Below are 88,320 nucleotides of genomic sequence, written 5' to 3' on the forward strand. Positions count from 1 at the left end.
TGATACGGGACATAAGGGACCTCCAAGTGCGATCAAAGTATCGCTTCTTGGCGTCCGCTGACGGGGGGCCAGATCAGTCCGCGGCATGGATGCCGCGGCCAAGCCCCCATGGACGGGTTAACGGCGTCCCCCGCAACCGGACCCACCCCGCCATGCCACGGATAGCCGGCTTCTGCTGTTGCTTCTGCTCTGGCCTCTGCAGGTGCCGGGTGCAACCCGGCCGATACCCTCCCAGTGCTAGGCTGTGGCTACCGACAACCACGGAGGCGGGATGGGGGCGATCGTGTTGTTGCCGCTGTGCGTGGACGATGCCGCGCTCGACCGCTGCCTGGCCGCGCTGGATGCCGGCACCGCGCCGGGAACCGCGGTCTGGCTGGCCGATGACGCGCAGACCGGCCCGCGTGCGCAGGCGGTGGTGGAGCATTGGTTGGCGCATACGCCACTGCAGGCCGAATACACCCGCCGCGCGCGGCCGTTGGGCGAGGTCGCCCATCTGGATGAGATGCTGCGCGCCTGCGAGGGCATGGACGTGGCGGTGCTGGCGCCGGACAGCGTGCCCGCGCCGGGCTGGCTGCAGCAGCTGCAGGATGCCTTCGCCCGCGATGCCGCCATCGCCACCGCAACCCCGTGGTGCAATGCCGGCGAAACAGCCGCGTGGCCGCGATTGGGCGAAATCAATCCCGAACCGGAGGACCCGGCGCTGCTGGCACACACCTGTGCCACGCTGCCGGTGCTGCATCCGGAGCTGCCCTCGGCGGTCACCCACGCGGTACTGGTGCGCGGCAACGCGCGTCGCCGCGCCGGCGGCCTGGACGTGGACAGCTACGCTGGCTGGAACGCGGCACTGGTGGACCTGAGCCTGCGCATGGCTGGCCTGGGATGGCGCAACGTGCTGTGCGAGACCGCCTTCGTCAGCCGGGCAGGGGAGGCGGTCAGCCGTGATGGCGATCTCGAGGCCCTGGCTGCGCGCTGGCCGGGGTGGGTGCCACGGTTGGCTGACTTCCTCATGCACGATCCGCTGCATGGCCTGCGTGCCGACCTGCAGCAGCGCATGCGGCAGGCGATAATGCCGAAGGAACAGGGTGACCTGTTCGTCTCGTCTTCCGCGCCGGAGCCTCCTGCTTGAATGTTGCCATTGCCGCCATCGTCGTCACCTACCAGAGCGGCAGCACCATCGACGCCTGCCTCTCGCGTCTGCGCCAGGCGCAGGACGTGGCCGAGATCCGGGTGATCGACAATGGCTCGATGGATGGCACGCTGGATATCGTGCAGCGCCATGCCAGCCACGACCCGCGCGTGCGTTTCGTCGGCAATCCGGACAATCCCGGCTTTGCCGCCGCCAACAACCAGGGCGTGGCCGATTCGCACAGCCCATGGCTGGCCTTCATCAACCCGGACCTGATGGTCGAACCGGAGACGTTGGCCGCACTGCGCAGCCGCGCGGAAGGACTGGGCGACTGCCTGCTCGGTGTCGAGCAGGTGGACGAGCAGGGCCATGCCGACGAAGCCGTGCGCCGCCGCGACCCGGATTTCCTGATGATGCTGCGCTCGCCGGGCAAGGGCTCGAAGCTGGCGGTGCCGCGTGACCCGCAGCAGGCGCTGCAGCGGGTGCCGGCGCTGTCCGGTGCGCTGCTGATGATGCCGCGTGCATTGTTCGACTGCATCGGAGGTTGGGACGCCGGCTATCGCCTGCATGCCGAAGACCTGGACCTGTGCCGGCGTGCACGCGAAGCCGGAGCAGTGGTGGCGATCGCCAATGACCTGCAGGTCACCCACGTTCGTGGCGTCTCCAGCCGCTCGCGGCCGTTCTTCGTTGAATGGCACAAGCACAAGGGCCTGTGGCGCTATTTCCAGAAGTTCGAGGCCAGGCAGCGTTCGCTGCCGGTGCGGGTAGCGGTGTGGGGCGCGATCTGGGCGCACGCGCTGATGCTGGTGCCGAAGCTGCTGCGCAGGGCGCTGTAGCGCCGCAAGAGCATCCACGCATGGCGTGGATCTACCAATGTTGTTTCCCGTGAGCTGAGTGTGGCCGCAGGCACCCCGGTTCACCCTGCCGGGCGCATAATCCGCCCCATGCCTATCATCCAGTCCCTGCTCGACACCGACCTGTACAAGTTCACCATGATGCAGGCGGTGCTCCACCAGCACCCCGGCGCCCAGGTGCAGTACCGGTTCAAGTGCCGCACGCCCGGCATCGGCCTGGCCCATTACATCGACCAGATCGACGAAGAGATCGACCACCTGTGCAGCCTGCGTTTCAGCGACGCGGAGCTGGACTACATGCGTGGCCTGCGCTTCGTGAAGCCGGACTTCGCCGATTTCCTCGGCCTGTTCCACCTCGACCGCAAGTACATCCAGCTGCGCGCGTCGAAGACCGTGCCCGGCGAGATCGAACTGGACATCACCGGGCCCTGGCTGCACACCATCCTGTTCGAAGTGCCGCTGCTGGCGATCATCAACGAAGTCTGGTTCCGCAACACCACCACCGCCGACTTCGCCGAGGGCGAGCGCCGCCTGCAGGCCAAGGCCGCGCTGCTGCGTGATACCCCGGGGTTCGAGCAGTGCCGCATCGCCGACTACGGCAGCCGCCGCCGCTACTCGCGTGACTGGCATGCCCGTCTGCTGCCGCTGCTGCGCGATGCGCTCGGCCCGCAGCTGGTCGGCACCAGCAACGTGCACTTCGCCCGCCTGTACGGCATGACCCCGCACGGCACCATGGCCCATGAGTACCTGCAGGCATTCCAGGCGCTGGGCCCACGCCTGCGCGATTCGCAGGTGGCGGCACTGGAATCGTGGGCACGCGAGTATCGCGGCGACCTCGGCATCGCGCTGTCCGACGTGGTCGGCCTGGATGCGTTCCTGCGCGACTTCGACATGTACTTCTGCAAGCTGTTCGACGGCGTCCGCCATGACTCCGGCGATCCGTTCGACTGGGGCGACCGCATGCTGGCGCACTTCCAGCAGCGCCGGGTGGATGCACGCAGCAAGGTGCTGGTGTTCAGTGATGGGCTCGACATCGCCAAGGTGATGCGCCTGTACGACTACTTCCGTGGTCGCTGCCAGGTCGCCTTCGGCGTCGGCACCCACCTGACCAATGATCTGGGGCCAACGCCGCTCAACATCGTCATCAAGATGGTCCGCTGCAACGGCCAGCCGGTGGCCAAGCTCAGCGATTCGCCGGGCAAGAGCATGTGCGACGACCCGGGCTACCTGGCCTATCTGCGCCAGGTCTTCGAGCTGCCGCCGGCGTAAGCACGCCGGCTTACAGGTAGTCGACCACCACCAGGTAGGCGCCCTGCAGCGGCTGCTGCTTCGAAGCCTGCACGCTGTAACGCTCGGAGAAGGCGATATCGCCGGCGCGCATCGCGCTGGCCGACACCGACAGCTTCTGGCCCTGGCGCTTGCCGTCGCGCAGCGTCGCGGCCTGGCCATCGGCCAGCGCCGTCACGGCCACCGTCGAGCCCTTGGCCGAGGGCGGGCAGGCGGCCAGGCTCAGCTCACCCTGGGACAGGTTCGTCGTGCAGCCCGGCTCGGCGATACGGCCGCTGAAACGGATGCTGCCGCTGCTGGCCTGGGCCAGCGCACTGACGGACATCAGGGCCACACACAGCAGAATGGAGTTCCTCATGACACGTTCTCTGGTTCGGTGTGTCCTAGTTAGCGACAGGTTCGATCCGTCTTTAATAGGACAAATCCGAATCTGCTAGGGCCATCACCAAGAAAGAGTGATGCGCATCAAATAAGGCGATTTCTACCTGAAAAAGGCCTGTTTTCGCGTATGTCGAACGCGCCACGGGAAGCGTCATGCAGGGTTGTTTGTGACCTGATCGCCTTGCCGTCAAATCCCCCACGCCCGCCGGGCTCTCATTCCGCCTACCACGTCACATTTGAGGTGTCAATGAATTGGCGTTCAGAAAAATAATGAGACTTTCATCACAGTTGTGCCTATACTTGCGTCACGGATTCAGGGGAAGGTATGTCCGAGTCCGGCCACAGGTGAGACGCAAGGATGGGTCTTGATAGCCCGGCAGTGCTCCTTGCTTCCTCCTCTACTTCTCATCTCTTCAGTAGGGTTAGGTAAAAGCGAATGCACAAGATCAATATCATCGCCGCTCTGATGCTGGCCGCCGCTCCGCTGGCCGCCAACGCCGCCGACGGCACCATCACCTTCAACGGCAAGGTGACCGACAAGACCTGCACCATCTCGACCCCGGGCGGCAAGGACTTCTCCGTCAACCTGCCGACCGTGTCCAAGAACACCCTGGCTGTCGCCGGTAACGTTGCCGGTCGTACCCCGTTTGCCATCAACCTGACCAAGTGCAGCGCCGGCAACGTCGCGACCTACTTCGAGCCGGGTTCGACCGTTGACTTCAGCACCGGCCGCCTGCTGAACCAGGCTTCGGCCAACGCTGCCACCAACGTGCAGCTGCAGCTGCTGGGCTCGAACAACCAGGTCCTGGCGATCAAGGCCGCCGGCGCTGGCCAGCCCCAGACCAACTCGCAGTGGGTCACCGTCGGCACCGACGGCTCGGCCGATCTGAACTACTACGCTGAGTACTACGCCACTGCCGCCGCCACCCCGGGCGACGTCACCAGCAGCGTCAAGTACACGATCATCTACAACTGATCGTAGTCGTACCCGCACTGGCCGGCGTACGCGCCGGCCAGTGCATCGCGGCCCCTGGCCACATACCTCGAGCGTAGTACTTCCGATGAAAGCATTCTTTCCCCGGGCGCTGCTGCTGGCAGCGTTCACGCTGCCCTTCTGCCAGAACGCTCTGGCCGGCGTGGTGGTCAATGGCACGCGAGTGATCTATCCGGCGCAGGCGCGCGAAGTCACCGTGCAGGTCGACAACGTGGGCGATTCGCCGGCGCTGGTGCAGGCCTGGATCGACAGCGGCGACGCCAACCAGACCGCCGATACCAGCGATGCCCCGTTCGTGCTGACGCCGCCGATCGCGCGCGTCGAGCCGGGCCGCAGCCAGGCGCTGCGACTGATCTTCTCCGGCGCGCAGCTGCCGACCGACCGTGAGTCGGTGTTCTGGCTCAATGTGCTGGATGTTCCGCCGTCCCCGGACAACGCCGACAGCGGCGAACAGAATTACCTGCAGGTCGCGTTCCGTTCGCGCCTGAAGCTTTTCTACCGGCCGCAGGGCCTGAAGGGCGTCGCCAACGACGCGCCCGCAGCGCTGCGCTGGACCCGCACGGGCGACCGTCTGCGGGTGGAAAACCCGAGCCCCTTCCACGTCACTCTGGCCGAAGTACATGCCGTGACCGGCAGCAGTGAAAAGGCCGTCGAGGACAAGGGCGCGATGGTCGCGCCGAAGCAGAGCCTGGAGTTCGCCGCACCGGCGGGCACCGACCAGGTCCGCTTCATCACCATCAACGACTACGGCGGCCGGGTGGAACACACCATCCGCCTCGGCAGCACTGGGGGCTGAACGCGCCGCGCCGGCCTTGGGCCTGCGCATCCCGCCACCGCCGCTGTGCGGCGAATTGAAGGAATGTCAGTGTGATCGGAAACAGATTGACATTGTCGATCCATCAGGCGCTTTGCCTGTTGGTTGCTGGCGTGGCCTGCCCAGGATGGGCGCTGGCTGCCCCGGCCAATCTCGGCGAACAGGCGCTGATGGCGCAGAGTGGTGCGGCCAATGCGCGTGCACCGGAATCGGCCCAGTTCAACTCCAGCTTCCTGTCCGGCCAGGCCAAGCAGGTCGATCTGGCGGCCTTCAGCAACGGCAACCCGATGGTGGCCGGCAACTACCGTGTCGACGTCTACGTCAACGGTGCCTGGCAGGGCCGTCGCGATCTGCAGTTCAAGGCCGATGCGCAGGGCCGTGTCGACGCCTGCCTGCCGCTGCCGATGCTGGAAGAAATGGGCGTGGACAGCGAAGCCGTGCTGCTGCAGCAGGATCCGTCCGTGCCGACCGACAAGACCAGCTGCGTGCCGGTCCAGCAGCGCATGGCCAATGCCTATGGTGTCTATGACAGCGGCAACCTGCGCTACGACCTGAGCATCCCGCAGGTGTTCCTGCGTCGTGAGGCACGCGGCTACGTCAACCCGGCGCTGTGGGACCGCGGCATCAATGCCGGCTTCGTCGGCTACAGCTTCAATGCCATCGACAGCGACAGCCGTGTCGAAGGTGGCCAGCGCAACCGCAGTGCCTACCTCGGCCTCAACGCCGGCATGAACCTGGGTGGCTGGCAGTTCCGCCACGATTCGAACCTGACCTGGTCCGAGGGCGATGGCCGCCATTGGCAGAGCATCGCCACCTATGCACAGCGCGGCATCCCGCAGGTGCGCGGCATGCTCACCATCGGTGAGGCCTACACCACCGGTGAACTGTTCGACTCGATCGGTTACCGCGGTGCCAGCCTGGCCAGCGACGACCGCATGCTGCCCGATTCGCTGCGCGGTTACGCGCCGGTCGTGCGCGGCATCGCCGAGACCAACGCACGCATCGAAGTGCGCCAGAACGAGCAGCTGATCTACTCCTCCACCGTGTCGCCGGGCAGCTTCGTCATCGACGACCTGTACCCGACCGGCTACGGCGGCGACCTGGAAGTGAGCGTGATCGAGGCCGATGGCCGCCGCCGCGAATTCAAGGTGCCGTTCGGTTCGGTGCCGCAGATGCTGCGCGAAGGCGTGTCGCGTTACTCGCTGACCGCCGGCCAGGTGCGCAACAAGCTGCTGGCCGATGAGCCGTGGCTGGTGCAGGGCACCTACCAGCGCGGTATCGGCAACCAGCTGACGCTGTACGGCGGCAGTGCACTGAGCGACGGCTACCTGTCGCTGCTGTACGGCGTCGGCCTGTCCACGCCGGTTGGCGCGTTCGCCGCCGACGTCACCCACGCACGTACGACGTTCGACCACTACGGCAACCACACCGGTGCCAGCGTGCGCTTGAGCTACAGCAACATGATCGGCGAGACTGGGACCAACCTGACCCTGGCCGCCTACCGCTATTCGACCGAAGGCTTCTACAGCCTGCAGGATGCGCTGTACGGCCGTGATTCGGACAAGCGCGGCATCGATCCGACCACCCGTGGCCGTCAGCGCAGCCAGTTCCAGGTAACGCTGAACCAGCCGCTGGGCCGTCGCGGCGGCGCGCTGTACGTGACCGGCTCGGTGCGTGACTTCTACGACCGCCCCGGTACCTCCAAGCAGTATCAGGTGGGCTACAACAACGCCTGGCGTTCGGTGAACTACGGCTTCTCGGCGCTGCGCACCGAAGAGGGCGTGCTCGGCCGTTCCGATACCCAGTACCTGCTGTCGATGAGCGTGCCGCTGGGCCGTGGTTCGCACCCGGTGTCGTTCAGCGCCGACCTCGGCGTGCGCGAGCGCGGTGGCTACGACAACAGCCGCGTTGGCATCACCGGTTCGACCGGCATCGACAACAACTTCAGCTACGGTGTGGCGCTGTCCGACTCCCGCGAAGGTGGCACCACCGCGGTGGGCAGTGCGGAATACCGCAGCCGCTACAGCGCGTTGAACGCGACCTACAGCCACTCGCGCGATTTCCGCCAGGCGTCGGTCGGTGCCAACGGCAGCGTGGTCGTGCATCCGGGCGGCTTCACCTTCACCCCGCAGCGTGGCGACACCATGGTGCTGGTGGAAGCGCCGGGCGCACGCGATGCGATCGTCAGCAACGCCCCGGGCCTGCGCGTCGACGGCCGCGGCTACGCGGTGGTCCCGTACGTGTCGCCGTACCGCCTCAATACCGTCACCCTCGATCCGCAGGGCATGGCCCACGACGTCGAGCTGGAAAGTACCAGCCAGTCGATCGCGCCGTTCGCCGGTGCCATCAGCTACCTGCGCTTCGATACCCGCAAGGGCAACGCGCTGCTGATCCAGGTGCGCAACACCGATGGCCGCACCATGCCGTTCGGTGCGCAGGTCAAGGATGAGCAGGGCCAGCCGGTGGGCATGGTCAGCCAGGGCGGCCGCCTGTACGTGCGCAGTGACAAGAACCAGGGCAGCCTGCTGGTGGAGTGGGGCGCCGGCGCCGACCAGCGCTGCACCGTTGATTACCAGGTTCCGGCAGGCGCCGATGCGTCCAAGACCGGCTTCATCCCGCTGGAGGCAGCATGCCGATGATTTCTTCCCGTGGCCGCAAGGCATTAGCTGCCATGGCCGTGCTCGGTGGCGTGTTGCTTGCGCAGCAGGCCAGCGCCGCGTGCCGTATCAGCTCAAGCTGGTTCACCGCACAGGACGTCACCATGGACATGGGCCAGATCGTGATTCTGCCCAGCACCCCGGTCGGCGGCGTGATCAAGGAGATCAGTGAATCGATCACTCAGCGCGATCGGGTTGCCAGCTGCGACCGAAGCGGTGGCTACTCGCGCGGCGAATACGTCAACGCGGCGCAGAAGCGTCCGGTGCCGGGTTTTGCAGACACCTTTGAGACCGATGTCCCCGGTGTTGGCATCAAGCTTTTCCGCGATGCAGGGACGTTTCAGGTCTATTACCCGCATTCGATTCCCTTCGGCAACACATCCGTCACATTGAACGGCGGTCGCTTCCGCATCCAGTTGATCAAGACTGCCGCACAGACGGGTTCGGGCGTGATCGCGCCGAATGGTCGCTTCACTACGTATTACTTTGATGGTGATGGTCCCAGCAAGCCAGTGCTGACCTCGACCTTCAGGGGCTCGGGCACCACCGTGGTCAGCCCGACCTGCGAAGTGCAGGCGGGCAGTCGCAACATTGCCGTCGATTTCGGTAGCGTGCCCAACACCACGTTCACCGGTGTCGGTTCCAAGGCTGTAGATCGCGATTTCGAGATCCGCCTGAACTGCCAGGGCAGCAACGTTGCTGCCTACCAGAGCAAGATCGGCATCCGCCTCGACGCCGACCAGGACAGCTCGAACATGCCGGGCGTGCTGAAGCTCAGCGCGGCTACCAACAGTGCCACCCGCATCGGCATCCAGATGGTCCAGCGTGATGGCAGCACCGAGCGCGAAGTGCGTTTCGGCCAGACCGTCAACGTCGGTACCACCACGCCCGGCACCAGCACGATGACCTTGCCGCTGCGTGCGCGTTACGTGCAGACCCAGGCCGGCACGGTGGGTGCAGGTGTCGCAAACGGCCAGGCCACCTTCACCATCCAGTACGAGTAAGGCGGCCGCAGGCCGCGCCACTGCTGCGTTCCACCGCAACGTCGCCCGTTGCACGGGCGGCGTTGACTGCGTCTTGATCTTCCAACGATGAAGATCAATGCCACGACGCGCGTACCATCATTCGAATGTGATGTACGTCGCGATTTTGGAGTTTCCTCATGAGGTGACCGTCTCCTGCCTGCGGGTGTTGGACGGGAACGCCGAAAGGATCCAGACGTGGCTACAGCTCCTGGCATTCCCTCGCGCCGGCCTTTCGGAGCGCTGCGATGAAGGTCCTGTCGGTGTTCGGCACGCGACCGGAAGCGATCAAGATGGGGCCGCTGGTAAGGGCCTTGGCGGAGGCTGCGGACATCGAATCGGTGGTCTGCATCACCGGCCAGCACCGGGCGATGCTGGACCAGGTGATGTCGCTGTTCGCGATCACCGCCGACCATGACCTCGATGTCATGGTGCCCAACCAGACGCTCAATGGCCTGTGTTCCAAGCTGTTCGAACGGCTTGACGCGCTCTACACGCAGGTTCGCCCGGACCGGGTACTGGTGCACGGCGATACCACCACGGCGATGACCGCCGCACTGGCCGCGTTCCACCACCGCATTCCGATCGGCCACGTCGAGGCAGGCCTGCGTACCGGTGACATCAACCGGCCATGGCCGGAGGAAATGAACCGGCGGGTGATCGACGTGGTCGGCCACCAGCTGTATGCGCCCACCGCCAGCTCGCGCGCCAACCTGGCCCGCGAACACCTGGGCGGGCAGATCCTGGTCACCGGCAACACCGTCATCGATGCCCTGCAGCAGACCGTAGAGCGGCTGGATGCCGACCCGGCCCTGCGCGCGCAGGCCGACGCGCCCTTCCACATGCTCGACCCGCGGCGGCGCCTGCTGCTGGTCACCGGCCACCGCCGCGAGAGCTTCGGCCAGGGTTTCGAGGACATCTGCCGCGCACTGGCCGAGCTGGCGCGACGCACGGACCTGCAGGTGCTGTACCCGGTGCACCTCAACCCGAACGTACAGGGCCCGGTCAACGCCCACCTCGGCCACCTCGACAACGTGCACCTGGTGCCGCCGCAGGACTACCTGCGCTTCGTGCGCCTGATGCAGCGCGCCGACGTCATCCTCACCGACTCCGGTGGCGTGCAGGAAGAAGCGCCGGCGCTGGCCAAGCCCGTGCTGGTCATGCGCGACGTCACCGAACGCCCGGAGGCGGTCGAGGCCGGAGTGGTGACGCTGGTCGGCACCAGGCCCTCGCGCATTGTCGAGGCGGTCAACGCGGCACTCGCACAACCACCGCATCCGACCCGCTTCGATCCCGACGCCAGCCCCTACGGCGATGGCCGTGCCAGCGCGCGCATCGTCGCCGCCCTGCGTGGCACGCCCCTTCCCGAATTCTCGCCCGGCCTCCGCAACAGCGGTGCCGCCCACTCCCATCCACGCGAAGTGACGCCATGACCCAGACCGGCCGCTCTCCCCTGTTTGCATCCGCCGCCGCGTTCGTCCTGTCGGGCGTGGTTGCCAGTGCCCATGCCGCCGACAGCGTCGCCGGCCAATTCGCCGAATGGAGCGGCGACAGCACGGTCAACCGGCAGATGACCCTGCGTGAACTCGGTTTCCGCCAACCGCTGGTGCTCAGCGGGCAGGAGAGCCAGCGCGAGGTCTACCTGCCGGTGCCGGCCGGCGTCGCCACCCGCGATGCGCAGCTGCAGCTGGACGGGCGCTATGTGCGCGGCCACGCCGGGCGCACTTCCGGCCTGTGGTCGGTCGATGGCGATCCGATCGCCGCGCGCTCGATCACCGATGCGCAGGGCGACGCCAGCCAGCTGCTGGCCATTGATGGCGAACCTCGCCAGAACGGCTTCGTGCGGGTCGGCGTCGGCTGGTGGTCGATCGTCTCCGACTACCAATGTGCCGACCAGAGCGCGCCGGCCAACGTGTTGCGGCTGTCGCCGGACTCGCGCTTCAGCTACCGCTTCGATGGGCGTGCCGTGGATACCGTGGCCAAGGCCTGGGGCGCGCTGCCACCGCAGGTGCGGCTGCTGGTGGATGGCAAGGCGCTGCAGGCGCCGGCCTACGACGCCGCCTGGCGCATCGGTACCGCGTTGCAGGCCGGCGGCAAGCAGGTGCAGGTGGTGGCGCTGCCCAAGGTCGGTGACAGCGTCGACCTGACCGGCATCAGCATCCCGGCCAGCCTGCAGGGCGTGCCGGCCTATGCCGCGCTGGCTGCGGGCGAGCGTACGCATGCGATCAAGGACCTGGCCGAAGTGGGGGCGCTGCTGTCGTTGCGTGACAGTGGGCCCTTGGCCGCTGACGTGATGATCGGCAGCGATGCGTTGCGGACCGGCGTACGCGCGGCACTGGACGCGCTGGCCGTGCAGGTTGCCGCTACGGGTGCCGATGCGGGCACTGCCTTCGCCGCATGGCGCGGTACCGATATGGGTGGCCTGGAAAAGCCCGCGGCCAACGCCTCGGTCAGCGTGGTCGCTGTTGCCGGGCGCCCGACGCTGGTGGTCGACCCGGCGGCGGCAGGCAAGGTCGCCGGGTTGTTTGCCGAACAGTGGCGCAGCTACGCGCTGGGCCGCAGCCTGCAGGTCAGCGCGGCGGGAACGCCGAAGCTCGACGGTGACCAGGTGCTGCTGAGCCGGCTCGGCAACATCGCCGGTACGATGGATGTGGTCACCCGCGCGGACCGCAGTGCCACCTTCGACCTCGGCGCGCTGTCGGCCGATGGGCGCCTGCCCGAGGAAGTGGTGATCGATGTCTCGGCAGCGCCCAACGCCGCCGGGCAGGGCGCGGTGGCCACGATCCATTTCAACGATTACCTGCTGGGCGGCAAGGTGCTGTCGGCCAATGGCCAGCCGCAACGGCTGGTGGCCAAGGTGCCGGCCTACGCGCTGTCGGCGCGCAACGAGATCCGCGTCAGCTTCCTGCGCCAGCCGGCACGACCTTATTGCCACGATCCCGCCACCGCCTATCCGGTCTCGATCCTGCCCAGCAGCCACCTGACCCTGGCCAAGCGGTCGCTGGGCAGTGATTTCGTCGGCGCCAGCAGTCAGCTGTCGCGCGGCAACCAGGTGTTCGTGCCGGCCACGTGGCTGCAGGATGCACCGGCATCGCTGCGCAAGGTGATTGCGGTGGCCAGTGCAGTGGGTGCCTCGCCGGAGGCGTCGGAACTGAAGGTGGTCGATGCCGGTGCGGCGGTCAGCCCGGGTGCGCCGTGGCTGGCGTTCGGTGTGGCGCCATCGGGTGTCGATGTGGCCGGCCTGAAGGATGGGCACCTGCTGATCGGCGGGAAGCCGCAGCCGCTGCTGGATGTCAGCGGGTTGGACCGGGCCGCGGTGGTGCAGGTCGGCACCTCCGGCGGACAGCTCGGCGTGCTGTACAGCGACCTGGGCGCACAGGCACCGTCATTCGGCGCACCGTTCCGGCTGCTGCGCGGTGATCTCGCCGTGCTCGACGGCAGTGATGCCGTGCGCGAATTCGACCGCCAGGATCCCTATGGCACGCGTGTCGCGCAGGACGGCAATCCGCAATCGAAGTGGGAACGGCACATGGTCTGGTTGCTGCTGCTGGTCGGCGTGATCGTGTTCGCGCTGCTGGCCGCCCGCGTTACCCAGGTGCGCCGCCGCAAGTCCGCCAACACAGGGCACTGATCCACCGTGGACGGTCTGTTCTGGAATATCCAGCTGGCCAACTACTACGCCGCCCTGGAAACCACGGCGGCGGCGGTGGCCGTGCTGATCCTGATCTCCAGCCTCGATGACCTGTTCATCGATGTCTGGTACTGGGTGCGCGAGAGCTGGCGGGCGCTCACCATCAAGCGTCGCGAGGCGTACCGGCCGCTGACCCAGGAAGACCTGCTGCAGCGACCGCAACAGCCGCTGGCGATCATGGTGCCGGCGTGGATGGAGTACGACGTCATCGCGCAGATGGTGGAGAACATGATCAACGTACTCGACTACCGCGAGTACGTCGTGTTCGTCGGCACCTATCCCAATGACCAGCAGACCATCGACGAAGTGGAGCGCATGCGCCGCCGCTACAAGCGCCTGCGCCGCGTGGAAGTGCCGCATGACGGGCCGACCAGCAAGGCCGACTGCCTGAACTGGCTGATCCTGGCAATCTTCGATTACGAGAAACGCCACGACATCGAGTTCGCCGGGGTGATCCTGCACGACAGCGAGGACGTGCTGCACCCGATGGAACTGCGCTTCTACAACTACCTTTTGCCGCGCAAGGACATGATCCAGTTGCCGGTCACCTCGCTGGACCGCGAGTGGTACGAACTGGTGGCCGGCGTCTACATGGACGAGTTCGCCGAATGGCATGCCAAGGATCTGGTGGTGCGCGAAAGTGTTTCCGGCATGGTGCCGTCGGCCGGTGTCGGTACCTGCTTCTCGCGGCGCGCGCTGCTGGCGCTGAGCGCGCAGACCGACAACCAGCCCTTCAACACCGACAGCCTCACCGAGGACTACGACGTCGGTGCGCGGCTGGCGGCGATGGGCATGCAGTCGATCTTCGCCCGCTTCCCGGTGCAGTTCCGCGTGCGTCGCCCGTCCTGGTTCGGCTGGGGCCCGGTACGCGAGCGCACCCAGCAGATGGCGCTGTGCGTGCGCGAGTACTTCCCCGACAACTTCCGCGCATCGTACCGGCAGAAGGCGCGGTGGGTGCTGGGCATCGGCCTGCAGAGCTGGGAGTCGCTGGGCTGGCGTGGATCACTGGCCACCAAGTACCTGCTGGCGCGCGACCGCAAGGGCATCATCACCTCGTTCGTCAGCATCATCGCCTACATCATCTTCCTGCAGCTGCTGCTGTTCTGGCTGTTGAAGATGACCGGGCTGTGGACGATGCAGTTCCCCAGCGTGTTCCAGGCCGGTACCTGGCAGATGAATGTCGCGCTGCTGACCACCGCAGCGCTGGCGACCCGGGTCGTGCAGCGTTTCTACTTCGTCAACCGGCTGTACGGCTGGGAGCACGCGCTGATGTCGATCCCGCGCATGGTGGTCGGCAACATGATCAATTTCATGGCCACCGCCCGTGCCTGGAAGGTGTTCCTGGCCTACCTGCTGTTCGGCAAGCGCATGGTCTGGGACAAGACCATGCACGACTTCCCGGATGCAGCGCAGCTGGTGCAGACCCGCAAGCAACTGGGTGAGCTGTTGACCACCTGGCAGGCGGTGGAACCCGAGCGCCTGCAGCAGGCGCTGGACCAGCAGCAGGCAGGTCGCCAGCAGCCGCTGGGCCGCATCCTGCTCACCCAGGGCTGGCTGGATGACGAGACCCTGGCCGAGGCCATCGCGTTCCAGGGTGACCTGCCACGCGCGGTGATCGACGTGGATTACCTGCGTGCCTGCCAGTTCCCGGTCAGTGCCGATGCCTGCGTGCAATGGCGCATGCTGCCGCTGCCGCCGCGCCAGGAAGGCACCCTGCGACTGGCCGTGGCCAGTCCGCTGCCCGAGGACGCCGTGGCATTGCTGAAGCAGGAAACGCGCAGCGAGCACATCGAACAGAGCATTGCCCGCGAAAGCGAGATCAACGCGGGTCTGCGCCTGATCGGTGGCGAACGGCAGTGGCACCTGGACAACGTGCCATTGCTGGGCGACCTGCTGGTGGAAATGCGCCTGATCGATCACGCACGCTTCGAGATCGCACTGGACGACTACATGCCGCAGCGCGACGGTCGCATCGGCGACTACCTGGTCAAGCAGGGCATCACCACCGAGGAGGCCGTGGCCCAGGCCATGCAGGAGCAGCGCCGGCGTGCGGCCACGCTGCAGTCGCCGCCGCCCGGAGCCTTGCCGGCATGAAGACCACGCTGCTGTCCACCGTCATTGCCGTGGCACTGGCCACGGCCGCCGCGCCGGTGATGGCGCAGGCCGAGGTGCCCCTGCCGCTGTCCGGTGCGGCCTACCGCATCGCCGAGCAGGCGTTTGCTGCCTATGAACGTGGCGATTACCCCACGGCCTACCGGCAGTCCAGCGAAGCGATCCGGCTGCGCCCGGACGTCGTGCGGCTGCGCCTGCTGCAGATCTATGCGCTGCAGAAGCTTGGTCGTGGCGCAGAAGCGCAGCAGCAGGCGCGCCGTGCGCTGGACGCGGGGATGAAGGATCCCGCCTTGCCTGCGCTGGCCGCCGCGCCCAGGATGACCACAGGTGCAGCGCGTAGCACAGCGGTGCCGCGTGCACCCGCAACGGTGGCCGGCCACAACAACCGGCAGGCCTACATGCTGGCAACCGAAGCCTATGCGGCCTACGACGCCGGGCAGATGGGCATCGCCGCCAGCAAGGCCGAACAGGCGTTCCGGCAGCAGCCGGAACAGGGCGCATGGGCCCTGCTGTGGGTGGCGGCGCTGGAGGCACAGCAACAGCCCGAACAGGCCGACGCCGCCATCGGCACCGCGCTGCAGTTGGGTGCACCGAATGTCGAAGCGCTGCGCGCGCGGCGCGTGACACTGGGCCGCCAACGCGCGCTGCTGCAGGCACAGCAGGCCTATCAATTGCTGTCCGCAGGCGAGAATGCCGCCGCCATTGAGCAGGCGCACGCCGCCGTGGAACTGGCACCCGACGTTGCTTCATACCGGTTGCTGCTGATCACCGCGCAGCTGCAGGGCGATCAGCTGGCCGACGCTGAGCACAGTGCTGATCAGGCATTGCAGGTGGACGCCAACGATCTCAATGCCCGGGTGATGCGTGGCTACCTGCGCCAGCGCCAGGGCAGTACGCTGCGGGCCAATGAGGATTTCGATGCCGCGCTCGCCACGCCGGGATCAACCGCGCAGCAGCGCAACGTGCGGCTGCTGGCGGTGGATGCGGCGCTGGCCGCAGGTGATCGGGTACGCGCAGCTGCACTGCTGGCACCGTTGCAGGCGGCGCTACCGGCAGTTGAAGGCGATGCACGGACACGGCAGCTGCTGCAGCAGGGCATCGAGCAGCGCAGCCGGGCGACCCGTGCCAGTCGCGAGCCTCCCCGCATCAGCGCCGAGGCCTACCCGGCACCGGTCCAGCACTGCCAGTCCGGTGACAGCGGCAACGTCTGCGAACTGGTGCCGGCCGATCTGCAGGGGGATGGCGGTGCCGCACAGCGTGCCTACGCTGCCTACGCGCGCCAGGATTACGCCGATGCCATCGGTGAGGCGCGGCAGGCCGTGCAACTCGCACCGGACGACGCGAACCTGCAAGGCCTGCTGACCACCACGCTGGCGGCGGGCAACCGTGCCCAGCAGGACGAAGCGCGGCAGCGCCTGGATACGGCACTGGCACAGCGTCCTGATGACGCGGGTGCACTGATGCAGCGCGGCTACCTCAACCAGGGGCCCACGAACCGGCGCGCGCACTGGCCGACTTCCGTGCCGCCGAGGCCACCGGAAAGGCACCGAAAAGCGTAGTGCTCGATCAGGCCTACGCCAGCGCAGCCAACGGCGACCATCCGCAGGCGGTGATGCTGCTGCGCAGCGCCATTGATCGCGCCGATGCCGGTGAGCTGCCACTGGATGCGCACCAGCGCTACAACGTGCGCAATGCCATCGCCAATTACTCGCGCGAGTGGGGCGTGATCGCCTCGGCGGGTTTCCGTGGTGCTCGCCAGGCGGCGACCAATGTCGGCGGTGCGGCGATCAGTGCGCCCGGCGATTCGGTGTTCAGCACGCTGGAGGCGTTCTGGCGGCCCCCGGCCTTCAACGACCAGCATGGCACGCTGGAACTCTACGCGCGCCTGCTCAACACGCTGTACGACGAGGGTGGCACTTACGAATCGATCCGCGCGGTGGACCCGTGCACCGGCGAATCAACGCCGGATGCGCGTGCACGCGCGGAGCGCCTCAGCCACTCGCGTTCCACTACCGGCTGGCCCTCCACAATCGCGTCCTTCGGCATGCGCTACGCGTTTGGCCAGAGCGGTCTGAGTGCTGGCATCGAGCGCCGACAGTTCCTCGGCAGTGCAACCCGCCAGGGCGAGGTCTACCCCGAGTCGGCAGCGGTGCAGTGCCGCCTGCAGCTGGCCCTGAACCGGCCACTGGAAGCCAGCACGCTGGCGCGCTACCGGCTGGCCAGTGGTTCCGGTGGCTGGATGTCCTACCTGACCTATGGCTACTACCATGGCACCGATCTGCGCACCGATGTGAACCAGTGGTGGATGGTCAGTGGCTACGCGCAGGGGGGATACACCTGGGACGACAACGGTGCCACCTTCACCCTCGACGCGCTTGATGCCAACGGCACCCCGGTGCGGCGCCTGGGTGAGGCCAATGGGCGCCTGCATCGCCAACAGTGGTTCGCTGCCGGTGAACTGCGCGCCGGTCGCAGTTTCCGCTTCGGTGCAGGGCAGACGCATTGGGTGGTCACACCCTATGTCGTGGTGGGTGCCGATTGGCTGGACCAGCGCTCGCGCGTGCGCGACATCCGTTATCCGCCGTTCCCGGCGCAGTCGTTCGCGCTCAACGATACGCAGCGCAGCTGGTCACTTGGCGCAGGGCCGGGCGTGGGCGTGCGTTACGGGTTCCGCGAGGACCACTACAACACGCCGCGTTCCTACCTGGACCTGACCGTGCAGTACCGCATCGCCATCGGCGGTGGTGATACGCAGCGTGCCAAGGGCCTGTTCGCCACCGCCATCCTCTACTATTGACGCAGGCCCCAGCGTCGCCGCAGCGCTGCGGCCTGCGGCGTGTCCTGGGTCAGCCATGGCTCCAGTGCATAGACCAGCACGTGCTGTGCGCCGCTGTCGCGTGCCCATGCCAACTGCCGCTGGATACGTGCGGCATCGGCGGTTTCGCCCTTGAATCCGCTGCCGTCGGCAGGACCGCCGGGCAGTTCGCGGAACAGTTCGACGATCGCATCGAAACCGATGCCGTGTGCATGGAAATGATCGAGCAACGGCTGGAGCTGCTGCACGTTGCCGGCACCGGCCACCCCCACGCCATCCTGCACCATCGGCCGTAGCGTGGCCTGTGCCAGCACCGCCTGCCACAGCGTGACCAGGTTGCCATCGGTCTGCAGGCGGCTGAAGTAACAGGAGATCGCACAGTCACCGCCGCGCGTGCTGGCGGCCTGCACCAACCCGTGCAGCCACTGCGCCAGCCATTGCTGGCGGGCCGGATCGGCCCAGTGGTACTGCTCCAGTTCGTAGGGCAGGTACCAGCCTCCGAAGGCTGGCTGCTGTGCCCAGGGTGCCTGTGCCAACCAGCTGCGTGCGTGCGCCAGGCTCTCGGCCAGGAAGGCCTGCAGCGTGGCGTCGTCCGCGGCGATGGCCTGCCACCAGCGTTGCTGGAAGGGCAGGCCGACGCGGATGCGGATGCCGTTCTCGCCGGCGGCGGTGAACAGCTGCTGCAGGCTGCCGTCGGGCAGTGACCAGTCGCCGTAGCTGCCACCGACGATGCCGGTCCATTGCAGCACCAGCTGACGGCAGCCCAGCGTATGCGCAAGCTTCAAGGATCGCTGCCAGTCGGCCAGGCCCCATTGCAGGTGGCTGCGCCACGGCTGCAGGAAGGTGCCATCGACCTGCACCGGCAGCGAGCAGCCGGGCAGGGTGGCGAGCGTAGCGGCCAACGGCGCCAGCACTGCCGCGCGCAGCAAGCGACGGCGCAACGGCGAAGAAGGATCCGCGGGAAGGTCGGGCCGAACCATGCCCGCATCATCCCAGAGCGCCGTGCGTGGCGGGTGAACCCTGCGTCCGGTAGTCCCGGTCGCGGGCCGAAGCGTGCTCTGGTAGCGCCGGCCGCTGGCCGGCATCGCCTACCGCTTATTCCAGCGCGTAGCGCAGGGTAAACAGCACCGCCACCAGCCACACAGCCGGATGCACTTCGCGCCAGCGCCCGGTACCGGCCTTCAGCGCGGCATAGGCAATGAAGCCGAACGCCAGGCCGTTGGCGATCGAGTAGGTGAACGGCATCGCCAGCGCACAGAGTGCGGCTGGCACCGATTCGGTCAGGTCGCTCCAGTCCACTTCCACCAGCTCACGCAGCATCAGGCCAGCCACGAACAGCAGTGCCGGCGCGGTGGCATAGCTGGGCACCATTGCCGCAAGCGGCGAGAACAGCAGCGCCGCCAGGAACAGCGCCGACACCACCAGCGCGGTCAGGCCGGTGCGGCCGCCCACCTGCACGCCCGAGGCGCTTTCGGCAAAGGCCGTGGTGCTGCTGGTGCCAAGCATCGAACCGGCCACGATCGCGGTGCTGTCGGCCAGCAGCGCACGGCCGAAACGCTTCTGCGCGCCCGGCAGCTTCAGCAGGCCGGCGCGACCGACCACGCCGTACAGCGTGCCGGTGGCATCGAACACTTCCACCAGCACGAACACCAGCACCACCTGCAGCAGCACTGCGATCGGTGCGCCGCCGTCATGGTGCAGCAGGCCCGGCAGGTCCAGCTGCAGGAAGGTGGGTGCGAGGCTCGGCGGCAGCGAGACCAGGCCCTGGTACTGCACGTCGCCCAACGCCCAGCCCGCGCCGGTCACCGCCAGGATGCCGATCAGGATCGCACCGCGGATGCGGCGTGCTTCCAGCACCGCGATCAGCAGGAAGCCGGCCAGTGCCAGCAGCGGCGGCGCCGTGTTCAACGGGCCCAGCGCCACCAGCGTGTCTTCATTGCCGACGATCACGCCGGACTTCTGCAGCGCGATGATCGCCAGGAACAGGCCGATGCCGGCCACGATGGCCGAGCGCAGCGACGAGGGGATGCCGGACACCAGCCATGCGCGCACGCCGGTCAGCGACAGCACCAGGAACACCAGGCCGGAGATGAACACCGCACCCAGCGCCTGCTGCCACGGCAGGCCAGCGGCACCGACCACGGTGAAGGCGAAGAACGCGTTCAGGCCCATGCCCGGTGCCATGCCCACGGGGAAGTTGGCGGCCAGCGCCATCACCGCCGAACCCAGCGCCGCAGCCAGGCAGGTGGCCACGAACACCGCGCCCGCGTCCATGCCGGTGGTGCCGAGGATCTCGGGGTTCACGAAGACGATGTAGGACATCGTCAGGAAGGTGGTGACACCGGCCAGCAGCTCGGTACGCACGGTGGTGCCGTGCTGCTGCAGCTGGAACAGGCGCTCGAACAGGGACATGGGGCTTCTCGCGAAGGTGTCGCCAGCAAGCGGGCGACCCACAGAAGGAGAAAGGCCGCGCGAGCGCGGCCTTTCCGGTTGCCTTATTTCAGCGCCTTGAAGCGCAGGCGCTTCGGCGCAGCGTCGTCGCCCATGCGGCGGCGCTTGTCTTCTTCGTACTCGCGGTAGTTGCCCTGGAAGAACTCCACGTGCGAGTCGCCTTCGAACGCCAGGATGTGGGTCGCGATGCGATCCAGGAACCAGCGGTCATGCGAGATGACGAAGGTGTTGCCCGGGAACTCCAGCAGCGCATCTTCCAGTGCACGCAGGGTTTCGATGTCCAGGTCGTTGGACGGTTCGTCGAGCAGCAGCACGTTGCCACCCTGCAGCAGGGTCTTGGCCATGTGCAGGCGGCCACGCTCACCACCGGACAGCGAACCGACCATCTTCTGCTGGTCCTGGCCCTTGAAGTTGAAGCGGCCGATGTAGGCGCGCGACTGGATCTCGATGCCGTTGATGTTGAGGATGTCCAGGCCGCCCGCGATTTCCTGGAAGACGTTGTGGTTGCCTTCCAGCGCGTCGCGGCTCTGGTCCACGTAGGACAGCTTCACGGTCGGGCCGACCACGATCTCGCCGGTGTCCGGCTTTTCCTGGCCGGTGATCATCTTGAACAGGGTCGACTTACCGGCACCGTTCGGGCCGATGATGCCGACGATGGCGCCGGCCGGCACCAGGAAGCTCAGGTTGTCGAACAGCAGGCGGTCGCCGAACTTCTTGGAGACGTTCTTGAACTCCATCACCGCATTGCCCAGGCGCTCGCCCGGTGGGATGAAGATTTCATTGGTCTCGTTGCGCTTCTGGTAATCGACCGACTGCAGCTCTTCCAGGCGGGCCAGACGGGCCTTGCCCTTGGTGCGGCCGCCCTTGGCATTCTGGCGCGACCACTCCAGTTCCTTCTGGATCGCCTTCTGGCGGGCCTTTTCCTGGTTGTCTTCCTGCTTCAGGCGCTCGTCCTTCTGGGTCAGCCAGTCGGTGTAGTTGCCCTTCCACGGAATGCCGCGGCCGCGGTCCAGTTCCAGGATCCATTCGGCGGCGTTGTCCAGGAAGTAGCGATCGTGGGTGACCGCCACCACGGTGCCGGTGTAGCGCGCCAGGAACTGTTCCAGCCATTCCACCGACTCGGCGTCGAGGTGGTTGGTCGGTTCGTCGAGCAGCAGCATGTCCGGCTTCTGCAGCAGCAGGCGGCACAGGGCCACGCGGCGCTTTTCACCACCGGACAGCTTGCCGACCACGGCATCCCACGGCGGCAGGCGCAGCGCATCGGCGGCCACGTCCAGCTGGTTTTCCAGGGTGTGTGCGTCGCCAGCGGCCAGGATCGCCTCCAGGCGCTCCTGTTCCTTGGCCAGCGCGTCGAAGTCGGCGCCTTCCTCGGCGTAGGCGGCGTACACCGCTTCCAGCGCGGCCTGGGCCTGCAGCACTTCGCCCACGCCTTCCTCCACCGCTTCACGCACGGTCTTGGTCGGGTCCAGCTCCGGTTCCTGCGCCAGGTAGCCGACCTTGATGCCCGGCTGCGGGCGGGCTTCGCCCTCGAAATCGGTGTCCACGCCGGCCATGATCTTCAGCACGGTGGACTTGCCGGCGCCGTTCAGGCCCAGCAGGCCGATCTTCGCGCCCGGGAAGAAGGACAGCGAGATGTCCTTGATGATCTGCCGCTTGGGCGGGACCACCTTGGACACGCGGTTCATGGTGTAGATGTATTGCGAGGACATGCGGTCTCCGTAGGCGCGGCCCTGCGCCCGGTCCGTCACGGGAAGATCCCGTTGCGGCAGCGGGCACAGACTGAAATGGAATACCGCCAATTATAGCCGGAACCGGTTCCGGGCCGCGCCCGGGAAGGGGGCGCCGGGCTGGCCGCCCCCTGAATACTGCGTCACAGTCCTGCAACGGGAAGCGTTTCCAGCCGGAAACGGTTCAGATCGGTTGCGCAATATGGGCTCACCACCCACCCGAGCAGAGGTCTGACATGCGCATCAATCGAGTAATGGCCAGTGCCGTGGCCTCTGTGCTGGCGCTGGGCGCCGTGGCCCCGGCGTTCGCCGACAACGACCATCGCCGCAACCACGACCGCCGCGAATGGCGCGAGGATCGCCGTGAGTGGCGCCACGACCGCCGTGACTGGGAGCGCGACCGCCGCGAGGCCCGGCGCGACTACCGCCAGGATCGCCGCGAGTGGCACCGTGATCATGACCGCTACTACCGCCCGGCACCGCCGCGTGTGGTGTACCGCCCGGCCTATGGCCCGGGCTATGGCTGGAAGGTCGGCCATCGCTACCGCGACTATTACCGCGGCCCGATCTATGTGGTGAACGACTACCCGCGCTATCACCTGCGTCGCCCGCCCTACGGGCACCACTGGATCCGCGATGACCGCGGCAACATGCTGCTGGTTGCCATCGCCACCGGTGTGATCGCCCAGTACGTGCTCAGCAGCCGCTGAGTCCGCAGCCACCTCCACGCATGGCGTGGATCTACCGGTACGCCGGTACAGCGCACTCGAAACCATACGGGGCCGGATTCCTTCGGGGATGCCGGCCCCGTCCGTTTCGGCCCCGGCAGGCCCGGTGCGGGGCTACAATCGGGGGCTGAGCCGTACCCCTTTTCCCTGCCTGCTGGAGTACCCGATGTTCCCGCGTGACGTCCGCATCGAATCCTACGATCCCGAACTGGCCAAGGCCATCGCCGCTGAGACCCAGCGCCAGGAAGACCACGTCGAGCTGATCGCCAGCGAGAACTACACCAGCCCGGCGGTGATGGAAGCGCAGGGCAGCCAGCTGACCAACAAGTACGCCGAAGGCTACCCGGGCAAGCGCTACTACGGTGGCTGCGAATACGTGGACATCGCCGAGCAGCTGGCGATCGACCGCCTGAAGCAGCTGTTCGGCGCCGACTACGCCAACGTGCAGCCGCACAGCGGCTCGCAGGCCAACCAGGCCGTGTACTTCGCTCTGCTGCAGCCGGGTGACACCATCCTCGGCATGAGCCTGGCCCACGGCGGCCACCTCACCCACGGTGCCAAGGTGAACGCCTCGGGCAAGCTGTTCAACGCCGTGCAGTATGGTGTGAACGACCAGGGCCTGATCGATTACGACGAAGTCGAGCGCCTGGCCCTGGAGCACAAGCCGAAGATGGTCGTGGCCGGCTTCTCGGCCTACTCGCAGGTGATCGACTGGGCGCGCTTCCGCGCCATCGCCGACAAGGTCGGTGCCTACCTGTTCGTCGACATGGCCCACGTCGCCGGCCTGGTCGCCGCAGGCGTCTACCCGAGCCCGCTGGAACACGCGCACGTGGTCACCTCGACCACCCACAAGACCCTGCGCGGCCCGCGTGGCGGCATCATCGTCGCCAAGGGCGCCGACGAAGACCTGGTCAAGAAGCTGCAGTCGATCGTGTTCCCGGGCATCCAGGGCGGTCCGCTGATGCACGTCATCGCCGGCAAGGCCGTGGCCTTCAAGGAAGCGCTGGAACCGGGCTTCAAGGCCTACCAGCAGCAGGTGGTGAAGAACGCCCAGGCGATGGCCAGCACGCTGATCTCGCGCGGCTACAAGATCGTTTCCGGTGGCACCCAGAACCACCTGATGCTGGTCGACATGATCGGCAAGGACGTGTCCGGCAAGGATGCGGAAGCTGCGCTGGGCAAGGCTCACATCACCGTCAACAAGAACTCGGTGCCGAACGATCCGCGTTCTCCGTTCGTGACCTCGGGCCTGCGCCTGGGCACCCCGGCGGTGACCACCCGTGGTTACGTCGAACAGGACTGCGTGGATCTGGCCAACTGGATCGCCGACGTGCTCGACGCACCGAACGATGACGCCGTCATCGCCCGCGTGCGCGACGCCGTCAGCGCGCAGTGCCGCAAGTACCCGGTCTACGGCTGATCGCAGCAGGGGTCGGATCCCTTCCTGCCGGGAAGGGCTCCGACACCGGTATGGGAGTAACCGCGCATGGATGAGCGCCACCTCAAGTACCTGTACACCGCGCTGGCGGTGCTGTTCGGCCTGCCCAGCCTGGCGATGGGCGGCGCGGCGGCGACGATGCTGCTGCTGATGGGGCTGGGCCAGTTCGGCCATGGCACATTGGCCTCGGTGACGGTGATGCCGCTGTGGGGCCTGGCCGGCATTGCCGGCTGCCTGGCCTGGTTGTGGCTCAGCGCGGATTTTCTGCTGCAGGGGCGTGCCGGGTTGCACGTGCACCGCCTCTGGTGGTGGATGCTGCTGGCGGGCGGTCTCGCCGCCTTGCCGCCGCTGGGGCTGGCGCTGTGGTGGGGCATCGCCGTGCACGCCGAAGGCCTCGGCTTGTTGCTGCTGGGCCCGTCAATGCTGGTGCCGGCTGCGATGCTGGTGTGGATCAAACGCCGCGGATGATGCGGCCCAGGGAAGGAAACCGAACGCATGGATGAGCGTCTGCACAAACGCTGGATGGCCATTGCCGGCCTGTTGGTGGGCCTGCCCACGGTGGCCGCCGGAGGCACGGGTGCCGTGCTGGGTCTGATGGTCGTATGGGATGGCAAGTACCTGACCGGTGACGAGTACAGGATCCTGCTGCTGTGGTCGTCGGCCGGGATCATCGGCCTGCTGTCGTGGTTGTGGCTGAGCGGCCTGTTCCTGTGGCGCGGTGTCAGCGGCCTGCGCCAATCGCCGGTTGTCGCCTGGGTCGGCCTGGCGCTGGGGACCCTGGCCGCGCTGGGCGTGGTTGGCGCCACGCTGTACTTCACCTTCAAGCACGGGGAGATCTCGACCCTGGCCTTCCTCGGGTTCGGCCCGCCGTTGCTGGTGATGGCAGGGCATCTGGCGTGGCTGCGTTGGGCGCGTGCGGCCTCGGCGCCGCCGGCACCCGGTTGAACGCGCAGCCGTGACCGCGCTGGCGGCTCTGTTCGGCCGAAATGCAGGCACTTCCGCGCAGACAGCATTTGCTGCGGGGCCCTTTCTCAGGTACCTTTGCGACGCTGCCATGACCGTGGCAATAGGTACTTTCCTGAGCCAGGCGTTCCATGCACTGCCCCTTCTGTCAACATGCCGATACCCGGGTCATCGACTCGCGCGTCTCCGAAGACGGCGCGACGATCCGTCGTCGGCGTGAATGCGAAGCCTGTGGCGAGCGCTTCAGCACCATGGAAACGGTGGAGTTGAAACTGCCCGCCATCGTCAAGAGCGATGGCACCCGTGAAGCATTCGACCAGCGCAAGGTCCGCGCTGGCTTCGACCGCGCGCTGCAGAAGCGTGCGGTGGCCGAAGACAAGATCGAAGCGGCGGTACGCGCCGTGGTCCACCAGCTGCGCATCAGCGGCGAGCGCGAAGTGCCCTCGATCAAGGTCGGCGAGTTCGTCATGAACGAACTGCGCAAGCTCGACCATGTCGGCTACGTACGCTTCGCGTCGGTCTACCGCAGCTTCGAGGACGTGGCCGATTTCCGCGAGGAGATCGAGAAGCTGGAGCGCGACCTGCCCTCCAGTACCGAACAGCTGCAGCTGCTGGGCGACGTGATCGCCCTGACCAAGAAGAAGAAGGGCTGACGCCCCGGTAGATGCCAACCTTGGTTGGCACCGATGGCACATCCACTGGTGGGTGCCAACCGTTGGTTGGCACAGTGGCGGCCATCCACGCATGGCGTGGATCTACACCGGCACCGGTGGCGTTACCATGGTCGCATGACCACCCCGTTCTCCGCTCTCGACCACCTGCACATGGCCAACGCACTGCGTCTGGCCGAGCGTGCCGCCTACACCACCCGCCCCAACCCGATGGTCGGCTGCGTGATCGCCCACGGCGAACGCGTGGTCGGGCAGGGCTGGCACCAGCGCGCCGGTGGACCGCACGCCGAAGTGTTCGCGCTGCGCGAGGCCGGCAGCGAGGCACGTGGTGCCACCGCCTACGTCACGCTGGAACCCTGCGCACACTACGGGCGTACGCCGCCGTGTGCGCTGGCCCTGATTGAAGCAGGCGTGTCGCGCGTGGTTGCCGCCATGCGCGATCCATTTCCGAAGGTCGATGGTGGTGGCTTCGATCTGCTGCGCAACGCCGGCATCGAGGTCGCCGAAGGGCTGATGGCGGCGCAGGCACGCGAGCTCAACAAGGGCTTCCTGTCGCGTGTGGAGCGCAACCGACCGTGGTTGCGGGTGAAGCTGGCAGCCAGCCTCGACGGTCGCACCGCGATGGCCGATGGCAGTTCCAAGTGGATCACCGGCCCGGCCGCGCGCGAAGACGTGCAGCACTGGCGCGCGCGCGCCGGCGCGATCCTGACCGGCGCCGAGACCGTGCTGGCCGACGATCCGATGCTGACCGTGCGCCTGGCTGATGCCGAGGTGATGCCGCCACTGCGCGTAGTGCTGGATTCGCGCCTGCGCTCACTGGAGTGCAGCCGTGTGCGCGAGGGCGGGGCACCGACGCTGTACCTGCACGATGCAGCGGTGAGTGCGCCGGATGCGGCCGATGCCGAATTCGCCAGCGTGCCCAGTGTTGATGGGCGGTTGGATCTGGGCGCGGTGCTGGCACTGCTGGCCGAACGCGGCATCAACGAAGTGCATACCGAAGCCGGCGCGACGCTGGCCGGTGCCTTGCTGCACGGCGGCTGGGTGGACGAACTGCTGCTGTATCAGGCGCCCACGCTGCTGGGCGATACCGGTCGCCCGCTGCTGGCCGGCCTCGGCATCGATGCCATGGACCAGCAGCGCCGCCTGCGCGTGGTTGACCAGCGTCAGGTCGGTGAGGACATCAGGCTGCTGCTGCGCCCGTGAGGGAATGACGCGAAGCAGGGGCGATGCCCTTGTCGTCAGGCTTCCTCGTCGTCTTCTTCGCCGACGGGGCACTGGCCCTTCCATTGCTGCTTCCACAGCGCATGCAGGTTGCGGCAGTACGCGCCCAGTGCCTCGCCCGGCAGGTTCTTCGCCTTCAATCGCAACTGGTGACGGGTAAACCCGTCGTCGTACTCATGCGGCAATACCAACACGGCACACTGATCGTGGTACATCAGGAACGCGTGACAGTCGTCGTCTTCGCTCATCCACGCATCCAGCTGCCGGTCGCTCAGCAGGGTTGACTCGAAGGCAACCGCTGGGATGACCGAGAAGGTCGTAATCCTGGACTTGGGAGCTTTGGCTTGCCCGCACGCCACAAGCGCCAGCAGCGTCAGCAACATGACCATGGTCGACGTCGTGCGGTGTTTCATGCGGTTGCCCCGATGGAAGAGGGCAACAGCATTGACCATGCAGGCCACGCAGGGCCATGCAACGGTTCTGAAAGTGCGGCCGCCCTCGTCGTCGGCGACAATGAGCCGAGCGTGGGCTCGGCTCTACACGCGGCTCACGCGCACTCGTCGGTCCACATCATCTCGGCGATCGGGCGCAGTGCCTTGCACTCCTGCGTCATCTCATCGGCCGACTGCACCTGTGCCTTGGCCTTCAGCTCCTCGGCCATGGCGTCCACGCCGCTGATCTGGTCCGGTGCGATCTTCGCCACGCAGCCACGATGCTGCTGCAGCAGCAGGTCGCAGCCCGGTACGCCGGTCACCTTCGGCGCGTTGGCCGCCTGCGCATCCTGCATCCAGTCCTCGAACGGTGCCAGCGCACCGGCCACGGTGCCCACCAGGTCATCGAAATTGCCGCTGTACCAGTAGCCGTTGTCCTTGGCCGGGTACAGGGTGAAGGTGCCGCTGACCGGCACGCGCGCGCCACTCTGCAGCGCCTGGGTGTAGGCATCGGTGAACTGCTTGCGCGAGGCCGGGCTGGCATCGGATGCGAGGCTGGCGGCGAACAGCGGGCGCACCTTGCCCAGGTCGGGCAGCTGGCAGCTGTAGGTGATCCGCGCCAGCTTCTGGTCTTCAACGTATTCGTTGTCTTCGATCACGCTCTTGGTCGCGCGGCACTTCGAATCACGCAGCGCTTTGGCATACAGCGCTTCGGTGGCTGCAGCGTCTACCTTGGCGCCGGTGCTGGCCAGTACGGTCTGCCAGGGTTCGGCCAGTGCCTTGGCCAGCGCACCTGGATTCGGGGTTACAGCGTCCTGGCCTTCGAATGCCGGTTTCAGTGCGTCGTTGAGCGCGCGCGTGGCGGTCGCGTCGTCTTCCAGCAGGGTGCGTGCATACAGGTCGAACGCCTGTTCGGGCGACAGCGTGGCCGGGGCGGCCGTGGCGATCAGCGGGGCGCACAGCAGCATGCTGGCCAGCAGAGTACGGGTGGGGGTCTTCATGACGGTGTTTTCCTGTTCCAGAGGCGCGCAAGCCTAGCGCATCTGCGTGGACTTTCGATGGCGCGATGGGGTCACGAGGTCGTGTATGCCGGCCAAAAAAACGGGCCCCTTGCGGGGCCCGTTCGATCGCACGACGAGGAGCGATCGCTGGATCAGAAGCTGGCGCGGACGCCGGCCGAGTACTGGGTGACGTCGCGGTAGCCGGAGATCTCGCCCACCAGCCCCCAGGTCCTGGTGAAGTTGATCTGGCCACCGATGGTGCCGACCCAGGTGCCCTTGTAGTTGTTGCCGCCGTCCATGTAACCGGCCTTGGCCCAGGCTTCGGTCATGCGCGACGGCTTGCCGCGGATGCCCATGGTGGCGCGGGCCAGGTTGGTGTGGTCCTTGTAGCGGTCGCTGTAGCCGTCATAACGATCGGTCAGCTCAGCGTTCTGGCGCACCCAGGCGATGTCGGCGGTGAAGTCGACGCGGTCGGTCCACGGCATGTGGTAGCCGATGCCCAGCTCCGGCTGATTCAGTTCAACCTTCAGCGAACCGTCGCTGTAGTGATAGGTCTTGCTGGTGCGCGACCAGCCACCGAACACGTAGACCTGTTCGGCGATGGCCACAGAGCCACGCAGGTAGCCGCCGTCGACCTTCGGGTCGTCCAGTGCGTTGTCGTCAACCTTGACCTGCGTCCAACCGCCTTCAACGTAGGTGTAGCTCAGGGCGTCGGCCGAAGCCGAGAGCGGGGCGGTGGCCAGCAGGGCGGCCACGATCAGCATCTTGCGCATGGGAATTCCTGTGAATTTCAGTCCTTTGGCGGGCATGCCCAGCGGGCTGCCCGTGGCGACCTCATGTCGTCCGGGGCAGAATTTTAATGAAAGTTTTACAAATTGCGAGCGACGGCCGTCACAGCTGTGGCATCCGACCCCGTTCAGCACGGGCTGGTATACTAGCCACGCCGGTTCGCCGGTACACAAACGTCTTCAGGGCGGGGTGCAATTCCCCACCGGCGGTAGGTGCGCAAGCACGAGCCCGCGAGCGCCCCGGCCCACGGCCGGGGGTCAGCAGATCCGGTCCAATGCCGGAGCCGACGGTCATAGTCCGGATGAAAGAAGACGGTGCCACAGGGCTCATGCCCTGCGTGCGCCTGTTTGCCTTGCGGCGTTTTTCGCTCACTTTTCGCGGAGAACGTTACTTGTTTACTGGAATCATCGAAGGCGTCGGCCGTCTGGCCGCACGCGAATCCATTGGCGGCGATGTCCGCTTCACCTTCAATGTCGGGACTCTGCCGTTCGACAACGTGCAGATGGGCGAGAGCATTGCCATCAACGGCGTCTGCCTCACCGTCATCGCATTCGACGCCAGCAGCTTCCAGGCCGATGCCTCCACCGAGACCCTGGGCCTGACTACGCTGGGCCAGCTGGGCGAGGGTGCGGTCATCAACCTGGAACGCGCGATGCGCCCGACCGACCGCCTCGGCGGCCATCTGGTCAGCGGCCACGTCGACGGCCTCGGCCAGGTGCTGTCCATCCACGAAGACGCGCGTGCCCAGCGTTGGCGTTTCGCAGCGCCGGCCTCGCTGCGCCGCTACATCGCCAAGAAGGGCTCGATCTGCGTGGACGGCGTCAGCCTCACCGTCAACGAAGTGGACGATGAAGGTTTTGAAGTCGCCCTGATCCCGCACACGGTGGCCAACACCGCCTTCTCCGCCGCAGGCGTGGGCAGCGCGGTCAATCTTGAAATCGATCTGGTCGCCCGTTACGTGGAGCGGCTGATCAGTGTGCCGACCAACGGTCAGCACCCACAGGGAGATGTCGCATGAATTTCGCCCCGATTCCGGACATCCTGGAAGACATCCGCCTGGGCCGCATGGTCGTCATCGTCGATGACGAAGACCGCGAGAACGAAGGCGACCTGATCATGGCCGCCGAGCTGGTCAAGGCCAGCGACATCAACTTCATGGTCACCCATGGCCGCGGCCTGGTGTGCCTGCCGCTGAACCGTACCCGCGCCGCCGATCTCGGCCTGGCGCCGATGGTGCAGGCCAATACCGCGCAGTTCCAGACCAATTTCACGGTCAGCATCGAGGCCGCCGAGGGCGTCACCACCGGCATCTCGGCGCATGACCGCGCGCACACCATCCGTACCGCGGTGAAGCCCAACGCCAAGCCGTCGGACCTGCACCAGCCGGGCCACATCTTCCCGCTGATCGCCCAGCCGGGCGGCGTGCTGACCCGCGCCGGCCACACCGAAGCCGCCGTGGACATGGCCATGCTGGCCGGGCTGGAACCGGCCGGCGTGCTGGTGGAGATCCTGAACCCGGATGGCAGCATGGCACGCCGCCCGGAACTGGAAGTGTTCGCCCGCGAGCACGGTCTGAAGATGGGCTCCATCGCCGACCTGATCGCCTACCGCCTGGCCACCGAAAAGACCGTCGAGCGTGTGGACGAGCGCGAGATCGAGACCGAGTTCGGCCCGTTCAAGCTGGTCACCTACCGCGATCGCATCGCCCACGACGTGCATTTCGCCCTGGTGCGCGGCACCCCGGATGCGGACACCCCGACCCTGGTCCGCGTGCAGGTGGAAAACCCGCTGGCCGACCTGCTGCACTGGCGCCGTGATGACTTCGGCGTGGCTGCCACCGATGCCCTGCGCGCGATCGATGCCGAAGGCGCCGGCGTGATGGTGGTGCTGTCGGCCCCGCGCGACGGCGAGGCCCTGCTGGCCCGCCTGCGGCAGCAGCCGGCGCCGGTGGTACCGGGCAAGGACAAGGACGTGAGCCAGTGGCGCCGCAATGGTGCTGGCGCGCAGATCCTGTCCGACCTGGGCCTGGGCAAGCTGCGCGTACTGGGCACCCCGCGCCGCCAGATCGGCCTGGCCGGGTACGGCCTGGAAGTGGTGGAGACGGTGACCCTGTAATGGGTGGTGCCGGCCGCTTGCCGGCAACCGCAGTCCCCGTGATTGCCGGCCAGCGGCCGGCACTACCGGTGGGTGGCGACCGTTGGTCGGCACCCACCGGGCCCCCATCGGCCACGGCCGGGGCCCATCCACGCTAGAATTACCTCCTTATCGAGTCCCCCAAGCCGCATATGAGCCACTTCGAAGGCGATCTTCGCACTCCCGAATCGGCGCGCTTCGCCATCCTGGCCAGCCGCTGGAATGCCCGCATCACCGACACGCTGGTCGCTGGCGCCCGCCAGAGCCTGGCCGGCAACGGCATCACCGAAGCCAACATCGACGTGATCCGCGTGCCGGGTGCCTGGGAGCTGCCGCTGGTGGCCGCGCGCCTGGCCGCTGCCCACGAACACGCCGCCATCCTCACCCTGGGCTGCGTGATCCGTGGCGATACCCGCCATTACGAGCACGTGGCCGACCGCTGCGCCGAAGGCCTGATGCGCGTGCAGCTGGATTTCGGCGTGCCGGTGCTGAACGGCGTGCTGGCGGTGGAACGCGTTGAAGACGCCGAGGCCCGCGCAGGCGGCAGCCACGGCAACAAGGGCGAGGAAGTCGCACTCGCCGCATTGGAAATGGTCAATCTTCTGGAGCAGCTGCCATGAACAAGAACACCCAGGGCAAGCCCTCCGGTAAACCCGTCCGCCGTGATGGCGTCGATCCGGTGCTGCGCTCGCGCGCGCGCCGTCGTGCTGTGCAGGCCGTCTACGCCTGGCAGATCTCCGGCGGCAACGCCCAGTCGCTGATCGCCCAGTTCGCCCACGAGCAGGCCCGCGAAATCGCCGACCTGGCGTACTTCGAAGCACTGCTGCACGGCGTGCTCGACAACCGCCGCGACATCGACGAAGCGCTCGGCCCTTACCTGGACCGTGGCATCGAAGAAGTGGACGCGATCGAACGCGCGGTGCTGCGTCTGGCGGCGTACGAGCTGCGCTACCGCTTGGACGTGCCGTACCGCGTGGTGATCAACGAAGCCATCGAATCGGCCAAGCGCTTCGGTTCCGAGCATGGCCATACCTACGTCAACGGCGTGCTGGATCGTGCCGCCGTGGAATGGCGCAAGGTCGAATCGGGTCACTGACCCACCTGTGGTAGTGCCGGCCGCTGGCCGGCAGCTGCAGGGATCCTGAGGTTGCCGGCCAGCGGCCGGCACTACCGCCCACCGCGCCCTGCGCGGCACGTACAACAGCGGGAGCGCCCCATGTCCCTGGCCGAATTCGCCCTCATTGACCGCATCCGCGCCCGTACCCTCGAGCGCGACGATATCCTGCTCGGCATCGGCGACGACGCTGCGCTGCTGCAGCCGCGTGCCAATGAGCAACTGGTGGTCACTGCCGACACGCTCAACAGCGGCGTGCACTTCCCGGTGGAAACCCCGGCCTTCGATATCGGCTGGAAGACCCTGGCGGTCAACCTGTCGGACCTGGCCGCGATGGGCGCGCGCCCGGCGTGGTGCACGCTGGCGTTGTCGCTGCCGGAAGCCTCCGAAGACTGGATCGATGCGTTCGCCGATGGCTTTTTCGCCCTGGCCGATCAGCACGACATCGCGTTGATCGGCGGTGACACCACGCGTGGTCCGTTGTCGCTGTCGGTGACCGCGATGGGCCAGGTGGGACGTGGCCAGGCGCTGCGTCGCGACCGCGCGCAGGTGGGCGATGACATCTGGGTGAGCGGCACGCTCGGCGATGCCGCCGGTGCGCTGCGCCTGTGGCAGCAAGCTGCGCTGAGCATCGCCACCGCCACGCTGCTGGCCGACTACGAAAGCCTGCGCCTGCGTCTGCTGCGGCCGACGCCGCGTGTGACCCTGGGCCTGCGCCTGCGTGCGTTCGCACACGCGGCGGTGGATGTGTCCGATGGCCTGCTGGCCGATCTGGGTCACATCACCACGCGCAGCAACGTGGCCGCACATGTCGATGCCGATTCGTTGCCGATCTCCCACGCGCTGCGTGAGCTGCTCGGCCGCGATGGCGCGCGCGACTGCGCTCTGCGCGGTGGCGACGACTACGAACTGTGCTTCACCGCCGCCGCCGACCAGCGCGACGCGCTGCACTACCTGGCCGAATCGCTGGACGTGCCGCTCACCCGCATCGGTCGCATTGCCGAAGGGCAGGGCGTGCACGTGGATGGCGAAGCCGCCGACGGCGGATACCAGCACTTCGTCTGATTGATGACGCCGGGCATGGCCCGGCGCTGCCACGCGACTGAAACCGCCGGGCATGACCGGGTGCTGCCGTATCGGTGCGCGGTTGCTGGATGACATCGACGCTGCAGAGCCGAGCCTACGCTCGGCTCACGCGCGAAGCGCGGCTTTCATCGCGATGTGCCCCATGGCAGCCGAGCATGGGCTCGGCTCTGCAGATGTCGCTAAGCTGCCTGCAACTGCACATCCAGTACTCAGTCAGCCTGCGGCTGCCTGCCGCGACGCTGCTGCAGGCAGGACTCACACGTGACCGTTGCCAGCGACCGCGCATCGTTGACCGCGGCCAGGGCCTGCTCCAGGATCGGCGCGAGGTCATGTGGCAGGCGCGCAGCGGCTTCGCCAAGAGTGGTGATGACATGGGGATAGAGAGGCTTGTACATCTCGGCATCCTTGTTCGCAGGGCGTGGGCGCTGTTGCTTCGACCCAACCCGTTCGGCGGTTGCCAACGGCTCACAGAGATGCCGATGGTGCTGTCACTGCAGGCTCGCTGGACCAGGCAGCTGGCGCTCACGACGGGCGTGGGTCAGAGCTGTGTGGTGCTGTTGGCGATATGTTCCTGGCAAAGGAGCAGTTTTCCCATGCAACAAGTTGCAAAGCACACTGGACACCGGATGGAGCTTCAGTTGACGGCTGGCAGCGTGAAGGTCCGTAGCGGGTACAGTGCGACGCCTCCAGCTGGGGAGGGCTCCTGCGGGTCGTCGTCAACACATTGGCAGTGGCACTACACCGGCGGCAGCACCTTGCCGGGGTTGAGGATGCCGTCCGGGTCCAGCGCGGCTTTGATCGCTCGCATCGTCGCCAGCGTTTCTGCGGTAAAGGCCTTCGCCATGAAATCTCGCTTGGCCAATCCAATCCCGTGTTCGCCGGACAGCGTGCCTCCGAGCGCCAACGTCAGCTCGAAGATCTTCGGCAGTGCGGCATGCGCGCGCGCGTTCTCGTCGGCATCGTCGGGGTGATAGAGGATGTTGACGTGCAGGTTGCCGTTGCCGGCATGGCCAAAGGTGACGATGGTCAGCGCGTAGTCGCGTGCCAATGCCTGCACGCCGGCCACCAGTTCCGGAATGCGCGATACCGGTACCACCACGTCTTCGTTGATCTTGCCCGGGGCAACGCTGCGCAGCGCCGGCGACAGCGCCTTGCGTGCGGCCCATAGCTGGTCACGCGCGCGGCCTTCCATCGCGACGTCCAGCTCGATCATGCCGTCGCCTTCGGCAGCGCTGGCCAGTGCCTGCAGCAGGTAGGGCAGGGTGTCGTGGTCACCATCGGCTTCGACCAGCAGCATCGCACCGGCCTCCGGCACGTCGGCACCATTCAGCCGCAGCAGCTCCAGGCTGCGTGCGTCCATGAACTCCAGGCGGGTCGGCACCACCGGCTGCGACATCAGCCGCGATACCGCCGCAGCGGCGGTATCGGCATCGCGGTACAGCACACGCAGGCCGGCCTGGCTGACTGGCAACGGGGTCAGTTTGAGCGTGGCTTCTACGATCAGTGCCAGCGTGCCTTCGCTGCCCACCAGCAGATGCGTGAGGTCATAGCCGGTGGCGTCCTTGGTGTAGGCACCGCCGCAGCGGATCACGTCGCCGGTGCCGGTAACGGCAACCAGGCCCAGCACGTTGTCGCGGCTGGTGCCGTACTTCACCGCGCGCGGGCCGCCGGCATTGCAGGCCAGGTTGCCGCCGATGCTGCAGATCTCGGCGCTGGAGGGGTCCGGCGCCCAGAACAGGCCATGCGGGGCCAGCGCCTGCTGCAGGGCGCCGTTGAGCACGCCCGGTTGCACCACCGCGCAACGGTCACCGGCGCGGATCTCGACGATGCGGTCCATGCGGGTGAACGACAGCACGATACTGCCGGGCAGCGGCACCGCCGCGCCGGTGGTGCCGGTACCAGCGCCACGTGCGACCAAGGCCACGCCATGCGCACGGCAGGCCCGCACCAAAGCCTGCACCTGTTCGATGTCGGCTGGCAGCGCCACCGCCGCCGGGCGCTGGTGACGCCATGAGTTGTCCTGCGCGTTCGCCTCCAGCGCGCCGTCATCCATGCGCCAGCCCTCCGCGCCCAGCAGGGCGGACAGTTCGGCAACCAGTGCAGCAGGCAGGGCAGGACTCATGACGGATCTCGTGGGGCAGCAGGAGCGGGTTGGATCAGTTTCCAGGCAACAACGGCGGTAGCCAGTGGCAGCCACACCCAGCGCAGTTCAGAGAGCAGGGTGGCCACGCCACGCGCGCTGAAGAACTGTGGCGCGAAGGGTGAAACGCGGATGGGTCGCCACGGCGCGAAGAAGCGCTGCTCGCTCCATGGCCAGGCCAGAGCGACGCCGAGGCCGCCGGAGGTCATCGCATCCAGCAACGGATGGCTGGCGGCGCAGACGAAGACGAACACCGCCGCTTGTAGGGTCGATGCCACCGTTGGCCCTGCCTTGGTAGGTGCCAACCTCGGTTGGCACGAAACCGCCGACCAAGGTCGGCGACTACCGGAGCTGTGTGGTGCCGACCAAGGTCGGCCGCTACCAGAGCGTGCCATCGCCTCTTCGGTAGGTGCCAACCTTGGTTGGCACAGAAGCGCCGACCAAGGTCGGCGACTACCGGAGTTGCGGGGCGCCGACCAAGGCCGGCGGCTACCAAAGAACGCCAACACCGCGGCCAATGCCGCCAGCACGCCGGCAAACAGCAACGAATGGCTGGCACCGCGGTGGCCGAAGGCATCGGCATAGGGAATGTGCAGTGCAAAGGCCAATACGTCCGCATCGGGCAGCATCGCAGCGATCACACCGGCCGCCAGCAGGCGCGGCGGGATGCGGCCACGGTCAGCGGCGCACCAGAGCGCCAACGGCACAGCGGCATGGGTGATGATCGAAGGCATCAGTCACGCACCGTGGTTGTGCCGGCCAGGCTGCGCTCTGGTAGGTGCCAACCTTGGTTGGCACAGAAGCGCCGACCAAGGTCGGCCTCTACCAGAGCGGACGGTAACCATCAGCAGTCATCCAGCCGGAACGCATCACGCAGCCACCGCAGCTGCGGTGGTTCACCACTGGCTTCAACCACATCAAAACGGCAGGGTGCATTGGCCAGCGCCGGGTTGTCCTGCAGGTACAGTTGCGCGGCATGCGCCAGGCGCCGGCATTTGCGCGCATCCACCGAAGCGGCGCCGCCACCGAAATCGGAGCGCGCGCGATAGCGCACTTCCACGAACACCACGGTACCGGCGTCGTCCATCACCAGGTCCAGTTCACCGCCGCGATAGCGCACGTTGCGCGCACGCGGCTGCAGTCCGGCCTGTTGCAGGTGCTGCTCGGCGGCGGCTTCCACCGCCGAGCCACGTTGGCTGCGCTCAGCGACCACCGACGATCGGCATCGGCCGGCCGCCATTGAAGGTGGACCATGCCGGCTGGCGCAGGATGTTGCCGTTGCTGTCCAGGAACAGGGTGCCGGTGGCACCGTCCAGGCCGCCCTCGTTGGACAGCTTGTCCAGATAGGCGGTGATCTTCCAGGCATCGGCACCGAAAGCGAACAGGCGGCCAGCGGCGCCGCGAGCGCTGGGCAGCGCGCTGGCCACCTGGCTGGCCGACGGCAGGCCGGACACGCTGCGCACATTCCAGGCTTCGTTCGGGTAGACGATGCCGTCCAGCGCCACGTCTTCTTCCACCTTGCCGCTGCCGACGGTCAGCTGCGAGGTGCCGACGCGGGTCGCGCCACCGGCACCGGCCAACGCCAGCTGCGGCGCCAGCAGCCGGGCCTGCGGGGCGCGCACGGCGAGGAACACGGCATCGACCTGACCGGCATTGCGCACCTGCGCGCCGACATCGCCGACGGCTTCGCTGACATTGACCGTGGCCACCACCTGGCCGCCGCGCTGTGCGAAGCGCTGGGCAAAGGCGGCGGCGGAACGGCGGCCGGTGTCGTCGTTGCTGCTGATCACCAGCGCGCGGTTGCGCTCGCGGCCACGCAGGTACTCGGCGGCGACGATGCCGTCGTCTTCCGGTGCCAGCGAGAAACCAGCGCTGCCGGCCGGCGGTGCATCCTTGCCGCGGTTCAGGGCCAGCACCGGTACCTGCAGCTGCTGGCGGCCGTACACGGCGTCCACTTCGTCGCGGCCCAGCGGGCCGACCACGAAGTCGGCACCGGAGGCGACGGCCTTGTCGTAGGCGGCGAGGGCACCAGCCGGGGTGCCAGCGGTGTCGAAGAAATTGATGTCCGGGCGGCGACGGCTTTCACCGTAGTAGGCGCTCAACAGGCCGTCGCGCACCGGCTGCGCGGCGGTGGCCAGGCGGCCGCTGAGCGGCAGCAGCACGGCCAGCTTGGCCGGCGGCCGGTAGCCGTCGCTCATCGCCGGCGGACGCTTGCTGGTATCAAACTGGGCCGCGCCATCGCGGTCGAACGGGCGCGGCAGCGGCAGGCCGCGCGCGATCAGCGCACGGCCGGCGAAGTTGTACAGAGGATCGTTGGCCGGCAGGGCAGCGGCACGGCTGCGCAAAGTGGCGTCGTCGAGGGTACCGAGCAGGCCGGAGATGGCGGCCTGGTTCTCGCTGCGCGCACTGCCGGTCAGGCTGGCATGGGCGCGTGCACGTTCGGTGGCGGCGCCGAAGGCATCGCCGGTGCCCTGCAGCGCGTTGGCGCGGGCCAGATACCAGCGCGTACGCAGCGCCGACAGCACGTTGTCGCCGTGGTCCTTCAGCAGGGCCAGGGCCTGCGCCGGCTGCTTGTCGGCCAGTGCCAGCTCGGCGCCGGTCAGCTGGTAGCGCTGCAGGCTGGCGCCGGACAGCTGGCGGGCGGTGAGCTGGCCCAGCAGGCTGCGCGCGCGCGCACTGTCACCGGCCAGGTGCCAGGCCCAGGCCGCGTCGGCCAGCGCGTTGCTGCGAGCGCCGCCGCGCAGGGTGGCGGCCAGGGCTTCCAGCTGCAGCGCGGCGTCGCGTGGCTTGCCCTGTTCGATCAGCGCCAGCGCCTGGCTCTGGGCCGGCGAATCGGGCGTGCTGGTCAGGCTGGTGGTGGCACAACCGGCCAGCAGCATCAGCGACAACGACAGGGCGGAGATCCGTGCGGCGGGCTTGTTCATGATCGGGTCCATGCGATGAGGGCAGCGGCCTTGGCCGGGTACACGCTACGATTCTACCCTTGCCCCGTGAGTACCGCTGAAATGAGTGTGCCAACCCTGTACGTCGTCGCCACCCCGATCGGCAACCTGGCCGATCTGAGCCCGCGCGCGCAGGAGGTGCTGCGGTCGGTGGCGGCCATCTGTGCCGAAGACACCCGCCGCAGTGGCCAGCTGCTGTCCCATTTCGGCATCCAGCAGCCGTTGGTGGCCCTGCACGAACACAATGAAGAGGCCCTGGCCCAGCGCCTGGTCTCGCGCCTGCAAGCCGGTGAATCGCTGGCGCTGGTCAGTGATGCCGGCACCCCGCTGGTCAGTGATCCCGGTTTCCGCCTGGTGCGTGCTGCGCGCGCGGCGGGCATCAAGGTCAGTCCGATTCCCGGCGCCTGTGCCGCCATCGCTGCGCTGAGCGTGGCCGGCCTGCCCAGCGACCGTTTCAGTTTCGAGGGTTTCCTGCCGGCCAAGGCCAGCGGCCGCCGCGACCGCCTGCAGGCGCTGGCCGGTGAAGTACGCACCATGGTGTTCTACGAATCCTCGCACCGCATCGCCGAATCGCTGGCCGACATGGCGGCGATCTTCGGCGGTGAGCGCCCGGCGGTGTTGGCCCGCGAGCTGACCAAGCTGTTCGAGACCGTGCTCGATGGTGACCTGGCCGGCCTGCTGGCGAAGGTGGAAGCCGACGAGAACCAGCGCAAGGGCGAGTTCGTGGTGATGGTGCAGGGCGCGGGTGATGACGAAGAAGCGCAACTGGCGCATGGCCGTCGCGTCTACGCCACGCTGAGCGAGCATCTGCCGCCGTCGACTGCCGCCAAACTGGCTGCCGAGCTGACCGGCGCACCGCGCAAGGCGTTGTACGGGAGTTGATGGATCGTGCGGACCAAGGTCCGCACCCACCAGAGCGGAATCCGCACCCACCAGAGCAGCGGAGTCGGTAGATCCACGCCATGCGTGGATGAACGGGCCGCGCCAAGGTCCGCGTCTACCCGGGCGGACCGATAGCGCCAGGCCTTGCGGCGTCAGGACTGTACGGGTGTGTCGAGGGTGTCCAGATAGTTGGCAATCTCGGCAATCACCGAAGAGAGGTCCGGCGCGATCAGGCGATTCCTGCGCAGGAAGGCGCGCCACTGGGTCTGCTTCTGGGTATCTGCGGCGAATGACTGAGTCAGTCCGTAGGGCAGGGGCGTTGGCGCCGGGGTCCTTCGTCGATCAAACGTCGCGCCAATGGCCGCAACAAGGTGCGGGCGATCCATGGCGTCTTCGCGGATCAGTGCCAGCAAGTCGAAGAAGTCCTTCATCCTGCTGTTAGCGATGCCCGGTGCCGCTATAGCCTCGAGCTTTTCGGCAAACACGGTTTCGCGTGGATAGACGCGCAGGCAGGCTTGAGGGAATCCCTCCAGAATCACCGGATAGGTGATTTCCGGCGGCGGGGTGATCACCGCGTCGCCAAACCCGACGTCCCACTGCACATGGCAGCGTGCGCGACCCAGATGTGCGATCAGGCGCATGCGCAGCCCCTCGTACATGGCTTCTTCACGTATGGCCTCGATGACGATGCTGCCTGGATCGAAGCGCAGGCCGTCGTCCCCGGGCATTCCACAGAGCGAAAGTGCGATATGTAGCAGGCGATCGGGCTCAGCGCTGCCGGATCCCAGGAAATCGGCATCCCGTGTAGGGCGGTGCGGCGCGTCGAACCACACTGCGAACAGCATGGCACCCTTCAGCAGGAACTGGTTGCGGTATCGAGAAGCGGAGAGCCGGTAGAGCAGGCGCTCAACGGCGAACCTGTCCAGCACGAACTGAAAGTCCTCACCCCGCTTGCGTGCGAGATCGAGCAGCCGTTGCCGGATGGAAGCAACGCGGTGGGGAGGTGTTGGAGAGGGGATCAAGCCAGGGCATCGAGGTACGGTCTCATCAGTCTGGCAACGCGGCAGATCCGCGCATACTCCATCAACGCATCCGGCGTGGTTGCACGGCCGTGAAGCGCGTCACGCAGGGCTTCAAGTGCGACATCAAGCCCTACGAGATTGCGGAACTTGAAGCAATCGACGACGGTTTTGGCTACGTTGCTGACGTATATGAGACGTCCGCCTACGCGACGTTCTTCCAGCCCCGCATTGAGGGTCGTTGCCGACATGCGGACCACACGGAGGGGCGGCCAGTTGATCCGCGGAACGCGGTCGCTGTTGCCGATGGAGACCCAGCGTTCGAATGGTGCCTGGGTGGTCAGGCCATGCAGGCGCAGGGCACTCAGCAGGCATAGACGGGGGTGTGGCAGGCGTTCTGCAATGATCCGCAGTCCATCATCGGTGTCGTCGCTCTTTCTTTCCGCCAACGCGTAGACGCCACGGGACAGCCGGATCAGTGCGCCTGCCTCGACCAGGCGGGTCAGTTGGGCGCGGGCGATCCCGGCAGTCACCAGTTCGCGGGCGCGCAGGGTGCCTGCGCGTCGCAATAGCTTTCGTGCCTTGGCCTCGGCGTTTCCCATGACGGCATTGTTCCATAATGTCGGGTGTTTTGAATATCGACCGACAAAAAGGAACATCGTTGGCTGCGGCGAGTGAATGGTGCGGACCAAGGTCCGCACCCACCAACGCGGAATCCGCACCCTCCAGAGCAGCGGAGTCGGTAGATCCACGCCATGCGTGGATGGATGAACCGGACGCCGCGATCAGCACGGCAGGAAGGGCGTGCGTAGGCTAGAATGTGCACTGGCGGAGCCGGCCAGACAGTCGCGTCACCCCTTCGGGGGTGCCGAGGAAAGTCCGGGCTCCATAGGGCAAGGTGCCAGGTAACGCCTGGGCGGCGCAAGCCGACGGAAAGTGCAACAGAAAGATACCGCCTACGTCTTCTTCGGAAGGCCGGTAAGGGTGAAATGGTGCGGTAAGAGCGCACCGCGAGTCTGGCAACAGACCGGCACGGCAAACCCCACCTGGAGCAAGACCAAATAGGGATCCTTTGGCGCGGCCCGCGTTGGATCCGGGTAGGTTGCTTGAGCGTTGCGGTGACGTAACGCCTAGAGGAATGACTGTCCACGACAGAACCCGGCTTATCGGCCGGCTCCGCCTCTTTCTTCCATATGCGTGAACCGCGCATCGGTAGTGCCGGCCGCTGGCCGGCAGCTTCACGATGCCTGCAGGGCGGACAGAGTGCCGGCCAGCGGCCGGCACTACCTCGACGTCGCGCGTTCGTCAGCCCGGCGTACGGTACTGGCCCGCGGAAATAAACTGCGAGAAGCGTTCGCACCACACCACCACGGTGGTGTAGTCGTCCACGTTGACGTCATCGGGTACATCGACCAGGAAACGGTTGAAGGTCTTCACCTCGCCGATGCGCCGGGCCTGCGCCTTGATCTTCAGGAAGTCTGCCTTGTTGTCGACGAAATCGCGGACCAGGTAGACCTTGTAGTCCGGGCCGGGTCCCATCTTGCCGTCGAAGGCCACCTGGCGTGCGCTGACGCTGACCTTGCCTTCCGCCCAGTGCACCGCGTCGCTGCCCTTGAGGTCGCGGCGGAACGTGGTGTGATGGGTGGCGTCGTTCATGGCGGCCTGCACCTGTGCCGCGGGCGGATCATCAGGAGCGATCAGGATCGGCAGGAAGTAGACGCCCAGGCCGAAGCCGAGGCCGAGAGTGAGCAGATGGGTGGCGAGCAGGATGAGGGTGCGGCGCATGGGGCCTCCATGTGGATGTGGATCGCGCGGCATGGTGCCGGGCATGACCACCTTGGGAGGTTGCGGGCGGCATTTATAGACACAGTGCCAAGTGCAAAAAGGGCACAGTGGGGTGGCTGCGGCAACGCAGGCCCTGTGGCGCGGGCGGAAAGGCGCTGCGTCGGGAAGCTGAATGACGTTGGCAGCCTTGGATCGCAGTGACGGGTCGTGCCGGCCGCTGGCCGGCAGCGGCGTGGCCTGCCCGAAGATCCGGAGGTTGCCGGCCAGCGGCCGGCACTACCCTGCTGGAAAGAGATTCCGGCCAACGGTAGGCAATACCCCTGCTGGAGAGAGATTCCGGCCAACGGTAGGCAATACCCCTGCTGGAGAGAGATTCCGGCCAGCGGCCGGCACGACCCGGTCAGAAAATGACGTGACTCTGTCCGTTGGCTGCGCCCTGTGGGCCAAAGCGGCGCTCGTGGATCTGGCCGTGGCCGTCGGCGTCGATCAGCAGCACGGTGCTGGCGCGGGTGCCGTAGTCGTCGCCGCGGATGAAGGCGGGGCTCAGCCAGCGCTCGCGTTCCAGGCCGATGCCGGTGTCGGGCAGGTCGCTGTCGGCGGGGCGATGTTCGTCGGCCAGGGCGGCCCAGAGCGGGGTCAGGTCCGGGGTCAGATCCTTTTCGCTTTGCGAAAGGGATCTGACCCGGTCTTCCTGCAGCCAGGCTTCAAGGGCCGCCATCAGCCGCCGGGTCTTCGGCCAGGGCGCGTCCAGCGCACCGTTGGACATGCCATGCACGCCCGGGCCCAGGCGCTGCCGCTCGGCGGGGTGGTTGCCCAGGAACTCCAGGCTGTGGCCGTCGGCCAGCAACAGGTTGAACGGCGCGTAGGCGCCGGCCACGGTTGCCAGTCGGTCGATATGCACGGCGGCCGGGTCGCGGCCGCGCAGGAAGTCGGCCACCAGCGCGCCCCGTGAAGGACCGGTCTGCGAGGCCAGCGGATCACGCACATTGGTGACCACTGCCATCCGGCCTGCGGCACCGACGCCGGCCCAGCCACCACCGGAGCGCAGGTCGCGCCCCCCGATGACGAAGGTCTCATCTTGCCAGGGGGCCAGCGCCGCCGTCGGGCGGGCGTGGAACTCATCACGGTTGCCGGTCATCACCAGCCGCCAGCGGGGGTGGTGCATCCAGCCAAGAGCGAGCAGGCACATGGCCTCATTGTGCACGGTTTGCGCAGTCTGGCGCCGCTTCCGGCCCGTTTGGGATGAATGCGCGGCTGATGTTTCACGCGCTGTCCACAGCCCTGAACTTCCGTTCAATCTCAAAAATTGAGACGGATCAGCAACTTGTGGATAAGCCTTGAACAATTCTCTAAAGGTTGTTGCAAGCCATTGATGTGGCTGGCGATTTCCCCGCTGAAAAGTTGTTGACAACCCTTCGGCCGCTGCTAAGGTGGGCATCAGAGGGAAATCCGGGTGTTTTGTGGGTTTTCGTGGTTCAATGTTTCACCGGGCGAAGGATAGGTGCACGCGTCGTGTTCCAGGGCGAGACGGCCATCACAGTTGACGATAAAGGGCGCATGGCGGTTCCCACCGCTTACCGCGACCTCGTCGCGCGCGCCAGCAACAACCGTCTCGTGCTGACCTACAACCCGTTCGAAGCCGGCTGCCTGTGGCTGTATGCAGAGTCGGAATGGGAGCGGGTCCGCGACGACGTGATGTCCAAGCCCAACACCCAGCGCGTCGTGCGCCTGTTGCAGCAGAAGCTGGTCGGCTCGGCCGCCCATCTTGAGCTGGACGGCAACGGTCGCATCAGCATCCCCGCCAGCCACCGCGGTGCGGTGGGCATTGAGAAGAAGGCGGTATTGCTCGGTATGGGCGACAAGTTCGAATTGTGGAGCGAGCAGGCGCATCGGGCCCTGATCCAGCAGACATTGTCTGACGAGGATCTGGGTGATGGGTTGCTCGACCTGAAGTTGTGAGCCGGGGTGCCCGGATGCGCCCAGAAGCGCAGGCCGGTCACCTTCCGGTGTCGCAGTCGCCGGCGGTGCACCTGCCGGTCCTGTACACCCAGGTCCTTGAAGGCCTGAGGGTGATCGAAAACGGACGTTATCTGGATGGCACGTTCGGTCGTGGCGGTCATGCACGTGGCGTGCTCACCCAGCTCGGTCCCGAGGGGCGCCTGCTGGTCATGGACAAGGATCCGGAAGCCATCGCCGTAGCCGAGCGCGATTTCGCGCCGGACCCGCGCGTGTCCATCTTCCGTGGCAGCTTCGCCCAGCTGCTGCAGTGGGATGCGACGGCTGAAGGCCTGGACGGCGTCCTGTTCGACCTGGGCGTGTCGTCGCCGCAGCTGGACGTGGCCGAACGTGGCTTCAGCTTCGGCAAGGACGGCCCGCTGGACATGCGCATGGATCCGGACAACGGTGAAAGCGCCGCACAATGGATCAACCGCGTTGAAGAGCGCGAGATTGCCGATGTGCTGTGGACCTACGGCGAAGAGCGCCAGAGCCGCCGTATCGCGCGCGCCATCGTGGCCCGCCGCGAGAAGCAGCCGTTCTCCCGTACCGCCGAACTGGCCGAGTTGATCGCCTCGGTGATGCCGCGCGGAAAAGACAAGATCCACCCGGCCACGCGCAGCTTCCAGGCCATCCGCATCCACATCAACCGCGAGCTGGCCGACCTGGAAGCCGGGCTTGATGCGGCCGTGGAACGGCTGAAGCCCGGCGGCCGCCTGGCGATCATCAGCTTCCACTCGCTGGAAGACCGCATCGTCAAGCAGTACATGAACCGCCTGGCCAAGGCGCCGCCGGCCAACCGCCGCCTGCCCGAGGCGGAGGTGTTCGTACCGACGCTGGATCTGATCGGCGGTGCCATCAAGGCCACCGACGAAGAACTGGCGGCCAACCCGCGTGCCCGCAGCGCCGTGCTGCGCGTGGCCCAGAAGCGGGAGGCTGATGCATGAGCCGGCTGCTGCTGATCATCCTGTTGGCCTCGACCGTGGCCTCGGCGATCGGCGTCGTGTTCGTGCGTCACCGTCACCGGCAGACGTTCATCGAGCTGTCGCGCGCTGAGCGCAAGCGCGATGACATCAATCTGGAATTCGGCCGCCTGCAGCTGGAACAGGCCACCCTGGCCGAAGCCAACCGTGTGGATCGCATCGCCCGCGAGAAGCTCGGCATGAAGTTCCCCGAGGCCGCCGACATCGTGGTGGTGCGCCCATGAGCAAGACCGGCCGCAACCGCCCCCGCAACGCCTTCAACCTGCGCCAGCGCCTGCGTTGGGTTGCCCTGGCGCTCGGCCTGTGCTCGGTGTCGCTGGTGGGCCGTGCGGCCTACGTGCAGATCATCAACAGCGACTTCTACCAGCGCCAGGGTGAGGCCCGCTACCTGCGCGAGCTGCCGATCAAGACCTCGCGCGGCATGATCACCGACCGCAACGGCGAGCCGCTGGCGGTGTCGACCCCGGTCGCTTCGATCTGGGTCAACCCGCAGGACCTGCTGCGTTCGCCTGAGCGCATCCCTGAGCTGGCCCAGGCGGTCGGCATGTCGGTGGATGAACTGAGCAGCCGCCTGTCGCAGAAGTCGGACAAGGAATTCATGTACCTGCGCCGCCGGATCAATCCGGACGAGGCAGAGAAGGTGGTCGCGCTGAAGATTCCGGGCGTGGCCGCGCAGCGCGAGTTCCGCCGCTTCTACCCGCAGGGTGAGGCGATGGCGCACGTGCTGGGCTTCACCAACATCGACGACCGCGGCCAGGAAGGCCTGGAGCTGGCGTTCGACGAATGGCTGCGCGGCAAGGCCGGTGCCAAGCGGGTGATCCGCAACCGCAAGGGCGAAACCGTCGAAAGCGATCTGCTGCGCGCCGCCGAACCGGGCAAGGACCTGACCCTCAGCATCGACCGCCGCATCCAGTACCTGGCGTTCAAGGAACTGCGCAACGCGCTGGTGGCCAACAAGGCAGCAGGCGGTTCGATGGTGATCATGGATGTGACCACCGGCGAGATCCTGGCCATGGTCAACTTGCCGACCTACAACCCGAATTCGGTGGGTGGTGCGGCTCCTGATACCCGCCGTAACCGTGCGGTGACCGACCTGGTCGAGCCGGGTTCGACGATGAAGCCGCTGACCATCGCCACCGCATTGCAGGCCGGTGCGGTGACCAAGGACACCGTCATCGACACCAATCCGGGCTACATGCAGGTGGCGCGCTTCACCATCCGCGACGTGCCGCGCAACAACGGCGTATTGAACGTGACTGGTGTGATCACCCGCAGTTCCAACATCGGCGCGGCCAAGGTCGCGGCGAAGATGCCGGACCAGGTGTTCTATGACGGCGTGCGCCGCTTTGGCTATGGCTCGGTGCCGCACAGCGGCTTCCCGGGTGAATCCGGTGGTGTGGTGCGGCGCCCGGCCAACTGGGACGGTGCCACCAAGACCACCATGTCCTACGGCTACGGCCTGAACGTGACGCCGCTGCAGATCGCCACCGCCTACTCGGCGCTGGCCAATGGCGGCAAGTTGATCGCGCCGACCTTCGTCAAAGGCCAGCGCAACGAAGCGCATCAGATCATCGACGAGAACGTCGCCAAGCAGGTGGTGGCGATGATGGAAACAGTGGTCACCCAGGGCGGCGCCAAGCAGGCGGCGGTGCTGGGTTACCGCGTGGCCGGCAAGACCGGTACCGCGCGCAAGACCGGCCCGGGTGGTTACGAGCGCGGCCATTACAACGCGCTGTTCGCCGGCGTGGTGCCGGCCACCAATCCGCGCTTCGCCACCGTCATCGTCATCAACGACCCGCAGGCCGGCAAGTTCTACGGCGGCCTGGTGTCGGCGCCGGTCTACCACAACGTGATGGAAGGCACCCTGCGCCTGATGGACGTGCCGCTGGACGACCTGCAGTCGTGGCTGGCCGCACAGCAGTCCGGCAAGGTCGGCCATTCGGCCTCGATCCTGCCCGCGCCGCCGGCCGAGGCCGCGCTGCCGGTGGATGCCGCCGCTGAATTCGACGCTGCGCTGCCCAGCGCGCAAGCCCAGACGCCGCCCGCTACGGGAGGCACGCAATGAGTCCTTCGATGTTGCTTTCGCAGTTGCTTCCGGATGTGGCCCTGGCGGGCCACGATCCCGTTCTGACCGGCCTGGTGCTGGACAGCCGCGCCGTGCGCCCCGGCAATGCCTTCGTCGCCATCGCCGGTTTCGGCGCGCATGGCCTGGGCTTTGTCGAGCAGGCCCGTGCGGCCGGCGCTGGCGCCATCCTGTTCGAACCGCCGGCACCGGTCGAACTGCCGGCACCGGACGATGCGATCGCTGTGCCGGGCCTGCGCGCGCGCATGGGTGCGATGGCCGACCAGTTCCATGGCGCACCGTCGCGGGCGATGGCGATGGTGGGCGTGACCGGCACCAACGGCAAGACCTCCACCGTGCAGCTGCTGGCCCAGGCCTGGCACCTGCTCGGAACGCCCAGTGGCAGTATCGGCACGTTGGGCGCCGGACTTTATGGTTCGGTTGAGCCGACCGGTTTCACTACGCCGCTGGTGCTGCAGATGCATGCGCTGCTGGCGCAGCTGCGTGATGCCGGTGCGCGCGCGGTAGCGATGGAAGTCAGCTCGCACGCGCTGGACCAGGGCCGCGTGGATGCGGTGCACTACGACGTGGCGGTGTTTACCAATCTCACCCGCGACCATCTGGACTACCACGGCGACATGGCCAGCTACGGCGCGGCCAAGGCACGGCTGTTCCATCGCCCGGGACTGAAGGCCGCGGTGATCAATCTTGACGACGCGTTCGGTCGCCAGCTGTTCGCCGGCCTCCCGGCGGGCGTGCAACCGATCGGCCTGAGCTCGCGCGGCGCCACCGATGCCAGCGTGCGCGCCGAGGCGCTGCAGCTGGACGGCCGTGGCATTGCCTTCGAACTGGTCATCGACGGCCAGCGCGCGGCGGTGCAGTCGCCGCTGCTGGGCCGCTTCAACGTGGACAACCTGCTGGCCGTGGCCGGCACCCTGCACGCGCAGGGCCAGCCGCTGCCGCGCATTGCCGAGGTGTTGTCGGCGCTGCAGCCGATCCGTGGCCGCATGAACCGCCTGGGCGGCGAAGACGGCCTGCCGACCGTGGTGGTCGATTACGCACATACCCCGGACGCACTGGAACAGGCGCTGGACAGCCTGCACGGCCACCTGCAGGGCACGCTGTTCTGTGTGTTCGGCTGCGGTGGCGAGCGTGATACCGGCAAGCGCCCGCAGATGGCCGCGATTGCCGAGCGCTTGGCCAACCAGGTCATCGTCACCGACGACAATCCGCGTGGCGAAGATGGCGACGTGATCGTGGCCGACATCCTGGCCGGCTTCACCGATGCCTCCGCCGTGACCGTGCAACGCAGCCGCGCGCGTGCGATCGGCCTGGCGGTGAAGCGTGCCGGTGCCGGCGACATCATCCTGATCGCTGGCAAGGGCCACGAGCCGTACCAGGAAGTGAATGGCGTGCGCCATGACTTCGACGACACCGAAGTGGCCGCCGCTGCGTTGGCCGCCAAGGCCGGTGTGCTGGCGGCCCAGGCCGGGGAGGGCATCGCATGAAGCGCACCCTGCTTTCGCTGATCGCGCACTGGGCCGGCGGCGAGATCCATGGCGATGACGTGGCCATCGATGCGGTCAGCAATGACACCCGCAGCCTCGGCCCGGGCAGCCTGTATGTGGCGCTGCGCGGCGAGCGTTTCGATGGCCATGACTTTGCCGCCGACGCGCAGGCGCGCGGTGCCAGCGCACTGCTGGTCGAGCGCCTGCTGCCGATCGAACTGCCACAGGTGCTGGTGGCCGACAGCGAACTGGCACTGGCGAAGATCGCCACCGGCATGCAGCGCGACCGCGGCACCGAGGTGTTCGCGATCACCGGCAGCAACGGCAAGACCAGCGTGAAGAGCCTGCTGCTGTCGATCCTGCAGCAGGTGGCACAGCACGCCCACAAGGTGGTCTACGCCAACCCGGGCAACCGCAACAACGAGATCGGCCTGCCGCTGGCAGTGATCGATGCTCCCGAAGATGCCGACTACGCTGTCTACGAGATGGGCGCGGGCAAGCCGGGCGATATCGCCTACCTGACCGACATCGCCCGCCCGCGCTATGCGCTGGTCAACAACATTGCCCCGGCGCACCTGGAACGCATGGGCAGCCTGCTCGGCGTGGCGGTGACCAAGGGCGCGATCTATGCCGCGCTGCCGGCCGATGGCGTGGCGGTGATCAATGTGGACGATGCCTACGGCCGCTGGTTCGAACAGCATTTCGTCGGCACCCCGCCGCGTTGCCGCGTGCTGCGCTACGGCCTGGAACATACCGCCGAGGTGACCGCGCGCGACATCCGCGCCGGCGCGCAGGGCAGCCAGTTCACCCTGGTCGCACCGAGCGGCGAAGCCCGCGTGGTGCTCGGCCTGCCCGGTCGCCACAACGTCAGCAATGCGCTGGCCGCCGCCAGCCTGGCGCTGGCCGCCGGTGTCGACCTGGCGCTGATCGCGACCGGCCTGGCCGAAGCGCAGCCGGTGCCGGGCCGCCAGATTGCCCATCAGCTGCGCAATGGCGCGGTGCTGGTGGACGACAGCTACAACGCCAACCCCGGTTCGCTGGCTGCGGCCATCGACGCCCTGGCCGCCGCGCTGGAAGAGGGCTGGCTGGTGCTGGGCGACATGCGCGAGCTGGGTCCGGACGGCGAGGCGCTGCATGCGCAGGCCGGCATCCGTGCACGCGCCGCCGGCCTGAAGCGGCTGTATGCACTGGGTCCGCTCAGTGCCGCCGCTGCGTCCGCCTTCGGTGAAGGCGGACGCCATTTCGCTACCCATGGTGCGCTGTCGCAGGCGCTGCAGGACGAGTTGCACGCTGGTGTGCGCTGCCTGGTCAAGGGTTCCCGTGGCAGTGCCATGGACCTGATCGTCAAAGCGCTGCTGGCGCAAGGAGAGGAATCCCCGCATGTTGTATGAACTGGCTCGATGGTTGCAGCAGTTGGAGAGCCTGTTCGGGCTGTTCAACTACCAGACGTTCCGCGCCATCCTTGCCGCGCTGACGGCCCTGTTCCTGTCGCTGTGGCTTGGCCCGGCGATGATCCGCAAGCTTGCCCAGTTCAAGGGCGGCCAGCCGATCCGCAAGGACGGTCCGCAGACCCATTTCTCCAAGGCCGGCACGCCGACCATGGGCGGTTCGCTGATCCTGCTCACCATCACCCTGTCGGTGCTGATGTGGGCCGACCTGCGCAACCGCTACGTGTGGCTGGTGCTGGCGGTGATGCTGTGCTTCGGCGCCATCGGCTGGTATGACGACTGGATCAAGATCGTCCGCCGCGACCCGAACGGCCTGAAGTCGCGCTGGAAATACCTGCTGCAGTCGATCTTCGGCCTGGCCGCGGGCCTGTTCCTGTTTTACACGGCCGACGTGCCGGCGGCGCTGACCTTCTACATCCCGATGTTCAAGTCGGTGGCGTTGCCGCTGGCCGGCATCGGCTTCGTGGCCATCGCCTACTTCTGGATCGTCGGTTTCTCCAACGCGGTGAACCTGACCGACGGCCTGGACGGCCTGGCCATCATGCCCACCGTGCTGGTGGCCTGCGCGCTGGGCGTGTTCGCGTATGCCTCGGGCAACGTTGTATTCGCCAACTACCTGCAGATTCCGCAGATTCCAGGCGCCGGCGAGCTGGTCATCATCTGCGCGGCCATCGCCGGTGCGGGCCTCGGCTTCCTGTGGTTCAACACCTATCCGGCCATGGTCTTCATGGGCGACATCGGCGCGCTGGCGCTGGGCGCGGTGCTGGGCACGATCGCGGTGATCACCCGCCAGGAACTGGTGCTGGTGATCATGGGCGGCGTGTTCGTCATCGAAACACTGTCGGTGATGATCCAGGTGGCCTCGTTCAAGCTGACCGGCAAGCGCGTGTTCCGCATGGCGCCGATCCACCACCATTTCGAACTGAAGGGCTGGCCCGAGCCGCGCGTGATCGTGCGCTTCTGGATCATCTCCGTCGTGCTCGTGCTGATCGGCCTGGCCACGTTGAAGGTGCGCTGAGATGAACGACCTGTCCCGCCAGGCAACACGCCTTGAAGCCATCGAAGGCAGCTACGACAAGTGGCTGCTGGGCGCGATCATCGCGCTCACCGGCGTGGGCGTGGTGATGGTGGCGTCCAGCTCGATCGCCTTGATGAGCAGTCCGTTCTACTACCTCAACCGCCACCTGATCTTCCTGGCGGTGGGTATCGTGCTGGCGGTCATCGCCGCCCGCACTGAACTGAAGTCCATCGAGCAGTACAACCAGATGCTGCTGCTGGGCTGCTTCGTGCTGCTGCTGGCGGTGTTCGCACCGGGCCTGGGCAGCACCGTCAACGGTGCGCGCCGCTGGATCAACCTGGGCATCTCCAAGTTCCAGACGGTCGAAGCGGTGAAAGTGCTCTACATCGTCTGGCTGTCCAGCTACCTGGTGCGTTTCCGCGACGAGGTCAATGCGACCTGGCCGGCGATGCTCAAGCCGCTGGGCGTGGCCGGGGCGCTGGTGGTGCTGCTGCTGCTGCAGCCGGACTTCGGCTCGTCCACCCTGCTGCTGGCGATCACCGCCGGCATGCTGGTGCTGGGCGGGGTGAACATGCCGCGCATGTCGATGCCGGTGATCATCGGCCTGGTCGGCATGAGCGCACTGGCGATCATCGAGCCGTACCGCATGCGCCGCATCACGTCCTTCCTGGACCCGTGGGCCGACCAGCAGGGCGACGGCTACCAGCTGTCCAACGCGCTGATGGCGGTGGGCCGTGGCGAGTGGACCGGCGTCGGCCTGGGCAACTCGGTGCAGAAGCTGTACTACCTGCCCGAAGCGCATACCGACTTCATTTTCTCGGTCACCGCCGAGGAATTCGGCTTCCTGGGTACCTGCGTGATCGTGGCCCTGTACGCGCTGCTGGTCGGCCGGACCTTCTGGCTGGGCATGCGCTGCGTGGAGATGAAGCGGCACTTCTCCGGCTACATCGCCTTCGGCATCGGCCTGTGGATCAGCATGCAGACCTTCGTTTCGATCGGCGTGAACCTGGGCATCCTGCCGACCAAGGGCCTGACCCTGCCGTTGATCTCCTCCGGCGGCTCGTCGGTGCTGATGACCTGCGTGGCGATGGGCCTGTTGCTGCGCGTGTCCTATGAACTCAAGCGCGCCGAGCGCCGCCAGGCCGTGCGCATCGGCGGCACCGAAGACGCCGCTGCCGAGCCGAGCGACGAGCCGGCCGCGCCGGTGGCCGCCAGCGTACCGATGAGCGCCGAGCCGATGGCTGCCGCCGCAGCAGCGAACGCTGCGCGTGGCACCAGCCGCCTGCAGTCGCGCATCGAACCGACCTTCGGGAGGCTGTCATGAGCACAGCCACCGACAACGTGCGCCCGGTGATGATCCTGGCCGGTGGTACCGGCGGTCACATCTTCCCGGGCTTGGCCGTGGCCCGCGTGCTGCGCGCGCGCGGCGTGCCGGTCACCTGGATGGGCGCCGACGGTGCGATGGAAACCCGTCTGGTGCCGCAGCACGACATTCCGATCGACACGCTGGCCATCACCGGCCTGCGCGGCAAAGGCAAGCTGGCCCTGCTGGGCGCGCCGTGGCGGCTGATGCGCGCGCTGCGCGCGGCCGGCATGATCATCCGCAAGCGCCAGCCGCGTGCGGTGGTCGCCTTCGGTGGTTTCGCGTCCGGCCCGGGGGGCATGGCCACACGCCTGCACGGCCTGCCGCTGCTGGTGCACGAACAGAATCGCGCTCCCGGCATGACCAACCGCATCCTGTCGCGCTATGCGCGCCGGCTGCTGACCGGCTTCCCGGGCACCTTCGTCAAGGGCGAGGAGTTCGTCGGCAACCCGGTACGTGCGGAGATCGCCGCCATCGCACCGCCGGAACAGCGTTTCGCTGACCGCCAGGGTCCGCTGCGCGTGCTGGTGGTCGGTGGCAGCCAGGGCGCGCGTGCGCTCAACACCGGCGTGCCGCAGGCGATTGCTGCGCTGGGCACGAGTGTGCCGGTGCAGGTTCGCCACCAGAGCGGCGAAAAGCTGCATGCCGAAGCGGTCGAGGCATATGCCAAGGCCGGCGTGCAGGCTGAAATCACGCCGTTCATCGCCGACATGGCCGAGGCCTTTGCCTGGGCCGATCTGGTGGTGTGCCGTGCGGGCGCTTCGACGCTGGCCGAGCTGTGTGCGGTGGGTGTCGGCAGCGTGCTGGTGCCTTTCCCCGCTGCCGTCGACGATCACCAGACCCGCAATGCAGAGTACCTGGTCGAGCGCGGCGCGGCGGTTTTGCTGAAGCAGGACGGAACGCTGGCCGACGGCATTGCCGCACTGCTGCGCGATCTGTCCGAAAATCCCGCCCGCCGCATGCAGATGGCGCAAGCCGCGCGTGCCCTGGCCAAGGTCGATGCCGCCGAGCGCATCGCCGATATCATTCTTGAGGAAGCTGTATGAAGAAGGCATGCCACCGCGCCTGCCCTGCGCGAGGCCGCGCATGATCCGTCGCCTGCACGACACCAACGACCTGGTGCGCGCGTTCCCGCGCGTGCATTTCGTCGGCATCGGCGGCACCGGCATGAGCGGTATCGCCGAAGTGATGCTGACGCTGGGCTATGAGGTGTCCGGCTCGGACAATGCCGACAACGTGGCGACCCGTCGCCTGGCCAGCCTGGGTGCGCGCATCATGCGCGGTCACTCCGCAGCCAACGTGCTGGGCACCGACTGCGTGGTGGTCTCCAGTGCCATCCGCGAAGACAACCCGGAACTGATGGAAGCGCGCAGCCAGCGCATTCCGATCATGCCGCGTGCGGCGATGCTGGCCGAGCTGATGCGCTTCCGCCGCGGCATCGCGGTGGCCGGTACCCACGGCAAGACCACCACCACCAGCCTCACCGCTGCAGTGCTGAGCGAAGGTGGCCTGGACCCGACGTTCGTGATCGGAGGCCAGCTGCTGGCCGCCGGTGCCAACGCCAAGCTGGGTGGTGGCCAGTGGCTGGTGGCCGAGGCTGACGAAAGCGATGGCAGCTTCCTGCGCCTGAATCCGCTGATGTCGATCATCACCAACATTGATGCCGACCACCTGGAGAACTACGGCAACGACTTCGCCCGCGTGCAGGCGGCGTTCGCCGAGTTCCTGCAGCGCCTGCCGTTCTACGGCCTAGCGGTGCTGTGCATCGACGATCCAGAAGTCGCGGCTCTGGCTGCCAAGACCCCGCGCCACGTGATGAGCTACGGCATGAGCCCGCAGGCCGACGTGCGCGCCGAGAACGTGGTGCAGGAAGGCTCGCGCATGCGCTTCACCCTGCGCCTGCCGCAGGGCACCAGCCAGGAAGTGGTGCTGGCGCTGCCGGGCAAGCACAACGTACTCAACGCGCTGGCCGCCGCTGCGGTGGGCTGGCAGCTGGGCGTGGCACCGGACGCGATCGCGCGCGCACTGGAAGGCTTCGCCGGTGTCGGCCGTCGCTTCAACGATCTGGGCGAAGTGACCACCGCCAGCGGCGCCAAGGTCCGCATCATCGACGACTACGGTCATCACCCGAGTGAGCTGGAAGCGGTGTTCGCCGCCGCCCGTGGTGGCTGGGCCGACAAGCGCCTGGTGGTGGCCTTCCAGCCGCACCGCTACAGCCGTACCCGCGACCAGTTCGACAAGTTCGCCGCGGTGCTGTCCAGCGTCGATGCACTGGTGCTGAGCGAGGTCTACCCGGCCGGCGAGGAACCGATTGCCGGTGCCGATTCGCATGCGTTGGCCCGCGCCATCCGAGCGCGTGGCCGCAGCGAGCCGGTGGTGGTGGGCAAGGCCGCCGAGCTGGCCAGCGTGCTGCCGGACGTGCTGCAGGACGGTGACCTGCTGCTGATGATGGGGGCCGGCGACATCGGTGCCGTGGCCACCCATATCGCGGTGGAAGGCTTCAAGGGGGAGGGCGAGGCGTGAGCGCGCTGACCTTCCCGCCGCTGCGCGTGACCGACCCGGCCGTGTTCGGCCGCGTCGCCGTGCTGCTCGGCGGCAGCTCCAGCGAACGCGAGGTGTCGCTGGACTCCGGCCGCAACGTACTGGAAGCGCTGCAGTCGCGCGGCGTCGATGCGTTCGCGGTGGATGGCATTCCGGCGCTGGCCAAGGCGCTCGCCGCCGGTGGCATCGATCGCGTGTTCAACATCCTGCATGGCCACAACGGTGGCGGTGAGGACGGCATCGTGCAGGGCCTGATGGACGCCTTCGGCGTGCCGTACACCGGCTCGAACGTGCTGGGCTCGGCGCTGAGCATGGACAAGATCCGCACCAAGCAGGTGTGGCTGTCGCTGGGCCTGCCCACCCCGCAGTACCGGAAGGTGGACGCGACCACGGTGCATGCACTGGCAGCCGAACTGGGCCTGCCGGTAGTGGTGAAGCCGGCCAATGAAGGCTCCAGCGTGGGCATCAGCCGGGTCACCGACGACGCCGGCCTCGATGAAGCCGTGGCGCTGGCCGCGCGCTACGACGGCCAGCTGCTGATGGAGCAGATGGTGGTGGGCGACGAACTGACCGTGGCCATCCTGGGGGATGTCGCGCTGCCGTCGATCCGCATCGTGCCCAAGGGCCAGTGGTACGACTACAACGCCAAGTACATCGCCGAAGACACCCAGTATCTGTGCCCGGGCCTGGACGGTGACGACGAAGAAGAAATCCGGCGCATCGCGCTGGCCGCGTTCCGTGCCGCCGGCTGCCGTGGCTGGGGCCGCGTGGACGTGATGCGCGATCGCAGCAGCGGCCGCTTCTTCCTGCTGGAAGTGAATACCGCGCCGGGCATGACCAGCCATTCGCTGGTGCCCAAGGCCGCAGGCCAGGCCGGCATCAGCTTCGAAGAGCTGGTGTGGCGCGTGCTGGAACAGACCCTGGAGGCCTCGCACGCATGAACGCGGTGCTGCGCATCTTCGTCTGGCTGTTGGCGCTGTCGGTGGTTGCACTGCCGGTGGTGGCCGTGGTCAATGGCTGGGTCGGCGCCGAGCGCTGGCCGCTGGCGAAGCTGCGCGTGCATGGTGAGTTCAAGCGGGTGCCGGCCGAGCAGTTGCAGCAGGTGCTGCTGCCGTACGCGCATGCGGGCTTCTTCGCGGTCAAGCTGCAGGACGCGCAGGACGCCTTGGAACAGCTGCCGTGGGTGGAAAGCGCGCAGGTGCGCAAGCAGTGGCCGGACGTGCTGGAAGTGACCCTGGTCGAGCACAAGCCGTTCGCGCGCTGGGGCAACGACCGCCTGGTTTCCGAGCAGGGCAAGTTGTTCCCCACGCCGAAGAAGCTGGCCGATCTGGCGCTGCCCGAACTGGACGGCCCCGACAGCCAGACCGAAGAAGTGATGAAGCTGTACAGCGACTCGCGTGCATTGTTCGCACCGGCCGGCGTCGACGTGCGCCGGGTGACGATGGATGCGCGCGGCAGCTGGTCGCTGGTGCTGAGCAACGGTACCGAAGTGGTGGTCGGCCGCGACGACGCGCGCTCGCGCATGCAGCGCTTCGTCAAGGTGCTGCCGCAGCTCAACCGTCAGGACGCGCCGATCGAGCGCGCCGATCTCCGTTACACCAATGGTTTCACGCTGAGCTGGGGTACCCCGGCCACGCCGGCGAAAACGCCGGCGACCCCAGCCAGCAGGACGCAGGAAAGGACATGAATCGCAAGGGTGACAAATCGCTGATCGTTGGCCTGGACATCGGCACCTCCAAGGTGGTGGCGCTGGTGGGCGAGTACTCGCCGGGCAACCCGATCGAAGTGATCGGCATCGGCTCGCACGAGTCGCGCGGGCTCAAGCGTGGCGTGGTGGTGGACATCGAATCGACCGTGCAGTCGATCCAGCGCGCGGTGGAAGAAGCCGAGCTGATGGCCGGCTGCGAGATCCGCTCGGTGTATGCCTCGATTTCCGGCAACCACGTGCAGTGCAAGAATTCGCCCGGCATCGTGCCGATCCGCGACGGCGAAGTGACCTGGGGCGACCTGGATCGCGTGCTCGATGCGGCCAAGGCCGTGGCGATTCCGGCCGACCAGAAGATTCTGCACGCGATCCCGCGCGAGTACGTGCTGGACGATTCGCAGGAAGGCATCCGCAACCCGGTCGGCATGACCGGCGTGCGCCTGGAAGTACATGCCCACCTGGTGGTGTGCGCGCAGTCGGCTGCGGCCAACATCAGCAAGTGCGTCCAGCGCTGTGGCCTGCAGGTGGACGACCTGGTGCTGTCCTCGCTGGCCTCCAGCGTGGCGGTGCTGACCGCCGACGAGCGCGAGCTGGGCGTGGTGCTGGTCGACATGGGCGCCGGCACCACCGATATCGCGGTGTTCGTGCAGGGCGCAATCTGCCACACGGCTTCGCTGCCGATCGCCGGCGACCACGTCACCAATGACATCGCGCACATGCTGCGCACGCCGACCCCGGAAGCCGAGCAGATCAAGGTGCGCTATGCCTGCGCCCTGGCCCAGCTGGCCACCGCCGAGGAAAGCATCCAGGTGCCGTCGGTGGGCGACCGCCCGCCGCGCCGTATGCCGCGCCATTCGCTGGCGCAGGCCGTGCAGGGCCGCTACGAGGAAATCTTCGAGATGGTGCAGGCCGAACTGCGCCGCTCCGGCTTCGAGGAACTGGTGCGCGCCGGCATGGTGCTGACCGGTGGCGCTTCGAAGATGGAAGGCGTGGTCGAACTGGCCGAGGAGATGCTGCAGATGCCGGTGCGCGTGGGCATCCCGCAGCACGTCACCGGCCTGGGCGAAGTGGTGGGCAACCCGGTGCATGCCACCGGCGTGGGCCTGCTGCTGATGGGCAGCCAGATCGAGCACCCGCGGCGGCCGTCGCTGCCGACCGGGCGCGCTGGAAGCATGTTCAAGAAACTCAAGACCTGGTTCCGCGGCGAGTTCTGACGCGGAACCCGTAACACCGGGCATCGCCCGGGCGCAGCACCCGCAGTACCCGTAGCACAACGCAACACCGGCAACACACAACCCACACAGCCGCAACGCCGGCATGCAGCAGGACGGCAGGACGCCCGAATGCCCATGCCAGCCAAAGCGGATACAACGAGGACACGGACATGGCGCATTTTGAACTGATCGAAAAGATGGCACCCAATGCGGTGATCAAGGTGGTTGGCGTGGGCGGCGGCGGCGGCAATGCCGTGGCGCACATGGTCAACTCGGCGGTGGACGGCGTGGAATTCATCACCGCCAACACCGACTCGCAGGCCATCAAGAATTGCGGTGCCAAGCTGCAGCTGCAGCTGGGTACCAACGTGACCAAGGGCCTGGGCGCAGGCGCCAACCCGGAAGTCGGCCGTCAGGCCGCGCTGGAAGACCGTGAGCGCATCATGGACGCCCTGCAGGGTGCGGACATGGTGTTCATCACCGCCGGCATGGGCGGTGGTACCGGCACCGGCGCTGCGCCGGTGGTGGCACAGCTGGCCAAGGAAATGGGCATCCTGACCGTGGCCGTGGTCACCAAGCCGTTCCCGTTCGAAGGCCGTCGCCGCATGCAGGTGGCGCTGAAGGGCATCGAGGAACTGAGCCAGCACTGCGACTCGCTGATCACCATCCCGAACGAGAAGCTGATCACCGTGCTGGGTCGCAACGCGACCATGATCCAGGCCTTCCGTGCCGCCAACGACGTGCTGCAGGGCGCCGTGCAGGGCATCGCCGACCTGATCGTGCGTCCGGGCCTGATCAACGTCGACTTCGCCGACGTGCGCACCGTCATGTCCGAAATGGGCCTGGCGATGATGGGTACCGGCACCGCCCGTGGCGATGACCGCGCCCAGGCCGCGGCCGAAGCCGCGATCCAGAACCCGCTGCTGGACGATGTGAACCTGGCCGGTGCCAACGGCATCCTGGTCAACATCACCGCCGGCGCCGACTTCACCATGGCCGAGTTCGACGAGATCGGCCGCACCATCGATGGCTTCGCTTCCGAGGACGCCACCGTGGTGGTCGGTACCGTGCTGGATCCGGACATGCAGGACGAAGTGCGCGTGACCGTGGTCGCTACCGGCCTGAACCGCGTGTCGGCCAGCAAGACCCAGCGTCCGGGCGAGCGTGCGCCGATCAAGCTGGTCCGCAATGCCACCACCGGCCAGCCGGAATTCGGTGACTTCGACAACGGCGGTGACGCCGTGTCCAAGGCCGTGGGCGGCATGGGTCTGGGCCTGCGTCGCGCCAGCAGCGATACCGCGGCAGCCTCCGCTCCCTCGGCCCCGGCCGCTTCGGCCCCGGCGGCGGCGGAACTGCCGAACGATTACCTGGACATCCCGGCGTTCCTGCGCCGCCAGGCGGACTAAGCGGGGCGCCCGGGGCTTGTCCTCCCCGGGTTGCGCCACCATGTCCTGAAAACGCGGGCGCCGGGCCAGGATGGGTCCGGCTGCCCTGCTTCACGCGCGTCCCCGCGGCGTGCCGATGCGTCCTGCCGGCAGCCTTCATTGGCGTTTCAGCCAGGGTAGGGGAGGGCGCGTGTTAATCTAATGTGTCACTTCCGGCCCATCCCCCATGATCCAGCAACGCACCCTCAAGAACACGATCCGCGCCACCGGCGTTGGCCTGCACAGCGGTGACAAGGTCTACATGACCCTGCGCCCGGCACCGGTCAACCATGGGATCGTGTTCCGTCGCGTGGATCTGGACCCGGTGGTGGAAGTGCCGGCCAAGGCCGAACTGGTCACCGAAGTGACCCTGTGCACCGGCCTGACCTGCAACGACGCCAAGATCCAGACCGTCGAACACCTGATGTCGGCGCTGGCCGGCCTGGGTGTGGACAACATCATCGTCGAACTGTCCTCGGCCGAGCTGCCGATCATGGACGGTTCGGCCGGCCCGTTCGTGTTCCTGCTGCAGTCGGCAGGCATCGTGGAACAGGACGCGCCCAAGCGCTTCATCCGCGTGCTGAAGACCGTGGAAGTGACCGAGGGCGACAAGGTGGCCCGCTTCAGCCCGTACGAGGGCTACAAGCTGGGCTTCACCATCCAGTTCGATCACCCGATGATCCCGGCCAAGCAGTCGCGCCAGGAAATCGAGTTCTCGACGCTGGCCTACACCAAGGAAATCTCCCGCGCGCGCACCTTCGGTTTCATGCGCGACCTGGAATACATGCGCGAGCGCAACCTGGGCCTGGGCGGTTCGATGGACAACGCCATCGTGCTGGACGAGTTCCGCGTGCTCAACGAAGACGGCCTGCGCTACGCCGACGAATTCGTGCGCCACAAGATCCTCGACGCGATCGGCGACCTCTATCTGGCCGGTGGCCAGGTGCTGGGTGCCTACGAAGGCTTCAAGTCCGGTCACGCCCTCAACAACAAGCTGGTGCGGGCGCTGATGGCCGACGCCACCGCCTGGGAATGGGTCAGCTTCGACTCGCCGGCCACCCCGGACCCGGTGGAATATGCCACTCCGGCCTACGCCTGATGCCTGTAGATCGTTGAATTGAAAGACAAAAGCGCCGCCTTCCAGGGCGGCGTTGTCGTTTCAGGCGTGTCCGGCGCATTCAGCATGCTTGACGCGCGTCAAGGCCGGTTCGAGGTCACGGTTTTGTGAACCTGTTGGATCGGAAGCCTGAATTTAACGTATTTTTAACAGCAATCTAACGACAGGCCCCCGGATGGCAGCTAGGATGCGACCCGGCCCCCGAAATGTTTCACGCCGTGGTGACACGCGCGACGGGGAGCGGAGCCGGATGCTCCGTTGTCGTCAGGACCGCTTCTTCGGCTTCGAAGGAACGTCCTGCAGGCAAGCCAAGGCGTCGCGTAGCCCTTTGTGCGTGGCGGCTGAAACTGCGTGGGGTCCATTCCGGTTGTCGAGCGCTGGGGAGCGCGTGGGAGTGGGAGACGCAGTCTTGATGGTCACCCTGGTGGCCTTCAGCCCGATGGAACGGGCCGCGTCGAGCAACTGGGCTTCGGCAAGCCGCAACTTGGCATGCCAGACCGGGGACTCGACGAGAAAAACGAGGTGTTCCCCGTCCACATTGGCCAGCCGGCAACGGCTGCGCAGAGGTGGCGGCAACTGGGGGCGCAACTGACGGTCCAGCGCGTCGAGCCACAAGGCACGCCGCAGCGGGTTCCCGCTTTTGTCCGCCATCACCGCATCCAGCGCCGGCTTCGGCACTGACGCGGGGCGAACGCTGGATTTCGGCTCAGACATGAAAACTCACTGATGGCATTCAAAAAGATCGTAATCAAAACGCGTGAAGGACAGGCCAAAGCGTCGCCGATCGCGCGTTTGCGGTTCTATTTCGAGGACCGCCCCCGCGCCCTGCTGGGCAGCGTGCTCGGGGTAGGCTGCATTATCGGCCTTGCCGGCGGCATTGGCGCCAGCGCGCTGAATGATTCCCGCCTGCAGGCCAAGGTCGAGCGCCAGGATGCAGAGCTGGCCAAGGTCAAGCGCGATGCGCAGACCCAGGTCAACGCGCTGGCGGCCCGCCTCGGCGAGCTGCAGGCCCAGGCCACCCGCCTCAACGCCCTCGGCGAACGGCTGACCCAGATGGGCAAGCTGGAAGACGGCGAGTTCGACTTCAACGAGACCCCCGGTCTCGGTGACGGCGACGCCGGCGGCCCGACCAGCGACATCCCGGTCAAGGACGTCAACGCCGACTTACAGGTGCTGGAGCAGCGCTTCGCTGCTTCAGGCCGCCAGTTGTCGGTGATGGAATCGCTGATGTTCGACCACCAGCTGCAGCAGAACGCCGTGCCCTCGCGCATGCCGATCCGCAACAGCTACGTGACCTCCGGTTTCGGCACCCGTGCCGACCCGTTCGGCCGCGGTGCCGCCACCCACAAGGGCATGGACTTCCACGCCAAGGTCGGTGACCCGGTGATGGCCGTGGCCGAAGGCGTGGTCAGCTTCGCCGGCGTGAAGGGCGGCTACGGCAACGTGGTCGACGTCGACCACGGTAACGGCTACGTCACCCGCTACGCGCACAATTCGCGCCTGGTGGTGAAGGTCGGCGACCTGGTCCGTGCCGGGCAGGAAGTGGCCAAGGCCGGTTCCACCGGTCGTTCGACCGGCGCCCACGTGCACTTCGAGGTGTGGGAGAACGGCAACGTGGTCAACCCGCGCAAGTTCCTCGGCGACGGCGGCAACACGCCGGTCGGCCGCGTCAGCCGCGGCTGAAGCCCCATTGGGGTGCCGGCTGCTGTCGGCACTACCGCCCCCGGAGTACGGGGGCAGCGCCGTAGGCGCGGGGGTGTGGAGGCGAGGTAAGCGGGGCCCACGGTTCGCGCAGCGAAGCGTGGGAGCGCCAGCGCGCATGCGCTGACGCGTACCCGGCCAGCGGCCGGCACTACCCCACGGGGTTGAAACCCCTTGCGGCCGTCCCAAGCTACAATGGGTGTTGCCATCGACAGGGCGCCAGGCGCCCTGTTTCGTTTGCGGCGGACGGATCCCAAGGGGGAGGCCGGGCGTCGTGTCCATCCAACCCGGTTCCTTCAATGATCAACAGCCTGCTTACCCGCGTATTTGGCAGTCGTAACGAACGACAGCTGCGCCAGCTCAACCGCATCGTCGCCAAGATCAATGCGCTGGAGCCGGAGATCGAGAAGCTTTCCGACGAGCAGCTTCAGGCCAAGACGCCGGAGTTCAAGCAGCGCATCGCCGACGGTGAAGCCCTGGACAAGGTGCTGCCGGAAGCGTTCGCGGTCTGCCGCGAAGCCGGTCGCCGCGTGCTGGGCATGCGCCACTACGACGTGCAGCTGATCGGTGGCATGGTGCTTCACCTGGGCAAGATCGCAGAAATGCGCACCGGTGAAGGCAAGACCCTGGTGGCGACCCTGCCGGTGTACCTCAACGCGCTGGAAGGCAAGGGCGTGCACGTGGTCACCGTGAACGACTACCTGGCCCGCCGCGACGCCGCGCAGATGGGCAAGCTGTACAACTGGCTGGGCCTGAGCGTGGGCGTGGTGTACCCGGGCATGCCGCACAGCGACAAGCGCGAAGCCTACGCCTCGGACATCACCTACGGCACCAACAACGAATTCGGCTTCGACTACCTGCGCGACAACATGGCGCTGTCCAAGGCCGACCGCTACCAGCGCGGCCTGCACTACGCCATCGTCGACGAAGTCGACTCCATCCTGATCGACGAAGCGCGTACCCCGCTGATCATCTCCGGCCCGGCCGACGACTCCCCGGAGCTGTACATCCGCGTCAACCGTGTCGTGCCGAACCTGGTCAAGCAGGAAGCGGAAGACGGCGAAGGCGACTTCTGGGTCGACGAGAAGGGCAAGCAGGTGCACCTGTCCGAAGCGGGCATGGAGCACGCCGAGCAGCTGCTGGTCGAGGCCGGCATCCTCGACGGCGAGACCGAAGGCCTGTACGCGCCGCAGAACCTGACCGTGGTCCATCACCTCAACGCCGCACTGCGCGCGCACGCGATCTACCAGCGTGACGTGGACTACATCGTGCGCGATGGCGAAGTGGTCATCGTCGATGAGTTCACCGGCCGCACCCTGTCCGGCCGTCGCTGGTCCGATGGCCTGCACCAGGCGGTGGAAGCGAAGGAAGGTGTGCCGGTCCAGCGCGAGAACCAGACGCTGGCGAGCATCACCTTCCAGAACCTGTTCCGCATGTACAAGAAGCTGTCCGGCATGACCGGTACGGCCGATACCGAAGCCTTCGAGTTCCAGAGCATCTACGGCCTGGAAGTGGTGGTGATCCCGACCAACCGCCCGACCATCCGCAAGGACAGCCCGGACCAGGTGTTCCTGAACCGCAAGGGCAAGTTCAACGCGGTGCTGGCCGACATCGAAGAGTGCGCCAAGCGTGGCCAGCCGGTGCTGGTGGGTACCACCTCGATCGAAACCTCGGAAATGCTGTCCGAGCACCTGCGCAAGGCCGGCGTGAAGCACGAAGTGCTGAACGCCAAGCAGCATGACCGCGAAGCGACCATCGTCGCCAATGCCGGTCGTCCGGCCGCGGTCACCATCGCCACCAACATGGCCGGTCGTGGTACCGACATCGTGCTGGGCGGTTCGCTGGAAGCGGAAATCCACGAGCTGGGCGAAGGCGCGACCGACGAACAGAAGGCCGCGGTCAAGGCCGATTGGCAGAAGCGCCACGAGGCCGTCAAGGCTGCCGGCGGCCTGCACATCGTCGGTACCGAGCGCCATGAATCGCGCCGTATCGACAACCAGCTGCGCGGCCGTTCGGGCCGCCAGGGTGACCCGGGTTCGTCCCGCTTCTACCTGTCGCTGGAAGACAACCTGATGCGCATCTTCGCCTCCGACTGGGTGCAGAAGGCCATGCGCATGATGGGCATGAAGGAAGACGACGTCATCGAAGACCGCCTGGTCAGCCGCCAGATCGAGAAGGCGCAGCGCAAGGTCGAGGCCCACAACTTCGACATCCGCAAGAACCTGCTGGACTTCGACGACGTCAACAACGACCAGCGCAAGGTGATCTACGCACAGCGCGATGAACTGCTGGACGCCGAGTCGGTGAAGGACAACGTCGACGGCATCCGCGACGACGTGATCTTCGACGTGGTGGCCCGCTTCGTGCCGCCGAACTCGATCGACGAGCAGTGGGACCTGCGTGGCCTGGAAGCGACCCTGGAGTCGGACTTCGGCCTGCAGATGTCGCTGACCGACCTGGTCAAGTCGCACGAAGAGCTGGACGCCGAAGCCATCGCCGCCAAGGTGCAGGAGCGCGTCAACCAGCACTTTGCCGAGAAGGAAGCGGGTGTCGGTGAGGAAACCATGCGCGCGCTGGAGAAGCACGTGATGCTGACCGTGCTGGACCAGAGCTGGAAGGAGCACCTGGCGCGCATGGACTACCTGCGCCAGGGCATCTACCTGCGTGGTTACGCGCAGAAGCAGCCGAAGCAGGAGTACAAGAAGGAAGCCTTCGAGCTGTTCTCGGACATGCTGGAGAACGTCAAGCGCGAAGTGGTGACCCTGCTGTCGCGCGTGCGCATCCGCAGCGACGAGGAAGTGCAGGCGCTGGAAGCAGCCGAACGCCAGCAGGCCGAAGCGCGCCTGAGCCAGTCGCAGTTCCAGCACCAGGACGTGGGCGGCTACAGCGCCGACGAGGAAGCCGCGCAGGTGCAGGCTGCCCAGCAGGGCATTGCACAGGCGCAGCGCGATGAGCCGAAGATCGGCCGCAACGATCCATGCCCGTGCGGCAGTGGCAAGAAGTACAAGCACTGCCACGGCCAGCTGAGCTGACCCCGAAGAGCCCCGCGAAAGCGGGGCTCTTTTTTCATGGCGGCTGTTTCGCGGGGCTGATCCGGCCCGATCCGAGATTGCGCGGGCCGCCCTGTTCTGGGCATGCTTCCCCCATGGCTCCCCCCACCCGATCGATCCACGTCGTGGCCGCCGTCATCACCGACGCCCGTGGCCGCGTGCTGCTCAACCGTCGTACCGAGAACCGCGACATGGCCGGCCTGTGGGAGTTCCCCGGCGGCAAGCGCGAATCCGGCGAGACCTCCGAACAGGCGTTGGTTCGCGAGCTACGCGAGGAACTGGGCATCGAAGCCGATGTCGGCGAATGGCTGATGGATGTGCCGCAGCGCTACCCGGACAAGCACCTGACCCTGGAAGTGCGCCACGTGCGCAGCTGGAAGGGGACGCCACGTGGCCGCGAGGGCCAGGCCATTACCTGGGTGGCGCCGGACAAACTGGGTCGCTATTCGATGCCACCGGCCGATCTGCCGGTGGTGGCCGCGCTGCGCCAACCCGACAGCTACCTGATCACCCCGGCGCCGGCCGATGACGCCGACGGCGTGCAGCACTGGCATGAGCAGCTGCAGCGCGCGGTGGCGGCGGGCCAGCAGCGCATCCAGCTGCGGTTGCCGACGGCGCATCCGCAGCGCCAGGCGATGGTCGAACAGGCCGTGCGTACGCATCGTCGCAGCGGGGTGCAGTGGCTGCTCAACCGCGATATCGAACGCGCGCGCGTACTGGGCGTTGGGGTGCACCTGGGCAGCGAGCAGCTGCTGGAGCTGTCGCAGCGTCCGCTGCCCGAAGGCCAGCTGGTGGCCGCGTCCTGCCATGACCTGCAGCAGCTGCAGGCCGCACAGCGGTTGGGCTGCGACTTCGCCGTGCTGGGCCCGGTGCAGGCCACGGCCAGCCATCCCGATGCCGTGCCGCTGGGCTGGAACGCGTTCGCCGAGCTGCGCGCGCAGGTGTCACTGCCGATCTACGCCCTGGGCGGTATCGGCCGCGGTCACATCGCCGAAGCGCGTCGCCATGGTGGGCAGGGCATCGCCGCCATCCGCGCGCTGTGGCCGGAGTAAGGCTGCTTCGCTCGCCGGGCATGGCCCGGCGCTACCGTGTGGGATGGAGGCAGTAGATCCACGCCATGCGTGGATGGATGCTCGCGATCACAGCGTGATCCAGAAACACCCGTATTGCCGTCGCAACCCCAGCACCGTCGAAGCGCGCGACGCGCTGCCGGGCAACGTCTGCTCCAGGCGCAGGCCGATGGGATGCCGCGCCACAGAGGCCACAGGGTCGGATCCCAGCGCGGCAGGGCTCTGATCCTCATCCTGCGATTGCGGCAGCGCCTGTGACGGATACACCGGCACCACGTCCACCAGGGGCCGCCGCGCCAACGATTCCAGCTGGCCGAGGATGCGCTGCGCGCCCGCATCGGAAACCGCGCCCCACAGATACAGTGAGGACAGCCGATTCACATCGTTGCTGACGATGCCGATGCGCAGCGCGTCCACCAGTTCACTCAGCCGCCGCGGGCAGCGTGCCCCCAGGGTGTCGCGCTGCAGGGTATTGCCGGCGGGCGCAGGCGGTGGCAACCGCGACCGCGCGCCCAGGCTGTCGCAGGGCCGGTCGGTGTAGACGCTTTGGCCCTGGGCATCGGTGCAGCGGTTCAGGCGTGTGGACTGTGCGTGGGCGGCGCTCGACAGAACGCACGGCAGCAGCAGCAGGAAGGAAAGCCGGATCATCCTCGCAGGGTAGCGCTGATCACGCTTGCGCGCCGTGCTTTCAGCCCTGCAGCAGCTTCAGCACCGAAGTGGTCGGCTTGGCCAGGTTCAAGGTGTAGAAGTGCAGGCCGGGTGCGCCGCCTTCGATCAGGCGCTGGCACAGCTTGGCCACCACTTCAGTGCCGAATGCACGCACCGACTCCGCATCATCGCCATAGGCCTGCATCTTGCGGCTGATCCAGCGCGGGATCTCCGCACCGCACTGTTCGGAGAAGCGGCGAAGCTGGCTGAAGTTGGCGATCGGCATGATGCCGGGCGTGATCGGTACCTGCACGCCCAGCCGCCGCACTTCGTCGACGAAATGGAAGTAGGCATCGGGGTTGAAGAAGTACTGGGTGATCGCCGCATCGGCACCGGCGTCGATCTTGGCCTTGAAATGCTTCAGGTCGGCCAGTGCGTCGGAAGCCTGCGGGTGCGTTTCCGGGTACGCGCCCACTTCGATATGGAACGCATCGCCGTGCTCGGCGCGGATGAAGTCGATCAGTTCGGCGGCATAGCGCATGTCACCGGGGAAACCCATGCCCGACGGCAGATCGCCGCGCAGCGCGACCAGGCGGCGGCAGCCGATGGCGCGGTACAGCTTGAGCAGCTCGCGGATTTCCTGACGGGTGCCGCCGACGCAGGACAGATGCGGTGCGGCATCGAAGCCATGGTGCTGGTTGAGGTGGCGCACGGTCTCGGAGGTATAGCTCAGGGTCGAGCCACCGGCGCCGAAGGTACACGACACGTACTCGGGACCGTAGTCCTTCAGTCTGGCCGCGGCGCGGTCCAGCTGGCTGCGCTGTTCGTCGGTCTTGGGCGGATAGAACTCGAAGCTGATGGCGGTCATGGCACGGGCGGCAGCGGCGGGTGTGGATTAGTATATCGCTTCATCAAGATGGATGTTGTCAATTTCTGCGGGCGTATATCGTCAGCCGCCTGCGACCGTTCGCCCCGGCGATCGGCCGCTGCTCCGAAATCGCCCCCCGGGTGCCATGGCCGGCGGCACGCTGAGCCCATCCCGGCACCACCCACCTGACGAAGGAGCAGACGATGAAGATCTTCCTGGCACTCTGGTATGCAATGAAGGCCCTGGCCCGGCTGGCGATGATCGGTATGGCGATGGCCGTGCTCGGCTCCGGCTTGGCGCACGCCGCCAGCGCCCCGGCGGCGGGCAAGGTGCAGGTCGAGGTGGTCGGCAAGGGCCGCCCGCTGCTGATGATTCCCGGCCTCAACAGCAGCGCCGAGGTGTGGCGCGAGACCTGCCTGGCCCTGAAGGATGTGCAGTGCCATCTGGTGCAGCTGCCCGGCTTTGCCGGTGCGCTCGCGGCCGATCCGCGCCCGGTCGAGTTCCTGCCGGCGATGCGCGGGCAGCTGCTGGCCTACCTGCATGACCAGCATCTGGGGCCGGTGGTGGTGGTTGGCCACAGCCTCGGTGGCCTGCTGGGCCTGCAGATGGCGCAGGCCGAGCCGAAGGCGGTCAGCGCGTTGGTGGTGGTTGACGCCCTGCCATTCCTGCCGGCCGCGCGTGACCCGAAGGCCACCGCTGACAGCGTGCGGCCGGTGGCCGACCAGCTGCGCAAGGGCATGCTGGCCGCCGACGCCGCGCAATGGCAGGCGCAGTTGAAGGCGGGCCTGCCGGGGATGACCCGCGATCCGCAGCGCCAGGCTGAACTGGGCCGCTGGGGCGAAGACAGCGATCGCCAGACCACGGCCGATGCCATGCATGCGGTGATGACCACTGACCTGCGTGACAGCATTGCCTCGATCACCGCACCGACGCTGGTGCTGGGCAGCTGGGCCGGCTACCAGCCGATGGGCGGCACCGAGGCCGGCACCCGGGCGGTGTTCCAGGCCCAGTACGCGAAACTGCAGGGCGTACAGATCGCGATGAGCGCGCAGGGTTTCCACTTCCTGATGTGGGATGATCCGCGCTGGTTGCAGGAACAGGTGCAGGCCTTCCTCGACCGCCACCACTGAGTTTCAACACGCCTCGGAATGGACATGCCGGATTCCTCCTCGACGGTACGCTTCTGGCTGCTCAATGCGCTGGTATGGGCGCTCTATGGCGTTGCCGGAATCGGCCTGCGCCAAGCCTATTTCAGCGATGCCGGAAGCGCAGGCGTGTTGATCACGCTGGGCCTGGCGTTGGCCCTGTTCGGATGCAGCGGTGCCATCCGCGCGCTGGCGCTGCGTGCAGACTGGTGGGCGCGCGGAACGGCCGGGCTGTTGCTGCGGCTGGCGCTGTCGGTGGCATTGGGCGCGGCAGTGGCGCAGCTGCTGGTGAACATCGCGCTGCACTCGGCGCTGGCCTGGAACTGGGTGAGCCTGGGGCGGCAGACGGCCGACTTCAGCCCCAAGGCGCTGCTGCTCTACTGGTACACCACTGCGGTGATGCTGGCCCTGTGGGTAGCGCTTTGGGCAAGCCTGCACAGCCTGCGCCGGATACGCGGGGCGGAACTGGCCCGCCTGCGCGCCGAAGCCGAGCGCAGTGCGCTGGAACGCGATGCGCTGCGTGCGCGGCTCAACCCGCACTTCATGTTCAATGCGCTGAACAACCTGCGTGCGCTGATCCTGGAAGATCCTGAGCGTGCGCGCGACATGGTCACCCGCCTGTCGCGCACGCTGCGCCAGGCGCTGGCGCACAACCGCAGCGAGCAGGTCACGCTGGCCGAGGAACTGGCGGTGGTCGACGACTATCTGGCCATCGAGGCCATCCACTTCGAGCAGCGCCTGCAGGTGCGGCAGCAGATCGATGCCGATGCCATGCAGGCGCAGTTGCCGGCGATGGCACTACAGCTGCTGGTGGAAAACGCGATCAAGCACGGCATCGCCAGCCGCCCCGGCGGCGGCGAGGTGCAGATCCGTGCCACGCTGGACAATGACGTGCTGCGCCTGCAGGTGGATAATCCGCTGGGCAGCGCCAACGAGCCCACCCCTGGGCATGGCGTCGGCCTGGCCTACCTGCGTGCGCAGCTCGGTACGCAAGGTCGTTTCATCCTGCAGCCGGTCGGCGACCGCATGCGGGCCCTGCTGGAGATTCCGCAATGAATGGCGTGCTGCGCGTGTTGATCGTTGATGATGCGCGGCTGGCGCGGCAGGAGCTGCGCACGCTGTTGTCGGCGCTGCCGTGGGTGCAGTGCGTGGGCGAGGCCGACGATGTGCCGGCCGCGCGCGAGGCGATCGCCACACTGGCGCCGGACCTGGTGCTGCTGGATGTGCAGATGCCGTCCGGCAGTGGCTTCGATGTGCTGGACGGGCTGGAGGCGGTGCCGGCGGTGGTGTTCGTTACCGCCTATGACACCTACGCGGTGCGTGCGTTCCAGGCCAACGCGCTGGACTATCTGGTGAAGCCGGTCGAGGCACCGCGTTTGCTGGAAGCGTTGCAGCGGGCGCGCCAGCGCGAGGTGGTGGCGGGCGAAACGCCGGAGCCGCGCAGCACGCTGGGTGCGCAGGACCAGGTGTTCGTGCGCGAGGGTGAGCGCTGCTGGTTCGTGGCGGTCTCGGAGATCCGCCGGCTGGTGGTGGATGGCAACTGCACGCGGCTGTGGTTCCGCGACCAGAACGCGTTGCTGACCCGCAGCCTGAGTGCGCTGGAAGCACGTCTGCCGCCGGATCTGTTCTTCCGTGCCAACCGCAACACGCTGGTCAACCTGCGCCGTATCCGAGGCGTGACGCCCAGCATCGCTGATGGTTATGACCTGGCACTGGACGACGGCAGCGAGGTGGAGGTGTCGCGGCGGCAGGCGCGTGAACTGCGCGAGCGGATGGCGTTGTAGTTGCCGCTACAGCTCGGCACTGACCGGGCTGGTGATGAAGCCCCACAGCAGGCGCGCCATCACCGTCGGTGAACGTGCCTGCGCGCGGGCGTAGGCGAGCAGTGCATCCAGCCGCGAGCGGTCGTAGAGGTGTCCGGCCAGCAGCACCGCGTGCACACGACGGGTGTTGGCGGTGTCCTGCAGCGGGTTGCCGTCGAGCAATACCAGGTCGGCGGCTTTGCCGACCTCGACACTGCCATGCGATGCCTGCAGCTCCAGATGACGCGCCGCGTGCAGCGTTGCCGCGCGCAGCACGTCGGCCTGGCTCAGGCCTGCCTGCCGCAGCCACTGCAGTTCCTCGTGATAGCGGAAGCCACCCAGCCCGGTATCGGTGCCGACCAGCACGCTGACGCCGGCACGGTGCGCGGCACCGGTGAGGGCCAGTCCATGCTCGAAGTACGCCTTCAACGCGTCTTCGCCGCGCAGGCCAGGATAGCGTTCGGTGGTGGCCGTCAGATCATCGCGCCATGCCCAGCGCGAAAGTGGATCGAGATAGGCCAGACGCGGATCGTTGATGAAGGCGGGGTCGCGCGCACGCGCATCCTCTTCGCGGGTGACATGGGTGGGTACGAACGCGGCGCCGCTGGCCTGCATCAAGCCGAACGCCTCATTGCACACGGAAGGCTGGTAGCCACCGACCATGCGTTCGGCCAGTGCGGTCGGATCTTCGCCATCCAGCGTACCGCCGCGCCACGCGGCGGCGTTGTCGAAGCAATGACGCACGAACAGGTGCGCATGCTCGAAACTGCGCTGGCCTGCCTGAAGCGCGTCCTCCAGCGGAACCGCCCTGGGCAGGTGGCCGACCAGCGGGCGATGCAGGTGCCGCGCTTCGCTGGCCAGCCGCTGGTAGGTATCCGCACGCAACCGGTTGTAGACCTTCAACGCGTCGACACCGCGCGCGCTGTACGTGCGCGCACGCTGTGCCGCGGTGTCCGGCGCCAACGCTGGATCTTCGAAATAGAAGCTGGCGATCTGCACGAAGCGCGGTGCGACCTGCTGGCCGGCAACGGCCTGTGCGGTCCAGCGGCGCTTGTCGGCCACGCAGGCGATCAGCGGATCGGTAGCCTGCGGGCAGTCCATCATGTCGCGGGTGCCGGTGATGCCATTGGCCAGCATCAGCGGGAACTGCAGCTGCGGCGACAGCTGCAGGGCGTGGGTGTGCATGTCCCAGAAGCCGGGCAGCAGCCAGCGGCCGCCGGCGTTGAAGACCGGCAACGCTGCATCGGCAATGCCTTCGCCGACGGCGGTGATCGTGCCGTTGCGGATGGTGACCGTGGTGGGTTCACTGGCTTGGCCGCGCATGACGTCCACCACCCGCGCGTTGATGATCATCCGGTTGTCGCCGGCCTCGGGCAGCGGCGGTGCACGCAGCGGCCAGAGCAGGGCGGCGATGAACAGCAATGGCGGTGCCAGCAGGACGACGGCCAGCACCTTCAGCCATCGGCGGCGGACGGGGTGGGGCAACGCACGTGCTGCTTCCATGAGCCGACGATCCTTGTGGTGGGTCGCGCGCAGGGTGCGGCAAGAGGGCGGGGGATGCCAGTGACCATCGGCATGCCGTCCTCCCTGGCGCCGGGGCGGTTACCCTGTGCAGCGGATTCCCTGACCACGCCACGCCATGTCCATCGTCCTCACCGATTTCGCCCGTCCCCGCCTGTTCCCGCGCGTGCCGCGCGGCAACACCATCCAGGATTGCACTGCCGAGCAGTTCGAGGCACACCTCAATGCGCACGCGCCGCTGAAGGTGCTCGACGGCTACGCGCCGTTCTGCAAACTGTTCGTCTACGAGAACTGGACCAGCACGCGCTGCCTGACGGTGCCGGTCACCGACGCCAACCGCCACCAGCTGCGCAGCGGCTATGAGGCGCGCAACCGCGAGGAACTGCCGGTGCTGGTGCGCTGGTTCGAGGGCGTGGAATCACCGCGCGCGAACTACCTGGTGGTAATCCTGTACAGCGCCGGGCAGCTGGCGAAGGAGGGTTCACCGATCGAAGCCGACTGGGGCATTGTCGGTTGCATCTATACCTCCGAGCCCGAGGAAGTGCCGATGGCACCAATCACCATGATGCGCAATGCACTGGGCGTGGAGGAGGGCGGTTCCGGTGTGCCGCTGGATCGCGAGGCTTACCAGCGCTCCGTCGCGTTCTGGGAGAACAACGCCAACTGGCGGCCGTGAGCCCACGCTGCGGCCGGACAGTCGGCATGTGAACAGGGAGGATTGCAGCGGGGCGCTACCATGGGGGTGGATCAACGCAGGGAGCACAGGGATGGATGTTCGCAGTTGGATGCCGTTTGCATGGGTCGCCGCAGGTCTGCTGGCCGCAAGTGAAGGCTCGGCAGCAAAGTACGATGCAGGCGCCGCCTGTGGTGCCCTGTCCGACGTGACGCCGATCCGTGATGCCGGCGTGGGTTCACTGCAGGCGCAGGCAACGTCGGGGCGCTGCACGTTCCATGTGGAAGCGGATGACGCTGCAGCGCTTTCGCGTCAGCAGTCGTTGCTGCAGAGCGTGTCTGCGATCGCCTGTGGTGCGCCAGCCACCACCCGGCCTTCGCAAGGGGCTGCAGGCTTCGACCTGCAGATGCCTGCACGTTGCCCACTCTCTTCCAGCACGCCGTTGATTGCCCGGGAAGGAGGCTGGCACCAGCGGCGACTTTCGTCGGTCCCGACGTATCCTGCGGCCGCCATGCGCGAGGCCCAGCAGGGAGGTGTCGAGCTGATGCTGCTGCTGGATGCGCAGGGCAAGACCCAGGCGATCATCCTGTCCCGATCCAGCGGCTACCCGCTGCTCGATGCGGCGGCGCTCAAGCACGCGCGTGACTGGCGCTACGAGCGTGAAGCGGCAGGCAAGGCACCAAGCATGAGCCTGATACGCGGCACGGTCACGTTCAAGCTCAACTAAGGCGTCTGCAGGGCGGGCTCGGGCTTCCACTCCCACCAGGTGTAGTGGTATTCGCGCTCGGTCGCGCTCCATTGCTGCGCGCAGCAGGTGCATGTCAGCCGGTAGCATTCGCCCCAGCCGTCCTCCGCTTCGCCCCGTGCACGCAGCTGCACGTGACCTTGTTCCAGCAGCGGTTCGGGGCTGAAGAACACATAGGATGGGTAGAGCGCGCACAGGCAGCCTTCGCGTGCCTGCCAGTAGCGCAGCCGTTGCAGGGCCGCCTTGAGGTGCGCCTGGTTGCTGATCAGCATGCCGCCAAGGGCGATGCCTTGGCAGCTGCGTTCGATCGTATCCACATGCGCGACCAGCGCGTCCAACGATGAGGCGTTGAACAGCCGAGCGACCGTACGCGCGGCATCGGTGATGCGCGTTGCATCGCGCGACAACAGGTCCTGCAGCAGCACATCGGCCTGTGCATCGTCGAGCCGGGGTATCGGTGCTGCAGACCACGGCCAGCGCATCAGCGTGACTTGCCGATGGCGGCGTAGTGGCCGGCCGTCAATCGCAGCAGGTCGGTCGGCGCCAGTTCCACCTCGAGGCCGCGGCGCCCGGCGCTGACATGCAGGTTGGGCAATGTCTGCGCGCTGGCGTCCAGGAACGTGCGCAGGCGCTTCTTCTGCCCGAGCGGGCTGATGCCACCGACCAGATAACCGGTCGCGCGCTGTGCAGCGTCAGCAGCGGCCATCTCGCACTTCTTGCAGCCGGCCGCTTCGGCCAGCGCCTTCAGGTCCAGCTGGCCGGCCACCGGCACGATCGCTACCAGCAGTTCGTGGGTCTCGGTGCTGGCCAACAGGGTCTTGAACACCTGGGCCGGGTCGAGGCCGAGCTTGTCGACGGCTTCGCCCCCATACGATTCGGCGTGCGCGTCGTGCACGTAGCTGCGCACGGTGTGGGCGATCTTCTCGCGCTTGAGCAGGTTGATGGCCGGAGTCATGGGTGCATCCTAGCGCGGGGCAGGGGTGTTGCCTTGACCGAGGCTATTGTTCCCGCTCCGGTGGGGAACATCCACGCATGGCGTGGATCTACTGTGGGTTGGCTGGGGGATATCCACGCATGGCGTGGATCTACTGGGGCCGGACGATCAGTAGATCCACGCCATGCGTGGATACGTGGTGTACGGCTGCAGGCAGACGCAGAACGGGCGCCCGAAGGCGCCCGTTCCGTGTGTTGCATGCACCGGTAGTGCCGGCCGCTGGCCGGCACCGCGCAGGCATCAGTAGCGGTAGTGGTCCGGCTTGAACGGGCCTTCCACCGGCACGCCGATGTAGTCGGCCTGTTCCTGGCTCAGGGTGGTCAGCTTCACGCCGATCTTTTCCAGGTGCAGGCGGGCCACTTCTTCGTCCAGCTTCTTCGGCAGCAGGTAGACCTTCTTCTCGTAGCTGTCCTTGTTCGCCCACAGGTCGATCTGTGCCAGGGTCTGGTTGGCGAAGCTGTTGGACATCACGAAGCTCGGGTGGCCGGTGGCGCAGCCCAGGTTCACCAGGCGGCCTTCGGCCAGCAGGAAGATCGCGTTGCCGTTCGGGAAGATGTACTTGTCCACCTGCGGCTTGATGTTGACGTGCTTGATGCCGGCGAACGACACCAGCGCATCGACCTGGATCTCGTTGTCGAAGTGGCCGATGTTGCAGACGATGGCCTGGTCCTTCATCGCGCTCAGGTGCTCGATGCGGATGATGTCCTTGTTGCCGGTGGTGGTGACGTACAGGTCGGCACGGCCCAGGGTCGATTCGATGGTGTTGACTTCATAGCCTTCCATCGCCGCCTGCAAGGCGCAGATCGGGTCGATCTCGGTGACGATCACGCGCGCGCCGTAGGCACGCAGCGAGGCCGCGCAGCCCTTGCCGACGTCGCCGTAGCCGCAGACCACGGCCACCTTGCCGGCCAGCATCACGTCCATCGCGCGCTTCAGGCCATCGGCCAGCGACTCGCGGCAGCCGTACAGGTTGTCGAACTTGCTCTTGGTGACCGAGTCGTTGACGTTGATCGCCGGGATCAGCAGGGTGCCGGCCTGGGCCAGCTGGTACAGGCGGTGCACGCCGGTGGTGGTCTCTTCGGAGACGCCCTTCCAATCCTTGACCACGCGGCCCCAGTAACCCGGGCGCTCGGTGGCGACGCGCTTGAGCAGGTTCTTGATGACCTGTTCTTCGTGCGAGGCAGAGGCGGTGTTGACCCAGTCGCTGCCGTTTTCCAGCTCGTAGCCCTTGTGGATCAGCAGGGTCACGTCACCACCGTCGTCGACCACCAGCTCCGGGCCGGTCAGGGTGCCGTCGGCCAGGGTGAAGGTCAGCGCGTCCAGGGTGCAGTCCCAGTACTCTTCCAGGGTTTCGCCCTTCCAGGCGAACACCGGGGTGCCGGTGGCGGCAATGGCGGCAGCGGCGTGGTCCTGGGTCGAGAAGATGTTGCACGAGGCCCAGCGCACGTCGGCACCGATGTCCTTCAGGGTCTCGATCAGCACCGCGGTCTGGATGGTCATGTGCAGCGAGCCGGTCACGCGCACGCCCTTCAGCGGCAGCTCGGCCTGGTACTTGCGGCGGATCGACATCAGGCCCGGCATTTCGTGCTCGGCGATGTCCAGTTCCTTGCGGCCCCAGTCGGCCAGCGTGATGTCGCGGATCTTGTAATCACCTTCGGTGGAGAAGGTCTTGGCAACAGCGTTCATTCGTGTGCTCCGGTTGTGGGCGAGCGGGTGCTCGCATCTAGCCGGGCGCCGTTGTTACAAAGCCACCTTACCGAGCCTGGCCGGGCCTCATGGGATCCGGTCGCAGCGCCCCTCGGCAGGGGAGAACCCCCATTATATCGCGGCCTCGGCGTGACATCCGGATGACCCAACCATCGGCAGGTGGGATCGCGTGCACGGCCTGTTAAGGTCGGTGTTTTCACGCATCACACAGGTGGAACGATGAGCATGCACGCGCGCCGCACACGGCGCTGGACCGGCCTGGTCCTGTCGATGGGACTGCTGGCGGTGGCTCCGCTGGCCTGGGCCGCGGCCCCGCAGCCCGCCCAGGTACAGGCCCAGGGCGTCAACGGCTACGAACTGCCGTCGGCGGCGCTGCAGGCGGTGGTGGACGCGCCGCGCGCGCCCTCGCTTTACCTGTCGCCACGCCGCGATGTCGCCGCGATGATGCAGATGCCGTCGCTGCCGTCGATCCAGGTGGTGGCGCAGCCGGAACTGAAGCTGGCCGGCCTGCGCATCAACCCGCGCACCTTCTCCGACAGCCGCTTCAGCTTCGGCGAGAAGCTGTGGCTGATGAACGTGGCCGACGGCAAGGAACGGCAGATCAGCGGCCTGCCGGCCAAGCTGTCGATCGCCAGCGTGATGTGGTCGCCGGATCAGAAGTGGCTGGCCTTCAACCAGGTCGACGCCGCCAGCGGCGCCAATGAACTGTGGCTGGTGGATGTGGCCGGCGGCAGCGCCCGTCGTCTGGTCGCCGGCCTGAACACGGTGATCGGCAGTGGCTACCAGTGGCTGCCGGACAGCCGCGGCCTGGTGGTGTTCACCCGTCCGGCCAACCTTGGTGCGGCCCCGGCCGCTGACGGCATTCCGACCGGCCCAGCCGTGCAGCAGACCAGCCAGGGCGGCGGCGTGGTGTCGATCCGTACCTACCAGGACCTGCTGAAGAACGAGGCCGACGCGCGCCAGTTCGATTACTACGCCACCACCCAGCCGATGGAAGTCAGCCTGGATGGCAGTACCCGCGCGATCGGCGCAGCCGGCATCTTCATGGGCTTCTCGGTGTCGCCAGATGGCCGCTTCGTGCTGCGCCAGCCGGTGCAGCGGCCGTATTCCTACGTGGTGCCGGTGGACAGCTTCCCGCGCCGCATTGAAGTGATCGACCGTGCCAGCGGCAAGCTGGTGCACACCGTGGCCGTGCGCCCGCTGGTGGAAGGGCTGCCGACCGGCAACGACGCCGAAGTGACCGGCGCGCGCGACATCCGCTGGCGTGGTGATGCCGACGCCACCCTGGTCTGGGCCGAAGCGCAGGACGGCGGCGACCCGAACAGGGAGGCCAAGGTGCGCGATGCGGTGCTGATGCAGGCCGCGCCGTTCGACAAACCGCCGGTCACCCTGGCCCAGCTTGGCAGCCGCCTGGCCGGCATCAGCTGGGGTCGCGGTGACCTGGCCCTGCTGACCGAATCGTGGTGGAAGACCCGCAGGACCAAAACCTGGTTGATCGCCCCGGACAATGCCGGAGCCGAGCCGCGCCTGCTGTGGGATCGCGACGGGCAGGACCGCTATTCCGATCCGGGCCGGCCGCTGTTGTCCAGCGACGACCGCGGGCGCTCGCTGCTGCAGACCAGCGCCGATGGCAGCAGCCTGTATCTGGCCGGTGCCGGTGCATCGCCGGAAGGCGATCGTCCGTTCGTGGACCGCTTCGACGTTGCCACGGGCAAGGCCACCCGCCTGTTCCACTCGCAGGCGCCGAGCTATGCGCTGCCGGTGGCGCTGCTGGACAACCAGGCCAGCTCGCTGCTGCTGAGCCGCGAGAGCCCGGATGAGCCGGCCAACTTCTACGTGCAGTCGCTGGCCGATGCCGGTGCTGCACCGCGTGCGCTGACCCACTTCGCGCATCCGCTGCCGCAGTTGAAGGGCGTGCAGAAGGAGCAGATCCGCTACAAGCGCAAGGATGGCGTCGACCTGACCGCGACCCTGCTGCTGCCGCCGGGCTACGACCCGAAGCGCGACGGCCCGCGGCCGCTGCTGATGTGGGCCTACCCGGGCGAGTTCAAGAGTGCGGCTGCGGCCAGCCAGGTGACCGATTCGCCGTACCGCTTCAATGCGGTCAGCTACTGGGGCCCGCAGGCGTTCCTGGCCAAGGGGTATGTGGTGCTGGCCAGCCCGTCGATGCCGATCATCGGCGAAGGCGACAAGGAGCCCAACGACACCTACATCGAACAGCTGGTGGCCAACGCGCAGGCCGCCGTGGATGAAGTGGTGCGCCGTGGCGTGACCGATCGCGATCACATCGCCATTGGTGGCCATTCCTACGGTGCGTTCATGACCGCCAACCTGCTGGCGCACACGCGCCTGTTCAAGGCGGGCATCGCGCGCAGCGGCGCCTACAACCGCACGCTCACGCCGTTCGGCTTCCAGGCCGAGGAGCGCAACTACTGGCAGGCGCAGGACGTCTACCAGAAGATGGCGCCGTTCAACTACGCCGACAGGATCAAGGATCCGATCCTCTTCATCCACGGCGTGGACGACAACAACTCCGGCACGTTCCCGATGCAGAGCGAGCGCATGTTCGCCGCAGTGAAGGGCCTGGGTGGCACCGCGCGTCTGGTGATGCTGCCGAACGAATCGCATGCCTACCGTGCACGCGAGTCGATCATGACCATGCTGGCCGAAAGCGAGCGCTGGCTGGAACAGACCATCGGCCCGGCCGAGCAGGGCAAGGCGAAGAAGAAGCGCTGACGTGACCCGGTAGTGCCGGCCGCTGGCCGGCAACCTCATGGACTCACGCGACCTGAGGTTGCCGGCCAGCGGCCGGCACTACCAGATGAAACCATTTTTGCATCGCAGCACGATGCCCGTTCTGGTTTAGGCTTGGGGTCTGGATCCGTTGACCGAGGCCTGTGCGTCGCCGATGAACGAGTACCGCAGCAGCATCGAGTTTGCTTCCCCCGATCTTCCGCTTCGCGATGACGTGCGCCGGCTCGGCGCGCTGGTTGGCGACCTGCTGGTTGAACAGGTCTCCGCCGCCTTCCTCGACGATGTCGAGGACGTGCGCACCCGCGCCATCGCCCGCCGCGAGAACCAGGCGCCGTTGTCGGAGCTGGCCGATGGCCTGGCCGGGCGCACGCCGCAGCAGGCCGAAACCATGGTGCGGGCCTTCAGCACCTACTTCCAGGTGGTCAACATCGCCGAGCGCGTGCATCGCATCCGCCGTCGCCGTGACTACCAGCGCGCCGGTACCGCAGGGGCGCAGCCCGATGGCCTGCAGGATGCACTGCAGCACCTGAAGGCGCAGGGTGTGGGCCTGGACGAGCTGGCGCAGTGGCTGCCACGCATCGACATTGAACCGGTGTTCACCGCACACCCGACCGAAGCGGTACGCCGCGCGCTGCTGGAGAAGGAGCAGTTGATGGTGGCCAGCCTGGTCGACAATCTCGACGGCCAGCGCACGCCGGGCGAGGCCGCCGCCGATGCCGCGCGCTTCCGTATGGCGCTCACCGCGTCGTGGCAGACCACCGATTCTTCGCCGGTGCGGCCCACCGTCGATGACGAACGCGAGCACGTCGGCTTCTATCTGGTGCAGGTGCTGTACCGGGTGATTCCGGTGCTGTACGAATCGCTGCAGCAGGCGTTGCGCGATACCTATGGCGAAGAACTGCCGCTGCCGCGCCTGCTGCGTTTCGGCACCTGGGTGGGCGGCGACATGGACGGCAACCCGAACGTGGATGCCCATACCATCCGCAATACGCTGGATGCGCAGCGGCAGGCGGTGCTCGCGCGCTACCAGAAGGAACTGCTGCAGCTGGCCAGCCTGCTCAGCCAGTCCACCGAGCGGGTGGGTGTGAGCGATGCGCTGCAGGCACGGGTGGCGCACTACCAGCAGCTGCTGCCGCAGGTGCAGTCGCGCCCGCGCCATGCTGACATGCCGTACCGCCTGCTCAATGACCGCATGCGTGCACGCCTGCAGGCCACGCTGGATGACGGCGAAGGCGCCTACGCCGGTCCTGATGAACTGATCGAGGATCTGCAGCTGATCCTCGACAGCCTGCGCGCCAACCGTGGTGAGCATGCCGGTGGCTTTGCCGTACAGCGCCTGCTGTGGCGGGTGAAGACCTTCGGCTTCCACCTGGCACGGTTGGACGTGCGCCAGGAATCGAGCGTGCACGCGCGCGCGCTGGCCACCGTTCTGGGCGGCGACACGGCGTGGGACAGTCTCGATGCCGTGGGGCGTGCGCGCCTGCTGGCGCCGCATGCCAGTGGTGACACGCCGTTGCCGAAGGGCGACGACGAAGGCAACCAGCGTCTGGATGCGGTATTTGCGGCGTTGGCCGATGCGCGTGCGCGCCATGGTGGCGATGCGCTGGGCAGCTACATCATCTCGATGGCACACGACCGCAGTGACGTGCTGGCCGTGCTGGCGCTGGCACGCCGTGGCGGCCTGGTGGAAGAGGGCGGTTCGGTGCCGCTGGATATTGCGCCATTGTTCGAAACCGTGGACGACCTCAAACGTGGCACCGCGACCCTGCGCGACCTGCTGGCCGACCCGGTGTACCGTGCGCATCTGCGTGCACGCGATGACGTGCAGATGGTGATGCTGGGGTACTCGGACAGCAGCAAGGACGGAGGCATCGCTGCCTCACGCTGGGGCCTGCAACGTGCACAGGTGGAACTGATGGAAGTGGCGGCCGAGGCGGGCATCCGCCTGACCTTCTTCCATGGCCGTGGTGGTTCGATCAGCCGCGGTGGCGGCAAGACCACGCACGCGGTGGATGCTTCGCCGCGCGGCAGCATCGATGGCCGACTGCGGGTGACCGAGCAGGGTGAGGTGATCCACCGCAAGTACGGCATCCGTGCATTGGCCCTGCGCTCGCTGGAACAGGCCACGGGTGCCGTGCTGCGCGCCAGCCTGCGCCCGCGTGCAGCGGAGCCGCGCGAGGATGACTGGCGGCCGGTGATGGATGTGGTCGCCGGCTCCAGCAGCGAGGTCTACCGCACCTTCGTCGGCCAGTCTGGCTTCATGGACTACTTCCGCACGGCCACGCCGATCGACGTGATCGAGCGGATGACGCTGGGTTCGCGTCCGTCGCGCCGGCTCGGCCAGGACGCGGCGTTGGGCAACCTGCGCGCGATTCCGTGGGTGTTCGCCTGGAGCCAGGCGCGTGCCGTCATTCCCGGCTGGTACGGGGTGGGCAGCGGCCTGCAGGCGGCGGTGGATGCTGGCCACGAACAGACGCTGCGCGAGATGGCGCGTGACTGGCCGTTCTTCCGCACCTTCCTGGACGACATCGCGATGGTGCTGTCCAAGGGCGATATCACCATTGCCGAGCAGTTCTCGCTGTTGTCGGGCGACCTGCACGGACGCTTCTTCCCGCAGGTACAGCGCGAACTGGAACTGACCCGGCACTGGCTGCTGGCATTGATGGACCAGCAGACGCTGCTGGACCACGATGCGCGGCTGTCGCTTTCGATCCGCCTGCGCAATCCCTATGTCGATCCGATCAGCGTGCTGCAGGTGGATCTGCTGCAGCGCTGGCGCGAGAACGGGCGCGAGGATGACGACCTGCTGCGCGCACTGGTGGCCTGCGTGAACGGTGTTTCGCAGGGTGTGCAGAACACCGGGTGAAATGCATCCGCCGGGCGTGGCCCGGCGAATTCGAAATGGTAGTGCCGGCCGCTGGCCGGCAACCTCATGATGTCTGGCAGCACGCGCGAGGTTGCCGGCCAGCGGCCGGCACTACCGGGTTCACGCTCATTCTTCCGGCGACGGCGGGTTCGACGCCAGCAGTTCCAGATGGCGCTGCTCCATTTCCTGGCGCAGCTGGCGGCGGATCTGTGCGGCGGCCTGGCGGCGCTTCTCGTCGGAGGTGGCCGGCTGCAACGGCGGCACCGGCGTCGGCCGGCCTTCCTCATCCACGGCTACCATGGTGAAGAAGCAGCTGTTGGCGTGGCGCACGCTGCGCTTGAGGATGTCCTCGGCCACCACCTTGATGCCGATCTCCATCGACGAGGTGCCGGTATGGTTCACCGAGGCCAGGAAGGTGACCAGCTCGCCCACCGCAATCGGCTGGCGGAACATCACCTGGTCCACCGACAGGGTGACCACGTAGCTGCCGGCGTAACGGCTGGCGCAGGCGTAGGCGACCTGGTCGAGCAGGCGCAGGATGGCGCCGCCGTGGACCTTGCCGGAGAAATTGGCCATCTCCGGCGACATCAGCACGGTCATGGACAGCTGGTGGGTTTTCAGTTCGGTCGACATGGGGCGATTGTATCGGCAACCGGTTGTGCCGGCCGCTGGCCGGCAATCACGCGATTGTTTCCGGAGGCCATGAAAAAGCCGGCCAGCGGCCGGCTCTACCAGAAGCAGAAGGGCCGCGTGAGCGGCCCTTCGTGTTTCTTACTTCAGCTTCGCATCGGCGCGCAGGGCGGCGGCGCGGTCGGTCTTCTCCCAGGAGAAGGCCGTGGCGTTGACGGTCTCGCCTTCGCCGTTGAGGTAGCTGAACTCCTTCGGCTTGCGGCCGAAGTGGCCGTAGGCGGCGGTCTGCTGGTACATCGGGTGCACCAGGTCCAGCATCTTGATGATGCCGTACGGGCGCAGGTCGAAGTGCTTGCGGATCAGCTTCTCGATCTTGTCGTCGCTGATCTTGCCGGTGCCGAAGGTGGTGACCGAGATCGAGGTCGGCTCAGCCACGCCGATGGCGTAGGAGACCTGCACTTCGCAACGGTCGGCCAGGCCGGCGGCAACCACGTTCTTGGCGACGTAGCGGGCCGCGTAGGCCGCCGAACGATCGACCTTGGACGGGTCCTTGCCGGAGAACGCGCCACCACCGTGACGGGCCCAGCCGCCGTAGGTGTCGACGATGATCTTGCGGCCGGTCAGGCCGCAGTCGCCCACCGGGCCGCCGATCTCGAACTTGCCGGTCGGGTTGATGTGGAACTTGGTGCCCTTGTGCAGCCACTTGGCCGGCAGCACCGGCTTGATGATCTCTTCGCGGACGGCCTCGATGAGGTCCTTCTGCTTGATGCCCGGGGCGTGCTGGGTCGACAGGACCACGGCGTCGATGGCCGAGACCACGCCGTTTTCATAGCGCAGGGTGACCTGGCTCTTGGCGTCCGGGCGCAGCCACGACAGCGGCGAGTTCTTCTTCTTGCGGATCTTGGCCTGCTGCTCGACCAGGCGGTGCGACAGGTGGATCGCGGCCGGCATGTAGCTGTCGGTCTCGTTGGTGGCATAGCCGAACATCAGGCCCTGGTCGCCAGCGCCCATTTCTTCCGGCTTCTTGCGGTCCACGCCCTGGGCGATGTGCGGCGACTGCTTGCCGATCAGGTTCAGCACCCCGCAGGTGGCGCCGTCGAAGCCGACGTCGGAGCTGTCGTAGCCGATGTCCGTGATGACCTTGCGGGTCAGCGCTTCCAGGTCGATCCAGGCGCTGGTGGTGATCTCACCGGCCACAATGGCAACACCGGTCTTGACCATGGTCTCGCAGGCCACGCGGGCGCGCTGGTCCTGGGTCAGGATCGCGTCCAGCACCGCATCGGAGATCTGGTCGGCAACCTTGTCCGGATGGCCTTCGGAGACCGACTCGGAGGTGAAGAGATAGCTGGACATCAGGCGTAATATCCCTTGATTCGGATGGAAAGATGGGCGCGAATGATACACGGGGTGCGCCGCCTGTGCATTGTGAACCTGTACCGGTTGCCGGTGGTTAAGCCCGCGTAGGCCCGGCAGGGGCCGTCCGGCCGGGATTGGGGCTCAGCCTCGAGGCCCAGTGTTCCACCAGCGTGACAACGCAGCGGGCGCCTACCGGCCCCGACTGCGCGGGCCACAACGCCCGGCAGCGGCTGTGCGGCCGTCATCGTTCTGCCCAAAAACCGCCATCTGGCTGCCGCCTGCCGGGCGCAGGCTGTCGGCCAATCCGGCCGCCGGGCATGAGTGGATCCGCCATGCAGGAACTTGAACAGCGTCTCCAGCAACGCTTCCCCGATTGGTTCCATGGCCGCCGGGGCCAACTGGCGCGGCCGTTGCTGCGCAGCGTCGGTCGCTGGTCGCGGTTGGACCAGATCGAAGCCTTCCTGCAGCGCAGCTCAGGCCTGCGTGGCTTCGGCTTCGTCGCCGCCGGCCTGGAGTTCATCGACGGCCAGTACCAGGTGGACCCGGCCGCGCTGGCCAGGATCCCGGCCACCGGCCGCCTGCTGATCGTCGCCAACCATCCCTCCGGGGCACTGGATGCCCTCGCCCTGCTGGACGCGGTCGGCCGCATCCGCCGTGACGTGCGGATCGTGGCCAACGACCTGTTGGGGGCAATTGCGCCACTGCAGGACCTGCTGCTGCCGGTACGCATCCTCGGTGGCAAGGCCCAGCGTGGCAGCCTGCATGCCGTCGAAGAGGCGCTGGCCGCCGAGCAGTGCGTGATCGTGTTCCCGGCCGGCGAGGTCTCGCGGCTGTCGCTGCGCGGCATCCGTGATGGTCGCTGGCAGCGCGGTTTCGTCCGCTTTGCCCGTGCCGCTGGCGCGCCGGTGCTGCCGGTGCGTGTGGAGGCGCGTAACTCGGCGCTGTTCTACGGCGCCTCGACCCTGTTCAAGCCGGCGGGCACCGCGCTGCTGGCGCGCGAGATGTTCACCCGTCGTGGCCGTCCGCTGCGGCTGAGCATCGGTGAGCCGATGCAGCTGGGCAAGGGCGGCGACCCGGGCGCACAGCTGCTGGCGGTGCGCCGCGCGCTGTATGCGCTGGGCCGTAATGGGGCGGCGGGCGATGCAGCCGCTGTAGCAGGCCCCGAGCCGCTGGCGTCCCCGGTGCCGCCTTCACAGGTGGCCGCAGGCATCGCCGCGGCGACCCAGCTGGGCCAGACCGCCGACGGCAAGCAGATCCTGCTGGCGACCTGTACCGCCGATTCGCCGCTGCTGCTGGAGCTGGGGCGTCTGCGCGAGCTGACCTTCCGCCAGGTAGGCGAGGGCACCGGGCGCAGCCGCGATCTGGACGATTACGATCCGCGGTACGAACACATCGTGATCTGGGACGCGGCCGCGCAGCGCATCGCCGGCGCCTACCGGATCATGCGTGGTGCCCACGCGCTGGCCCGGCACGGCCTGTCCGGGCTCTACAGCGCGTCGCTGTTCCGCTATTCCGACGATGCCATCACCCACATCGCCGAAGGCCTGGAACTGGGCCGCAGCTTCGTGGTGCCTGATTACTGGGGCAGCCGCAGCCTGGACTACCTGTGGCAGGGCATCGGCGCCTACCTGCAGTGCCGGCCCGGCATCCGCTACCTGTTCGGCGCCGTGTCGATCAGCGCAGCGCTGCCACGCGATGCACGCGAGCAGCTGGTGGCGTACTACCAGCGCTACTACAGCGGTACCGCCGGCCTGGCCGAATCGAACCGCCCGTTCCAGTACTTCGCCGCGCCGCCAAGTTTCGGCGAGCTGGATGCAGGTGCCGCGTTCGATGTGCTCAAGGCCAACCTGGCCGCACTCGGCACTGGCGTGCCGACGCTGTATCGCCAGTACACCGATCTGTGCGAACCCGGTGGCGCCCGTTTCCTTGCCTTCGGTGTCGACCCGGACTTCAGTGATTCGATCGACGGCCTGATTGAAGTGGACCTGTGCGCGATCAGGCCGAACAAGCGCAAACGCTACCTGCGCGATGCGGGGACGCCGGCATGAGCGCGCTGGCGAACCTGTCGCCGCACCGGCGCGCAGTGTTCGTCTCCGACGTGCACCTGGGGTCACGTCATTGCCATGCCACCGAGCTGGCGAGGTTCCTCTCGCAGCTGCGCTGCGAACGGTTGTACCTGGTGGGCGACATCATCGACCTGTGGTGGATGGCGCATCGCCGCGCCAACTGGCGCCAGTCGCACAGCGAAGTCATCCAGGCCCTGCACGCGCTGCGCCGTGCCGGGACCGAGATCGTCTACATCCCCGGCAACCATGACGCGTCACTGCGCCACGTGTGCGGGCTGATGCTCCCAGCGATGCAGGTGCGCCGCCGCGCCATCCATGTGACCGCCGATGGCCGTCGCCTGCTCGTTGCGCATGGGGACGAGTACGACGGCGTGACCCACTTCGGTGGCCTGCAGGAAAAGTTCGGCGACTGGCTGTACTACCGCATCCTGACCGGCAACCAGGCGTTGAACGCGGTGCGGCGGCGGCTGGGGATGCGCTACTGGTCGCTGTCGGAGTTCCTGAAGAAGCGCAGCGGCGCGGCCGAACGCTATATCGAGCGCTTCGTGCAGGCCGGGCTGGACGACGTGCGGCGGCGCGGACTGGATGGCATCGTCTGTGGCCACATCCACCGCGCCGCGCTGATCGAGCGCGATGGCCTGGTCTATGCCAACGACGGCGACTGGGTGGAGAGCCTGACCGCGCTGGCCGAAGACCATGATGGCGCGCTGCGCCTGCTCGACCACAATGGCCAGACCCTGGTGGAACTGCCGGGCGCGCGCATCAAGCAAGCGGCTTGACCCACTCTTGTAGAGTCGAGCCATGCTCGACTGCTCTTCTCAGACTGCCCCGCGTACAGCAGTCGAGCATGGCTCGACTCTACAAAGGAGCGCGAGCGGCTGTGCCATCAAGACGGCACGCCCGCAAGCCGCTAGCATCGGCCCATGGATTCCCTGACCCAGATCGTGCTCGGCGGCACCGTCGCTGCTGCCATCGCCCCGCCCGGACATCGCCGTGCGGCCCTGCTGGCCGGTGCCGCGCTCGGCACCCTGCCGGACCTCGACGCCCTGTGGCTCGGCTTCACTGCCGCCGACCCGGTGGCGAACATGATCGAACACCGCAGCTTCAGCCACTCGCTGCTGGTGCTGCCTTGGGTGGCGGCACTGATCTGGTGGTTGTTCAAGCGCTTCGGCAATGGCCGCGTCGCCCAGTCACCTGTGCGCTGGTTCTGGGCGATCCAGCTGGCGCTGGTCACCCATCCCATGCTGGATGCGTTCACCGTCTACGGCACCCAGCTGTGGTGGCCGCTGCGCCCACACCCGACCATGGGTTCCAGTGTCTTCATCATCGATCTCGGCTACACGGTATGGCTGCTGCTGGGCTGCGTGCTGGCCTGGTTTGGTCGCGCCCGCCCCTGGGCTGGCAAGGTGCTGGGTGTGGCGTTGCTGGTCAGCAGTGCCTACCTGGGTTGGGGCCTGATCGCCAAGGCGCAGGTCGACCGTGCTGCCCAGCAGAGCCTGGCGGCGATGGGCCTGGGCGATGCGCCGCGCTTCTCGGTGCCGATGCCGTTCAACACCCTGCTGTGGCGCGTGGTGGCAATGACGCCGAACGGCTACGTGGTGGGCGACCGCTCGCTGGTGGCCGACCACGGGCCGATGCGGTTCGAAGGCCACGCATCCAACGTGCAGGCCTTGCGCGAAGCGCAGGCCATCCCGGCGGTGCAGCAGCTGACGTGGTTCAATCGTGGCTTCATGCGTGCGCAGGTGGTGGACGGCCGGCTGGTGCTGAGCGACCTGCGTATGGGGCTGGAACCGGACTACACCTTCAACTTCGCGGTGGCCGAGCAGGCTGATGGGCAGTGGCGGGCGATCACGCCCGAGCAGGTGCGGGTGGATTACAGCAGCCCGGCTGCACGCGCCGACGTCGGACGCCGGTTGGCCGCGATGTGGCAGCGGATCTGGCATCAGCCGGCAGCACAGCCGGGTGCGGCCGACCACAGCGCCGTGCATTGATCAGTAGATCCACGCCATGCGTGGATGGCGCGGACATTGGCGAAGACAGCCACGCATGGCGTGGCTCTACTGCCTCAATCG

The 88,320-nt window shown here is 67.1% G+C and carries 74 protein-coding genes, 1 other RNA gene, 2 pseudogenes and 2 riboswitches; of the genes and pseudogenes, 52 read left to right on the forward strand and 25 right to left on the reverse strand.

From position 1 onward, the window contains the following. The first annotated feature begins 271 nt into the window (after positions 1-271). From ACX9OT_RS16050 to pncB, 3 genes are all read left to right on the forward strand, one after another. A complete protein-coding gene (locus ACX9OT_RS16050) occupies positions 272-1,126 on the forward strand; it encodes a glycosyltransferase family 2 protein (protein ID WP_032128059.1) in 855 nt (284 codons plus the stop codon). Continuing rightward, a complete protein-coding gene (locus ACX9OT_RS16055; protein ID WP_032128058.1) occupies positions 1,123-1,962 on the forward strand; it encodes a glycosyltransferase family 2 protein in 840 nt (279 codons plus the stop codon). The genes ACX9OT_RS16050 and ACX9OT_RS16055 overlap by 4 nt, the downstream gene beginning before the upstream one ends. A gap of 108 nt (positions 1,963-2,070) precedes the next feature. Next, on the forward strand, positions 2,071-3,249 hold the full coding sequence (gene pncB, locus ACX9OT_RS16060) for a nicotinate phosphoribosyltransferase (protein WP_423163712.1): 1,179 nt from the start codon (positions 2,071-2,073) through the stop codon (positions 3,247-3,249). A 10-nt stretch (positions 3,250-3,259) separates the two neighbouring features. Here pncB and ACX9OT_RS16065 read toward each other — a convergent pair whose 3' ends face one another. Then, positions 3,260-3,625, reverse strand: coding sequence for a hypothetical protein (locus ACX9OT_RS16065; protein WP_014645902.1), 366 nt, complete (start codon positions 3,623-3,625; stop codon positions 3,260-3,262). A gap of 459 nt (positions 3,626-4,084) precedes the next feature. On the opposite strand from ACX9OT_RS16065, the gene ACX9OT_RS16070 reads away from it, so the two are divergent. From ACX9OT_RS16070 to ACX9OT_RS16105, 8 genes and pseudogenes are all read left to right on the forward strand, one after another. Continuing rightward, positions 4,085-4,624 (forward strand): fimbrial protein, encoded by a 540-nt coding sequence (locus tag ACX9OT_RS16070; protein WP_134950786.1) that lies wholly within the window; start codon positions 4,085-4,087, stop codon positions 4,622-4,624. A gap of 85 nt (positions 4,625-4,709) precedes the next feature. Further along, positions 4,710-5,438, forward strand: coding sequence for a fimbrial biogenesis chaperone (locus ACX9OT_RS16075; protein WP_032128056.1), 729 nt, complete (start codon positions 4,710-4,712; stop codon positions 5,436-5,438). Between the two features lie 92 nt (positions 5,439-5,530). Further along, positions 5,531-8,095, forward strand: a complete 2,565-nt coding sequence (locus ACX9OT_RS16080; RefSeq protein WP_100437862.1) for a fimbria/pilus outer membrane usher protein — start codon at positions 5,531-5,533, stop codon at positions 8,093-8,095. Further along, the gene (locus ACX9OT_RS16085; RefSeq protein WP_423163713.1) at positions 8,086-9,117 is read left to right on the forward strand and encodes a fimbrial protein; all 1,032 of its coding nucleotides are present in this window, start codon (positions 8,086-8,088) and stop codon (positions 9,115-9,117) included. Before ACX9OT_RS16080 ends, ACX9OT_RS16085 begins: the two co-directional genes overlap by 10 nt. 266 nt (positions 9,118-9,383) lie before the next feature. Next, on the forward strand, positions 9,384-10,568 hold the full coding sequence (gene wecB / locus ACX9OT_RS16090) for a non-hydrolyzing UDP-N-acetylglucosamine 2-epimerase (RefSeq protein WP_423163715.1): 1,185 nt from the start codon (positions 9,384-9,386) through the stop codon (positions 10,566-10,568). Further along, positions 10,565-12,766, forward strand: a complete 2,202-nt coding sequence (locus ACX9OT_RS16095; protein ID WP_459002861.1) for a hypothetical protein — start codon at positions 10,565-10,567, stop codon at positions 12,764-12,766. Before wecB ends, ACX9OT_RS16095 begins: the two co-directional genes overlap by 4 nt. Positions 12,767-12,772: 6 nt before the next feature. After that, positions 12,773-14,920: a glycosyl transferase family protein gene (locus ACX9OT_RS16100; RefSeq protein WP_459002863.1), complete on the forward strand. Its 2,148-nt coding sequence runs from the start codon at positions 12,773-12,775 to the stop codon at positions 14,918-14,920. After that, positions 14,917-17,735: pseudogene (locus ACX9OT_RS16105) on the forward strand (NfrA family protein). The gene ACX9OT_RS16100 and the pseudogene ACX9OT_RS16105 overlap by 4 nt, the downstream one beginning before the upstream one ends. On the opposite strand, the gene ACX9OT_RS16110 reads toward ACX9OT_RS16105, so the two are convergent. The 3 genes from ACX9OT_RS16110 to ettA all read right to left on the reverse strand — a co-directional run bounded on the left by ACX9OT_RS16110 (position 17,729) and on the right by ettA (position 21,913). Further along, positions 17,729-18,694, reverse strand: coding sequence for a DUF4434 domain-containing protein (locus tag ACX9OT_RS16110; protein ID WP_459002865.1), 966 nt, complete (start codon positions 18,692-18,694; stop codon positions 17,729-17,731). The pseudogene ACX9OT_RS16105 and the gene ACX9OT_RS16110 sit on opposite strands and share 7 nt — an antisense overlap. A 154-nt stretch (positions 18,695-18,848) precedes the next feature. After that, positions 18,849-20,165: an NCS2 family permease gene (locus tag ACX9OT_RS16115; protein ID WP_005408048.1), complete on the reverse strand. Its 1,317-nt coding sequence runs from the start codon at positions 20,163-20,165 to the stop codon at positions 18,849-18,851. An 83-nt stretch (positions 20,166-20,248) separates the two neighbouring features. Then, complete coding sequence (gene ettA, locus ACX9OT_RS16120) at positions 20,249-21,913, reverse strand: energy-dependent translational throttle protein EttA (RefSeq protein WP_010481992.1); 1,665 nt, start codon at positions 21,911-21,913, stop codon at positions 20,249-20,251. A 254-nt stretch (positions 21,914-22,167) separates the two neighbouring features. Between ettA and ACX9OT_RS16125 the strand changes: the two genes are divergently transcribed. The 6 genes from ACX9OT_RS16125 (at position 22,168) to ribD (ending at position 26,934) form a co-directional block, all read left to right on the forward strand. Next, positions 22,168-22,641 (forward strand): RcnB family protein, encoded by a 474-nt coding sequence (locus ACX9OT_RS16125; RefSeq protein WP_459002868.1) that lies wholly within the window; start codon positions 22,168-22,170, stop codon positions 22,639-22,641. A 184-nt stretch (positions 22,642-22,825) separates the two neighbouring features. After that, positions 22,826-24,079 carry a serine hydroxymethyltransferase gene (gene glyA / locus ACX9OT_RS16130; RefSeq protein ID WP_459002870.1) on the forward strand — a complete coding sequence of 418 codons (1,254 nt, stop codon included), beginning with the start codon at positions 22,826-22,828 and terminating at the stop codon, positions 24,077-24,079. A 66-nt stretch (positions 24,080-24,145) separates the two neighbouring features. Beyond that, on the forward strand, positions 24,146-24,565 hold the full coding sequence (locus ACX9OT_RS16135) for a hypothetical protein (RefSeq protein WP_134951904.1): 420 nt from the start codon (positions 24,146-24,148) through the stop codon (positions 24,563-24,565). Between the two features lie 27 nt (positions 24,566-24,592). Further along, positions 24,593-25,042, forward strand: coding sequence for a hypothetical protein (locus tag ACX9OT_RS16140; protein WP_110711026.1), 450 nt, complete (start codon positions 24,593-24,595; stop codon positions 25,040-25,042). A 149-nt stretch (positions 25,043-25,191) separates the two neighbouring features. Further along, a complete protein-coding gene (nrdR, locus tag ACX9OT_RS16145; RefSeq protein WP_004143350.1) occupies positions 25,192-25,713 on the forward strand; it encodes a transcriptional regulator NrdR in 522 nt (173 codons plus the stop codon). Between the two features lie 135 nt (positions 25,714-25,848). After that, positions 25,849-26,934, forward strand: a complete 1,086-nt coding sequence (gene ribD, locus ACX9OT_RS16150) for a bifunctional diaminohydroxyphosphoribosylaminopyrimidine deaminase/5-amino-6-(5-phosphoribosylamino)uracil reductase RibD (RefSeq protein ID WP_459002873.1) — start codon at positions 25,849-25,851, stop codon at positions 26,932-26,934. A 35-nt stretch (positions 26,935-26,969) separates the two neighbouring features. Here the strand turns inward: ribD and ACX9OT_RS16155 are convergent, their stop codons facing one another. The 3 genes from ACX9OT_RS16155 to ACX9OT_RS16165 all read right to left on the reverse strand — a co-directional run bounded on the left by ACX9OT_RS16155 (position 26,970) and on the right by ACX9OT_RS16165 (position 29,157). Continuing rightward, positions 26,970-27,404, reverse strand: a complete 435-nt coding sequence (locus ACX9OT_RS16155; RefSeq protein ID WP_235202862.1) for a hypothetical protein — start codon at positions 27,402-27,404, stop codon at positions 26,970-26,972. Between the two features lie 95 nt (positions 27,405-27,499). After that, positions 27,500-28,384, reverse strand: a complete 885-nt coding sequence (locus ACX9OT_RS16160) for a hypothetical protein (RefSeq protein WP_100437871.1) — start codon at positions 28,382-28,384, stop codon at positions 27,500-27,502. 152 nt (positions 28,385-28,536) lie between these two features. After that, entirely contained in the window at positions 28,537-29,157 is a 621-nt protein-coding gene (locus tag ACX9OT_RS16165) for a hypothetical protein (RefSeq protein ID WP_121504866.1), read from the reverse strand. A gap of 187 nt (positions 29,158-29,344) precedes the next feature. Continuing rightward, positions 29,345-29,490, forward strand: a riboswitch (FMN riboswitch). A 74-nt stretch (positions 29,491-29,564) separates the two neighbouring features. On the opposite strand from ACX9OT_RS16165, the gene ACX9OT_RS16170 reads away from it, so the two are divergent. The 5 genes from ACX9OT_RS16170 (at position 29,565) to thiL (ending at position 33,485) form a co-directional block, all read left to right on the forward strand. Next, positions 29,565-30,191, forward strand: coding sequence for a riboflavin synthase (locus ACX9OT_RS16170; RefSeq protein WP_459002876.1), 627 nt, complete (start codon positions 29,565-29,567; stop codon positions 30,189-30,191). Then, positions 30,188-31,288, forward strand: a complete 1,101-nt coding sequence (gene ribB / locus ACX9OT_RS16175; RefSeq protein WP_459002878.1) for a 3,4-dihydroxy-2-butanone-4-phosphate synthase — start codon at positions 30,188-30,190, stop codon at positions 31,286-31,288. The genes ACX9OT_RS16170 and ribB overlap by 4 nt, the downstream gene beginning before the upstream one ends. Before the next feature lie 170 nt (positions 31,289-31,458). Further along, entirely contained in the window at positions 31,459-31,926 is a 468-nt protein-coding gene (ribH, locus tag ACX9OT_RS16180; protein WP_005408061.1) for a 6,7-dimethyl-8-ribityllumazine synthase, read from the forward strand. Next, positions 31,923-32,402, forward strand: coding sequence for a transcription antitermination factor NusB (gene nusB, locus ACX9OT_RS16185; RefSeq protein ID WP_049462852.1), 480 nt, complete (start codon positions 31,923-31,925; stop codon positions 32,400-32,402). The genes ribH and nusB overlap by 4 nt, the downstream gene beginning before the upstream one ends. Before the next feature lie 120 nt (positions 32,403-32,522). Next, positions 32,523-33,485: a thiamine-phosphate kinase gene (gene thiL / locus ACX9OT_RS16190; RefSeq protein ID WP_080355242.1), complete on the forward strand. Its 963-nt coding sequence runs from the start codon at positions 32,523-32,525 to the stop codon at positions 33,483-33,485. 230 nt (positions 33,486-33,715) lie between these two features. Here thiL and ACX9OT_RS16195 read toward each other — a convergent pair whose 3' ends face one another. From ACX9OT_RS16195 to ACX9OT_RS16215, 5 genes are all read right to left on the reverse strand, one after another. Then, on the reverse strand, positions 33,716-33,901 hold the full coding sequence (locus ACX9OT_RS16195; protein WP_032128040.1) for a hypothetical protein: 186 nt from the start codon (positions 33,899-33,901) through the stop codon (positions 33,716-33,718). 341 nt (positions 33,902-34,242) lie between these two features. Continuing rightward, positions 34,243-35,628, reverse strand: a complete 1,386-nt coding sequence (locus ACX9OT_RS16200; protein WP_134952080.1) for an FAD-binding oxidoreductase — start codon at positions 35,626-35,628, stop codon at positions 34,243-34,245. Beyond that, positions 35,625-36,380 carry a metal-dependent hydrolase gene (locus ACX9OT_RS16205; RefSeq protein ID WP_134952079.1) on the reverse strand — a complete coding sequence of 252 codons (756 nt, stop codon included), beginning with the start codon at positions 36,378-36,380 and terminating at the stop codon, positions 35,625-35,627. The genes ACX9OT_RS16200 and ACX9OT_RS16205 overlap by 4 nt, the downstream gene beginning before the upstream one ends. A gap of 110 nt (positions 36,381-36,490) precedes the next feature. Then, the gene (locus ACX9OT_RS16210; RefSeq protein WP_041864472.1) at positions 36,491-36,859 is read right to left on the reverse strand and encodes a YraN family protein; all 369 of its coding nucleotides are present in this window, start codon (positions 36,857-36,859) and stop codon (positions 36,491-36,493) included. Beyond that, positions 36,849-38,570: a penicillin-binding protein activator gene (locus ACX9OT_RS16215; RefSeq protein WP_100437875.1), complete on the reverse strand. Its 1,722-nt coding sequence runs from the start codon at positions 38,568-38,570 to the stop codon at positions 36,849-36,851. The genes ACX9OT_RS16210 and ACX9OT_RS16215 overlap by 11 nt, the downstream gene beginning before the upstream one ends. 81 nt (positions 38,571-38,651) lie before the next feature. On the opposite strand from ACX9OT_RS16215, the gene rsmI reads away from it, so the two are divergent. Further along, on the forward strand, positions 38,652-39,470 hold the full coding sequence (gene rsmI, locus ACX9OT_RS16220) for a 16S rRNA (cytidine(1402)-2'-O)-methyltransferase (protein ID WP_100437876.1): 819 nt from the start codon (positions 38,652-38,654) through the stop codon (positions 39,468-39,470). Between the two features lie 152 nt (positions 39,471-39,622). On the opposite strand, the gene ACX9OT_RS16225 is transcribed toward rsmI, so the two are convergent. Next, positions 39,623-40,492 (reverse strand): nucleotidyl transferase AbiEii/AbiGii toxin family protein, encoded by an 870-nt coding sequence (locus ACX9OT_RS16225; RefSeq protein WP_197655351.1) that lies wholly within the window; start codon positions 40,490-40,492, stop codon positions 39,623-39,625. Then, entirely contained in the window at positions 40,489-41,148 is a 660-nt protein-coding gene (locus tag ACX9OT_RS16230; RefSeq protein WP_238380439.1) for a type IV toxin-antitoxin system AbiEi family antitoxin domain-containing protein, read from the reverse strand. The genes ACX9OT_RS16225 and ACX9OT_RS16230 overlap by 4 nt, the downstream gene beginning before the upstream one ends. Before the next feature lie 171 nt (positions 41,149-41,319). On the opposite strand from ACX9OT_RS16230, the gene rnpB reads away from it, so the two are divergent. Further along, positions 41,320-41,671: RNase P RNA component class A (rnpB, locus tag ACX9OT_RS16235), an RNA gene on the forward strand. A 123-nt stretch (positions 41,672-41,794) separates the two neighbouring features. Here the strand turns inward: rnpB and ACX9OT_RS16240 are convergent. Together ACX9OT_RS16240 and ACX9OT_RS16245 are read right to left on the reverse strand one after the other, a co-directional pair. After that, positions 41,795-42,274 (reverse strand): DM13 domain-containing protein, encoded by a 480-nt coding sequence (locus ACX9OT_RS16240; RefSeq protein ID WP_049461627.1) that lies wholly within the window; start codon positions 42,272-42,274, stop codon positions 41,795-41,797. A gap of 400 nt (positions 42,275-42,674) precedes the next feature. Continuing rightward, positions 42,675-43,463 carry an NRDE family protein gene (locus ACX9OT_RS16245; protein ID WP_100437879.1) on the reverse strand — a complete coding sequence of 263 codons (789 nt, stop codon included), beginning with the start codon at positions 43,461-43,463 and terminating at the stop codon, positions 42,675-42,677. Between the two features lie 323 nt (positions 43,464-43,786). Here ACX9OT_RS16245 and mraZ point away from each other — a divergent pair, with 323 nt between their 5' ends. The 15 genes and pseudogenes from mraZ (at position 43,787) to lpxC (ending at position 60,634) form a co-directional block, all read left to right on the forward strand. After that, positions 43,787-44,233, forward strand: a complete 447-nt coding sequence (mraZ, locus tag ACX9OT_RS16250; RefSeq protein WP_004143635.1) for a division/cell wall cluster transcriptional repressor MraZ — start codon at positions 43,787-43,789, stop codon at positions 44,231-44,233. A 14-nt stretch (positions 44,234-44,247) separates the two neighbouring features. Beyond that, a complete protein-coding gene (rsmH, locus tag ACX9OT_RS16255) occupies positions 44,248-45,216 on the forward strand; it encodes a 16S rRNA (cytosine(1402)-N(4))-methyltransferase RsmH (RefSeq protein WP_049425020.1) in 969 nt (322 codons plus the stop codon). Further along, positions 45,213-45,476 (forward strand): cell division protein FtsL, encoded by a 264-nt coding sequence (gene ftsL / locus ACX9OT_RS16260; protein ID WP_005412242.1) that lies wholly within the window; start codon positions 45,213-45,215, stop codon positions 45,474-45,476. Before rsmH ends, ftsL begins: the two co-directional genes overlap by 4 nt. Next, positions 45,473-47,317: a peptidoglycan D,D-transpeptidase FtsI family protein gene (locus tag ACX9OT_RS16265; protein ID WP_100437880.1), complete on the forward strand. Its 1,845-nt coding sequence runs from the start codon at positions 45,473-45,475 to the stop codon at positions 47,315-47,317. Before ftsL ends, ACX9OT_RS16265 begins: the two co-directional genes overlap by 4 nt. Continuing rightward, on the forward strand, positions 47,314-48,822 hold the full coding sequence (locus ACX9OT_RS16270; RefSeq protein ID WP_100437881.1) for a UDP-N-acetylmuramoyl-L-alanyl-D-glutamate--2,6-diaminopimelate ligase: 1,509 nt from the start codon (positions 47,314-47,316) through the stop codon (positions 48,820-48,822). The genes ACX9OT_RS16265 and ACX9OT_RS16270 overlap by 4 nt, the downstream gene beginning before the upstream one ends. Continuing rightward, the gene (locus ACX9OT_RS16275) at positions 48,819-50,213 is read left to right on the forward strand and encodes a UDP-N-acetylmuramoyl-tripeptide--D-alanyl-D-alanine ligase (protein ID WP_423163744.1); all 1,395 of its coding nucleotides are present in this window, start codon (positions 48,819-48,821) and stop codon (positions 50,211-50,213) included. The genes ACX9OT_RS16270 and ACX9OT_RS16275 overlap by 4 nt, the downstream gene beginning before the upstream one ends. Further along, on the forward strand, positions 50,203-51,288 hold the full coding sequence (mraY, locus tag ACX9OT_RS16280; protein ID WP_004154219.1) for a phospho-N-acetylmuramoyl-pentapeptide-transferase: 1,086 nt from the start codon (positions 50,203-50,205) through the stop codon (positions 51,286-51,288). Before ACX9OT_RS16275 ends, mraY begins: the two co-directional genes overlap by 11 nt. A gap of 1 nt (position 51,289) precedes the next feature. Further along, positions 51,290-52,612 (forward strand): putative lipid II flippase FtsW, encoded by a 1,323-nt coding sequence (gene ftsW / locus ACX9OT_RS16285; protein WP_423163746.1) that lies wholly within the window; start codon positions 51,290-51,292, stop codon positions 52,610-52,612. Beyond that, positions 52,609-53,697, forward strand: a complete 1,089-nt coding sequence (gene murG / locus ACX9OT_RS16290) for an undecaprenyldiphospho-muramoylpentapeptide beta-N-acetylglucosaminyltransferase (protein ID WP_423163749.1) — start codon at positions 52,609-52,611, stop codon at positions 53,695-53,697. Before ftsW ends, murG begins: the two co-directional genes overlap by 4 nt. A gap of 40 nt (positions 53,698-53,737) precedes the next feature. Beyond that, a complete protein-coding gene (gene murC, locus ACX9OT_RS16295) occupies positions 53,738-55,174 on the forward strand; it encodes a UDP-N-acetylmuramate--L-alanine ligase (protein WP_012510048.1) in 1,437 nt (478 codons plus the stop codon). Further along, a complete protein-coding gene (locus tag ACX9OT_RS16300; RefSeq protein WP_049399805.1) occupies positions 55,171-56,133 on the forward strand; it encodes a D-alanine--D-alanine ligase in 963 nt (320 codons plus the stop codon). The genes murC and ACX9OT_RS16300 overlap by 4 nt, the downstream gene beginning before the upstream one ends. Further along, positions 56,130-56,807 (forward strand): annotated as a pseudogene (locus ACX9OT_RS16305) (cell division protein FtsQ/DivIB); the annotation flags it as partial. The gene ACX9OT_RS16300 and the pseudogene ACX9OT_RS16305, both read left to right, overlap by 4 nt. 68 nt (positions 56,808-56,875) lie before the next feature. After that, on the forward strand, positions 56,876-58,111 hold the full coding sequence (gene ftsA, locus ACX9OT_RS16310; RefSeq protein ID WP_005408083.1) for a cell division protein FtsA: 1,236 nt from the start codon (positions 56,876-56,878) through the stop codon (positions 58,109-58,111). 170 nt (positions 58,112-58,281) lie between these two features. Continuing rightward, positions 58,282-59,517, forward strand: coding sequence for a cell division protein FtsZ (ftsZ, locus tag ACX9OT_RS16315; protein ID WP_043397963.1), 1,236 nt, complete (start codon positions 58,282-58,284; stop codon positions 59,515-59,517). A 205-nt stretch (positions 59,518-59,722) separates the two neighbouring features. After that, positions 59,723-60,634, forward strand: a complete 912-nt coding sequence (lpxC, locus tag ACX9OT_RS16320) for a UDP-3-O-acyl-N-acetylglucosamine deacetylase (protein ID WP_005408085.1) — start codon at positions 59,723-59,725, stop codon at positions 60,632-60,634. A gap of 282 nt (positions 60,635-60,916) precedes the next feature. Here lpxC and ACX9OT_RS16325 read toward each other — a convergent pair whose 3' ends face one another. Further along, on the reverse strand, positions 60,917-61,366 hold the full coding sequence (locus ACX9OT_RS16325; RefSeq protein ID WP_005408086.1) for a DciA family protein: 450 nt from the start codon (positions 61,364-61,366) through the stop codon (positions 60,917-60,919). 12 nt (positions 61,367-61,378) lie between these two features. On the opposite strand from ACX9OT_RS16325, the gene ACX9OT_RS16330 reads away from it, so the two are divergent. The 3 genes from ACX9OT_RS16330 to ACX9OT_RS16340 all read left to right on the forward strand — a co-directional run bounded on the left by ACX9OT_RS16330 (position 61,379) and on the right by ACX9OT_RS16340 (position 66,455). After that, the gene (locus ACX9OT_RS16330) at positions 61,379-62,335 is read left to right on the forward strand and encodes a M23 family metallopeptidase (RefSeq protein WP_057501038.1); all 957 of its coding nucleotides are present in this window, start codon (positions 61,379-61,381) and stop codon (positions 62,333-62,335) included. 317 nt (positions 62,336-62,652) lie between these two features. Next, complete coding sequence (gene secA / locus ACX9OT_RS16335) at positions 62,653-65,385, forward strand: preprotein translocase subunit SecA (RefSeq protein WP_032129708.1); 2,733 nt, start codon at positions 62,653-62,655, stop codon at positions 65,383-65,385. A gap of 113 nt (positions 65,386-65,498) precedes the next feature. Next, positions 65,499-66,455, forward strand: coding sequence for a Nudix family hydrolase (locus ACX9OT_RS16340; protein WP_100437884.1), 957 nt, complete (start codon positions 65,499-65,501; stop codon positions 66,453-66,455). An 87-nt stretch (positions 66,456-66,542) separates the two neighbouring features. On the opposite strand, the gene ACX9OT_RS16345 is transcribed toward ACX9OT_RS16340, so the two are convergent. Both ACX9OT_RS16345 and metF read right to left on the reverse strand, forming a co-directional pair. Then, positions 66,543-67,121, reverse strand: a complete 579-nt coding sequence (locus ACX9OT_RS16345; RefSeq protein ID WP_100437885.1) for a DUF4124 domain-containing protein — start codon at positions 67,119-67,121, stop codon at positions 66,543-66,545. Between the two features lie 40 nt (positions 67,122-67,161). Beyond that, on the reverse strand, positions 67,162-67,989 hold the full coding sequence (metF, locus tag ACX9OT_RS16350; protein WP_049399801.1) for a methylenetetrahydrofolate reductase [NAD(P)H]: 828 nt from the start codon (positions 67,987-67,989) through the stop codon (positions 67,162-67,164). 203 nt (positions 67,990-68,192) lie between these two features. Between metF and ACX9OT_RS16355 the strand changes: the two genes are divergently transcribed. The 3 genes from ACX9OT_RS16355 to ACX9OT_RS16365 are packed head-to-tail and all read left to right on the forward strand — an operon-like array spanning position 68,193 to position 70,918. Further along, positions 68,193-69,119, forward strand: coding sequence for an alpha/beta fold hydrolase (locus ACX9OT_RS16355; RefSeq protein WP_423163753.1), 927 nt, complete (start codon positions 68,193-68,195; stop codon positions 69,117-69,119). A gap of 24 nt (positions 69,120-69,143) precedes the next feature. Next, a complete protein-coding gene (locus ACX9OT_RS16360) occupies positions 69,144-70,190 on the forward strand; it encodes a sensor histidine kinase (protein WP_279913616.1) in 1,047 nt (348 codons plus the stop codon). Next, positions 70,187-70,918, forward strand: coding sequence for a LytR/AlgR family response regulator transcription factor (locus ACX9OT_RS16365; RefSeq protein ID WP_423163756.1), 732 nt, complete (start codon positions 70,187-70,189; stop codon positions 70,916-70,918). Before ACX9OT_RS16360 ends, ACX9OT_RS16365 begins: the two co-directional genes overlap by 4 nt. 6 nt (positions 70,919-70,924) lie before the next feature. On the opposite strand, the gene ACX9OT_RS16370 is transcribed toward ACX9OT_RS16365, so the two are convergent. Then, a complete protein-coding gene (locus ACX9OT_RS16370; RefSeq protein ID WP_459002894.1) occupies positions 70,925-72,439 on the reverse strand; it encodes an amidohydrolase family protein in 1,515 nt (504 codons plus the stop codon). Positions 72,440-72,575: 136 nt separating this feature from the next. On the opposite strand from ACX9OT_RS16370, the gene ACX9OT_RS16375 reads away from it, so the two are divergent. Together ACX9OT_RS16375 and ACX9OT_RS16380 are read left to right on the forward strand one after the other, a co-directional pair. After that, entirely contained in the window at positions 72,576-73,133 is a 558-nt protein-coding gene (locus ACX9OT_RS16375) for a DUF3228 family protein (RefSeq protein WP_049461613.1), read from the forward strand. 109 nt (positions 73,134-73,242) lie between these two features. Next, on the forward strand, positions 73,243-73,857 hold the full coding sequence (locus ACX9OT_RS16380; protein WP_165929921.1) for an energy transducer TonB: 615 nt from the start codon (positions 73,243-73,245) through the stop codon (positions 73,855-73,857). Here the strand turns inward: ACX9OT_RS16380 and ACX9OT_RS16385 are convergent. From ACX9OT_RS16385 to ahcY, 3 genes are all read right to left on the reverse strand, one after another. Next, on the reverse strand, positions 73,854-74,357 hold the full coding sequence (locus ACX9OT_RS16385; RefSeq protein WP_459002897.1) for a hypothetical protein: 504 nt from the start codon (positions 74,355-74,357) through the stop codon (positions 73,854-73,856). The two genes, ACX9OT_RS16380 and ACX9OT_RS16385, sit on opposite strands and share 4 nt — an antisense overlap. Continuing rightward, positions 74,357-74,830: a Cys-tRNA(Pro) deacylase gene (gene ybaK, locus ACX9OT_RS16390; RefSeq protein WP_459002899.1), complete on the reverse strand. Its 474-nt coding sequence runs from the start codon at positions 74,828-74,830 to the stop codon at positions 74,357-74,359. The genes ACX9OT_RS16385 and ybaK overlap by 1 nt, the downstream gene beginning before the upstream one ends. 279 nt (positions 74,831-75,109) lie before the next feature. Continuing rightward, a complete protein-coding gene (ahcY, locus tag ACX9OT_RS16395; protein ID WP_132809220.1) occupies positions 75,110-76,555 on the reverse strand; it encodes an adenosylhomocysteinase in 1,446 nt (481 codons plus the stop codon). A 36-nt stretch (positions 76,556-76,591) separates the two neighbouring features. Continuing rightward, positions 76,592-76,675: riboswitch (S-adenosyl-L-homocysteine riboswitch) on the reverse strand. A 120-nt stretch (positions 76,676-76,795) separates the two neighbouring features. Here ahcY and ACX9OT_RS16400 point away from each other — a divergent pair. Both ACX9OT_RS16400 and ppc read left to right on the forward strand, forming a co-directional pair. Continuing rightward, positions 76,796-79,312 (forward strand): S9 family peptidase, encoded by a 2,517-nt coding sequence (locus ACX9OT_RS16400; RefSeq protein WP_459002901.1) that lies wholly within the window; start codon positions 76,796-76,798, stop codon positions 79,310-79,312. Between the two features lie 172 nt (positions 79,313-79,484). Next, positions 79,485-82,196 (forward strand): phosphoenolpyruvate carboxylase, encoded by a 2,712-nt coding sequence (gene ppc / locus ACX9OT_RS16405; RefSeq protein WP_459002980.1) that lies wholly within the window; start codon positions 79,485-79,487, stop codon positions 82,194-82,196. 126 nt (positions 82,197-82,322) lie between these two features. Here the strand turns inward: ppc and ACX9OT_RS16410 are convergent, their stop codons facing one another. Continuing rightward, on the reverse strand, positions 82,323-82,829 hold the full coding sequence (locus ACX9OT_RS16410) for an acyl-CoA thioesterase (protein WP_010481883.1): 507 nt from the start codon (positions 82,827-82,829) through the stop codon (positions 82,323-82,325). 138 nt (positions 82,830-82,967) lie between these two features. Next, a complete protein-coding gene (gene metK / locus ACX9OT_RS16415; RefSeq protein WP_010481882.1) occupies positions 82,968-84,179 on the reverse strand; it encodes a methionine adenosyltransferase in 1,212 nt (403 codons plus the stop codon). 335 nt (positions 84,180-84,514) lie between these two features. Between metK and olsF the strand changes: the two genes are divergently transcribed. The 3 genes from olsF to ACX9OT_RS16430 all read left to right on the forward strand — a co-directional run bounded on the left by olsF (position 84,515) and on the right by ACX9OT_RS16430 (position 88,239). Further along, positions 84,515-86,230: a bifunctional ornithine lipid synthase OlsF gene (gene olsF, locus ACX9OT_RS16420; protein ID WP_164079793.1), complete on the forward strand. Its 1,716-nt coding sequence runs from the start codon at positions 84,515-84,517 to the stop codon at positions 86,228-86,230. Next, positions 86,227-87,027 (forward strand): UDP-2,3-diacylglucosamine diphosphatase, encoded by an 801-nt coding sequence (locus ACX9OT_RS16425; RefSeq protein WP_049399789.1) that lies wholly within the window; start codon positions 86,227-86,229, stop codon positions 87,025-87,027. The genes olsF and ACX9OT_RS16425 overlap by 4 nt, the downstream gene beginning before the upstream one ends. Positions 87,028-87,171: 144 nt before the next feature. Then, the gene (locus tag ACX9OT_RS16430; RefSeq protein WP_459002904.1) at positions 87,172-88,239 is read left to right on the forward strand and encodes a metal-dependent hydrolase; all 1,068 of its coding nucleotides are present in this window, start codon (positions 87,172-87,174) and stop codon (positions 88,237-88,239) included. The last annotated feature ends 81 nt before the right edge of the window (positions 88,240-88,320 follow it).

Source organism: Stenotrophomonas genospecies 3 (genome assembly GCF_054473855.1).

What these genes read in the sequence shown, in the direction of transcription:
- ribB (WP_459002878.1), top strand. Translation starts at nt 30,188, where the DNA reads ATGAATTTCGCCCCGATTCCGGACATCCTGGAAGACATCCGCCTGGGC.
- ACX9OT_RS16085 (WP_423163713.1), top strand. Translation starts at nt 8,086, where the DNA reads ATGCCGATGATTTCTTCCCGTGGCCGCAAGGCATTAGCTGCCATGGCC.
- ACX9OT_RS16385 (WP_459002897.1), bottom strand. Translation starts at nt 74,357, where the DNA reads ATGCGCTGGCCGTGGTCTGCAGCACCGATACCCCGGCTCGACGATGCA.
- ACX9OT_RS16050 (WP_032128059.1), top strand. Translation starts at nt 272, where the DNA reads ATGGGGGCGATCGTGTTGTTGCCGCTGTGCGTGGACGATGCCGCGCTC.
- ACX9OT_RS16265 (WP_100437880.1), top strand. Translation starts at nt 45,473, where the DNA reads ATGAGCAAGACCGGCCGCAACCGCCCCCGCAACGCCTTCAACCTGCGC.
- lpxC (WP_005408085.1), top strand. Translation starts at nt 59,723, where the DNA reads ATGATCCAGCAACGCACCCTCAAGAACACGATCCGCGCCACCGGCGTT.
- ACX9OT_RS16155 (WP_235202862.1), bottom strand. Translation starts at nt 27,404, where the DNA reads ATGGTCAATGCTGTTGCCCTCTTCCATCGGGGCAACCGCATGAAACAC.
- ribD (WP_459002873.1), top strand. Translation starts at nt 25,849, where the DNA reads ATGACCACCCCGTTCTCCGCTCTCGACCACCTGCACATGGCCAACGCA.
- metF (WP_049399801.1), bottom strand. Translation starts at nt 67,989, where the DNA reads ATGACCGCCATCAGCTTCGAGTTCTATCCGCCCAAGACCGACGAACAG.
- nrdR (WP_004143350.1), top strand. Translation starts at nt 25,192, where the DNA reads ATGCACTGCCCCTTCTGTCAACATGCCGATACCCGGGTCATCGACTCG.
- ACX9OT_RS16270 (WP_100437881.1), top strand. Translation starts at nt 47,314, where the DNA reads ATGAGTCCTTCGATGTTGCTTTCGCAGTTGCTTCCGGATGTGGCCCTG.
- ACX9OT_RS16370 (WP_459002894.1), bottom strand. Translation starts at nt 72,439, where the DNA reads ATGGAAGCAGCACGTGCGTTGCCCCACCCCGTCCGCCGCCGATGGCTG.
- ACX9OT_RS16140 (WP_110711026.1), top strand. Translation starts at nt 24,593, where the DNA reads ATGGATGAGCGTCTGCACAAACGCTGGATGGCCATTGCCGGCCTGTTG.
- ribH (WP_005408061.1), top strand. Translation starts at nt 31,459, where the DNA reads ATGAGCCACTTCGAAGGCGATCTTCGCACTCCCGAATCGGCGCGCTTC.
- secA (WP_032129708.1), top strand. Translation starts at nt 62,653, where the DNA reads ATGATCAACAGCCTGCTTACCCGCGTATTTGGCAGTCGTAACGAACGA.
- ACX9OT_RS16245 (WP_100437879.1), bottom strand. Translation starts at nt 43,463, where the DNA reads ATGTGCCTGCTCGCTCTTGGCTGGATGCACCACCCCCGCTGGCGGCTG.
- ACX9OT_RS16205 (WP_134952079.1), bottom strand. Translation starts at nt 36,380, where the DNA reads ATGCCTTCGATCATCACCCATGCCGCTGTGCCGTTGGCGCTCTGGTGC.
- ACX9OT_RS16070 (WP_134950786.1), top strand. Translation starts at nt 4,085, where the DNA reads ATGCACAAGATCAATATCATCGCCGCTCTGATGCTGGCCGCCGCTCCG.
- metK (WP_010481882.1), bottom strand. Translation starts at nt 84,179, where the DNA reads ATGTCCAGCTATCTCTTCACCTCCGAGTCGGTCTCCGAAGGCCATCCG.
- ACX9OT_RS16095 (WP_459002861.1), top strand. Translation starts at nt 10,565, where the DNA reads ATGACCCAGACCGGCCGCTCTCCCCTGTTTGCATCCGCCGCCGCGTTC.
- wecB (WP_423163715.1), top strand. Translation starts at nt 9,384, where the DNA reads ATGAAGGTCCTGTCGGTGTTCGGCACGCGACCGGAAGCGATCAAGATG.
- murG (WP_423163749.1), top strand. Translation starts at nt 52,609, where the DNA reads ATGAGCACAGCCACCGACAACGTGCGCCCGGTGATGATCCTGGCCGGT.
- ACX9OT_RS16340 (WP_100437884.1), top strand. Translation starts at nt 65,499, where the DNA reads ATGGCTCCCCCCACCCGATCGATCCACGTCGTGGCCGCCGTCATCACC.
- ACX9OT_RS16430 (WP_459002904.1), top strand. Translation starts at nt 87,172, where the DNA reads ATGGATTCCCTGACCCAGATCGTGCTCGGCGGCACCGTCGCTGCTGCC.
- ACX9OT_RS16375 (WP_049461613.1), top strand. Translation starts at nt 72,576, where the DNA reads ATGTCCATCGTCCTCACCGATTTCGCCCGTCCCCGCCTGTTCCCGCGC.
- ftsL (WP_005412242.1), top strand. Translation starts at nt 45,213, where the DNA reads ATGAGCCGGCTGCTGCTGATCATCCTGTTGGCCTCGACCGTGGCCTCG.
- ACX9OT_RS16240 (WP_049461627.1), bottom strand. Translation starts at nt 42,274, where the DNA reads ATGCGCCGCACCCTCATCCTGCTCGCCACCCATCTGCTCACTCTCGGC.
- ACX9OT_RS16355 (WP_423163753.1), top strand. Translation starts at nt 68,193, where the DNA reads ATGAAGATCTTCCTGGCACTCTGGTATGCAATGAAGGCCCTGGCCCGG.
- ACX9OT_RS16160 (WP_100437871.1), bottom strand. Translation starts at nt 28,384, where the DNA reads ATGAAGACCCCCACCCGTACTCTGCTGGCCAGCATGCTGCTGTGCGCC.
- ACX9OT_RS16075 (WP_032128056.1), top strand. Translation starts at nt 4,710, where the DNA reads ATGAAAGCATTCTTTCCCCGGGCGCTGCTGCTGGCAGCGTTCACGCTG.
- ACX9OT_RS16230 (WP_238380439.1), bottom strand. Translation starts at nt 41,148, where the DNA reads ATGTTCCTTTTTGTCGGTCGATATTCAAAACACCCGACATTATGGAAC.
- ACX9OT_RS16215 (WP_100437875.1), bottom strand. Translation starts at nt 38,570, where the DNA reads ATGAACAAGCCCGCCGCACGGATCTCCGCCCTGTCGTTGTCGCTGATG.
- ftsW (WP_423163746.1), top strand. Translation starts at nt 51,290, where the DNA reads ATGAACGACCTGTCCCGCCAGGCAACACGCCTTGAAGCCATCGAAGGC.
- ACX9OT_RS16165 (WP_121504866.1), bottom strand. Translation starts at nt 29,157, where the DNA reads ATGCGCAAGATGCTGATCGTGGCCGCCCTGCTGGCCACCGCCCCGCTC.
- ftsA (WP_005408083.1), top strand. Translation starts at nt 56,876, where the DNA reads ATGAATCGCAAGGGTGACAAATCGCTGATCGTTGGCCTGGACATCGGC.
- ACX9OT_RS16195 (WP_032128040.1), bottom strand. Translation starts at nt 33,901, where the DNA reads ATGTACAAGCCTCTCTATCCCCATGTCATCACCACTCTTGGCGAAGCC.
- ACX9OT_RS16410 (WP_010481883.1), bottom strand. Translation starts at nt 82,829, where the DNA reads ATGTCGACCGAACTGAAAACCCACCAGCTGTCCATGACCGTGCTGATG.
- mraY (WP_004154219.1), top strand. Translation starts at nt 50,203, where the DNA reads ATGTTGTATGAACTGGCTCGATGGTTGCAGCAGTTGGAGAGCCTGTTC.
- ACX9OT_RS16325 (WP_005408086.1), bottom strand. Translation starts at nt 61,366, where the DNA reads ATGTCTGAGCCGAAATCCAGCGTTCGCCCCGCGTCAGTGCCGAAGCCG.
- ACX9OT_RS16200 (WP_134952080.1), bottom strand. Translation starts at nt 35,628, where the DNA reads ATGAGTCCTGCCCTGCCTGCTGCACTGGTTGCCGAACTGTCCGCCCTG.
- ACX9OT_RS16400 (WP_459002901.1), top strand. Translation starts at nt 76,796, where the DNA reads ATGAGCATGCACGCGCGCCGCACACGGCGCTGGACCGGCCTGGTCCTG.
- ettA (WP_010481992.1), bottom strand. Translation starts at nt 21,913, where the DNA reads ATGTCCTCGCAATACATCTACACCATGAACCGCGTGTCCAAGGTGGTC.
- ACX9OT_RS16345 (WP_100437885.1), bottom strand. Translation starts at nt 67,121, where the DNA reads ATGATCCGGCTTTCCTTCCTGCTGCTGCTGCCGTGCGTTCTGTCGAGC.
- ACX9OT_RS16135 (WP_134951904.1), top strand. Translation starts at nt 24,146, where the DNA reads ATGGATGAGCGCCACCTCAAGTACCTGTACACCGCGCTGGCGGTGCTG.
- thiL (WP_080355242.1), top strand. Translation starts at nt 32,523, where the DNA reads ATGTCCCTGGCCGAATTCGCCCTCATTGACCGCATCCGCGCCCGTACC.
- ACX9OT_RS16065 (WP_014645902.1), bottom strand. Translation starts at nt 3,625, where the DNA reads ATGAGGAACTCCATTCTGCTGTGTGTGGCCCTGATGTCCGTCAGTGCG.
- ACX9OT_RS16275 (WP_423163744.1), top strand. Translation starts at nt 48,819, where the DNA reads ATGAAGCGCACCCTGCTTTCGCTGATCGCGCACTGGGCCGGCGGCGAG.
- ACX9OT_RS16365 (WP_423163756.1), top strand. Translation starts at nt 70,187, where the DNA reads ATGAATGGCGTGCTGCGCGTGTTGATCGTTGATGATGCGCGGCTGGCG.
- ahcY (WP_132809220.1), bottom strand. Translation starts at nt 76,555, where the DNA reads ATGAACGCTGTTGCCAAGACCTTCTCCACCGAAGGTGATTACAAGATC.
- ACX9OT_RS16360 (WP_279913616.1), top strand. Translation starts at nt 69,144, where the DNA reads ATGCCGGATTCCTCCTCGACGGTACGCTTCTGGCTGCTCAATGCGCTG.
- olsF (WP_164079793.1), top strand. Translation starts at nt 84,515, where the DNA reads ATGCAGGAACTTGAACAGCGTCTCCAGCAACGCTTCCCCGATTGGTTC.
- nusB (WP_049462852.1), top strand. Translation starts at nt 31,923, where the DNA reads ATGAACAAGAACACCCAGGGCAAGCCCTCCGGTAAACCCGTCCGCCGT.
- ACX9OT_RS16125 (WP_459002868.1), top strand. Translation starts at nt 22,168, where the DNA reads ATGCGCATCAATCGAGTAATGGCCAGTGCCGTGGCCTCTGTGCTGGCG.
- rsmI (WP_100437876.1), top strand. Translation starts at nt 38,652, where the DNA reads ATGAGTGTGCCAACCCTGTACGTCGTCGCCACCCCGATCGGCAACCTG.
- pncB (WP_423163712.1), top strand. Translation starts at nt 2,071, where the DNA reads ATGCCTATCATCCAGTCCCTGCTCGACACCGACCTGTACAAGTTCACC.
- glyA (WP_459002870.1), top strand. Translation starts at nt 22,826, where the DNA reads ATGTTCCCGCGTGACGTCCGCATCGAATCCTACGATCCCGAACTGGCC.
- ACX9OT_RS16380 (WP_165929921.1), top strand. Translation starts at nt 73,243, where the DNA reads ATGCCGTTTGCATGGGTCGCCGCAGGTCTGCTGGCCGCAAGTGAAGGC.
- ACX9OT_RS16425 (WP_049399789.1), top strand. Translation starts at nt 86,227, where the DNA reads ATGAGCGCGCTGGCGAACCTGTCGCCGCACCGGCGCGCAGTGTTCGTC.
- rsmH (WP_049425020.1), top strand. Translation starts at nt 44,248, where the DNA reads ATGCGCCCAGAAGCGCAGGCCGGTCACCTTCCGGTGTCGCAGTCGCCG.
- murC (WP_012510048.1), top strand. Translation starts at nt 53,738, where the DNA reads ATGATCCGTCGCCTGCACGACACCAACGACCTGGTGCGCGCGTTCCCG.
- ACX9OT_RS16115 (WP_005408048.1), bottom strand. Translation starts at nt 20,165, where the DNA reads ATGTCCCTGTTCGAGCGCCTGTTCCAGCTGCAGCAGCACGGCACCACC.
- ftsZ (WP_043397963.1), top strand. Translation starts at nt 58,282, where the DNA reads ATGGCGCATTTTGAACTGATCGAAAAGATGGCACCCAATGCGGTGATC.
- ybaK (WP_459002899.1), bottom strand. Translation starts at nt 74,830, where the DNA reads ATGACTCCGGCCATCAACCTGCTCAAGCGCGAGAAGATCGCCCACACC.
- ACX9OT_RS16330 (WP_057501038.1), top strand. Translation starts at nt 61,379, where the DNA reads ATGGCATTCAAAAAGATCGTAATCAAAACGCGTGAAGGACAGGCCAAA.
- ppc (WP_459002980.1), top strand. Translation starts at nt 79,485, where the DNA reads ATGAACGAGTACCGCAGCAGCATCGAGTTTGCTTCCCCCGATCTTCCG.